This window comes from Pantoea sp. PA1, assembly GCF_056856975.1.
Window position 1 is genome coordinate 1 of sequence record NZ_JBXGEE010000008.1, and the last position, 112,386, is coordinate 112,386.

113 protein-coding genes (1 of these 113 only partly in view) are annotated in these 112,386 nt (G+C 55.3%); 43 read left to right on the top strand and 70 right to left on the bottom strand.

Annotation, left to right across the window (positions count from 1 at the left end):
• Window positions 1–157: 157 nt before the first annotated feature.
• Window positions 158–664, bottom strand: a complete 507-nt coding sequence (mobB, locus tag AC1V0D_RS20415; RefSeq protein WP_111207997.1) for a molybdopterin-guanine dinucleotide biosynthesis protein MobB — start codon at window positions 662–664, stop codon at window positions 158–160.
• A 1-nt stretch (window position 665) separates the two neighbouring features.
• The gene (mobA, locus tag AC1V0D_RS20420; RefSeq protein WP_058957391.1) at window positions 666–1,232 is read right to left on the bottom strand and encodes a molybdenum cofactor guanylyltransferase MobA; all 567 of its coding nucleotides are present in this window, start codon (window positions 1,230–1,232) and stop codon (window positions 666–668) included.
• 39 nt (window positions 1,233–1,271) lie between these two features.
• On the opposite strand from mobA, the gene AC1V0D_RS20425 reads away from it, so the two are divergent.
• The 5 genes from AC1V0D_RS20425 (at window position 1,272) to spfP (ending at window position 6,733) form a co-directional block, all read left to right on the top strand.
• Window positions 1,272–1,547, top strand: a complete 276-nt coding sequence (locus AC1V0D_RS20425) for a YihD family protein (RefSeq protein WP_482907974.1) — start codon at window positions 1,272–1,274, stop codon at window positions 1,545–1,547.
• A gap of 45 nt (window positions 1,548–1,592) precedes the next feature.
• Window positions 1,593–2,579, top strand: coding sequence for a serine/threonine protein kinase (locus AC1V0D_RS20430; RefSeq protein WP_111207996.1), 987 nt, complete (start codon window positions 1,593–1,595; stop codon window positions 2,577–2,579).
• Window positions 2,580–2,605: 26 nt separating this feature from the next.
• Window positions 2,606–3,235, top strand: a complete 630-nt coding sequence (gene dsbA, locus AC1V0D_RS20435; RefSeq protein WP_009088168.1) for a thiol:disulfide interchange protein DsbA — start codon at window positions 2,606–2,608, stop codon at window positions 3,233–3,235.
• A 378-nt stretch (window positions 3,236–3,613) separates the two neighbouring features.
• Complete coding sequence (gene polA, locus AC1V0D_RS20440) at window positions 3,614–6,400, top strand: DNA polymerase I (RefSeq protein WP_482907975.1); 2,787 nt, start codon at window positions 3,614–3,616, stop codon at window positions 6,398–6,400.
• 285 nt (window positions 6,401–6,685) lie between these two features.
• The gene (spfP, locus tag AC1V0D_RS20445) at window positions 6,686–6,733 is read left to right on the top strand and encodes a small protein SpfP (protein ID WP_071892919.1); all 48 of its coding nucleotides are present in this window, start codon (window positions 6,686–6,688) and stop codon (window positions 6,731–6,733) included.
• Between the two features lie 85 nt (window positions 6,734–6,818).
• Here spfP and yihA read toward each other — a convergent pair whose 3' ends face one another.
• Window positions 6,819–7,454: a ribosome biogenesis GTP-binding protein YihA/YsxC gene (gene yihA, locus AC1V0D_RS20450; RefSeq protein ID WP_009088163.1), complete on the bottom strand. Its 636-nt coding sequence runs from the start codon at window positions 7,452–7,454 to the stop codon at window positions 6,819–6,821.
• 548 nt (window positions 7,455–8,002) lie between these two features.
• Between yihA and yihI the strand changes: the two genes are divergently transcribed.
• On the top strand, window positions 8,003–8,527 hold the full coding sequence (yihI, locus tag AC1V0D_RS20455) for a Der GTPase-activating protein YihI (RefSeq protein ID WP_009088161.1): 525 nt from the start codon (window positions 8,003–8,005) through the stop codon (window positions 8,525–8,527).
• A gap of 233 nt (window positions 8,528–8,760) precedes the next feature.
• A complete protein-coding gene (gene hemN / locus AC1V0D_RS20460) occupies window positions 8,761–10,134 on the top strand; it encodes an oxygen-independent coproporphyrinogen III oxidase (RefSeq protein ID WP_046100876.1) in 1,374 nt (457 codons plus the stop codon).
• 40 nt (window positions 10,135–10,174) lie between these two features.
• Here the strand turns inward: hemN and glnG are convergent, their stop codons facing one another.
• The 3 genes from glnG to glnA form a co-directional block, all read right to left on the bottom strand.
• Complete coding sequence (gene glnG, locus AC1V0D_RS20465) at window positions 10,175–11,584, bottom strand: nitrogen regulation protein NR(I) (protein WP_009088155.1); 1,410 nt, start codon at window positions 11,582–11,584, stop codon at window positions 10,175–10,177.
• A gap of 7 nt (window positions 11,585–11,591) precedes the next feature.
• Entirely contained in the window at window positions 11,592–12,641 is a 1,050-nt protein-coding gene (gene glnL, locus AC1V0D_RS20470; RefSeq protein ID WP_009088153.1) for a nitrogen regulation protein NR(II), read from the bottom strand.
• 138 nt (window positions 12,642–12,779) lie between these two features.
• A complete protein-coding gene (glnA, locus tag AC1V0D_RS20475) occupies window positions 12,780–14,189 on the bottom strand; it encodes a glutamate--ammonia ligase (protein WP_009088151.1) in 1,410 nt (469 codons plus the stop codon).
• A 438-nt stretch (window positions 14,190–14,627) separates the two neighbouring features.
• Here glnA and typA point away from each other — a divergent pair, with 438 nt between their 5' ends.
• The 5 genes from typA (at window position 14,628) to fabY (ending at window position 19,569) form a co-directional block, all read left to right on the top strand.
• Window positions 14,628–16,451 carry a ribosome-dependent GTPase TypA gene (gene typA, locus AC1V0D_RS20480; RefSeq protein ID WP_009088150.1) on the top strand — a complete coding sequence of 608 codons (1,824 nt, stop codon included), beginning with the start codon at window positions 14,628–14,630 and terminating at the stop codon, window positions 16,449–16,451.
• Between the two features lie 210 nt (window positions 16,452–16,661).
• Window positions 16,662–17,258: a glucose-1-phosphatase gene (yihX, locus tag AC1V0D_RS20485; protein WP_482907976.1), complete on the top strand. Its 597-nt coding sequence runs from the start codon at window positions 16,662–16,664 to the stop codon at window positions 17,256–17,258.
• Window positions 17,259–17,261: 3 nt separating this feature from the next.
• A complete protein-coding gene (locus tag AC1V0D_RS20490) occupies window positions 17,262–18,131 on the top strand; it encodes a virulence factor BrkB family protein (protein WP_009088146.1) in 870 nt (289 codons plus the stop codon).
• Entirely contained in the window at window positions 18,128–18,565 is a 438-nt protein-coding gene (dtd, locus tag AC1V0D_RS20495; RefSeq protein ID WP_009088144.1) for a D-aminoacyl-tRNA deacylase, read from the top strand. Before AC1V0D_RS20490 ends, dtd begins: the two co-directional genes overlap by 4 nt.
• 56 nt (window positions 18,566–18,621) lie before the next feature.
• A complete protein-coding gene (gene fabY / locus AC1V0D_RS20500; RefSeq protein ID WP_009088141.1) occupies window positions 18,622–19,569 on the top strand; it encodes a fatty acid biosynthesis protein FabY in 948 nt (315 codons plus the stop codon).
• 32 nt (window positions 19,570–19,601) lie between these two features.
• On the opposite strand, the gene AC1V0D_RS20505 is transcribed toward fabY, so the two are convergent.
• From AC1V0D_RS20505 to gmk, 7 genes are all read right to left on the bottom strand, one after another.
• A complete protein-coding gene (locus AC1V0D_RS20505) occupies window positions 19,602–21,281 on the bottom strand; it encodes an AsmA family protein (RefSeq protein WP_140925490.1) in 1,680 nt (559 codons plus the stop codon).
• A gap of 118 nt (window positions 21,282–21,399) precedes the next feature.
• Entirely contained in the window at window positions 21,400–22,773 is a 1,374-nt protein-coding gene (locus tag AC1V0D_RS20510; RefSeq protein WP_046100872.1) for a uracil-xanthine permease family protein, read from the bottom strand.
• 105 nt (window positions 22,774–22,878) lie between these two features.
• Entirely contained in the window at window positions 22,879–24,957 is a 2,079-nt protein-coding gene (gene recG / locus AC1V0D_RS20515; protein WP_482907977.1) for an ATP-dependent DNA helicase RecG, read from the bottom strand.
• A complete protein-coding gene (gene trmH, locus AC1V0D_RS20520) occupies window positions 24,954–25,652 on the bottom strand; it encodes a tRNA (guanosine(18)-2'-O)-methyltransferase TrmH (protein ID WP_009088135.1) in 699 nt (232 codons plus the stop codon). The genes recG and trmH overlap by 4 nt, the downstream gene beginning before the upstream one ends.
• A gap of 3 nt (window positions 25,653–25,655) precedes the next feature.
• Window positions 25,656–27,761 (bottom strand): bifunctional GTP diphosphokinase/guanosine-3',5'-bis pyrophosphate 3'-pyrophosphohydrolase, encoded by a 2,106-nt coding sequence (spoT, locus tag AC1V0D_RS20525; protein WP_482907978.1) that lies wholly within the window; start codon window positions 27,759–27,761, stop codon window positions 25,656–25,658.
• 20 nt (window positions 27,762–27,781) lie between these two features.
• A complete protein-coding gene (gene rpoZ / locus AC1V0D_RS20530; protein ID WP_003851346.1) occupies window positions 27,782–28,057 on the bottom strand; it encodes a DNA-directed RNA polymerase subunit omega in 276 nt (91 codons plus the stop codon).
• 54 nt (window positions 28,058–28,111) lie between these two features.
• Window positions 28,112–28,735, bottom strand: a complete 624-nt coding sequence (gene gmk / locus AC1V0D_RS20535; RefSeq protein WP_482907979.1) for a guanylate kinase — start codon at window positions 28,733–28,735, stop codon at window positions 28,112–28,114.
• 239 nt (window positions 28,736–28,974) lie between these two features.
• Between gmk and ligB the strand changes: the two genes are divergently transcribed.
• A complete protein-coding gene (ligB, locus tag AC1V0D_RS20540) occupies window positions 28,975–30,726 on the top strand; it encodes an NAD-dependent DNA ligase LigB (RefSeq protein ID WP_482907980.1) in 1,752 nt (583 codons plus the stop codon).
• Here ligB and AC1V0D_RS20545 read toward each other — a convergent pair.
• The 6 genes from AC1V0D_RS20545 to AC1V0D_RS20570 form a co-directional block, all read right to left on the bottom strand.
• On the bottom strand, window positions 30,664–31,281 hold the full coding sequence (locus AC1V0D_RS20545; protein WP_009088129.1) for a trimeric intracellular cation channel family protein: 618 nt from the start codon (window positions 31,279–31,281) through the stop codon (window positions 30,664–30,666). The genes ligB and AC1V0D_RS20545 overlap by 63 nt on opposite strands.
• A 432-nt stretch (window positions 31,282–31,713) precedes the next feature.
• Window positions 31,714–32,358: an oligosaccharide flippase family protein gene (locus AC1V0D_RS20550; protein ID WP_471804007.1), complete on the bottom strand. Its 645-nt coding sequence runs from the start codon at window positions 32,356–32,358 to the stop codon at window positions 31,714–31,716.
• Window positions 32,359–33,121: 763 nt separating this feature from the next.
• Window positions 33,122–33,517 carry a polyketide cyclase gene (locus tag AC1V0D_RS20555; protein WP_471804013.1) on the bottom strand — a complete coding sequence of 132 codons (396 nt, stop codon included), beginning with the start codon at window positions 33,515–33,517 and terminating at the stop codon, window positions 33,122–33,124.
• Window positions 33,518–33,652: 135 nt separating this feature from the next.
• A complete protein-coding gene (locus AC1V0D_RS20560) occupies window positions 33,653–34,795 on the bottom strand; it encodes an alanine racemase (RefSeq protein ID WP_471804006.1) in 1,143 nt (380 codons plus the stop codon).
• Between the two features lie 218 nt (window positions 34,796–35,013).
• Window positions 35,014–35,937 carry a kdo(2)-lipid IV(A) palmitoleoyltransferase gene (gene lpxP, locus AC1V0D_RS20565; RefSeq protein WP_009088122.1) on the bottom strand — a complete coding sequence of 308 codons (924 nt, stop codon included), beginning with the start codon at window positions 35,935–35,937 and terminating at the stop codon, window positions 35,014–35,016.
• Window positions 35,915–36,091, bottom strand: coding sequence for a hypothetical protein (locus AC1V0D_RS20570; RefSeq protein WP_158000249.1), 177 nt, complete (start codon window positions 36,089–36,091; stop codon window positions 35,915–35,917). The genes lpxP and AC1V0D_RS20570 overlap by 23 nt, the downstream gene beginning before the upstream one ends.
• A 726-nt stretch (window positions 36,092–36,817) precedes the next feature.
• Here AC1V0D_RS20570 and AC1V0D_RS20575 point away from each other — a divergent pair.
• On the top strand, window positions 36,818–37,144 hold the full coding sequence (locus tag AC1V0D_RS20575; protein WP_307745086.1) for a hypothetical protein: 327 nt from the start codon (window positions 36,818–36,820) through the stop codon (window positions 37,142–37,144).
• Here the strand turns inward: AC1V0D_RS20575 and AC1V0D_RS20580 are convergent.
• Window positions 37,132–37,923: a DUF4225 domain-containing protein gene (locus AC1V0D_RS20580; protein ID WP_482907981.1), complete on the bottom strand. Its 792-nt coding sequence runs from the start codon at window positions 37,921–37,923 to the stop codon at window positions 37,132–37,134. The genes AC1V0D_RS20575 and AC1V0D_RS20580 overlap by 13 nt on opposite strands.
• Window positions 37,924–38,005: 82 nt before the next feature.
• On the opposite strand from AC1V0D_RS20580, the gene AC1V0D_RS20585 reads away from it, so the two are divergent.
• Together AC1V0D_RS20585 and AC1V0D_RS20590 are read left to right on the top strand one after the other, a co-directional pair.
• A complete protein-coding gene (locus tag AC1V0D_RS20585) occupies window positions 38,006–38,488 on the top strand; it encodes an Hcp family type VI secretion system effector (protein WP_046100865.1) in 483 nt (160 codons plus the stop codon).
• A gap of 710 nt (window positions 38,489–39,198) precedes the next feature.
• Window positions 39,199–40,677: a hypothetical protein gene (locus tag AC1V0D_RS20590; protein ID WP_482907982.1), complete on the top strand. Its 1,479-nt coding sequence runs from the start codon at window positions 39,199–39,201 to the stop codon at window positions 40,675–40,677.
• A gap of 828 nt (window positions 40,678–41,505) precedes the next feature.
• On the opposite strand, the gene AC1V0D_RS20595 is transcribed toward AC1V0D_RS20590, so the two are convergent.
• From AC1V0D_RS20595 to AC1V0D_RS20635, 9 genes are all read right to left on the bottom strand, one after another.
• Complete coding sequence (locus AC1V0D_RS20595; RefSeq protein ID WP_482907983.1) at window positions 41,506–42,318, bottom strand: hypothetical protein; 813 nt, start codon at window positions 42,316–42,318, stop codon at window positions 41,506–41,508.
• A 15-nt stretch (window positions 42,319–42,333) separates the two neighbouring features.
• Window positions 42,334–42,609, bottom strand: coding sequence for an ogr/Delta-like zinc finger family protein (locus AC1V0D_RS20600; protein ID WP_482907984.1), 276 nt, complete (start codon window positions 42,607–42,609; stop codon window positions 42,334–42,336).
• Window positions 42,609–43,160 (bottom strand): phage polarity suppression protein, encoded by a 552-nt coding sequence (locus AC1V0D_RS20605; RefSeq protein ID WP_482907985.1) that lies wholly within the window; start codon window positions 43,158–43,160, stop codon window positions 42,609–42,611. Before AC1V0D_RS20605 ends, AC1V0D_RS20600 begins: the two co-directional genes overlap by 1 nt.
• Window positions 43,157–43,900, bottom strand: coding sequence for a phage polarity suppression protein (locus AC1V0D_RS20610; RefSeq protein ID WP_482907986.1), 744 nt, complete (start codon window positions 43,898–43,900; stop codon window positions 43,157–43,159). Before AC1V0D_RS20610 ends, AC1V0D_RS20605 begins: the two co-directional genes overlap by 4 nt.
• A gap of 410 nt (window positions 43,901–44,310) precedes the next feature.
• Window positions 44,311–46,983, bottom strand: coding sequence for a DUF927 domain-containing protein (locus AC1V0D_RS20615; protein ID WP_482907987.1), 2,673 nt, complete (start codon window positions 46,981–46,983; stop codon window positions 44,311–44,313).
• A 9-nt stretch (window positions 46,984–46,992) separates the two neighbouring features.
• Entirely contained in the window at window positions 46,993–47,370 is a 378-nt protein-coding gene (locus AC1V0D_RS20620; protein WP_140924045.1) for a DUF5375 family protein, read from the bottom strand.
• A complete protein-coding gene (locus AC1V0D_RS20625; protein ID WP_482907988.1) occupies window positions 47,367–47,648 on the bottom strand; it encodes a hypothetical protein in 282 nt (93 codons plus the stop codon). Before AC1V0D_RS20625 ends, AC1V0D_RS20620 begins: the two co-directional genes overlap by 4 nt.
• Before the next feature lie 28 nt (window positions 47,649–47,676).
• Window positions 47,677–48,033 (bottom strand): hypothetical protein, encoded by a 357-nt coding sequence (locus AC1V0D_RS20630; protein WP_482907989.1) that lies wholly within the window; start codon window positions 48,031–48,033, stop codon window positions 47,677–47,679.
• Entirely contained in the window at window positions 48,026–48,205 is a 180-nt protein-coding gene (locus AC1V0D_RS20635; protein WP_482907990.1) for a host cell division inhibitor Icd-like protein, read from the bottom strand. The genes AC1V0D_RS20630 and AC1V0D_RS20635 overlap by 8 nt, the downstream gene beginning before the upstream one ends.
• Before the next feature lie 135 nt (window positions 48,206–48,340).
• On the opposite strand from AC1V0D_RS20635, the gene AC1V0D_RS20640 reads away from it, so the two are divergent.
• Window positions 48,341–48,529 carry a toxin-antitoxin system HicB family antitoxin gene (locus tag AC1V0D_RS20640; protein ID WP_126690258.1) on the top strand — a complete coding sequence of 63 codons (189 nt, stop codon included), beginning with the start codon at window positions 48,341–48,343 and terminating at the stop codon, window positions 48,527–48,529.
• A 30-nt stretch (window positions 48,530–48,559) separates the two neighbouring features.
• Here the strand turns inward: AC1V0D_RS20640 and AC1V0D_RS20645 are convergent, their stop codons facing one another.
• The 4 genes from AC1V0D_RS20645 to AC1V0D_RS20660 form a co-directional block, all read right to left on the bottom strand.
• Window positions 48,560–48,766: a helix-turn-helix transcriptional regulator gene (locus AC1V0D_RS20645; protein ID WP_482907991.1), complete on the bottom strand. Its 207-nt coding sequence runs from the start codon at window positions 48,764–48,766 to the stop codon at window positions 48,560–48,562.
• A gap of 372 nt (window positions 48,767–49,138) precedes the next feature.
• Entirely contained in the window at window positions 49,139–49,852 is a 714-nt protein-coding gene (locus AC1V0D_RS20650; protein ID WP_482907992.1) for a hypothetical protein, read from the bottom strand.
• Window positions 49,852–51,072, bottom strand: a complete 1,221-nt coding sequence (locus tag AC1V0D_RS20655; protein WP_482907993.1) for a tyrosine-type recombinase/integrase — start codon at window positions 51,070–51,072, stop codon at window positions 49,852–49,854. Before AC1V0D_RS20655 ends, AC1V0D_RS20650 begins: the two co-directional genes overlap by 1 nt.
• A gap of 168 nt (window positions 51,073–51,240) precedes the next feature.
• Entirely contained in the window at window positions 51,241–52,104 is an 864-nt protein-coding gene (locus tag AC1V0D_RS20660; RefSeq protein ID WP_140924057.1) for a YicC/YloC family endoribonuclease, read from the bottom strand.
• Window positions 52,105–52,262: 158 nt separating this feature from the next.
• On the opposite strand from AC1V0D_RS20660, the gene AC1V0D_RS20665 reads away from it, so the two are divergent.
• Window positions 52,263–52,688: a DUF3574 domain-containing protein gene (locus AC1V0D_RS20665; RefSeq protein WP_325937639.1), complete on the top strand. Its 426-nt coding sequence runs from the start codon at window positions 52,263–52,265 to the stop codon at window positions 52,686–52,688.
• Between the two features lie 35 nt (window positions 52,689–52,723).
• Here AC1V0D_RS20665 and AC1V0D_RS20670 read toward each other — a convergent pair whose 3' ends face one another.
• Window positions 52,724–53,908, bottom strand: coding sequence for a NupC/NupG family nucleoside CNT transporter (locus AC1V0D_RS20670; protein WP_140029956.1), 1,185 nt, complete (start codon window positions 53,906–53,908; stop codon window positions 52,724–52,726).
• A 150-nt stretch (window positions 53,909–54,058) separates the two neighbouring features.
• Here AC1V0D_RS20670 and rph point away from each other — a divergent pair, with 150 nt between their 5' ends.
• A complete protein-coding gene (gene rph, locus AC1V0D_RS20675) occupies window positions 54,059–54,775 on the top strand; it encodes a ribonuclease PH (RefSeq protein ID WP_009088115.1) in 717 nt (238 codons plus the stop codon).
• A 49-nt stretch (window positions 54,776–54,824) separates the two neighbouring features.
• Complete coding sequence (pyrE, locus tag AC1V0D_RS20680; protein ID WP_009088114.1) at window positions 54,825–55,466, top strand: orotate phosphoribosyltransferase; 642 nt, start codon at window positions 54,825–54,827, stop codon at window positions 55,464–55,466.
• A gap of 28 nt (window positions 55,467–55,494) precedes the next feature.
• Here the strand turns inward: pyrE and slmA are convergent, their stop codons facing one another.
• From slmA to coaBC, 3 genes are all read right to left on the bottom strand, one after another.
• Complete coding sequence (slmA, locus tag AC1V0D_RS20685; protein WP_009088113.1) at window positions 55,495–56,091, bottom strand: nucleoid occlusion factor SlmA; 597 nt, start codon at window positions 56,089–56,091, stop codon at window positions 55,495–55,497.
• A 118-nt stretch (window positions 56,092–56,209) separates the two neighbouring features.
• Window positions 56,210–56,668 carry a dUTP diphosphatase gene (gene dut / locus AC1V0D_RS20690; protein WP_033736106.1) on the bottom strand — a complete coding sequence of 153 codons (459 nt, stop codon included), beginning with the start codon at window positions 56,666–56,668 and terminating at the stop codon, window positions 56,210–56,212.
• Window positions 56,646–57,866: a bifunctional phosphopantothenoylcysteine decarboxylase/phosphopantothenate--cysteine ligase CoaBC gene (gene coaBC / locus AC1V0D_RS20695; protein ID WP_058957376.1), complete on the bottom strand. Its 1,221-nt coding sequence runs from the start codon at window positions 57,864–57,866 to the stop codon at window positions 56,646–56,648. Before coaBC ends, dut begins: the two co-directional genes overlap by 23 nt.
• Window positions 57,867–58,046: 180 nt before the next feature.
• Between coaBC and radC the strand changes: the two genes are divergently transcribed.
• The 4 genes from radC to mutM all read left to right on the top strand — a co-directional run bounded on the left by radC (window position 58,047) and on the right by mutM (window position 60,247).
• Window positions 58,047–58,703 carry a RadC family protein gene (gene radC, locus AC1V0D_RS20700; protein ID WP_009088110.1) on the top strand — a complete coding sequence of 219 codons (657 nt, stop codon included), beginning with the start codon at window positions 58,047–58,049 and terminating at the stop codon, window positions 58,701–58,703.
• Window positions 58,704–58,943: 240 nt separating this feature from the next.
• A complete protein-coding gene (gene rpmB, locus AC1V0D_RS20705) occupies window positions 58,944–59,180 on the top strand; it encodes a 50S ribosomal protein L28 (RefSeq protein WP_006121249.1) in 237 nt (78 codons plus the stop codon).
• Window positions 59,181–59,200: 20 nt separating this feature from the next.
• On the top strand, window positions 59,201–59,368 hold the full coding sequence (gene rpmG, locus AC1V0D_RS20710; protein ID WP_001051798.1) for a 50S ribosomal protein L33: 168 nt from the start codon (window positions 59,201–59,203) through the stop codon (window positions 59,366–59,368).
• Between the two features lie 69 nt (window positions 59,369–59,437).
• A complete protein-coding gene (mutM, locus tag AC1V0D_RS20715; RefSeq protein ID WP_482907994.1) occupies window positions 59,438–60,247 on the top strand; it encodes a bifunctional DNA-formamidopyrimidine glycosylase/DNA-(apurinic or apyrimidinic site) lyase in 810 nt (269 codons plus the stop codon).
• On the opposite strand, the gene coaD is transcribed toward mutM, so the two are convergent.
• The 11 genes from coaD to rfaD form a co-directional block, all read right to left on the bottom strand.
• Complete coding sequence (gene coaD, locus AC1V0D_RS20720) at window positions 60,244–60,723, bottom strand: pantetheine-phosphate adenylyltransferase (protein WP_046100859.1); 480 nt, start codon at window positions 60,721–60,723, stop codon at window positions 60,244–60,246. The genes mutM and coaD overlap by 4 nt on opposite strands.
• Window positions 60,720–61,496 carry a glycosyltransferase family 2 protein gene (locus tag AC1V0D_RS20725; RefSeq protein ID WP_140924067.1) on the bottom strand — a complete coding sequence of 259 codons (777 nt, stop codon included), beginning with the start codon at window positions 61,494–61,496 and terminating at the stop codon, window positions 60,720–60,722. The genes coaD and AC1V0D_RS20725 overlap by 4 nt, the downstream gene beginning before the upstream one ends.
• Window positions 61,496–62,770, bottom strand: a complete 1,275-nt coding sequence (gene waaA / locus AC1V0D_RS20730) for a lipid IV(A) 3-deoxy-D-manno-octulosonic acid transferase (RefSeq protein WP_009088102.1) — start codon at window positions 62,768–62,770, stop codon at window positions 61,496–61,498. The genes AC1V0D_RS20725 and waaA overlap by 1 nt, the downstream gene beginning before the upstream one ends.
• A 92-nt stretch (window positions 62,771–62,862) precedes the next feature.
• Entirely contained in the window at window positions 62,863–63,996 is a 1,134-nt protein-coding gene (locus AC1V0D_RS20735; protein WP_337022254.1) for a glycosyltransferase family 4 protein, read from the bottom strand.
• Complete coding sequence (gene rfaQ, locus AC1V0D_RS20740) at window positions 63,989–65,065, bottom strand: putative lipopolysaccharide heptosyltransferase III (protein ID WP_150030371.1); 1,077 nt, start codon at window positions 65,063–65,065, stop codon at window positions 63,989–63,991. The genes AC1V0D_RS20735 and rfaQ overlap by 8 nt, the downstream gene beginning before the upstream one ends.
• Window positions 65,066–65,138: 73 nt before the next feature.
• Window positions 65,139–66,125 carry a glycosyltransferase gene (locus AC1V0D_RS20745; protein WP_471804001.1) on the bottom strand — a complete coding sequence of 329 codons (987 nt, stop codon included), beginning with the start codon at window positions 66,123–66,125 and terminating at the stop codon, window positions 65,139–65,141.
• Between the two features lie 326 nt (window positions 66,126–66,451).
• Window positions 66,452–67,441, bottom strand: coding sequence for a glycosyltransferase family 8 protein (locus tag AC1V0D_RS20750; protein WP_312828955.1), 990 nt, complete (start codon window positions 67,439–67,441; stop codon window positions 66,452–66,454).
• A gap of 9 nt (window positions 67,442–67,450) precedes the next feature.
• The gene (locus AC1V0D_RS20755; RefSeq protein WP_009088095.1) at window positions 67,451–68,527 is read right to left on the bottom strand and encodes a glycosyltransferase family 9 protein; all 1,077 of its coding nucleotides are present in this window, start codon (window positions 68,525–68,527) and stop codon (window positions 67,451–67,453) included.
• The gene (rfaC, locus tag AC1V0D_RS20760) at window positions 68,524–69,501 is read right to left on the bottom strand and encodes a lipopolysaccharide heptosyltransferase RfaC (protein ID WP_482907995.1); all 978 of its coding nucleotides are present in this window, start codon (window positions 69,499–69,501) and stop codon (window positions 68,524–68,526) included. Before rfaC ends, AC1V0D_RS20755 begins: the two co-directional genes overlap by 4 nt.
• Entirely contained in the window at window positions 69,489–70,544 is a 1,056-nt protein-coding gene (gene rfaF / locus AC1V0D_RS20765) for an ADP-heptose--LPS heptosyltransferase RfaF (protein ID WP_482907996.1), read from the bottom strand. The genes rfaC and rfaF overlap by 13 nt, the downstream gene beginning before the upstream one ends.
• A 17-nt stretch (window positions 70,545–70,561) precedes the next feature.
• Complete coding sequence (gene rfaD / locus AC1V0D_RS20770) at window positions 70,562–71,494, bottom strand: ADP-glyceromanno-heptose 6-epimerase (protein WP_009088090.1); 933 nt, start codon at window positions 71,492–71,494, stop codon at window positions 70,562–70,564.
• Between the two features lie 230 nt (window positions 71,495–71,724).
• Between rfaD and AC1V0D_RS20775 the strand changes: the two genes are divergently transcribed.
• Both AC1V0D_RS20775 and tdh read left to right on the top strand, forming a co-directional pair.
• Window positions 71,725–72,921 (top strand): glycine C-acetyltransferase, encoded by a 1,197-nt coding sequence (locus tag AC1V0D_RS20775; protein WP_482908007.1) that lies wholly within the window; start codon window positions 71,725–71,727, stop codon window positions 72,919–72,921.
• 10 nt (window positions 72,922–72,931) lie between these two features.
• Window positions 72,932–73,960, top strand: coding sequence for an L-threonine 3-dehydrogenase (tdh, locus tag AC1V0D_RS20780; protein ID WP_337022251.1), 1,029 nt, complete (start codon window positions 72,932–72,934; stop codon window positions 73,958–73,960).
• A gap of 28 nt (window positions 73,961–73,988) precedes the next feature.
• Here the strand turns inward: tdh and AC1V0D_RS20785 are convergent, their stop codons facing one another.
• The 4 genes from AC1V0D_RS20785 to envC form a co-directional block, all read right to left on the bottom strand.
• Entirely contained in the window at window positions 73,989–74,900 is a 912-nt protein-coding gene (locus tag AC1V0D_RS20785) for a hypothetical protein (RefSeq protein ID WP_009088083.1), read from the bottom strand.
• Complete coding sequence (locus tag AC1V0D_RS20790) at window positions 74,893–76,122, bottom strand: glycosyltransferase (RefSeq protein ID WP_337022250.1); 1,230 nt, start codon at window positions 76,120–76,122, stop codon at window positions 74,893–74,895. The genes AC1V0D_RS20785 and AC1V0D_RS20790 overlap by 8 nt, the downstream gene beginning before the upstream one ends.
• A gap of 103 nt (window positions 76,123–76,225) precedes the next feature.
• Window positions 76,226–77,128 (bottom strand): divergent polysaccharide deacetylase family protein, encoded by a 903-nt coding sequence (locus AC1V0D_RS20795; protein ID WP_482907997.1) that lies wholly within the window; start codon window positions 77,126–77,128, stop codon window positions 76,226–76,228.
• Between the two features lie 3 nt (window positions 77,129–77,131).
• On the bottom strand, window positions 77,132–78,433 hold the full coding sequence (gene envC / locus AC1V0D_RS20800; protein ID WP_033736104.1) for a murein hydrolase activator EnvC: 1,302 nt from the start codon (window positions 78,431–78,433) through the stop codon (window positions 77,132–77,134).
• Between the two features lie 252 nt (window positions 78,434–78,685).
• Between envC and AC1V0D_RS20805 the strand changes: the two genes are divergently transcribed.
• The 5 genes from AC1V0D_RS20805 to cysE all read left to right on the top strand — a co-directional run bounded on the left by AC1V0D_RS20805 (window position 78,686) and on the right by cysE (window position 81,813).
• Entirely contained in the window at window positions 78,686–79,117 is a 432-nt protein-coding gene (locus tag AC1V0D_RS20805; RefSeq protein WP_140029944.1) for a rhodanese-like domain-containing protein, read from the top strand.
• A 26-nt stretch (window positions 79,118–79,143) separates the two neighbouring features.
• Complete coding sequence (grxC, locus tag AC1V0D_RS20810) at window positions 79,144–79,398, top strand: glutaredoxin 3 (protein ID WP_008926942.1); 255 nt, start codon at window positions 79,144–79,146, stop codon at window positions 79,396–79,398.
• Between the two features lie 38 nt (window positions 79,399–79,436).
• The gene (gene secB / locus AC1V0D_RS20815; protein ID WP_009088070.1) at window positions 79,437–79,907 is read left to right on the top strand and encodes a protein-export chaperone SecB; all 471 of its coding nucleotides are present in this window, start codon (window positions 79,437–79,439) and stop codon (window positions 79,905–79,907) included.
• Window positions 79,907–80,923 (top strand): NAD(P)H-dependent glycerol-3-phosphate dehydrogenase, encoded by a 1,017-nt coding sequence (gene gpsA / locus AC1V0D_RS20820; protein WP_009088068.1) that lies wholly within the window; start codon window positions 79,907–79,909, stop codon window positions 80,921–80,923. Before secB ends, gpsA begins: the two co-directional genes overlap by 1 nt.
• 68 nt (window positions 80,924–80,991) lie before the next feature.
• On the top strand, window positions 80,992–81,813 hold the full coding sequence (cysE, locus tag AC1V0D_RS20825) for a serine O-acetyltransferase (protein WP_009088067.1): 822 nt from the start codon (window positions 80,992–80,994) through the stop codon (window positions 81,811–81,813).
• On the opposite strand, the gene trmL is transcribed toward cysE, so the two are convergent.
• Genes trmL through cpxR form a run of 3 tightly spaced genes read right to left on the bottom strand, consistent with a single transcriptional unit; the run spans window position 81,810 to window position 84,394 of the window.
• Window positions 81,810–82,283, bottom strand: a complete 474-nt coding sequence (gene trmL / locus AC1V0D_RS20830) for a tRNA (uridine(34)/cytosine(34)/5-carboxymethylaminomethyluridine(34)-2'-O)-methyltransferase TrmL (RefSeq protein WP_482907998.1) — start codon at window positions 82,281–82,283, stop codon at window positions 81,810–81,812. The genes cysE and trmL overlap by 4 nt on opposite strands.
• 36 nt (window positions 82,284–82,319) lie before the next feature.
• The gene (gene cpxA / locus AC1V0D_RS20835) at window positions 82,320–83,699 is read right to left on the bottom strand and encodes an envelope stress sensor histidine kinase CpxA (protein ID WP_009088064.1); all 1,380 of its coding nucleotides are present in this window, start codon (window positions 83,697–83,699) and stop codon (window positions 82,320–82,322) included.
• Complete coding sequence (cpxR, locus tag AC1V0D_RS20840; protein ID WP_009088062.1) at window positions 83,696–84,394, bottom strand: envelope stress response regulator transcription factor CpxR; 699 nt, start codon at window positions 84,392–84,394, stop codon at window positions 83,696–83,698. The genes cpxA and cpxR overlap by 4 nt, the downstream gene beginning before the upstream one ends.
• Before the next feature lie 148 nt (window positions 84,395–84,542).
• Here cpxR and cpxP point away from each other — a divergent pair, with 148 nt between their 5' ends.
• The 6 genes from cpxP (at window position 84,543) to AC1V0D_RS20870 (ending at window position 90,035) form a co-directional block, all read left to right on the top strand.
• Window positions 84,543–85,052 (top strand): cell-envelope stress modulator CpxP, encoded by a 510-nt coding sequence (gene cpxP, locus AC1V0D_RS20845; protein WP_046100843.1) that lies wholly within the window; start codon window positions 84,543–84,545, stop codon window positions 85,050–85,052.
• A gap of 454 nt (window positions 85,053–85,506) precedes the next feature.
• Window positions 85,507–85,662: a con-10 family general stress protein gene (locus tag AC1V0D_RS20850; protein WP_003851267.1), complete on the top strand. Its 156-nt coding sequence runs from the start codon at window positions 85,507–85,509 to the stop codon at window positions 85,660–85,662.
• Between the two features lie 243 nt (window positions 85,663–85,905).
• The gene (gene fieF / locus AC1V0D_RS20855) at window positions 85,906–86,808 is read left to right on the top strand and encodes a CDF family cation-efflux transporter FieF (RefSeq protein WP_009088059.1); all 903 of its coding nucleotides are present in this window, start codon (window positions 85,906–85,908) and stop codon (window positions 86,806–86,808) included.
• 205 nt (window positions 86,809–87,013) lie between these two features.
• The gene (pfkA, locus tag AC1V0D_RS20860) at window positions 87,014–87,976 is read left to right on the top strand and encodes a 6-phosphofructokinase (RefSeq protein WP_009088057.1); all 963 of its coding nucleotides are present in this window, start codon (window positions 87,014–87,016) and stop codon (window positions 87,974–87,976) included.
• 144 nt (window positions 87,977–88,120) lie between these two features.
• A complete protein-coding gene (locus tag AC1V0D_RS20865) occupies window positions 88,121–89,110 on the top strand; it encodes a sulfate ABC transporter substrate-binding protein (protein WP_009088055.1) in 990 nt (329 codons plus the stop codon).
• Window positions 89,111–89,261: 151 nt separating this feature from the next.
• Window positions 89,262–90,035: a CDP-diacylglycerol diphosphatase gene (locus AC1V0D_RS20870; protein ID WP_167432373.1), complete on the top strand. Its 774-nt coding sequence runs from the start codon at window positions 89,262–89,264 to the stop codon at window positions 90,033–90,035.
• Between the two features lie 26 nt (window positions 90,036–90,061).
• Here the strand turns inward: AC1V0D_RS20870 and tpiA are convergent, their stop codons facing one another.
• Both tpiA and AC1V0D_RS20880 read right to left on the bottom strand, forming a co-directional pair.
• On the bottom strand, window positions 90,062–90,829 hold the full coding sequence (gene tpiA, locus AC1V0D_RS20875) for a triose-phosphate isomerase (RefSeq protein ID WP_009088051.1): 768 nt from the start codon (window positions 90,827–90,829) through the stop codon (window positions 90,062–90,064).
• A gap of 120 nt (window positions 90,830–90,949) precedes the next feature.
• Complete coding sequence (locus tag AC1V0D_RS20880) at window positions 90,950–91,540, bottom strand: DUF1454 family protein (RefSeq protein WP_009088047.1); 591 nt, start codon at window positions 91,538–91,540, stop codon at window positions 90,950–90,952.
• Between the two features lie 96 nt (window positions 91,541–91,636).
• On the opposite strand from AC1V0D_RS20880, the gene AC1V0D_RS20885 reads away from it, so the two are divergent.
• A complete protein-coding gene (locus AC1V0D_RS20885) occupies window positions 91,637–92,071 on the top strand; it encodes a DUF805 domain-containing protein (protein WP_009088044.1) in 435 nt (144 codons plus the stop codon).
• On the opposite strand, the gene fpr is transcribed toward AC1V0D_RS20885, so the two are convergent.
• The gene (fpr, locus tag AC1V0D_RS20890) at window positions 92,062–92,808 is read right to left on the bottom strand and encodes a ferredoxin--NADP(+) reductase (protein WP_009088043.1); all 747 of its coding nucleotides are present in this window, start codon (window positions 92,806–92,808) and stop codon (window positions 92,062–92,064) included. The two genes, AC1V0D_RS20885 and fpr, sit on opposite strands and share 10 nt — an antisense overlap.
• 273 nt (window positions 92,809–93,081) lie before the next feature.
• On the opposite strand from fpr, the gene emrD reads away from it, so the two are divergent.
• Window positions 93,082–94,275, top strand: a complete 1,194-nt coding sequence (gene emrD, locus AC1V0D_RS20895; RefSeq protein ID WP_084690423.1) for a multidrug efflux MFS transporter EmrD — start codon at window positions 93,082–93,084, stop codon at window positions 94,273–94,275.
• Here emrD and glpX read toward each other — a convergent pair.
• The 3 genes from glpX to AC1V0D_RS20910 all read right to left on the bottom strand — a co-directional run bounded on the left by glpX (window position 94,265) and on the right by AC1V0D_RS20910 (window position 97,768).
• A complete protein-coding gene (gene glpX, locus AC1V0D_RS20900) occupies window positions 94,265–95,275 on the bottom strand; it encodes a class II fructose-bisphosphatase (protein WP_058957357.1) in 1,011 nt (336 codons plus the stop codon). The genes emrD and glpX overlap by 11 nt on opposite strands.
• A 96-nt stretch (window positions 95,276–95,371) precedes the next feature.
• The gene (gene glpK, locus AC1V0D_RS20905; RefSeq protein ID WP_009088036.1) at window positions 95,372–96,883 is read right to left on the bottom strand and encodes a glycerol kinase GlpK; all 1,512 of its coding nucleotides are present in this window, start codon (window positions 96,881–96,883) and stop codon (window positions 95,372–95,374) included.
• Window positions 96,884–96,913: 30 nt separating this feature from the next.
• The gene (locus AC1V0D_RS20910; RefSeq protein WP_009088034.1) at window positions 96,914–97,768 is read right to left on the bottom strand and encodes an MIP/aquaporin family protein; all 855 of its coding nucleotides are present in this window, start codon (window positions 97,766–97,768) and stop codon (window positions 96,914–96,916) included.
• A gap of 405 nt (window positions 97,769–98,173) precedes the next feature.
• Between AC1V0D_RS20910 and zapB the strand changes: the two genes are divergently transcribed.
• On the top strand, window positions 98,174–98,413 hold the full coding sequence (gene zapB / locus AC1V0D_RS20915) for a cell division protein ZapB (RefSeq protein WP_003851242.1): 240 nt from the start codon (window positions 98,174–98,176) through the stop codon (window positions 98,411–98,413).
• Window positions 98,414–98,484: 71 nt separating this feature from the next.
• Here the strand turns inward: zapB and rraA are convergent, their stop codons facing one another.
• The 6 genes from rraA to priA all read right to left on the bottom strand — a co-directional run bounded on the left by rraA (window position 98,485) and on the right by priA (window position 105,699).
• On the bottom strand, window positions 98,485–98,970 hold the full coding sequence (gene rraA, locus AC1V0D_RS20920) for a ribonuclease E activity regulator RraA (RefSeq protein WP_009088032.1): 486 nt from the start codon (window positions 98,968–98,970) through the stop codon (window positions 98,485–98,487).
• Between the two features lie 158 nt (window positions 98,971–99,128).
• A complete protein-coding gene (hslU, locus tag AC1V0D_RS20925) occupies window positions 99,129–100,466 on the bottom strand; it encodes an HslU--HslV peptidase ATPase subunit (protein WP_046100836.1) in 1,338 nt (445 codons plus the stop codon).
• A 10-nt stretch (window positions 100,467–100,476) separates the two neighbouring features.
• Entirely contained in the window at window positions 100,477–101,007 is a 531-nt protein-coding gene (hslV, locus tag AC1V0D_RS20930) for an ATP-dependent protease subunit HslV (protein ID WP_009088029.1), read from the bottom strand.
• Between the two features lie 88 nt (window positions 101,008–101,095).
• Entirely contained in the window at window positions 101,096–102,151 is a 1,056-nt protein-coding gene (ftsN, locus tag AC1V0D_RS20935; protein WP_482907999.1) for a cell division protein FtsN, read from the bottom strand.
• A gap of 152 nt (window positions 102,152–102,303) precedes the next feature.
• Window positions 102,304–103,341, bottom strand: coding sequence for a DNA-binding transcriptional regulator CytR (gene cytR, locus AC1V0D_RS20940; protein WP_009088024.1), 1,038 nt, complete (start codon window positions 103,339–103,341; stop codon window positions 102,304–102,306).
• A gap of 162 nt (window positions 103,342–103,503) precedes the next feature.
• On the bottom strand, window positions 103,504–105,699 hold the full coding sequence (priA, locus tag AC1V0D_RS20945; protein ID WP_482908000.1) for a primosomal protein N': 2,196 nt from the start codon (window positions 105,697–105,699) through the stop codon (window positions 103,504–103,506).
• Window positions 105,700–105,925: 226 nt separating this feature from the next.
• On the opposite strand from priA, the gene rpmE reads away from it, so the two are divergent.
• Window positions 105,926–106,141: a 50S ribosomal protein L31 gene (gene rpmE / locus AC1V0D_RS20950; protein ID WP_003851227.1), complete on the top strand. Its 216-nt coding sequence runs from the start codon at window positions 105,926–105,928 to the stop codon at window positions 106,139–106,141.
• Window positions 106,142–106,217: 76 nt separating this feature from the next.
• On the opposite strand, the gene AC1V0D_RS20955 is transcribed toward rpmE, so the two are convergent.
• The 3 genes from AC1V0D_RS20955 to metJ all read right to left on the bottom strand — a co-directional run bounded on the left by AC1V0D_RS20955 (window position 106,218) and on the right by metJ (window position 110,193).
• Complete coding sequence (locus AC1V0D_RS20955) at window positions 106,218–107,807, bottom strand: filamentous hemagglutinin N-terminal domain-containing protein (RefSeq protein ID WP_482908001.1); 1,590 nt, start codon at window positions 107,805–107,807, stop codon at window positions 106,218–106,220.
• 62 nt (window positions 107,808–107,869) lie between these two features.
• Window positions 107,870–109,474 (bottom strand): ShlB/FhaC/HecB family hemolysin secretion/activation protein, encoded by a 1,605-nt coding sequence (locus AC1V0D_RS20960; RefSeq protein WP_482908002.1) that lies wholly within the window; start codon window positions 109,472–109,474, stop codon window positions 107,870–107,872.
• A 401-nt stretch (window positions 109,475–109,875) separates the two neighbouring features.
• Window positions 109,876–110,193, bottom strand: coding sequence for a met regulon transcriptional regulator MetJ (metJ, locus tag AC1V0D_RS20965; RefSeq protein ID WP_009088019.1), 318 nt, complete (start codon window positions 110,191–110,193; stop codon window positions 109,876–109,878).
• A 273-nt stretch (window positions 110,194–110,466) separates the two neighbouring features.
• Here metJ and metB point away from each other — a divergent pair, with 273 nt between their 5' ends.
• Complete coding sequence (metB, locus tag AC1V0D_RS20970) at window positions 110,467–111,627, top strand: cystathionine gamma-synthase (RefSeq protein ID WP_009088017.1); 1,161 nt, start codon at window positions 110,467–110,469, stop codon at window positions 111,625–111,627.
• A gap of 2 nt (window positions 111,628–111,629) precedes the next feature.
• On the top strand, window positions 111,630–112,386 hold the 5' end (the start) of the coding sequence (locus AC1V0D_RS20975; protein WP_154929278.1) for a bifunctional aspartate kinase/homoserine dehydrogenase II. It continues 1,679 nt past the right edge of the window; the window shows 757 of its 2,436 coding nt (coding positions 1–757); its start codon is at window positions 111,630–111,632; the stop codon falls past the right edge of the window.

Here is a 112,386-nt window from a genome sequence, read left to right on the forward strand (position 1 = left end):
CTCAGAAGTGAAACGCCGTAGCGCCGATGGTAGTGTGGGGCCTCCCCATGCGAGAGTAGGGAACTGCCAGGCATTATACAAGTGAAGAAGCCCCGCACCGACGTGCGGGGCTTTTTTACGTCTGCCGATCGTGAAAAATCGCAGTGTAATACCATCCTCAGCGGCTTTTCAGCCACTCAGCAATGAAATCTGCAACGCTGCCCGGACAATTTATATCCAGAACCGGTACGTTCAGCGCTAATTTCTGGTCAGTGGCAACCGCTATTGTCCGCGCATCGAGCAGCTCTTCGATCCCACCCTTAACCCCCTCGCGCCATAAAACAATCTTTGGAACAGGTTCATCTTTGAAGCCTTCGACCAGCACCACCTCAAGTAAAGCGTGATCCATGCGGCTGACCAGATAAGACAGATCAATCGACGGCTGATCCGGCGTTTCACATATCAATGCCCAGCGTTCTGAACTGGCGACCATGACCTGACTGGCCCCCGCCTTTCTGAGCAGATAGCTATCTTTACCTGGGGTATCCACATCCATCTGATGATGGGTATGCTTGATCAACCCCGCGCGAATGCCTTTGCCACTGAGGAGCGGAATCACCTGCTGTAACAGCGTGGTTTTACCGGTTCCACTCCAGCCCACAATGGCAAGTAAGGGTAGTGACATATCAGGTTCTCTCTTTCAGATCGTCTGGCGTATTGATGTTGCGGAAGGCGGATTCATCATCATCCAGCGCGACCGCATGACCACCATGATCGCGCAGGAACTGCATGAGGCGCCGCTCTCCGGCCTGCAGATAGTCAAAAAGGGCTTTTGCCATGTCACGGTGAATCAGGGCGAGTGTAGGGTGATCGCGCGTCTGCGAGCGAACCCATACTGCGGGTGCTTCTCTGCGTTGATGGATCAGTTTTTCCACAAAGTTAAGAGGAATCGCCGGGGTATCGCAGGAGCAAAAAACCGCCCATTCCCCTTCTATGGCGATTAAGGCACTGTAGATGCCAGCCAGCGGGCCCGGGTAATCGTCAAAAACATCCTCTATAACGCGACACCCGCTTAGCTGATAGCGATCAATATTACGATTCGCATTAATCATGACAATGTCGACTTGTGGCCTGAGCCGCTCAAGAACATGCTGGTAAAGTGGTCTGCCGTCCAGCTGCACCAGCCCTTTATCCAGCCCCCCCATACGGCGGCCCTGACCACCCGCCAGAATGATGCCGGTTAATGCTGTCATGACGGTGCCCTCGCTGATTACGTACCTGGAGAAAACGAAATGAAATGCCATCGCCTGAATGAATTGCTGGAATTGCTGCAACCCGCCTGGCAAAAAGAGCCTGACCTTAATCTGGTCACATTTTTGCAGAAACTGGCTCAGGAATCTGGTTTCCGTGGCCCGTTAAGTGAATTAACGGACGATATATTAATTTACCATCTCAAAATGCGTGACTTAGCCAGCGATGATGCCATTCCGGGGCTGAAAAAAGATTATGAAGTCGATTTTAAAACGGCACTCCTCCGCGCGCGGGGTGTCATTAAACCGGACGAGTAGTGTTATCCTTGGCAGCTACATGCAAGGGCAACCACAGGTAACAGAATGAGCGACGCTGCTTTCAACTTCCAGACACTGAACCCCGACGTGCTGCTTGATGCGCTCTGGGGTACAGGAATCCGCGTCGAATCGGGACTGACAGCCCTGAATAGTTATGAGAACAGGGTCTATCAGTTCAGCGATGATGAAAAACGTCGCTATGTCGCCAAATTCTATCGTCCACAGCGCTGGCGTGCCGAACAGATTGCGGAAGAGCATCAGTATGCTCTCGATCTGCTGGCTGACGAGGTCCCTGTTGCGGCACCGCTGCGGCTTCAGGGCGAGACGTTGCACCGCCACGCGGGCTTTTTCTTTGCGCTCTTTCCCAGTCTGGGCGGGCGGCAATATGAGACCGACAACGAAGATCAGATGGAGTGGGTAGGTCGTTTTCTGGGGCGTCTTCATCAGACCGGTCGCAAAGCGCTGTTCAGTCACCGGCCAGTCATGGGACTGGATGAGTATCTGCACGAACCGCGTCAGGTGCTGGAACAGGCTCAGCTGGTTCCTGATTCACTGAAAGCCATGCTGCTACACGCGGTTGATAAGCTGGGAGAGGCGCTGCAGCAGCACTGGCATACCGGATGGCAGCCGCTACGATTACATGGTGACTGCCATCCGGGAAATATTCTGTGGCGCGATGGACCGCTGTTTGTCGATCTGGATGACGCCCGTAATGGCCCGGCGGTGCAGGATCTCTGGATGCTGATCAGCGGCGATCGACAGGAACAGCGTATTCAGTGGGATATCCTGCTGGAGGCTTACGGTGAATTCAGCGATTTTGATATTAATGAATTGTCACTGATTGAACCTTTACGCGCGATGCGCATGGTTTATTATCTGGCCTGGGTCGTCAGACGCTGGCAGGATCCCGCTTTTCCGCGTGCGTTTCCCTGGATGACAGATGAAGATTTCTGGCGCAGGCAAATTTCGCTATTCACCGAGCAGGAGAAGCTGTTGCAGGAACCTCCTCTGCAGCTGACACCGCAATATTAATGACGTAGTCAGGAGAGTGTTTCACGATGAAAAAGATTTGGTTTGCACTGATGGGTTTAGTGCTGGCATTCAGCGCGTCTGCTGCCCAGTTCACTGAAGGTAAACAATATGTCAGTCTGCAGAAACCCGTGGCCGGCGAACCTCAGGTGATGGAGTTCTTCTCGTTTTTCTGCCCGCACTGCTATCAGTTTGAACGCATTTATCACGTTAATGACGCGGTTAAAAAGAACCTGCCTGCTGACACCAAACTGGTGAAATATCACGTCGATTTCCTCGGCGGTGATCTCGGGCCGGTCGTGACTCAGGCCTGGGCGGTAGCGATGGCGCTGGGTGTGGAAGACAAGGTTACGGCACCGATCTTCGACGGCATTCAGAAAACGCAGACCATTACCGATCCTGCCAGTCTGAAAGAGGCCTTTATTCAGGCGGCCGGGATCTCCTCTTCTGATTACGATGCGGCCTGGAACAGCTTCGCAGTTAAAGCCTTAGTTGCCCAGCAGCAGAAAGCGGCGGCTGATGTCGATCTGCGTGGTGTGCCTGCGATGTTCGTTAATGGCAAATACATGGTGAACAATGGCGGGCTGGATACCAGCTCTATGGATAATTTCGTTGCAGACTATGCCAACGTCGTTAAATTCCTGGTAAGCCAGAAGTAATCAGCCTTCTGCACTCGTGAAACGCCAGCGCCTGCTGGCGTTTTTTTTATGCTTCTTAATTGCGCGACGGTTTTGTCCATCTCCAGGGCATAAATTTAATATCCACACAAGGGATCACGCTATTGAAAATGGCGATCACGTCACGGTAATTGATAAAGCATATGAAAAATAAGCATTTTATTTGCTCATAAATTGCCTGATCGCCTGAGGGATCGCGCGTTATCATTTTTACGCACAAAGTTATCCACAACCCGATCGTTGCGATCCTGCCTCCGGAAATGTGAAAAAACGTCCACGCGGCACGCCTTAGTTCACCATTTCTGCCAGGTTGTGGCATCCTTATAGTCCAACTCACAGCAACGAAGACTACACAGACTTATGGCGCAAATTGCAGAAAATCCCCTGATTCTGGTTGATGGCTCATCCTATCTTTATCGCGCGTATCACGCGTTTCCGCCGCTGACCAACAGTGCAGGTGAACCGACTGGCGCCATGTACGGCGTGCTCAACATGCTGAAAAGCCTGCTGGCACAGTATAATCCGAGTCACGTTGCTGTGGTGTTCGATGCCAAAGGCAAAACCTTCAGAGACGAACTGTTCGAGCATTACAAATCTCACCGCCCCCCAATGCCGGACGATCTGCGCGCGCAGATTGAGCCGCTGCACGAGATGGTACGGGCGATGGGGCTGCCGTTGCTGGCGGTGAGCGGTGTGGAAGCGGACGATGTGATCGGTACGCTGGCGCTGGAGGCTGAAAAGAAGGGCCGTTCAGTGCTGATCAGCACGGGCGATAAAGATATGGCGCAGCTGGTTTCGCCAGGGATTACGCTGATTAACACCATGACCAATACCATTCTCGGGCCGGAAGAGGTCGAGCAGAAATATGGTGTCCCTCCCGCGCTGATTATCGACTTCCTTGCCATGATGGGCGACAGCTCAGATAACATTCCCGGCGTACCGGGCGTGGGTGAAAAAACCGCACAGGCGCTGCTGCAGGGGCTGGGCAGCATGCAGACGATCTATGACAACCTGGATAAAGTGGCCGATCTCTCGTTTCGCGGTGCCAAAACGATGGCGACCAAACTTGAGCAGAATCGTGAGGTGGCCTTCCTCTCGTATCAGCTGGCGACCATCAAAACCGACGTTGAGCTGGCTCAGCCCTGTGAAGAGCTGACGGTGACCGATCCCGATATTGAGGCACTGCAGTCTCTGTTCAGCCGTTATGAGTTCAAACGCTGGCTGAGCGATCTGCAGGACGGTAAATGGCTGCAGGGGAAAAAGAGCAATACGCAGGCGCAAAAAGCCCTGTCCGATGAGCCGGCACCCGTGTTGGAAACCAGCAGCGTATTGCCAACCGATAACTACGTGACCATTCTGGATCAGGCTCTCTTTGATAGCTGGCTGGAGAAGCTGAAAAACAGCGACGTCTTTGCCTTTGATCTGGAGACCGATGCGCTTGATACCCTGAGTGCAAATATTGTCGGCATCAGCTTCGCGGTGGCGCCCGGTGAAGCGGCTTATCTGCCGGTTGCCCATGACTATCTTGATGCGCCTGAGCAGCTGGATCGCGCCGCCGTTCTGGCGCAGCTTAAGCCCCTGCTGGAAGATGCCAGTGCCTGGAAAGTGGGTCAGAACCTGAAATACGATCGCGGCGTCCTCAGGAACTACGACATTGAACTGGCCGGTATCCGGTTTGACACCATGCTGGAGTCATACATCCTCAATAGCGTGGTGGGCAAACACGATATGGATAGCCTGGCTGCTCGCTGGCTTAAACATAAAACGGTCACTTTCCAGGAGATTGCCGGTAAAGGTAAAAATCAGCTGACGTTCAATCAAATCGCGTTAGAGCAGGCAGCCCACTATGCTGCCGAAGATGCCGATGTCACGCTGCAGCTGCATCTGAAGATGTGGCCTGAGCTGGAGAAAGAAGCGGGCCCGAGAAACGTCTTTGAGCAGATTGAGATGCCATTGCTGACGGTCATCTCCCGGATAGAGCGCAATGGCGTCTTGATCGACCAGGCTATTCTGGCGCAACACTCGAAAGAGCTGACTGCCCGACTGGCTGAGCTGGAGTCGAAAGCGCATGAGCTGGCAGGCGAGCCTTTCAACCTCTCCTCCACGAAACAACTTCAGGTGATTCTGTTTGAAAAACAGGGCATCAAACCCACGAAGAAAACACCGGGTGGGGCACCGTCAACCAGCGAAGAGGTGTTAGCCGAACTGGCGCTCGATTATCCGCTGCCTAAAGTGATCCTGGAGCATCGCGGCCTGTCGAAACTGAAATCGACCTATACGGATAAGCTGCCGCAGATGATCAATCCGCTGAGCGGACGGGTGCATACCTCCTATCATCAGGCCGTTACCGCTACCGGACGCTTGTCCTCTGCCGATCCTAACCTGCAGAACATCCCGGTGCGTAATGATGAGGGGCGACGAATCCGTCAGGCCTTTATTGCCGATAAAGGTTATCGCATCGTGGCGGCCGACTACTCACAGATTGAACTGCGTATCATGGCGCATCTCTCTCAGGATAAAGGCTTACTGGATGCCTTTGCCCAGGGTGAGGATATTCACCGTGCCACGGCATCGGAAGTGTTTGGTGTCGCGCTGGATAAGGTGAGTGGAGAACAGCGTCGCAGCGCCAAAGCGATTAACTTTGGTCTGATTTATGGCATGAGTGCCTTTGGCCTGTCACGTCAGCTCAACATCGGTGCAGGTGAAGCGAAAAAGTATATGGACCTCTACTTTGAACGCTATCCGGGCGTACTGCGCTATATGGAGAACACCCGGCAGCTGGCGGCGAATAAAGGCTATGTCGAAACGCTGGAAGGGCGCCGGCTCTGGCTGCCGGATATTAAATCCAGCAATGCGATTCGCCGCAAAGCTGCAGAGCGTGCCGCCATCAATGCGCCAATGCAGGGAACGGCAGCAGACATCATCAAACGCGCGATGATTGCCGTGGATGAGTGGCTTCAGCAGCAGAATGACAGCGCAGTAAGAATGATCATGCAGGTTCACGATGAACTGGTGTTTGAAGTGAAATCGGAGGCGGTGGAAGCGGCCAGCCAGAAAATCCGTGCGTTAATGGAAGGCAGTGTGAAGCTCGACGTACCGTTACTGGTTGAAGTCGGCGTCGGTGACAACTGGGACGAAGCACACTGATTACCGCCTCCGGGCCGGTTCTGTCGCACAAAACTGGCCCTGATTCAGGCATAAGTAATTCGTTTAGTTGAGCGGTCAGCTGTAACCGGGCGACACCGGGAGCGAAAGCGCGTTTCTAACTGCTTATCGGCTAAACATTTTTTTCGTCATTAAACTACATCACAACGCTATTTTTGTGACGGGTATGGTAAAAAAAGTCCTGTTTTGATGTAAGTAAGCAACAAAAAAGCCTTTGTCAGGCACAAAAAATCAGGTAAAGTTCGTCGCGTAGGGTACAGAGGTAAGATGTTCTATCTTTCAGACCTTTTACTTCACGTAATCGGATTTGGCTGAATTTAGCCGCCCCAGTCATTCTGTGACTGGGGCGTTTTTTATTGGGATTTTTGTTACCGCAGTGTCAGCGGATCAGCGATGCTGCTCACGCGTCCCCGTGCTGATCCTCAGTCGCCTCATCAGGCATCGCATACCAGCTGTCCAGTTTCTGACGAACCTTATCCACGCCGATTTTCTTCAGCGATGAGAAGAGCTCTACCTGGATATCGCCGCCGAAGCTAAGCGCCGCCTCACGCACGACGTTGAGCTGGGCTTTGCGGGCACCGGAAGCGAGTTTATCGGCTTTGGTGAGCAGCAGCAGAACCGGAATTGCGCTTTCCACCGACCACTGAATCATCTGGCGGTCGAGATCTTTCAGCGGATGACGAATGTCCATCAATACGACCAGCCCCTTCAGCGCCTGACGCTTTTGCAGGTACTCGCCTAACGCACGCTGCCACTTCAGCTTCATCTCTTCCGGCACTTCGGCATAACCGTAGCCTGGCAGGTCGACCAGACGCTTCCCTTCTTTAACTTCAAACAGGTTGATCAGCTGGGTACGTCCCGGTGTTTTACTGGTGCGCGCCAGGCCTTTCTGATTGGTTAACGTGTTCAGCGCACTCGATTTTCCCGCGTTCGAGCGGCCAGCAAAAGCCACCTCAATTCCGGTATCGGCAGGCAGATGACGGATATCCGGCGCGCTCATGACAAAGTGGGTAACGTGATAATTCAATTCAGACAAGGTAACACTCCAGAAAACGCATTAGGGCAATGGCGGCGATTATACGCGTTATGGCGCGAAAGTGCTCAATCGCGTCGTGATAACAGTCCATGTAAGAGATTGACCATTCGCGCTGCGGGTTATGTCGATTTTTACGCGGATTTCTGAAAATAAAATCATCATAATTTCAATTGGTTAATAAGTTTTGCTCTTTTTTAAGCCAACTATTGGTGGCGCTGACTTGAGGCTTTTACCAGTTGGTCTACATTATTGTGCAGTGAATGGCAGCACACATCAGGATGATGCGCTCAGGGATGTCAGGATGGCAATGAGCGATGGAATGGAACAGGTCAGGAATATGGCCAGACAGGGACAGGGAATAGCTCAGGAGTTGAGCAGGCGCGGGATTGACCGGGATGTTACGAGCCGAAAAGGATTTAAAACATGATTCCTTCTTGTGAAGGTATGAAATAAGGCGACAGCTTGAGCTGTCGCCTTTTTTCTTTGTCGGGTTTCTGCTAGATTTCGCCGCAATTCTATACTGAATAAAAAAGCCAGGACCGAATACTATGAAGCAACCTGCACGAGCTGCCCACGGCAAACCTGCCGTCAAAGCCAAACGCAAATCGCGTGACGAAATTAACCTCGAAGCGCGCGATCGCAAACGCGATAAAAAGCATCGCGGACATGCATCTGGCAGCCGTGCTAATCCGGCGGCGTCGGACAGCAATGGCGCACGCCAGTCAGCCCCGGCAAAAGATCCGCGCATCGGGAGTAAGAAGCCGGTGGCCCTGATCGCCGATGGCAAAACCACCGCCGTCAGGCCACAGAAAAGTGCAGATAAACCGGCAGCCCCGAAGAAAGTGCGCCTGACGCCGGAAGAAGAGCTGGCGAAGCTGGAAAACGATGAACGTCTGGATGCGCTGCTGGATCGCCTGGAAAATGGCGAAACGCTGTCGGCAGAAGATCAGGGCTGGCTGGATGCCTCGCTGGATCGCATCGACGAACTGATGGAGCAGTTAGGCATCGTGATGGACGATGGCGAAGATGAACAGGCAGAAGAGGATATGTACCGTCTGCTGAAGGGCAACTAAGCAAATTTGATCGGCATGCGAGTTCCGCATGCCGTGCTTCTCAGGTAAACGACAATGTTTTGGCCTGGATCAATTTTCGCGCTGCTGGCGACATGTTATCTGCTGTGGTTATTGTTTAAACTACGACGCCTGTCGCGTCTGAAGCAACGTTTACGTCGGGTCTCATCCCGCTCACCTTTCATCCCTTCTTCTTCGCGACCTTCTCTCAGACGACGTCACCGGAAGGAGTGAGCATGCCATCGCTGCAGATTGCCTGGGATCAGGCGTTAATTGAAAAGTACAATTACGCCGGGCCACGTTACACCTCTTATCCCACTGCGCTGGAGTTCAGCGAAGATTATACGGAAACCGATTTTCAGCATGCTGTGGCACGCTATCCCGGGCGTCCGCTGTCGCTTTACGTTCATATCCCTTTCTGCCACCGTCTCTGCTACTTCTGCGGCTGTAATAAGCAGGTGACGCGTCAGCGCCACAAAGCGGACCGCTATCTGGATGTGCTGGAGCAGGAGATTATTCAGCGCGCGCCGCTGTTCCGCCAGCGCCGGGTGACACAGCTTCACTGGGGAGGCGGCACACCGACCTTTCTCGACAGGCAGCAGGTTTCGCGGCTGGTGGGCTTGCTGAAGCAACACTTCAATGTGACCGATGATGCCGAAATGTCGATCGAGGTCGATCCGCGGGAAATGGCGCTGGATATGATCGATCATCTCCGATCGCTGGGCTTTAATCGTCTCAGTATGGGCGTGCAGGACTTTAACAAAGCGGTGCAGGCGCGGGTTAACCGGGTGCAGGATGAGGAAGTGATCTTCAGTCTGATGGCCCGCGCTCGTGAACAGGGCTTCCGCTCAACCAGCATCGATCTGATCTACGGTTTACCTCTGCAGACGCCCGACAGCTTCGCCTGGACGCTGGAGCGGGTCGTGGCGCTGAATCCGGACCGTCTCAGCGTCTTCAACTATGCGCATCTGCCGGCGCTGTTTGCGGCACAGCGCAAAATCAAAGAGGATGAACTCCCCTCGGCCCGGCAGAAACTGGATATTTTGCAGCAGACCATCGCGACCCTGACGCAGCAGGGCTATCACTATATCGGCATGGATCACTTTGCGAAGCCGCAGGATGAGCTGGCTGTCGCGCAGCGCGACGGGAAGCTGCATCGCAATTTTCAGGGTTACACGACGCAGGGTGACAGCGACTTGCTGGGGCTGGGTGTCTCTGCCATCAGCATGGTGGGTGACAGCTATGCGCAGAACCAGAAAGACCTTAACAGCTGGTACAGCAGTGTGGAACAGCAGGGGAGTGGCCTGTGGCGTGGCGTCGCCTTAACCCGCGATGACTGTCTGCGGCGGGATGTGATTAAAACACTGATTTGCCACTTTTCGCTCGATTTTGCCGCAACAGAGGCGCAGTGGGGAATTTGCTTTCATGACTACTTTGCTGAAGATCTGGCGCTGCTGAAACCGCTAATTGCCGACGGGCTGGTGGAGCAGACGACGACGGGGCTGGAAGTGACGGGGATTGGCCGGTTGCTGGTCCGCAATATCTGCATGTGCTTTGATCGCTATCTGCGGCAGAAAGCCCGTCAGCAGCAGTTTTCGCGCGTGATCTAGAGAAACGGGCTGGCAGACCTCGCCAGCCCGAACTGAACCCCTATTCCATCCCCAGCTCTTTCAGCTTGCGCGTCAGGGTGTTGCGTCCCCATCCCAGCAGACGTGCGGCTTCCTGCTTGTGGCCTTGGGTATGGCGCAGCGCCGTAGTCAGCAGCGTCCGCTCCATCTCGGGCTGGGCTTCTGACAGCAGATTCTGATGACCGGAACGCAGCGCGCGGTCGGCCCACTGAGCCAGCAGCGTTGCCCAGCTATCAGGCAGTGACTGCACCGGATTTTCCGGTGTGCTGGACTCAAACAGCTCGCCGGGCAGATCCTGAATCAGCACTTCCTGACCGGCCGCCATCACCGTCAGCCAGCGACAGGTATTTTCCAGCTGGCGCACGTTACCTGACCAGTGCAGACGGGTCAGCGCCGTTTCGGTTTCCGGATGCAGAATCTTCGCTTCTACCCCCAGCTCACGGGCCGCCACCTGCAGGAAATAACGCGCCAGACGCGGGATATCTTCACGACGCTCACGCAGCGGCGGCAGATGTACACGAATTACATTCAGGCGGTGGAACAGATCCTCACGGAACTTGCCTTCCTGCACGCGTAATTCCAGGTTCTGGTGGGTAGCCGCAATGATCCGCACATCCACTTTGACCGGCGCATAGCCGCCGACGCGATAGAACTGACCATCGGCCAGCACGCGCAGCAACCGGGTCTGCACATCCAGCGGCATGTCGCCAATCTCATCCAGAAACAGCGTGCCCCCATCGGCCTGCTCAAAACGGCCCTGGCGGATCTGGTTCGCACCGGTAAAGGCGCCTTTCTCATGACCGAACAGTTCTGACTCAATCAAATCTTTGGGGATCGCCGCCATATTCAGCGCGATAAACGGTGCTTTGGTGCGCGGGCTGTGCCGGTGCAGCGCATGGGCGACCAGCTCTTTACCGGTGCCCGACTCACCATTGATCAGGACGCTGATTGAGGAGCGCGACAACCGCCCGATGATGCGGAACACATCCTGCATCGCGGGTGCTTCCCCGATAATATCGGTGGTCGGTCCGCTGACCGGCTGATTACGCGGCTGCTGCTGCTCCTGATAGTGACTGATGGCACGCTCTACCAGCGCAACCGCCTCATCAATATCGAACGGCTTAGGCAGGTAATCAAACGCACCCTGCTGATAGGCGCTGACTGCGGCATCGAGATCGGAATGCGCCGTCATAATGATGACCGGCAGCATCGGATGACGCTGTTTAATCTGTTTCAGCAGCGCCAGGCCATCCATACCGGGCATGCGAATATCTGACAGTAAAACGTCCGGGGTTTTGGTTGAGAGGGCATCCAGCACCTCACCTGCGCTGTCAAACGTCGCACAGCTCAAACCGGCTCCAGTGAGCGCGCGTTCAAGCACCCAGCGGATGGAGCTATCGTCATCGACGATCCAGACTATCCCTCGTTGCATAGAAACCTCACTGGCGAATAGGCAGGTAGACCGAGAATTCGGTGTGACCCGGCCAACTGTTAAATTCTATTTTTCCTGAATGCTGATCAATCAGGCTACGGGCGATGGAGAGACCTAAACCGGTTCCGCCTTCACGTCCACTGACCATCGGATAGAAAAGCGTATCCTGCAGCTGGGCCGGAATACCGGGGCCATCATCTTCAATATCTATTCGTGCTACCAGGCGATAACGGGTGCCATGCAGCGTCAGCTGAAAAGCCGTACGGGTGCGAATAACAATCGTCCCGCCGTCGTCGCCCAGCGCCTGAAGCGCATTGCGTACGACGTTAAGCAGCACCTGTTCAATCTGGTCAGGGTCGTGCGGCAGTTCCGGCAGGCTGGGATCGTAATCCCGCACCAGGGAGACATTCTCCGGTAGCTCCATCGACACCAGATTGACCACCCGCTCAGCCACCTGGTGAATGCTCTGGGTAATGTGCATCCCCGGCTGCTGTGGCCCTAACAGACGATCCACCAGATTCCGCAACCGGTCGGCCTGTTCAATAATGACCCTGGTATATTCATTCAGCGAGGGATCGGGCAGGGCGCGTGATAAAAGCTGTGCCGCGCCGCGCAATCCTCCCAGCGGATTTTTTATCTCATGGGCCAGGCCGCGAACCAGATCGCGTGCTGCCACCTGCTGGGCGTGCTGTAACTGCTCCTGACTGAGGCGACGCTGGTTATCCATCGGCGCCATTTCCATCAGAATCAAGCCATCGGGTAAACGCTGTGCGGTCAGCGACATAATATGTGCGCGACCATCGACTACCAGCGTGACCTCACTGTCAGTGAATCCCTGGCCAGCCTCAAGACTCTCGCGCATCACCTCAATATTCAGCGAAAAGTAGCCGGTTAAATCCGGTAACGGCGTGCCGAACAACTTGCGTGAGCTCTGCGCCAGTAATTGCTGCGCCGCCGGGTTGGCGTAATGAATAACCAGGTCGTTATCCACCAACAAAATACTGTTGATTAAAGCGTTGAGAATCTGCCCGGCGTCGGGCAGAGAGCCAGTTGCCATACAACGTTCCTCTGCACTAAATAGGTGCATTCTGGTGTTTAAGCCGAAAAGCGGGAGAATGAACGGTGAATTCGCGGAGAAAAAAGCCCATCCGAAGATGGGCTAAAAGTTTCCACGGCAACAAAAACGTCTGATCAGTTAAACGCTGTAGTACAGCTCGAACTCAACCGGGTGTGGCGTCATGCGAACGCGGTCCATCTCAGTTTTACGCAGTTCGATGTAAGCATCGATAGATTCATCAGTGAAGACACCACCGCGGGTCAGGAACTCGCGATCTTCGTTCAGTGCATTCAGCGCTTCTTCCAGCGAGCCTGCAACTTTTGGAATCTCAGCTTCTTCTTCCGGTGGCAGGTCGTACAGGTTTTTATCCATCGCATCGCCAGGGTGGATTTTGTTGATGATGCCATCAAGGCCAGCCATCAGCAGTGCGGTGAACGCCAGGTATGGGTTAGCCGCTGGATCCGGGAAGCGCGCTTCAATACGACGGGCTTTCGGGCTGGCCACTACCGGGATACGGATAGACGCGGAACGGTTACGGGCAGAGTAAGCCAGCATAACCGGTGCTTCGTAGCCCGGAACCAGACGCTTGTAGGAGTTGGTGGTCGGGTTCGCCAGGGCGTTGATCGCTTTAGCGTGCTTGATGATACCGCCGATGTAGAACAGCGCCATTTCAGACAGGCCGCCGTACTTATCGCCCGCAAACAGGTTCTGGCCACCTTTAGAGAGTGACATGTGGCAGTGCATGCCTGAACCGTTGTCGCCAAACATTGGCTTCGGCATAAAGGTCGCGGTCTTACCGTAAGCGTGCGCGACGTTGTGAACGACATATTTGTAGATCTGAATTTCGTCAGCTTTTTTGGTCATGGTATTGAAGCGGGTCGCCACTTCGTTCTGACCCGCAGTCGCCACTTCGTGGTGATGCGCTTCAACCACCAGACCCATCTGCTCCATGGTCAGACACATGGCAGAACGGATGTCCTGTGATGAGTCAACCGGTGGAACCGGGAAGTAGCCGCCTTTCAGACCTGGACGGTGACCTTTGTTACCGCCTTCGTACTCTTTACCGGTGTTCCATGCCGCTTCGATATCGTCGATAGCAACGTGTGAGCCGGAAGTCGATGAACCGAAACGGATGTCATCGAACAGGAAAAATTCAGGTTCTGGTCCAAACAGGACGGTATCGGCGATACCGGAAGAGCGCAGGAAATCTTCAGCGCGTTTGGCGATAGAACGTGGATCGCGGTCGTAGCCCTGCATGGTGCCTGGCTCGAGAATGTCACAACGGATGATCAGCGTAGAATCTTCGAAGAAAGGATCCATGACCGCCGTGGTAGCGTCAGGCATCAGCACCATGTCTGATTCGTTGATGCCTTTCCAGCCGCCGATAGACGAACCATCGAACATTTTGCCTTCTTCGAAGAAGTCAGCGTTAACCTGGTGAGCAGGGATCGTAACATGCTGTTCTTTACCTTTGGTATCGGTAAAACGCAGGTCAACAAACTTAACTTCATGCTCGTTCATCATCGAGAGAACGTGTTCAGCGGACATACTCAACTCTCCTGGAAATGGTCTTTCATTATCTACATGGCGAGGAAACGTCGTTTCCGGAGGGCGTGGCGGGAAAGGAAATTCCTGACCACTCTTTTCCGGCACGCTCTTCAACCGACATCTGACTGGCGTTTACGCTTGTTACAGATAAAGCGAATTCTGTGCCAACTTTTTTGATGTTGCTTAAATCGCCTTATGATGCACCTTTTTGTCGTAATGCGGCTGCACCACGATGGTTTTAGTGCACCATAACAGTGCTGAAGGTGAATTTACAGGCACCATTTTGGTGCATAGGACCAACTTAGTGCATTTTCTGCACCGGGAACAGTGCGAATTTGCGTCAATGCAATAATCTTTCAGTGAAAAGTGTGATCGTGTTCAGTCTTCCGCTTAATCCGTGTACAATAGCGCGCTATTTCTAATGCCTGAGGCAAAGCTGTGATCGAAAATTTGCGTAACATCGCCATCATCGCGCACGTTGACCATGGAAAGACCACCCTGGTTGACAAACTGCTGCAACAATCCGGTACTTTTGATGCCCGTACCGAAGCAACCGAGCGCGTGATGGACTCCAATGATTTGGAGAAAGAGCGTGGGATTACCATCCTCGCAAAAAACACCGCCATTAAGTGGAATGACTACCGTATCAACATCGTTGATACCCCAGGACACGCCGACTTCGGTGGTGAAGTTGAGCGCGTCATGTCCATGGTGGACTCGGTGCTGCTGGTTGTAGATGCGATGGATGGCCCTATGCCGCAAACCCGCTTCGTGACCAAAAAAGCGTTCGCGCATGGTCTGAAGCCGATTGTGGTTATCAACAAGGTAGACCGCCCGGGCGCACGTCCGGATTGGGTTGTGGATCAGGTGTTTGACCTGTTCGTTAACCTGGATGCGACTGATGAGCAGCTCGACTTCCCTATCATTTTCGCCTCTGCGCTGAATGGTATTGCAGGTCTTGACCACACCGACATGGCTGACGATATGACCCCGCTGTACCAGGCCATCGTTGACCACGTTTCACCTCCACAGGTTGAAGTTGAAGCGCCACTGCAGATGCAAATCTCGCAGCTGGACTACAACAACTACCTGGGCGTGATCGGCATCGGCCGCATCAAGCGCGGTAAAGTGAAGCCTAACCAGCAGGTCACTATCATCGATAGCGAAGGCAAAACCCGCAACGGTAAAGTCGGCAAAGTCCTGACTCACCTGGGTCTTGAGCGTATCGACAGCGATCTGGCTGAAGCGGGCGATATCATTGCTATCACCGGTCTGGGTGAGCTGAACATCTCTGACACCATCTGTGACACGCAGAATGTGGAAGCGCTGCCAGCCCTGAGCGTCGATGAACCTACCGTAACCATGTTCTTCAACGTCAACACCTCACCGTTCTGCGGTAAAGAAGGTAAGTACGTGACGTCGCGCCAGATCCTGGAGCGTCTGAACAAAGAACTGGTTCACAACGTGGCACTGCGCGTTGAAGAAACCGAAGACTCGGACGCATTCCGCGTTTCAGGTCGTGGTGAGCTGCACCTGTCTGTTCTGATCGAAAACATGCGTCGTGAAGGTTTCGAACTGGCGGTATCCCGTCCGAAAGTTATCTTCCGTGAATTCGAAGGCCGTAAACAGGAGCCATTCGAGAACGTCACGCTGGATATCGAAGAAACGCATCAGGGTTCCGTTATGCAAGCCATGGGCGAGCGTAAAGGCGACCTGAAAAACATGGACCCGGATGGTAAAGGCCGCGTACGTCTTGACTACGTGATCCCAAGCCGTGGTCTGATCGGCTTCCGTAACGAATTCATGACCATGACTTCCGGTACCGGTCTGCTTTACTCCACCTTCAGCCACTACGACGACATTCGTCAGGGCGAAGTGGGTCAGCGTCAGAACGGCGTCCTGATCTCTAACGGTCAGGGTAAAGCGGTTGCGTTCGCCCTGTTCGGTCTGCAGGATCGCGGTAAGCTGTTCCTGGGTCACGGTGCAGAAGTCTATGAAGGCCAGATCATCGGTATTCACAGCCGTTCTAACGACCTGACCGTGAACTGTCTGACCGGTAAGAAGCTGACCAACATGCGTGCTTCCGGTACAGATGAAGCCACCACCCTGGTTCCACCGCAGAAAATGACGCTGGAGCAGGCTATCGAGTTCATTGATGATGACGAACTGGTAGAAGTGACTCCGCTGTCAGTGCGTATCCGTAAACGCCATCTGACCGAAAACGACCGTAAACGTGCTTCACGTGGTCCTAAAGACGCGTAATCACGTTTTAGCGTAATAAAGAGCCCCGCCATGCGGGGCTTTTTTTTGCCTGCGATTCCGCGCCTGCCCGCCGGACCAGCCAATTATTGTCTGCTGTGACACGCTTTTTGCCCCCCCGCTGCCGTTTACGCTTTTCTCTCCGGTGCTGGCTGTTCAGCCTGCGTTTTTGCCGCTAGAGTGAATACTCCAGGGAACCGAAGGAGGCGCACCATGCTGTATATCTTTGATTTAGGCAATGTGATTATCGATATCGACTTTAACCGCGTGCTGGGCGTCTGGAGTGACCTTAGCCGTGTGCCGCTGGCCTCACTGCAAAGCCATTTCCGGATGGATGAGGCGTTCGAACAGCATGAACGCGGTGAGATCAGCGATGAAGATTTTGCGCTGGCCCTCTGCGAAAAGCTGGAGATCGCTCTCAGCTATGAACAGTTTGCCGCGGGCTGGCAGGCGGTGTTCGTTGACGTGCGTCCGGAAACGCTGGCGCTGATGAACCGGCTGCGGCTGGAGGGGCATCGGGTCGTGATCCTCTCTAATACCAATAAGCTGCACTGCGCCTTCTGGCCAACGCAGTACCCCGACGTGCAGCAGGCGGCCGACAAGCTCTACCTGTCACAGGAGCTGGGCATGCGGAAGCCGGAAGCCCGCATTTATCAGCATGTGCTGAATGCGGAAGGGGTAACGGCCGACCAGGCGGTCTTTTTTGATGATAATGCAGAAAATATTGAGGCGGCCCGGGCGCTGGGTATCGAAAGCGTGCTGGTGACGGACAGCCGGATGGTTCCCGACTGGTTTGCAGGTCGACAGTAACGCATGAAGTCACGAACATTTCGTCCCGGGCTGCATGCCTTCTGGCTGTGGCTCAGGCTGCTGTGGAAACGTATTGACGAAGATGGCATGACAACCCAGGCGGGCAACCTGGCCTATGTCTCACTGCTGGCGCTGGTGCCGCTGATTGCGGTGGTGTTTGCGCTGTTTGCGGCGTTTCCGGTCTTCTCCGACATCAGCGTGCAGCTGAAGCAGTTTGTCTTCAACAACCTGATGCCCGCCGCAGGCAATACGCTGCAACGCTATCTTGAGCAGTTTGTGGCTAACGTCAACCGGATGACGGCGGTCGGGGCCGTCGGCCTGATTGTGACGGCCCTGCTGTTGATGCATTCGGTAGATACCGCGCTGAATACCATCTGGCGCAGCCATAAGAAGCGGCCGATGGTTTACTCTTTTGCGGTCTACTGGATGATCCTGACCCTCGGCCCGCTGCTGGCCGGTGCCAGCCTGGCGATCAGCTCCTATCTGCTATCGCTGCGCTGGATTAATGCTACCGGGGTCACCAGCCTGGTTGATCAGATGCTGCGTATTTTTCCGCTTCTGCTCTCGTGGCTCGCCTTCTGGCTGCTCTACAGTATTGTCCCCACCCAGCGCGTGCCGCCGCGTGATGCGCTGATTGGTGCACTGGTCGCCGGGGCGCTGTTTGAGCTGGGCAAAAAGGCCTTTGCGCTCTATGTTACGATGTTCCCCTCTTATCAGTTGATCTACGGTGTTCTGGCCGTGATCCCGATTCTGTTTCTCTGGGTCTACTGGACCTGGTGTATTGTGTTGCTGGGCGCTGAAATAACCGTGACGTTAGCCGACTACCGGCAGCTGAAACAGCAGCATAAAGATGAGCAACGCGAGGAAAGATGATTGCATTGATTCAGCGCGTAACGCGCGCCAGCGTCAGCGTCGATCAGGATGTGACCGGTGAAATTGGTGCCGGACTACTGGTCCTGCTGGGGGTGGAGAAGGGCGATGATAATGCGCGTGCGGAACGTCTCGCAGAACGCGTACTGGGCTATCGCATCTTTAGTGATGAGCAGGGCAAAATGAACCTGAGTCTCCGCCAGACGGGGGGAAGCGTGCTGGTGGTGTCACAGTTTACGCTGGCTGCTGACACGCAAAAAGGGATGCGCCCCTCCTTTTCTGGTGGCGCCGAGCCGGCTGAGGCTGAGCGTCTGTATGAGTACTTCAGCGACTGCTGTCGGCAGCAGGGCATTACCACGGCGAATGGCCGTTTCGCGGCAGATATGCAGGTTTCACTGGTGAACGATGGTCCGGTGACGTTCTGGTTACAGGTGTGAGATCGTCAGCTGAGCGGCAGGGAACAGGCCACACCTCCGAGCGGGAGAAACATTTTATGTATCACCTTCGTGTGCCTCAGACAGCGGAAGAGCTGGATATCTACTATCAGTTCCGCTGGGAAATGTTACGTAAACCGCTGCGTCAGCCGCAGGGGTCTGAACGTGACGCCTGGGATGCCTTAGCGCATCATCAGATGGTGGTGGACGAGCAGGGAAATCCGGTCGCCATCGGTCGTCTCTACATTAATGCCGACAACGAGGCCGCGATCCGCTTCATGGCCGTTCATCCCTCCGTGCAGGGCAAAGGGCTGGGAACGCTGGTGGCAATGACGCTGGAGTCAGTGGCGCGTCAGGAAGGCGCAAAGCGGGTGACCTGCAGTGCCCGGGAAGATGCTGTCGCTTTCTTCGCGAAACTCGGCTACGTCAATCAGGGCGAGATAACCGCGCCGCAGACCACGCCGGTTCGTCACTTTCTGATGATTAAGCCGGTCATTACGCTGGATGACATTCTGCACCGCGCCGACTGGTGCGGGCAGCTGCAACAGGCCTGGTACGATCACATCCCGCTCAGCGAGAAGATGGGGGTCCGCATTCTGCAGTTTACCGGGCAGAAATTTATTACCACCATGCCCGAGGCGGGCAACCAGAATCCGCACCATACCCTGTTCGCCGGCAGCCTCTTTTCGCTGGCAACACTGACCGGCTGGGGCTTGATCTGGTTGCTGCTGCGCGAGCGTCATCTCGGTGGAACGATTATTCTGGCAGATGCCCACATTCGCTATAGCCATCCCATCAGCGGGCGGCCCGGCGCGATTGCCGATCTGGGCTCATTGAGCGGCGATCTCGATCGTCTGGCGCGTGGCCGTAAAGCGCGCGTGCAGCTTGAAGTGGAGCTTTTCGGCGATGATGAGTGTGGCGCAGTGTTTGAAGGCGTTTATATCGTGCTGCCCGCCGATCCCGACGGACCGCTGGAAGAGGGCGGTTCCGGCGCACGTATCAATTAATCAGCAGGGCCGCACCCGCGGCCCTGCTGCCATTATCGGACCTCACCGGCCTGCATGGTCTGCTGCAGCTGCTGACTGTCGGTTGTCACCGACAGTGTGCCATTTACCGTCGGACGCAGTGGCTGATCAGCGCGTAACGCACCGCTGAGTTGCAGCTGCATATTGCTGTCGCCCGTTAACGGCAGCGCGGGCCATCCCCAGTTCTGCAATACGTTCACCGGCACCGCACGGCCGGTCAGCTGCAGCGTCAGCGGACGGGCGGATTGCTGGCCCACGGTGGCCGTTCCTTCGAGCAGTCCCTTGTTACTGAACGCGCTCAGCTCCGTTACCTGAATCTGCTCTGCATCAGCACTCAGCGCAATGGATGGGTGACGCAGATCGGTACGGTTAAAGGTGGACTCCGCCGCGTTCAGGCTCAGCTTACCCGACCAGATCCCCCACTGATGCTGCTGCGCCAGTCGCAGATTTTCACCCGTGCCATCCAGTGATGTCAGCTGGAAAGGAAAGGCCGGATTGATATCGATAATCAGGTTCCGGTTCGACATGAAACGCGTCACCTCTACACTCTCCAGCCACGCGGGCAGGGTTGCCTGCCAGCGGTCGCGCCAGTCCTGCGGCAGGGTATATTCCAGTCCGGCAACGGCCAGATTTTTCAGGGTCAGGCGTTTATCGCTGCGCGACCAGTCACCGTCAGCCCGAATCACACCGTTCGCCCAGCGTGAACTGAACTGCGTCAGTGCGATGCCCTGCGGAGAAAAATCCAGGTTAACGATAGGGTCGTTAAGCTCGAAACCCCCGTTGATAAAATTGCTGGCATTCAGCGCCAGTGAACCATCATTACTCTGCCAGTCGTCTCCCTGCCAGTTAACGTTTCTCAGCGTCAGGTCGAGGTCGGTTACCGCCCAGTCCGGTCCCTGCAGACGGGCATCGGTCAGATCGAGTCGCGTAATCGCGATGGAGGGAACCACCTGCAGGCTGTGCAGGAAGTCTTTCAGGCTGCTGGCGGTCTGCAGACGGATATCGTTCAGTCGCAGCTGGTTGATTTTCCAGTTGCCCTGGGCATCCCGTTCACCGTTACCGGTCATGGAGCCGCGCGCCAGATCGGCACCGATATTGTCAAAGCGCATCCGGCCCTGGGACACACTTCCCTGAATCAGTACGTTCTCGCCCGCCACGTTGTTCAGCGTCATGCTGCCGGCGCTCATCTGGAAGCGGGCATCGCGGCCCAGCATATCGCGGGCGGTCGGTTTCCACGGCAGAATGCCGCCATTCACCTGCTGAGCAAACAGCGGTAACGCGCTGCCGGGGCTGTCGAGACGCATGTTATTGAGTTGCAGGCGGTCAGCCTGAATCGGAAGCGCGCTGTCTGGCGTCAGGTTGGCCAGATTCACTTCCCCGTCGCGCAGCTCAAGGCTGCTGAAATGCAGCGGGTCGCTGAACTGAATCAGGGCCAGACCGAGATCGACCCGCTTTGCTACCAGCACCGCCGGCTGCCCATCGTGACCAAAGCTGAAATCATCCAGAATGATGTGAGAGGGCGAGGAGAAATTGTGTTCAATTTTACTCAGGGAGAGATGCCATTCGGTTTTGTCGCTCACCCACCGGCTAAACCAGCCTGCACCCCACTGTGTCTGCAGCAGCACATAGATCACCACCAGGGTGAAAAGCAGCAGTAACAGTATGGTGAGGAAAAACTTTCCAAGAAATTTCATCGCATCCTTCCCGCGTTCAATCCGGTGAGAGGTTGTTATGCCTGAATTACCGTTACAGCTCAACAGCCTGGATGTAAATACGAAGAAATAGCAGGCAGGCCGAAGCCTGCCCGTGGCCTTACTTCTCTGGCGGGAAAATCAGGTTGAGCAGGATAGCGGTAATACCCCCCGCGGCAATGCCCGAAGAGAGCAGGGTTTTCAGCCAGTCAGGGGCAAACTGCAGGATCAGTGGCTGCTGGGAAACACCCAGGCCCACGGCCAGCGACAGCGCGATAATCATGATGGCGCGGCGATTGAGCGGCTCGCGTGACACGATGCGAACGCCCGACGCAGCAATGGTGCCGAACATCACAATGGTGGCACCGCCAAGCACCGGCTCAGGGATCAGCTGCACCAGACCACTGACCGCCGGGAACAGCCCCAGCACAATCAGCATCAGCGCCACCACAAAGCCCACGTAGCGGCTGGCCACGCCGGTTAACTGAATCACCCCATTATTCTGACCGAAGCAGGAGTTGGGGAAGGTGTTAAACAGCGCAGAGACAAAGGAGTTCAGGCCATTCGCCAGCACGCCGCCCTTCAGGCGTTTCATATAGAGAGGGCCGCTCACCGGCTGCTCTGATACATCCGAGGTGGCCGTGATGTCGCCGATGGTCTCCAGTGAGGTCACCATAAACACCAGCATCAGCGGGATGAGCAGGTTCCAGTCGAAGCCCAGTCCGTAATAGAGCGGGCTGGGCACCCTGATCAGCGGCTGATCGGTCGGGAGACCTGAGGCAGGCAGCATGCCCATGGCCCAGGCCAGCAGATAGCCGACCGCCATCGCAATCACCAGGGAGGCGACACGCAGGTAAGGGTTTTTCTGCCGGTTAAGCAGCACGATCACCAGCAGCACCGCGCCGGCCAGCATCAGGTTTTTCGGCGCGCCAAAGGTGTGATCGTTAATCGCACCGAATCCCCCGCCGATAGAGGTGAGTCCCACCTGAATCAGCGACAGGCCGATAATCATGACCACGATACCGGACACCAGCGGGGTAATGATGCGGCGTGCCAGGTGCAGGACGCGGGACAGCACCATTTCAGTACAGGAGGCCACCATCAGCGTACCAAACAGGGCCGCCATCATGGTGGGAACATCCGCACCGCCGTTTTTCAGCGCCATCCCCCCCATGATTAAGGGGGTGACGAAGTTGAAGCTGGTTCCCTGAATCGACAGCAGGCCCGAACCGACCGGCCCCCAGGTTTTGATCTGCAGCAGTGATGCCACGCCCGAGGCAAACAGCGACATGCTGATGATGTGCCGGGTGTCTTCTGCGGGCAGGCCCAGTGCCTGACAGATCAGTATCGCGGGCGTGATGACGGCAACAAACATGGCCAGCAGATGCTGAGCGGCAGCAAACAGCGTCTGCGGAAGGGGAGGACGATCGTCGAGGCGGTAAATCAGTTCGCTTTGCAGGGCGGAGGGCTGGTCTGGCTGCGGATTGGTGGACATCTTCTGCTCTTCCCGAAAAAGTGTGTGGCGATTGTAATCATCCGCAGGCCAAAAGCAATCGTTTGCCCGGCTGAGGTGAAAAGTGGGTACGGGCAGGGGCGTGACTCAGACGTTGGTATAACGGGTATTTTCCGGCAGCCAGCGTTCAATCAGGGCGCTGGCCTGTTCGGGATAGTGCTGGTGGATGTGACGCGCGACACGCTGAACTTCGGGCACCATCGCCTGATCGCGCAGCAGGTCAGCCACTTTAAACTCGGCGTTACCGGTCTGGCGGGTGCCCAGCAGCTCACCTGGCCCGCGTATCTCCAGATCGAACTGGGCAATGACGAAGCCATCGTTGCTGTCTCGCAGCACCTGCAAACGCTTCTGCGCCGTCTTGCTGAGCGGCGCTTTGTAGAGCAGCACACAGTGTGAAGCCACCGCACCGCGACCGATCCGGCCCCGCAGCTGATGCAGCTGTGCCAGGCCTAACCGTTCCGGATTCTCAATAATCATCAGGCTGGCGTTAGGCACGTCTACCCCGACTTCAATCACGGTGGTCGCCACCAGCAGTTGCAGCTCGTTTGCTTTAAACGCCTGCATCACCGCCTGTTTCTCGGCGGGTTTCATCCGGCCATGCACCAGGCCTATATTCAACGCAGGCAGGGCCGTTTTAAGGGCTTCCCAGCTCGCCTCTGCCGCCTGCGCCTCCAGTAATTCTGACTCTTCAATCAGGGTGCAGACCCAGTAGGCCTGACGCCCTTCGCGGCAGGCGTGTTCCACCCGTGCGACGATCTCATCCCGTCGGGAGTCGGGAATGGCCACGGTGGTCACCGGTGTGCGTCCCGGCGGCAGCTCGTCGATGGTCGAGGTATCCAGATCGGCATAGGCGGTCATCGCCAGGGTGCGCGGAATGGGGGTGGCGGTCATGATCAGCTGATGCGGATGGAAACCCTGCTCCTCACCTTTTTCCCACAGCGCGAGGCGCTGGTGGACGCCGAACCGATGCTGTTCATCAATGATGACCAGCGCCAGTCCCTTAAACTGCACCTGTTCCTGAAACAGAGCATGGGTGCCGACGACCATCGCCACCTGACCGCTGGCGATCGCTTCCTGCTGCGCCTGACGCGCTTTGCCTTTCTGTTTCCCGGCCAGCCAGCCGACTTCAATTCCCAGCGGTGCAAACCACTGACGGAAGTTACTGGCGTGCTGTTCAGCCAGCAGTTCGGTCGGCGCCATCAGCGCCACCTGTTTACCGTGGGCGATCACGTTCAGCGCAGCGAGTGCAGCCACCAGCGTCTTGCCTGAGCCAACATCACCCTGCACCAGCCGCATCATCGGAAAGTCATTCGCCAGATCGTTTTCTATCTCCGCCACTACCCTTTTCTGCGCCTGGGTGGGCGAGAAGGGCAGCGCGGCCAGCAGCTGGTCACTCAGGTTATGGCGCGGCGGCATGGGCAACGCGTAATAGCGCTGCGCACCGGCGCGCACCGCCAGCATACTCAGGTTGTGCGCCAGCAACTCTTCCAGAATCAGACGGCGCTGGGCCGGATGGCGGCCACTCTCCAGTTCGCTGAGCCGGAGGTCGGGCGGTGGGCGATGCAGCGTGCGTAAGGCATCGGGCAGGCTGATCAGACCGCCGCTCAGCTCCTGCGGCAGCAGTTCGGCTATCGGGCAGCTCTCCAGCAGCGTCAGCGCCTGATCGGTCAGATTACGCAGCGTGGCCTGGCGGATACCTTCGGTGGTGGGATAAACCGGCGTTAAGGTCTCTTCCAGCGTCACACTGCTCTGTTCGCCCTGGATGCGGTATTCAGGATGGATAATCTCAGCACCACGCTGGCCGCGCTTGATTTCACCATAGGCGGTAACGTGACGACCCGGCGACAGGTTGTTCTTCATACCGGCATTGAAATTGAAGAAGCGCATGGTCAGCACGCCGCTGCCATCGCTGATCTGGCAGACCATCATCCGGCGGCGACCAAAGGTGATATCTGTGTGCAGTACTTCGCCTTCTACGGTGGCCCAGATGCCAGGCAGCAGATCGTTAATGGCATAGAGCTGAGTGCGGTCTTCGTAGCGCAGCGGGAGATGAAGCAGCAGATCCTGAATGGTGTGCAGGCCTATTCTGGCCAGCTTTGCTGCCTGGCTGGCACCGACGCCGGTCAGGGTACTGAGCGGGATGGCATCCAGCAGACGGCCTTTCATCGTCTTTTACCGGTCGATTGCATGGTGGCCCACCAGCTGGGATCGGCGTCGACTTCACCCTGAGCGTTGATGCGCGGATAGGGCAACCCTTTCTGTCTGGCGACGCGTGCCAGCACCGGGAATCCGCCTTCGAATAGCAGGCGCTGCTGTTCCTCTTCGTCCAGCAGGCTGTAGTCGCGCAGATAGAGCCCCGCATTCTGCCGCTGTCGCTGTGCTTCGTACAGGATCAGCGCGCAGGCGACCGAGACATTCAGCGACTGAACCATCCCCACCATCGGAATAACGATCTGCCGATCGGCCAGCGCCAGTGCTTCTTCGGTAATCCCGGTTTTTTCCTGTCCCATCAGGATGCAGGTCGGCAGGGTGTAATCGATCTCGCGGAAATCAACGGCATCCGCAGAGAGATGGGTCGCTAAAACCTGCATCTTCTGCTGTTTAAGCTGTTTTACGGCATCGCCGATGGTGGGATGGGTGACCACTTTCACCCAGCTGTTGCTGCCGGCAGAGGCAGAAGCCTGCGTGCGCATCCGCTGGCTGGGCCAGACCGCATGCACTTCGTGGATGCCCACGGCGTCGGCCGTGCGGATCACTGCGGAAACATTGTGCGGCTTATGCACCTGCTCCATACAGACCGTGAGATCGTGCTGGCGCAGTGCCAGCATCGCCTGAATCCGGGCAAAACGTTGATCGTTCATGCACTAATTACGGTTACGGTGGACTTTAATCACATCCGGCATCACGCGGATTTTCCGCATGATGTTGGCCAGATGGACGCGGTCACGCGCGGTCAGGCGGATAAAGGCGCTGTAAACGCGGCCATCGCGCTCTTCGGTATTCAGGCTCTGAATATTCGAGCCGGCGGTATTAATCGCCGCCGTCAGGTTAGCCAGCGCGCCCTGATGGTTAAACATGTCGACCTTGATCTCCGCCACGAACTCCTGCTCAGTGACTTTGTCCCACTCGACCGGCATGAATTTTTCAGGCTCTTTCTGATAGCCGCGAATATTCCGGCAGGATTCGTGATGCACCACCAGCCCTTTTCCGGGGCTGACGTGGGCCACTATCGGGTCACCAGGAATAGGGCGGCAGCATTTGGCGAAGGTAATCAATACGCCATCAGCGCCCTTGATCGGCAGCTTACCGCGTTTGCTGTTGCTGATCGTCTTGTTGTCAGCCTGCAGCAGGTTCTTCGCCACCACCACGCTCATCGAGTTGCCCAGACCGATCTCGGCCAGCAGATCGTCGAGCGAGGTCAGCTTCATGCGATCCAGCTCCTGGCGGATATTCTCAGCCGGGATTTCAGCCAGTTTACGGCTGCCGCCCAGCGCATGGCTGAGCAGGCGGCGACCCAGATTGACCGAGTCTTCGCGCTTAAGATTTTTCAGCAGCTGACGGATTTTGGCACGGGCTTTGGAGCTGACGACGAAGTTAAGCCAGGCGGCGTTAGGCCGGGCGCCTGGAGCGGTAATGATCTCAATCGTCTGCCCGCTGGTCAGCGGCTGCGACAGCGGATAAGGCTGGCGATCGACGCGCGCGCCGACGCAGGCATGACCAATATCGGTATGAACCGCATAGGCGAAGTCCACCGGCGTCGCGCCGGTGGGCAGTTCCACAATGCGGCCTTCAGGCGTAAAGACGTAGATCTCGTCAGGAAAGAGATCGGACTTCACGCTCTCAATAAATTCAAATGAGCTGCCCGCACTCTGTTGCAGCTCCAGCAGGCTTTGCAGCCAGCGCTGGGCGCGAATCTGTGCGGTGGTGCCACTTTCTCCCGCCTGTTTGTAGGCCCAGTGCGCAGCGACCCCCATCTCCGCCATCTGATCCATATCCTCGGTGCGAATCTGCACCTCAACCGGCACGCCGTGCGGGCCAATCATGGAGGTATGGAGCGACTGATAGCCGTTAGCTTTGGGGATGGCGATGTAATCTTTCACGCGACCCGGACGCGGCTTATAGAGGCTGTGCATCTGGCCCAGAACGCGATAGCAGGTATCCAGGTCTTTCACGATGACGCGAAAGGCGTAGATATCCATGATCGAGTGAAAACGCTGCTCTTTCAGCGTCATTTTGCGGTAGATCGAGTAAAGATGCTTTTCACGACCGCTGACGCGGCAGGGGATGCCCGCTTCCTGTAAACGGCCATCGATCTCAGAAAGAATCTTCTGGATCATCTCTTTACGGTTACCGCGCGCGGCTTTCACCACCTCTTTAATCACCCGATAGCGGTTCGGATAGAGGGCCTCAAAACCGAGCTCTTCCAGCTCCGTTTTCAGATGGTGAATACCCAAGCGGTGCGCCAGCGGACTGTAAATCTCTAACGTCTCCAGCGCGATGCGGCGACGTTTGTCCGGGCGTAATGACCCCAGGGTGCGCATATTGTGGGTACGGTCAGCCAGCTTGATGAGAATGACGCGGATATCCTGCACCATCGCCATAATCATCTTGCGGAAGTTCTCTGCCTGCGCCTCTTTCTTGTCGCGGAATTTCAGCTTGTCCAGCTTGGAAACGCCTTCAACCAGTTCCGCCACGCTTTTACCGAACAGCTGTTCCATGTCCTGGTAAGTGGCTGGCGTATCTTCGATGACGTCATGCAGCAGCGCGGCCATGAGGGTCTCATGGTCGAGCTTCATTTCTGCCAGAATACAGGCCACGGCAACCGGATGGGTGATATAAGGCTCACCGCTGGAGCGTGTCTGTCCCTCGTGGGCATCACGTGCGACAAGGTAGGCTTGCTGGAGGCGCTTGATCTGCTCCTCTGGCAAGTATTTTTCAATCAGTTGATTGAGGCTCTCAAACAGATACAAGGGCGACCTGCAGGTGGCTGTTAACGACGACCTTCAGCGATAGCGGTAACGGCCTGTAATTCAGCGGCTTCCTGCTCTTGCTGTTCCTGACGATCACGCACATCTAAAATCTGATTGGTGACCAGACCTTCTTCGATTTCGCGCAGAGCGATAACGGTAGGTTTGTCGTTCTCTTCCGGAACCAGCGGATCTTTACCGCCAACCTGCATCTGACGTGCACGACGTGCAGCGACCAACACCAGGTCAAAACGATTACCAACTTTTTCTACTGCGTCCTGAACGGTTACGCGTGCCATAGGTGTGCTACTCCACAGATGAAGAAATGACTGCGCATCATACTGAAACTGTATTCAGACTGCCAACAGTTTGCTGATTAAAGCATCGTGACGCGCCTTCTGACGTGCCATGCGCAGACGTTCTGCGCGAATGATGGTTTTCAGATCGGACAGCGCCAGATCGAAATCATCATTCACAATTAAATAGTCATATTCGGCGTAGTGGCTCATTTCCGCAACGGCCTGCGCCATGCGGCGCGTGATGACCTCTTCGCTGTCCTGGTCACGACCGCGCAGACGGCGATCGAGCTCTTCTTTCGACGGCGGCAAAACGAAGATGCTGCGTGCGCCGGGCATTTTCGCGCGAATCTGCTGCGCGCCCTGCCAGTCGATATCGAGAAAAACATCCACGCCGGTCGCCAGCATCTGCTCAATTGCCTGACGTGAGGTGCCATAGTAATTGTCGAAAACTTTGGCGTGTTCGAGAAAAGCTTCTTCCTCAATCATCCGCTCAAATTCATGTTTTTCAACAAAGAAGTAGTGTTCGCCATGGGTTTCACCCGGACGCATACCGCGCGTCGTGTGCGAAACAGAGACCTGCGTGTCATACAACGGCTGGGTCTTTAACAGTGCCTGAATCAGGCTGGATTTACCTGCGCCGCTGGGAGCAGAAACAATATAGAGCGTGCCTTGAGCCATGGTTTTCTTGAATTGATTAAAAGCGGAGTCGATTTCCTGCACAGTATACACAGCTTCCGGTTGCCACGCAGCGTTTGCGCAGCGGCAATAACCAGTTTTTGCGCATTCTGACGCAATGACCTGTCGTGCCGCTGCAATAGCGGGCAGATGACGACAGCCTCTCTTCCATCATTGTACATCGTCGCTGGCTGGTGCTGATGGCCTGAGGTTGAATGCCACAAAACCTCAGGAGAGAGAAGATGAAAGGAGTTGGCTGGAGGCTGTTTGGGGTGGCGCTGGGGTTCGTCCTCTGTCCGGCGCACAGCGCCCTGTGTCCGGTCTGGACCCCCATCCGGGCGGAGAAAGAGATCGCTCGCCTGCAGCAGCAGCTGCAACACTGGGACGAGGCCTACTATCAGCAGGGGCAGAGCCCGGTGGCGGACAGCGATTACGATGCGCTGCAGCAGCGCCTGAATCACTGGCAGCACTGCTTCAGTCCTTCGCAGCCTGCTTATACACCGCAACTGCCGAACAAGGGAGAGCATCTGCATCCGGTTGCGCATACCGGCGTGAAAAAGCTGCGGGACAAGCTGGCTCTGGCCTACTGGATGCAGGGACGGCACGATCTCTGGGTACAGCCGAAAGTCGATGGCATTGCTGTTTCGCTGGTTTATCGCCAGGGCCGGCTGGTTTCCCTGTTGAGTCGCGGCGATGGCTTACGCGGTGAAGAGTGGCTGAGTAAAGCCGCTGAGATTCCGGCGATCCCACAGCATATTGACACCCGCCTTGACGAGGTGGTGCTGCAGGGTGAGCTTTTCCTGTCGATGACCGGTCATCAGCAGGCAACGGATGGCGGCAGGAATGCGCGCGCGCAGGTGGCGGGTGCCATGATGAGCAAAACGCGGACTCCGCTGCGGCAGTCGCTCGATATCTTTATCTGGGCCTGGCCCGATGGTCCCGCCGCAATGACGGAACGCCTGCAGCAACTCAGCCGCTGGGGACTGGGTGTGGCGGAAAAATGGAGTCACCGGGTAAACGACGAAGAGGATGTCGCCGCCTGGCGAACGCGCTGGTTCCATGCTGCGCTGCCTTTTGTGACTGACGGTGTGGTGGTACATCAGGCCCAGCGACCTGCGGGTAAAAACTGGCTGCCGGGCGAGGGGAGCTGGGCCGTTGCCTGGAAATATGAGCCTCCTGAAGTGAGCGCGGAAGTGCTCTCGGTCGATTTCCCCATCGGCCGGACCGGGAAAATCGCGGCGGTTCTCAATCTGCAGCCGGTTCAGCTGGATGATAAGACCGTCAGACGGGTCAGCGTCGGATCGCTGCGTCGCTGGCAGGAGATGGACATCGTTGCAGGCGATCTGATTACGCTGAGCCTGGCGGGCCAGGGTATTCCCCGGCTGGAGCGGGTGATCTGGCGCGTGGCAGAAAGGCACTACCCTCAGCCTCCCGATGCGGCGCGCTATACGCCGCTGAGCTGTTTCACCTTCAGTGCTGCATGTCAGAAACAGCTGCTGGCAAAATTACGCTGGCTCAGCCAGAAAGCGGTGCTGAATATTCCGGGCGTAGCGCGCAGCACCTGGCTGCGCTTACTGGAAAGCGGCGCAATGACGCACCTCTTTGACTGGCTGACGTTAACACCGGAACAGATCGCCGCCGCGACAGGCCTCTCTCCGGAACGGGCAGGTCAGCTCTGGCACCGTTTTAATCTCACCCGTCAGCAGCCGTTTCGTCGCTGGGTGGATGCCTTAGGTATTTCACTGCCGCGGAAAGCCCTGAAGTCGCTACCCGATCAGCAGTGGGAGAGCTTAACGCAGCGGGATGTGGCGGGCTGGCAGGCGCTACCGGGCGTTGGCGCTGCGCTAGCAAAGCGCCTGGTTACGCAGTTCCATGATGCCCGGCTGCAGGCGCTGATCGCGTTCCTGCAGCAGCAGAACATCCCCGCTTCCTCAATGCTCGGGATGGGGATAGTTGAAAATCGGCAAACCGAGGCGGAAGCGCAGCGCCAGTAAACGGGCAAAGAAGCCGAACAGCAGGGTAATGATAATCACCGCTTCATGTGCCAGGGTTGTTTTCAGCAGCAGGATATACATCCAGCCCGAGGCGAAGGCGATACCGGCGTAGAGCTCTTTCTGAAACACCAGCGGAATGCGATTGCAGAACATGTCGCGCAGTACGCCGCCGAAGACACCCGTAATCACCGCGCTGATGGCGGCAATAATCATGGCATGTCCGGAATCCAGAGCAACCTGTGCGCCAATGATGGAGAAGACCACCAGGCCCAGCGCATCCAGCACCAGAAACACTTTGCGCAGGTGCGTCATCAGGGGAGCCACGAATGTCGTCACCACCGCTGCTGCCGCAACGATCATGATGTATTCAGGGTGCTTTACCCATCCCAGCGGATAGTGACCGAGCAGAATATCGCGCACTGACCCGCCGCCTATGGCGGTCACCGAGGCGATAATAATGACGCCGAACAGATCCATTTTGCGGCGACCGGCCGCCAGCGCGCCGGTCATGGCTTCGGCGGTAATACCAATGATGTAGAGAACAGTCAGTAACATAGCAGGCTCCAGTGAGACGGCGACAAGGCTACGGCATTACCTTAGCGCCAGCGACTGAGATTTTCTGGCGAGCGGCGTCCGGGATGAGCGCAGTTTATACCAGCCAGCGATGGCGTCAGCATATAAAGGCTCTCTGACGAGCGGACTGTGCTGAACGCATGAGAAAATCTGAGATGAAGGCGCAGAGATCCGGGGCATGTTTCTGTCCGGATTGCGCTTACGCAGAACGGGGGACGTCGTGACCGCAAAGGCTTTTTCGCTACCCGGTGGAGATTCATCCGGACAGGAAAGAATAAGCAGAGGTGAGGATAGAGGAAATAACCGGTCAGAGGGAAAAGATATCCGGCGCAATAAAAAAGAAAGGCGTGCTGGTTAACAGCACGCCAACGCATCGTTTCGGATGCTCAGAGCCCACCTTACAGACTTATTATATTATTTGTTTCTTGCACGAATTTTAGCAAAGGCATTCAGACTAAAACGATATTCTGGCTGGAACCATGAACGACCGTAGTAGCAGTAAATCAGCATGCGAATAGACGCCATCGCCAGATAACCCCAGATTGCACATAATACGGAAGGTGTCAGCCAGACGGTAAATAAGGTCACGCCCAGTCCGGCCAGTACTGACGATGTTTCCGCAAAGGCGATACGGGTGTACTGTTTTTCGCGCTGTAATATCGCACGATAATGCTGGCCCTGTGGAATAATAATAAAGACCACGGAGACCATCTGCAGCATTAATGCCAGCTCGGGCTGAGCAAACAGGTTACTGAGCAGATGGCTGCCAGAAAAGAGCAGGCCAAATATTGCCACACCCACCAGGACATTCCCCCAGTAAAGGATGGACAGATCATTAATCGAGAGCATGCAGCGGCGGATCAGTGAGTTTGAGAAGCCCCGATCGGCCAGCGTATCGATAGCCAGCAGAGCAATCACGGCGATCGCCAGCAGGTTAAGTTCGTTTGCCTGCAGAATCTGCGCCAGCAACGAAAGCTGCAGAACGCCGATGCCAATAATTTTAATGGAAGAGAGCAGAGACCATTTTGCGCTATTAAGACTGCTTTCGCGTATTGCCATAATATACTCGTTAGAGTCCGGCGACTCTGTGAGAATGTTGTCTTTGTGCAACGGCAAGAGATGATTGCTGTGACACCGTTAATGAGTGCAATTCTTTCTGAGCGGAGTCCTGGAAAAATTTATCAGGCTTGCCCTGTTATTATGTGCTGCTTTAAATAATCCTGGAAAGTATCCCTGGTAAAGTCCCTGTTTCGTGTCATGGCGGAATTCCCTGCTGTCACAAAGAATTCCGCCAGATCACGAATAAATCCTGTTGTTGTTTTATATTCCCCTGCCAGCATCCTTGCGGCAAACTCAACGCTTTCATTTAAAGATTCGCTGAGCGGTCCATGACTTTTTACTGCTTTATCATTATGGGTATTGCTGTGTGTGAAATGATTTATACATTGTTTTATTTAATTTAACACCATAAGAAAAGTCTGATAACGGGGCCGCAGAAATAAATGGTTTCACTTTGTGCATGATAAATATTAAATCCTCAGTGGTGGCATAATAAACGCCGATTAAGGATTAATGTGTGCAGGAAACAATCAAAACATGCAGGAGACATTAAAAGCCCTGAAATCCCGGGGAATCCCTGCTTCTGACAGGGTTTTCCCAGGAATTTTCCTGGAAGGGAAGCTTAAGCAGGGTTGTTACTAATGGTGAAGGCGCGGTCATCAATCAGATAAGTGCTTTATGCTTTATTCGCGCAAATTTTTCTGTTTTTTTTTCATTACCGGCCAGCCATAACTACAGAAAGAAATCGCGCTAAGTTATTGATTTACTGAGTCAGCAAATGATTAAGTTTTTCCAGATCGTTGCTAACCCATTCAATATGCTGCTTAAATTTCTCATCAGAGGTAAATGGCTGGCGATAGACTGTCACCATCACTTCGGCGCCCTGTTCATTCGCTATCACGCGCATAGGCACGTAAATCTCTCTGCCAGAGCCGCTATCAATCCAGTGATCCATCACACCAAACGGATTATGGGGCGAGAAACGGAGCTTCACATTTCCCTGCGGGCCTTTAGCACGCCAGCGATTGCCATCAGGTTCTAACGCGCGGTGCGTCAGGCCGGAAGCCCACTTAGGAAAAAATTCGGGCTTCCAGATGGTTTCATAGAGATCTAACCAGTGGCGCGGAATCGTCAGGCTCAGCGTGCGCGAGGAGAGCATATAACCTCCGGGGGAGAAGCAAAAAAGCATTAAAGCACGGCCACCGGTATGTTAAAACGTTGTAACGACAGAAGTGTGGTGCTGGCAGGGTTTCGTACAGGGCGCAGACAGCGTAAGGTGCTGTCTGCAACGGATTCAGATGAAGTTACCGCGCGCAGACACCGCCTGCTCTTCACTCTGGCCGGTGGCGTGACGCAGAACAAAGCCATCTGACTGGGCCATTACGGCGCAACTGTGATTGGGGAAAATGCGCAGCAGCGTGCCGACTTCAGGGCGACGATGCTGATAAAGCAGGAACCCATGTTCTTCCGATAGTTTCGTAACCTCATAGGTCTGACCTGCTTCATCGACGGCAATACCAAAGCCGCTGGCATTGGTGCCGTGCGGCCCTTTATCCGAACTCAGCATTTTTGATCCTGCATCCACAATCACAAAGTGATCGTTCACTGCGACCACACGGGAAATCACGCTCATTGCCAGTTGATCGACGCGGCTTAAACCAAGACGGCAGGCTGTCAGGTCCAGCAGGGCATAATTGCCGGGCCGGATTTCCCTGGTGCCGGGCGCAATATCTGCCGCCAGCGCGGTCGGGGTTGAGCCGACAGAAACAGGGCAGTCGTTAAACCCGGCAGCCTGCAACTTTAACTGCAGCCGCTGCATCAGGGCCATTTCCTGTCGGGCAATCTCAGCAATGGCCGTGGCATGACCGGCACCATAAGCGTGACCGGCATGCGACACCAGTCCGGCAAAACGTAACCCTTTATCCCGCAACGCCTGCGCTATCTCCACAGCTTCATCGCTCTCAGGATTGACGCCAATCCGGTGTAAACCGACATCAACTTTAATCGCCACCGCCAGTTCGCATTGCGGTTGCTGCTGCCAGGCCGCAGCTATCGCCTCCACACCCTGCAGTCTGTCCGCAATCAGTGTGACTTTCGCCTGGTGCTGCACGGCGAGACGCAGTAATTCTGCCACGCTCTGTGGTTGCACTACCGGATAGGCTAACAGCAGATCGCGAATGCCACCCTGAATGAAGGTGATGCCTTCACTGGGTTTAGAAACGGTGACGCCCTGTGCGCCGAGCGCAAGCTGCTGCTGAGCAATCCAGACGCTTTTATGCGTTTTGATATGAGGGCGAAGTGCAACGCCTGCCGCCTGTGCTTTTTGCTGCATCTGCTGCAGGTTCTGCTCCAGTCGCGCTCCATCCACTTCAATATAGGGGGTGAGGCGGTCATCAATCAGCGGACGCTGCCACTGCTGTTTATCGTTGATATCCATATGAAGGTCCGGCCTTGAGGTAATAAGGGTGTTTATGATTGCTGAATTAACGATCTGATACCAGTCTGCCCACTCGCCGCGTGAGTCCGGACAGCAGGAATGGCAGGAACAGGTTAAGCAAAGCCCGACAGGGAACCGGAAGAAGGCGCGAACGCCAGACCGCAGGAAGGAGAAGCTGAAAAAATAAAGCAGGCGCGTGGCCTGCTTTATCCGTTAATTCAGACGTAGAGCGATGCTTCGCCCGGTGGCCGGGTTTTGAAGCGACGATGCAGCCAGAGATACTGCTCGGGCGCTCGCAGGATCTGATTCTCAATGACTTTATTCATATAAGCCGCTGCCGCTGCCTCATCCGTATGCGGGTAGTTTTCCAGCATCGGTTCAATGATCAGGTGGTAGCCATAATTATCGGGATTACGGATCAGCATAATCGGCACCATCGCGGGCTTCGCCAGACGCGACAGGACAAATGTCCCATTGGTGGTGGCGGCTTTTTCTACCGCAAACAGTGGCGCAAAGGTGCTGCCTTTAGGGCCGTAATCCTGGTCCGGTGCGAACCAGACTGATTCACCCTGTTTCAGCGCATGCACCATACCGCGCAGGTCGCGACGGTCGATCATCGCTTTGTTTGAGCGCATCCGACCCCGGGTCTGTACATACTCCATTGCCTGATTGTTATGCGGGCGATACATCGCCATCATCGGCTGGCAGAGACCGCTGATGCGACCGCCCAGTTCCAGCGACATAAAGTGCACGCCAATCAGCATCACACCACGCTTTTCGTTCTGCGCCGCATGAAGATTTGCCATCCCGGTGACATTAAACAGACGCCTTACGGCACGATCCGACCAGAACCAGGCGATACCGGTTTCTGCCAGTGCCATGCCCAGTGAGGCAAAATTGCCGGCGATCATCGCCTCTGTTTTTTCTTCACTGATGCCCGGAAAGCAGAGTTCAATATTCCGGCGGGTGATGCGCTCGCGGCGCTGCAGGAAATGACGGGAGATCTTGCCTGCACCGGCACCCAGACGCATAAGAAGAGGGTAGGGAAGCTGGACGATGAGCCACAGCACACTAAGACCAAACCAGGTAAACCAATAACGCGGATGCAGCAGCGAGCTGCTAAATTTTCCGGTGTTTTTCATTAAAACCTTCATGAGATAAATGGATGCATCGCATAAAGAACACTTCCATAAAGTCTCCAGGCGCTACAGCTGTACTGATTTCGACCAGCACTTTATCAAAAAGTGCCTTCAAAGAAAGGGAAACTACTGACTCCACAGGATTGACCAGTTTCATGGAACGAGCGCATTGAGGGTGTTCAGAAGGGTTTTTTGTGAAAAAGTATATTTAATTCAGTGTATTAGGGGGCATGCTTCTGAAAGGGAAAACGTGACAAACGACCGTTCAGGAACAGTCCGGAAATGATTATTTATCTATCTTTACGAAATCCCGCGGCACTTAAGCAGCACGATCCTTCTGTATGCCACTACATCTCAGCCCACCCTGTACAAAAAGTGAGTAAGCTGCCATCGCTGACGCTTACTCACTTTCCATCGAATAGGGAACTATCCGAAATTATGAATCTGGATGGTGATTTATATAAGTAATCCATTAATTTCAATAAATTAAATTTATGGAGTGATTTATTTTTAAAATCTATGCCCATATAGCTACCCGCTAAGCTTTGTTTCCTGTAAGGGATCAGAGGCTAGAGGCACATACCTCTGCAAAGTGAATGCCGATATCACACTACCATTCATGGCTAGAAGTAAACTGTAGCTGAATTCAGATTTACGAAGAGTGATGGAAGCTGGAAAGTATCACCTTGATTCAATCCAATAGTTAACAAAGTCATTTTTCCCCGGAATTTGATAGCACATATATTATGCGCAAGTTTTAGCACCAGGGAACCATCCTAAAAAATAAAAGAGCTGAAGTCTTTTAAAGGCCTGTCCAGTTTGTACAGGGCTTAAGTAATGAGTTACAATCAGACTATCGTAAGCCGAATGAATGACGCTCATTATGAACAAAATGCAAATCGAAGAAATGCTTGTAAAAGAGGGGTTTACACCAAGGGAGGTCTCTGTGATACGTCAGCATGCTGAGAAAGACGGTTATCCTTATCCCTGGCTACTTTCACAGTTAAAGAAAAGATTCATAGTTGCAATGATATTAATAGCAATCCTTCTCGCAGGACTTATTTATACCATTCGCAGTGGTACACAAGAAAACCTTGTTTCATATGTGATCACGCTTGTAGCAGGATTCGTTATTTTATATATATTTGTACCTTTGAAACCTGCATTTAAAGCTTACAGATTTATGAAGAAACACGGTCACTCTTTATAAGTATCAGATATTGACTTGATTGCTGATGCGTCATTATACATCTCAATAAATAGCTCTTTTCTACTCATCTCCTTAATACCACGAACATAGTCGGTGTTAAGGAAATAGTAGAGACGCCATGCTTCCGGTTTCTGCACCAGACGTACAATGCCGTAGAGGGACAGAGCCAAATCCATAGAACTGTATGTCAGTTGCCCAACCTTCTGGTCAAACCCCATAAACTCAGCAGTAGCTACATAACCCTGTTTAAGTAATCCCACACTGTCAGTTTTGCCATATACAAGATTTTCAACAGATTCCTGAAAGCCATTGAGCCCATGCAGAACTAACATACCTCCAAAGGCAGTGCCTATGATTGTCCCGGACGCAAGGGAAGCTCCAACTACAGATACACCCGCTATGACTTGCAGACCGCTTAGCACTACCCCAACGCCATTGATTACATAGCCCCATATGTCTCCATTCTTAACTACCTGTACCGAAGCATGAACCACAGCCGTTCCCGCTTTGAGCATTCTGTCCTGAATAGTGAGGTACTCATTTTCTTTTTTGAGATTTTGAATGCACTGCTGGCATTGATCATCTGTAGAATTTGAACGGATAACCTGTATTTGAGCGTTAACGAAAGCTTTAACATCATCCTGGAACTGCAATCGATTAAAGCCGTCTTTCAGATAGAGGTGAGAAAGGTGGTTAGCATTGTCAAGCAGCTGATTAGCTTCAGCATGAGCCATAGTCAGAAAGTAATCCTTAAATCGGTCTGGTTTCCAGTAGTCCATGACTGCACCTTTATGTCATCATACTTATCATTAATTTTATTTAATCATATCCCCCTTATCAGTGAAAGAAAAAGGACCAGCTATGAGTACGGATCTCTTCTTAAAAATCGATGGCATAACAGGCGAATCGCAGGATAGTAATCACAAAGGCTGGATTGCCATTGATTCATTTACATGGGGTGCGAGTCAGCCAGGGAATATGACGGTTGGTGGTGGGGGAGGTGCTGGAAAAGTTCAGTATCGTGATCTTTCCGTTCAGGCGCTGATTGATAAAGCTACTCCAGCAATCATGCGCTATGTTTCCAACGGCAAGCATATTGGCAAGGTAGAGCTTTCAGTATGTAAGGCCGGAGGAAGCCAAATAGAGTACTGCCGCATTACGCTTGAAGATGTGCTTATCACTAACGTAATTTTCAATGGCACTACTAACCGGGACCTGATTGGCGTTTCATATCAGTTCCAGGCATCAAAGGTAAAAACACAATATTGGGAGCAATCAGCAAGCGGTGGCAAAGGTGCAGAAACCCAGTCAGGCTGGGACATTAAATCAAACAAAGAATTATGATGAAAAGACAGGCCTGAATGGCTTTAGTAACTGACTTATTGCCCAGCAAAAGCAGAAGATTCGGGTGAGCCCAATCATAATTTTTAGAATAAACGCCCGTTTTTCAGGGCGTTATCAGATGTATTAGATGCTTGAGGAACTTACTCAATATTCTGAATCTGTGCATAGTTTATAATAGTATGTTTATGATTTTAATATGATTTACTTTTTGTTCCCTTTGTGGTGGTACAATTTTTGGTACGTAAAATTTTTATAAGGCTTAAGGTTGGCCGTTTTGAGAAATGTTATGAGCAAAGGAAAGCTCTCTATCATATGCAAGATTTATTGATTAGTGCTCAGGCTGGGAGCTTTGATTATGGGAGTGTTTTTTATTTAACTTATTGATTTTGATGATGATTGATTTGTTTTTCTAATGACTCCTCATAAGCAACTCCAATCAAATACCGTTTTAACACAGTGGTTGTCGCGAAACCTCATGCTCTTCTAATGAATTGTAGAAACTGATAGTTAGCTTACGATATCAACAAAATGATTAGTTGTTTTTTTGTTAAGCTAGGTATTTATGGATCTGTTTTTTTTTATGTGAATGATTTTATGAGTTTTTTAATTTTGATTTTAATGTGAAATGTGTTCATTATTAATGAATATTAATGTTTCTTAATCCTCTCGCACGGTAACCTGTAGATAATTTAAGTTAAGGAGAACCATCTATGCCTAAGATAAATGTATATTTTTCTGACTTTTTTAAAGTAGCACCTGAAAAGATTAAAGATTATGGTGCATTTAATATCTCGTTAATTAATGATCTTCCATTATTTATAGATCCATTTCTATTATTTAACAGCGCTAATGACAAATATAAGAAGCTACATAATGAAATAATCGAGTATGTTGCCTTTCTAAGGGATGTTTCTGATGGGAATAAGCTTAGTGAAGGCCTTATAAGAAGCTGGTTCCTTTTCCCTGAAGTGAAACAGAATTGGTTTGGCTACAGCATCGTTGGTAACGGTGGAAGTGGGTTAGGTCCAGACTTTGCGAAAGCTTTAAATGCAAGCTTTTCCAATATATTATCGAATTTTGGTAAAGAGGAAATCACTTCTAGCAGCCATTTGGAAAAGCTATGCCTTATTAAAAGTGGCGTTGGTAAAGATAGTGTTAGCGATTTTACTACAAATTTAATTAAGTCTTTTTTGTTGGAATATACACAAGAGTTCTCTACAAAAAACATAAATAAAAAGTTTCTTAAAGAATTCAATGTAGAAAAAGTTCATTTCAACTATCAGACTAGAACGTGGGTAAATAAAAATTTCACATTGCCTTCCTATAATGGGGACTTTGTGCTATTGACTCCGCGAGATATTCTCACCAAAGATGATACTTGGATTAACCGTAATGACATGGTTGCTGATTTTAGAGGTATCTGTAATAGTATTCCTAACGAACAATTGAGGGATCAACTTAGCGAGTATTTTAATAGATGCCTTCCCGATAATGCAAAGAAAAAAGACTTTGAAGCGGCTGCAGATTTAGTCATTAAGAGTAACCCTACTTTCATTGACTATTATATTAAAATGAAAGAAAGGCAAAGTAGGTCTGCACATGAAAAGAGCATGGAGAAAGTTCTAGAATCAGAGAGTGTTTTTATAAATAAGGTTCAAAAACTTATTGATTCAATTTTTGAGTATAACAACAAATTTTTTCATGAGAAGCATGATACCTTAGAGGAATCCTATAAGCGTGTAATGTACTTAAAGCAAGTAATTGAAAATAACAATGGCTATAGGGTTTTTTATCTGAAAGGAAACCCTATCAAGCGTGAGTCAGACTTGCAACTAATGTTCAGACTTACATGGTATGCTTCTATATCGGATGTTAATAGTGAAGTTGACAATGGAAGAGGGCCTGTAGATTACAAAATATCACGAGGTTCTAAAGATAAGACATTAGTTGAGTTTAAACTGGCAAGTAACTCCAAGTTAAAACAAAATTTAGCTCATCAGGTTAAAGTGTATGAGAAGGCAAATCAAACAAAGAAATCAATAAAGGTTATTCTGTACTTTACTGATGAAGAGTTGAGTAAATTAATTTCTGTATTCAAAGAACTTAAAATAAAAGAAGGGAAGAATCTCGTTATAATTGATGCTAGACCTAATAAAGTTTCAGCTTCAAATGTAAAGGAAGAGGATTGATTTAATCAATTTAAAACGGTCTGTCATTTGAATTGATAGACCGTATGATATTTTAACTACATTGCTCCACATTTCTTTTCTGAAGGAGAGCAGCGCAATCCTCGGCATCTACGACAATAAGATTGTGGAATTAATCTTTCATTCTCTACGGTTCTAAATCCGAAAAGTTCCTCTATTTTATTTAAGTCATTTGTTGCTTGCAACTTACAGCAAGGACAAATAGCTTGTATTTGATATGACATTATTGCTGTCCTTTAAAATGAGAATTCTATATATCCGTTACCCAAAAAACTTTGCGCGAGGGGTTATCCCGGACAAGCCTGCCCTCATGCGTCGCTTTTTAAGCTTCGGCATGATGATGTTAGGCCGAGCCAGAGCGGATGCTAAGTATGTTTCAGGCGAGTGAATCACGCCCTGTGCATACACACCTATTTATACTCGTCACCATTCACAAAATCTTTAGAGTAGTATCAAAAAACTATGGCGAATGTGCCCGCCTGCAGGAACATTATTTTTGGACTCAAAACCTTTTTTTTAGGACATCCGCTCAAAACATGATTGAAGCAACGAGGTGTAATTGCTGGACTTTAAACTTTTCCCGTAGCGCGCGCTCGTAGCCCCGCCACGCCTGCGCACTTCATGCAGCGGTTTTCATGCACCTGCATGAGTGGCTCAGGGCCGCGCCGCTGCTGGCCTTTGCTGCCGGTCTGGGGTGCCGAAAACTCATGCGTTTTCATGCAGCATAGACATGCACGCTCACGCTGGTGCGTGCAGGTACAAAAAAGCCCGGCACATGGCCGGGCATCAGTGGGATCTAAAATCAGAGACTCAGAAAATTTTGCGCTTGCGCCGGTCGGTTCTGGCTCCCCTGACAGGATAAGCGCCAGCCAGGCTGATGACGTCATCGCGGAACATCAGCGGCAGGTTTTTATGCGTCCACTTCTCAATGAGGTTCACGGCAAATTTATGGTACAGCGTATCCGCGTCGTTCGCTCCCTCAATCACGCCGGGCGCATGAACCGATCCGTTTCGCTCAAACTGGCTGTATTTCATTCTGAGCAGGCTGCCGAGTTCAACGCCATTCACCATAAAAAATTCATCAATGAGCGTGTCAATACGCTCGTCCATAATGCCGTCATGGCAGAACACATAGGCATTTGCCTTGCGTCCGGTAGCATCGGCCAGCGCGGGCAGCTGCTTTTCTCTTTCTGCAATCAGTCCGGCAAGGTCAGATGCCGTTTCCTGCTGCTCCAGATATTCTGCGCGCAGCGCTTTCATTTCCGGCGTGACGGTGCCGCCGTTCTGCTCAAGCAGTTCACGAAAGCGGGCACGGTTGCCCTGGCTGGCCTGTTCCGTTGCGGCCTTACGCTGGCGCAGCGCGCTGATGTTGTCCCCGGCGGCGGCTTCTGCCTGTTTTGCCTCCAGCCAGTCCAGCATTTTGCACTGGAGGTCCTGTACGCGGACCTGCCAGCCAGCGGGAAGGTCCTTCACCAGCGCGGTCGTGCGGCTGATAACGTCGGCCTCGGGCAGCTTCAGGAGCCATCCCGCATCCTGCAGCGGCTTCCGGCTTCTTGCCACGAGCGAGCCAACGAGTTCAGCGGTTGCCTTCATCTCTTCTTCCGTCATGTTCTGCTGTGTCATGCTTTTTTCTCTCTGTCAGGGCTGTGCGTGGCGGTCGCGGCGGGTGCAGGCGTCGCCGTAGCGACCCAGCGTCTGCGGCTGACGCGCCGCGCTCAGTGGTTCCGCTGCGGGTTCTGACTCCGCAGGCCTCTGCGGCTTCATGATGATTTTCTCGACGCTCTCCAGCGCGGTGAACGTGCAGGAGCAGTCAAGGTTGGTGCACTGATACCATGTACGCTTGACGGTCGCTGACTCGTAGGCGCTGGTGCGTGTGTGCGCGGTGGTGCCGCACTCCGGGCATTTCAGGGCCATTACGCGCCCTCCTGCGAAATCCGGTCCCGGCGCTGCGCAAAGCGCAGATGCTGTGCGGGGGTGTGGCTGCCCTGACAGTCGCGCAGCATACCGGCCTCCGGGGCAAGGCCCGTTTCGGCCAGCGCGTCCTGATAGGCTGCGGCCACCGCCGGGCGCGCCCGCTGCACCTCACGGGCCACGGCGCTGCGCAGCAGCCGTGCGGCCACGTCAAGTCCGCCGGGGCCGTTCAGGAACGGGGCCAGCGCGGAGGTGAGCGCCGGGCCGTGTTCGCTCATAAAACCGCTGAGCGCATCTTCCGTGCAGGCCTCCAGCACCATCCGCTGTGCATAAACGCCCTCGCGGGCGGCGCAGTTAATCTGCCAGTCCAGCACCGCGATGCGCTCGCGCAGCTGCGGCACTCGCTCACTGTAATCAGCCGTATTTTCGCCCGCCGTGAGCAGGGTATTCAGCGCCGTTTCGGCCTCCTGACGCTCACTCAGGTGCGTCTGCCACTGGCTGCGAGCGGTACGGAACTGCCCCAGTGCCTGTGCGGGTGTGATTGCAACGGTCATTGTGCCTGCTCCTTCAGCGCCATTTCGCGGCGGATCAGCATTCTGTTCCGCGCTGCCGGTGTCGGGCCTCTGCTGAGATCAACGCGGGCTGCATGATCCGGGAACACACCGACCAGCCTGAAGGCTGCATCCTCCTCCGGCAGGGCGTCGCGCTCAAGCGCAGGGCGCGTGATGTGTTCAGCGATAAATTCCCTGAGCACGCTTTCCGGGTCGTTGACGCCCCGGACAACGCCGGTGGTGATGGATGCCTCACGGCCCAGCGTGATTTTCAGCAGGCTCAGGGTCTGAATCAGCGGCCCGCCGTGGGCCTGCATGAAATCCTGCCACAGCTGCATGGCGCGCAGCCGGACGAGTTCGTTATGGGCGCTGATGTAATCTTTCGCGCGGTCAGCAGTCTCCCACGGCAGGAACTCACTTTCCTGTGCGTGCAGGGCCAGCAGGGCGTCAAACTCTTCCAGCGACTCGCGGTCGAGCGCAACCTCCGCGCGCAGCTTCTTCATCTCCGGCGTCATTACGCCGCCGTTCTCACGGAACAGCCTGCGCCATTCGTCATTCTGTGCGGTTGCGTTCGCCTCAGTCTCAGCCCGGCGCTGGCGGATGGTGTCAGCCTGCGAGGCTGCTGACTCCTGTTTATGGCGCGTCTCAATCCAGGCGTTTCGGGCTGCGTTAACTTTTTCCAGCGCACTCTGCACGGAAGCAGGGAGCGCATCAGCTGCTGTTACGATGGTGTTATCGGTCATGGGCATTCCTGTCGGGTTATTTTCGGTCAGTCAATTGTGCCGCGGCTGGCACAGTGCATCTATCTGCTGGTCGTGTGTGGTGGCTGGTACAACGCCGGGCGGTTTTACCGCTGTGGCTGATAACCTGCCTGCCAGAAAAAGAGGCTTAAACGGCGCTGCATATCAGGCTCCTTTCTTTTCTGGTGTAACACGGGTAACAGGTGTTACATCGATGAATTAAAAGAACATTTTCTTATTATTCCGGTGTAACACGACGGGTAACACGGTGTAACAGCGCTGACGGATGCGTTACACCTGTTACACCTCACCATTGAAAGAGGTGTAACAGGCTGACGCTTTACTGAATGCGGCTGTTACACCCGTTACACCTGTTACCCTTTAAAAATAAGACTCACGCAAAGCCTTTAACGTCAGCCCGGTACCTCGCTGTTGAAGACGTAGAGCCTGCGCACGTTCATCTCTGGCGGGCGGATGCTGGTCTGTAGCTTTCCGTCGGCGGATGCCATGAGGTAGCCACGGTCGGCGCACAGGCGCGCCACCTTGCGCGGGTCAAACCCCCTGCAGATTTCCTTCCAGCCGGATGGCATGACGTAGAACGTCGTCACCGCCTCGGTGCCCTGTGCGGTGCTGCCTTTTTCCACCCTGCGCCAGCCCACCATGTTGCCGGGGCGGTTGCGCTCGTCGTGCCAGTCGGCAAAGCGGCTGTACTGGTTCGCGGTAAAGAAGCTGCGCACCTGCTCCAGCGCGGCAATGTCTTCCTGGTTGGCGGTATGGCCGCGGTCTTTCAGCCAGGCGTTCAGGCACACGCGGGTTGCCCGCAGCGCTTCACCCTCCTGCCAGCCGGTAATGCCCAGCCGGGTCGCCAGCTCACCGGCCATTGCCACCAGGGCAAAGCGGTTGACCGCGCGGCCCACCTGATTGCCCGCGTCGGGCGGGGTCAGGGCGGCGGTGTACTCCTTCAGCAGCGTTTTAGCCTGCGCCGTCAGCCCGTTCAGGTCGGCGGTCAGCGCCTTCAGCCACTCGCGGAACGGCGCACCGTAGTAGCTGGCCGTGGACCATTCCAGATGCTCGGCCAGCGCCTTTCCGCTCTCAAAGCCGTGCAGCTCCTCAAACACGCCAAACTTCCCGGAGTCGCTGGGTATCTGGATCATCCTCACCTCCATCCCGGCAAAGGTGCGCTCTCCGGCCTTCGCGGCGTGCTCGGTCAGCGACAGCTCGCCGGTTGAGAAGAACAGCAGCCGCCACTGCTTGCGGGTGCGCAGCTCGCCGTCCGTACCGGCACGGCCCTTGCCCTGACCGTTTGCCAGCATGTAGGCGATGTTGCCCGCCTCGCGCCCGTCCACCTCGCGGATTTCGTCGAGCATCATGGCCGCGTCGTTGCGGCGGCTGGCGCAGCCCTCCAGCGCGTTGCCGGTAGCGCGCCACGTCTGCCAGTAGTCCGGCCCACCGCACACGGAGGTGGCCGCCTTCATGGTGGTGGTCTTGCCGTCCGTGGATTCCCCCTTGAGGTGATAGCCGCCGCCGTCCATACCAACCAGGCGCAGCAGCGGGGCGGCAAAGGCGAGGCTGACCGCAAACGCCACGCGGGAGTTGCCGGTGCAGAAGCGGGAAACGTGCTCGCGCCACTCCTGCGTGGTGCCGGACACGCGGAAATCGCGCCCCTGCACGGAGGTGGTCTGGAGAATGACGCTGTCAGCCCCGTCGCCGCTCACCTCGTCCTGGAGGACGTAAACCTGACCGTGCCAGCCGGTGCGGCTCACGCAGGTCACGCGGCGCTCCGGCTTGCACAGCGAGATGTATTCCATCAGGCGCGCGCGGGCCTCGCCGGTGGTGCTGATGTACGACAGGCCGTTGACCAGCAGCACCCGGCGCAGCTCCTCGCCGCTGCCGCTCAGCATCTCCATCGGCATCGCCCAGCGGCGGCGCTCGCCCCACGTGTCCTCCCACTCCAGCAGGCGGCCAAAGTTGCCGCCGTCGGCGTCGCAGGTGATGGCCGTGACGCGCAGCGGATTGCAGATTTTGACGTTCTGGATTTCGGTTTCGCCGTTGCGCTGCACCTGCTTTTCGTACCAGAGGTATTCCTGCGTCAGCCGGAACCCGTGCGGCAGCTGCGTGCGGCCCTCACCGCACAGCACCAGACCGTTACGAAAGGCTTCGCGGGCGCGTGTCACGCCGTGCTCCCGGTGAAAGTCGTTCCAGTCGGCCTTGATTTCGCCCGGCGGCAGGCTCACCCAGCCACTGACGGCTTTTGCTGCCTTCTCCGCAAACGCTCTGCCGGGGTTCTCACCCGCATCCTGAAAATCGTTGTCACCGGCGATGATGACTTTCACCTCCGGCCAGCGCGCCCGAAGCGCCTGCGCCACGTTCGGCAGGTTGCCCGACGATATCGCGGCCACGACGCACCCGGCGGTCAGCTGGCTTACCGTGAGCGCGGTGGCGTAGCCCTCCGTGATGACCACCTGCACCGGCGGCTCAGGCGGCAGCGGGCTGAGCGCCACAAATGCGCCCTTCATGGTGCTGCCGGGCAGCAGGCTCTTTTCACCCGTGGGAGCAATCAGCTGCGCGCCGGTCACCGCGCCGTCTGATGTGGTCAGCGGCAGTAGCAGGGAACCCGCAGGGAAGGCCGTGCCGCCAACGCGCTGTGCGCTCCCGGTCAGGCAGGCCGGATAACCGGTAAAGCCTTTGCCTGTGAGGTAGGCACTTTCACCGCTGTGGCTGGCCTTCACCAGTGCATCGACGGTGGCGGCCATGTCGCGCTTCGGGGCTTTTTCTCTGGCGGGCTTAACCGGCAGGGCCTGCACGTCACGCACGTCCAGCACCTCTGCCACCGCCTGCGCAGCCTGCTTTACGCCTTTGCCCGTCACCAGCTTCACTAGGTCAAGGCCGTCACCGTGGCCGCAGTGGCTGCAAATCCACGTACCCCGGCCTTCAAGATCATCCATGCGGAAACGGTCTTTGCCTGCACACTTAGGGCAGGGGCCGTGCCGGCCGCCGTCGGGCACGTTCACGCCCAGCATCTGAAGAATGACCGGCCAGCGGCCGCGCGCGGAGGCAGTGATGTGTGATACTGACTGTACTGTCATAACGCCTCCTTAATGCCGGTACAGCGACGCGCCGGTGTCGCAGAACGATTCAAACGCCGCCGGAAGCGTGGCGTAAAGCCCTTCCATCACCTCACACCCGCGAGCCGTCAGAGCGGGCGGCGCGGTCAGGAGCGTCGGCTCCACCATGTCGGTAAGCAGGGCCAGCGCCGCCGCAGCGCCGTGCGCTTCGCCATACTCATTAACCATCGCGCTCTCAATATGCAGGGCGATAGCCATCTCGATACGCTCCACCGTCATGCGGTGCGGGCCACGCATTTCGCTGCCGGTGTCGGCCAGATGCCTGGCCCGCCATGCGGAAGCAATGGCACGGCGGTACAGTGCCGTTGTCAGCTCGGGCGGGAACACGGATACCTGTGGCTTCTTCATACGCGGTCCTCCTCGAGCAGTGCGCAGCAGCGCGTGACGTCGGTCAGGTCGGCGCGCAGGTAGTCCATCAGTGCGGCCAGGCCGGGCACGCTGTGTGCGCTGAATGAACCCGGACAGGAATGTTCGGAAAACAGGAGCTGGAGCAGGTCGCAGGCTTCCTTTGCGCGGGTCAGCTTCTCAAAAGCGTCTTCCGGCAGCCCGTAGGTAAAGGCGGCAAAAGTACCGTTTTCAGGCAAGGGGATGCCCTGAGCACCGTTGTGCCCGATTAAAACTGTCATGATTTACTCCGTTAAAGCTGGCTGTATGTCAGAGGAATTTTGAGTAATGGCCGTCGTCAGGCTCCGCAGGCTTCTGTGCAGCCCGCTCCCGCCAGCGCTCGTACTTGACCGTGGGATGCAGATTAAACGGGCTGAACCCGCCGCTGCCTCCGGTCGGGACGGTGTGACGATGCGGCGCACCGGCAAGCCGGGTATAGTTTTCCTGAAACCACGCCAGCGGGGAGGAGGTCACCTGACCGTCGCTGTCGTAGCGATACAGAACCTCGTGACTGAACTCAGGGTTAGCGGATGCGACTGACACAGGCGCATCGGTAAATCGCAGTACCGTCACCGTCCAGCCCTGCGAATGCTGCCAGCGTTCGCCGCTCTGAGGATATTCACGCATGATGGCCTCCGCGGCAGGGCAGGCGGCCTGCAAATAGCAGGATGTAATCAGCCGCCATTCGGCTGCGTGCGCTGCGCTCGTCAATGGCAGTAATATGCAGCATGACGGGGCGGCAGGACAACTGAGAACGGTTGATTGCCGCGAAGATCCAGGTAGACTTTGATGCAGCCATAGGGGTACTCCCAAGTTCATTTATGGTCAGGCTTTGCGAGGTATTGCGAGTACCTTGCAGAGCCGCTTGTTTTCAAATGCTTTGTTATATAAGGTACGTACCTTACCATTCTTATTAAAGTTAAAGGTACGTACAATGTCAAGAGTTAAAGATCGCACTCCTAAAACCGGTGGCAAATCGCCCACCTTCCAGATACGCATCAATCCAGAGCTAAGAGAGCAACTCGATCTTGAAGCTGCCAAAGACCAAACCACACTCGGCAACTGGTTCAAGGAGGTTGCAAGAGAAGAACTTAGGCGTCGTGGTATTGAACCTAAAGGATGATTTTTGCGGTGACTCGTCGCCGCATATTTATCAATGTGCACACTGCTGCCCTATCCATTCTTTTACCTCCTCAGCACGCCAGGCAGTAATACGAGCGGAAATTTTTACTGGCTTCGGAAATGATCCAGATGCAACCCGTCGCCATAGCGTTGCTGACGAAAACGGCAGGCAATGCATCAACTGTTTTTGTCTGATAAATCCGGTTTCAGGGATGATTCCGTAAGGTGTGTGCTTCAAATTAGGATCTCCTATCTCAATGAGTACAAGTGGTGTGGGATGAGATTAATGGAGACGCATTGATGAATTCCACTGAAAGTGGAATTCCATCAAGAAGATGAAAATTCCATTTAAAAAAACGAATTCCATCGATTCATTACTGTTGAAGAGGGAAGGTGAGGATTTTTAAGCTTTTGATTTATAAGTGACTTATTTTAAAGAGATTTGTATTGCATTTCATTGCACCTCATTGCCCTTTATAAACACTTAAGTTCGACACTATTGGCCAATATTGGCAACTAAAGGGCAATCGAAGGTAATGCCTGGGCATTGTTTGGCACATTTCGATAACGGAAGAGATATCAATGCATCCTAAGAGCAGGCAACAAAACGTCACTCCTCATCATAAAGTGAGTTAAGAGATGCTCTCAGCTTGTCGTAAAAAGAAGATTTACCCATTCCTTTTTGGCTTATGCCATTAGATTTCGCATAATCGCTCAACAATCTGTGCAAAGGTTCGATGCTTGGGGAACCAGCATTGTTAATCCACTTTGTCGATCCACTGGCTGATTTTTCCATAGCGAGATTGATCGCGAGCAAACCTATAATTTTATGAAGAGATGCATTCTCCTCGTTTTTCTTGTGGGCACCACGCTTGTCCTGAACATTTTCTTTAGCGATTAAAACTGCCTTTTCGCCGCCACACTGAAAAATGAGTGATTCACCATACTTTTTATATGTTTGACTCAAGGCTAGAGTGCAGCTTTCAATCAAAACATCGGGAGTTACATCTTTTTCAAGAAGAATAAAACAAGATGAGAAAAGGATGTTTGCCTCTATGGGGCTATTGGTCGCGATTGCTTTAGGATAAAGTATATCCAGTTCATTTTGCTTTCCTTGTGATTTAAGGATAGCGTGTAAATTCCTGTTAACTCTAATTAGATATATACAATAATCACTGATAATATTGTTTTTATCTTTCGGTAACTCATCGTTTCTAAGGTTAGGATCAACATTGGCTAATGCCCTAGCCAATTCCTTTATTTCAATTTGGGGGTAGTGGGTTAGCCTTTCAATGGCGCTACCTTTTGAGAAACTAAAATCCATTATAACTTCGCCTCTATTTCTGCTAGAAAGTCAGCCAGTTTATCAAGCGCTAATTTTCTTTCATTAAAGTAATTATGTCTATTGTAGATACCTTCAACGCCTTTAATGCGATGATTGAGGCAACGCTCTGCTACCACTGGATCGATATTTAAAAATGCCAAGTGGGTTCTGGCAGTTCGTCTGAAGTCGTGGATAGTAAAGCCTTCAACACCTTCCATATGCGGTTTAAGCTTTGCCAGCGCTACAGGAAGAGTGCTTTCTGCAATGTGAGGTATCATCCTGTTCTGCATCTTTCTTGCAGGGAGAACCCATTCACTGCCTAAAGAGAGTTGCTTTAGCTCATTCAGCCAAACCAAAGATAATTTAGGAAGAGGAATATCCAGGTTATCGCCGTTTTTGGTGTTTTTTAAATACCAGATACCTTCCTCAAGATCAAAGTCTTCCCATTTAGCTGAGCACAGTTCCATTTTCCTGCAGCAAAGAAGTAAAAGTAGCTTAAAAGTTATTTCATTCTGTCGGCTAAATCCTTTAGCTATTTTCATCGCGCGAAAAAGTAACGTAATTTCCTCTTCTGAAAGAAAACGATCTCTGGATTTTTCCTGTCCACCTGCATCATTGTTATCAAAGGCTGCCGCTGGGTTAACACTCAAATAGTGACGTTTTATACCATAGTTGAATATGCGCTTTATCCAACGTAATACATCATTAGCGATTGTTGGCGCGCCGCGTTGAACAATGCTCTGCAACATTTTATCAATATCACCAGGCTTAACGTCTTCAACTTTTATGTTGCCTATGTGAGGATTGATATCTTTTTCAATGCGCCTGCGAAGAATATCGGGGTGTTTCCAGCGTCCAACAATTTGTTTCTCATAGTACTCAATCGCAAGGTCAGAAACACGACGAGCGTTCTTCTCTTTCTCGATTTTGGCAAGCGTGGAGGCTTTACGCTCCTGCTTCTCTCCAGCGACGTCATAGCCTAAAGCTACTCTTGCCGATAGCTCTCTGGCCCGTTCGCGCGCTTTTGCTAAGGATAAATCCCCGTACGAACCGATCCACATCGCACGGGCTTTGCCTCCGTAGCTGTAGCGAAAGCGCCATTTGGGTATTGAGAACTCTTTGCGGTAGCAAAGGTACAATCCGTTTCCGTCAGAGCGTCCTTCAAACCGTTCCTGAGACTTGAGCCAGGCTTTTATCTGTATGTCTGTTAGCTTTCCCATTCTGCCTGCTTGTACCAAACCGATAACGGTAAAAGGATAATTGGTACATCAGATGGTACAGTATAAGCGCGAGGTTTTGCGAGAGGTGATGATTCTTAATGAGATAATAAAACCCGTAAGTTACGGGTTTTATTATCGTTATGACATCATGTGAAAATAAGTGAGAAATTACTCAATGTTCTGAATCTGCTCGCGCATCTGCTCGATCAGCACTTTCAGCTCAATCGCTGAAGCGGTGATATCGGCGTTAATCGATTTTGACGCCAGCGTATTTGATTCGCGATTAAACTCCTGCATCATGAAATCGAGACGACGGCCCACGGCCTCTTTCTTTTTCAGGATGTTATAAGTCTCTTTAACGTGCGCATCCAGACGATCCAGCTCTTCAGCGACGTCAACACGCTGCGCCATCATCACCAGCTCCTGCTCAAGGCGATTATTTTCCAGCTGGACTTCCGCATCTTCCAGCTTAGCGATGAGGCGCTCGCGCTGCCATTTGATCACTTCAGGCATCTGCGCGCGAACCTTACTGACTTCCTGTGAAACGCCTTCCAGACGCTGTTCAATCATCGCTTTCAGCGCGGTGCCTTCGCTTTCGCGAGCCGCAACGAAGTTATCCAGCGCATTGTCCAGCGCCTGCAATAACTGCGTGTTGATGGCATCCAGATCCTGCTCCTGGGCAGACATCACGCCAGGCCAGCGCAGAATATCCAGCGGATTAATCGCACCTTCGTCGCTCTGCATTTTGACCCAGTTAGCGGCCTGAACCAGCTGTTTTGCCAGCGTTTCGTTCAGCATCAGCTCGCCCTGTGCGCTGGGATCGGCGTCATAACGCAGATTGCACTCGATTTTCCCGCGCGTCAGACGCTGGCGAATGCGCTCGCGGATAACCGGCTCCAGCCCGCGAAACTGTTCCGGCAGGCGGATATAGGTTTCCAGATAACGCTGGTTCACGGAACGCAGCTCCCAGGCGGCGCTGCCCCATTCGCCTTTGGCTTCGCTGCGGGCATAAGCGGTCATACTGCGGATCATAAGTGGCACTCTTTTACGGAAAGATGGGTGAAGTATAGCGAGGCGAGCCACGGCATAACAGGCATAAGCGTCTCACAGGGCAATAACGAACGCTTTACGCCTTCAGTGACAGCCACTTATGATGACCACTGACCCCCCTGTGTGAGGATTACTGATCGATGTCTCGTGTGATTGCTCTTCCCGTTATGCTGGCGCTGCTGCTGTCAGGTTGCCAGACTCGCCATCCGGCACCCACTAAACCGCAACCGATCTGCGCGGGTGGCGACATGATGATGCAGACCACCTTGTGGTTTGGACTGAGCAAGCCCGATGGCGGTACGGTCAGCTCACTCGACTGGATGAACTTCGTGGACAATGAGGTCACGCCACGTTTCAAAGCGGGCCTGTCGGTCTATGACGCAAAAGGTCAGTGGCTGGGGGAAAACGGGAAGCTGGCAAGAGAGAACAGTAAAGCGCTGATGTTGATCCACGGCATCGATCCCGCCATCAACCATGATATTGAGGCGCTACGCAGCCTCTATAAAAAACGCTTTCATCAGGAGTCGGTCATGCGGGTGGATGCGCCCGTCTGTGTCGGGTTCTAGGGCGAAGGGGCGGCAGAGCCACCGCCCCTGTATCATCAGATAAACAGACCGGCAAAGGCCGCAGAAAGCAGGCTGACCAGCGTAGAGCCGTAAACCAGCTTCCAGCCAAAGCGGGACACCACATTACCCTGCGTCTCGTTCAGGCCTTTTATCGCTCCCGCCACAATGCCGATTGAGGCGAAGTTGGCGAAGGAGACCAGAAAGACCGACAGAATCCCCAGTCCGCGTGCGCTCATACCTGCCGCCACCTTCTGCAACTCGATCATCGCCACAAACTCATTTGCCACCAGCTTGGTCGCCATAATAGTGGCCGCCTGCAGGGCATCGGCTTTGGGAATGCCAATCAGCCAGGCCAGCGGATAGAACAGATAGCCGAGCAGCTGCTGGAAGCTGTACCCGAACAGCGCCGCGAACAGCGCGTTAACGGCGGCAATCAGGGCGATAAAGCCAATCAGCATGGCCAGAATGATCATGGCCACTTTGAAACCCGCCAGGATGTACTCGCCGAGCATCTCGAAGAAACTCTGCTCTTCATGCAGTTTTTCCAGGGCGATAGGCTGCTCATCCTGCTGTTTCATCGGGTTGATGATCGACAGGATGATAAAGGTGCTGAACATGTTAAGCAGCAGTGCGGCAACCACATACTTTGCTTCGATCATCGACATGTAGGCGCCGACAATCGACAGCGACACGGTAGACATCGCGGTCGCCGCCATGGTGTACATCCGGCGCGGCGGGATATCACCGAGGATCCCTTTGTAGGCGATAAAGTTTTCCGACTGACCGAGAATCAGCGTGCTGACGGCATTGAACGATTCCAGCTTGCCCATGCCGTTAATTTTCGACAGCAGCGTTCCAAAAATACGGATCAGCAGCGGCAGGATACGCCAGTGCTGCAATATGCCGATCAGCGCGGAAATAAAGACAATCGGGCAGAGCACGCCGAGGAAAATAAAGGCCAGCCCCTGTTTGCTCATGCCGCCAAACACGAACTCCGTGCCCTGTGCAGCGAAGCCCAGCAATGTCTCAAAGAAGCCGGCGAACGAACTGACCAGCGCCAGCCCTCCGGCGGAGTGAAGGAAGAACCAACCCAGCGCGGCTTCCACCACAATCAGTTGAATAATAAAGCGCAGGCGAATCTGTTTACGGTCATGACTGACCAGCAGCGCAAGGGCGAAAATCACCACCAGCGCCAGCAGGAAATGAAGAATGGCGGCCATATGTCTTTTTAATCAGAGTGAAAGGAACGCGCATTTAGCCACAGCTGGCGCGGAATTTCATCTGGAGCCTGCGCCCGACCAGCGCAAGAGACAGCGGGCAAGGAAGTCCGTATAATGCGCAGCCAATCATTAGCAAGCCGGAGATAACCCATGCGTCCAGCAGGCCGTCGCGCACAGCAGGTGCGTCCAGTCACATTGACCCGCAATTACACCAAACACGCAGAGGGTTCCGTTCTGGTGGAGTTCGGCGAAACGAAAGTGCTTTGCACTGCCTCCGTAGACGAAGGGGTTCCGCGTTTCCTTAAAGGGCAGGGCCAGGGCTGGATAACAGCTGAATATGGCATGCTGCCGCGTTCGACCCACAGCCGCATGGCGCGTGAGGCCGCAAAAGGCAAGCAGGGTGGCCGCACGCTGGAAATTCAGCGTCTGATTGCCCGCTCACTGCGCGCCGCCGTCGATCTGAAAGCGCTGGGGGAATTCACGATTACACTCGACTGTGACGTGATCCAGGCCGATGGCGGCACCCGCACCGCGTCCATCACCGGCGCCTGTGTGGCGCTGGCCGACGCGCTGAACAAACTGGTCGCCAGCGGCAAGCTGAAAGCCAATCCGATGAAAGGCATGGTTGCCGCTATTTCTGTAGGGATCGTGGCGGGCGAAGCGCTGTGCGATCTGGAGTATGTGGAAGATTCAGCCGCAGAAACCGACATGAACGTCGTGATGATGGAAGATGGCCGCATGATTGAGGTTCAGGGCACCGCCGAAGGCGAGCCGTTCAGCCATGAAGAGCTGCTGGCACTACTGGCGCTGGCACGCGGCGGAATTGAGGAGTTAATTCAGGCGCAGAAAGCGGCACTGAACAGTTGATGTAACAGGCGACCACAGAGTCGCCTTTTCTTTATTTGAGGAGTGAGAAATGAAAGCCTGGCAGCGTCAGTTTATTGAATTCGCCCTGAACAAACAGGTGCTGAAGTTCGGTGAGTTCACTTTAAAGTCCGGACGTAAAAGTCCCTATTTCTTTAACGCCGGTCTGTTTAACAGCGGACGGGATTTAGCGCTGCTGGGACGCTTCTACGCGCAGGCGCTGGTGGATGGCGCTGTCGATTTCGATCTGCTCTTTGGCCCGGCTTACAAAGGTATTCCGATTGCGACCACCACCGCGGTGGCGCTGGCGGATCATCATGACCGCGACGTGCCTTACTGCTTCAACCGCAAAGAAGCCAAAGATCACGGCGAAGGCGGCCTGCTGGTGGGCAGCCCGCTGCAGGGCAAAGTGATGCTGGTTGACGACGTGATCACCGCAGGTACGGCGATTCGTGAGTCGATGGATATCATTGGCGCGCACAACGCTACGCTGGCGGGCGTGCTGGTTTCGCTTGATCGTCAGGAGCGTGGCCGCGGTGACATGTCAGCCATTCAGGAAGTGGAACGTGATTATGGCTGTAAGGTGACGGCGATTATTACGCTGGCAGACCTGATTACGTGGCTGGAAGAGAAGCCGGAGATGGCCGATCACCTGGCTCAGGTGCGTGCCTATCAGCAGGCGTACGGGATTTAACACGGGCGGGCGTGATGCCCGCCTTTGCTCAGACCAGCTGGGCCGCGATAAGTGGCCAGCGGCTATCGAAGTCTGCGGTAGGACTGAAGCGAAACTCCGAGCGGACATAGCGCGACAGTAAGCCTTCACAGAAGGCCAGCAGCTGACTCGCCAGCAGTGCTTCATCAGCCTGAAAGGCTTCACCCTCACGCATTTTACGCTCACGCATGACCTGTCGCAGCTGCACTTCAATCCGCTCAAACAGCTGGTTGATGCGTCCCTGCAGCCGGTCCTGCTCAAACATCAGCGCATGACCGGTCAGAATGCGCGTCAGTCCCGGATTACGCTCACCAAAACCCAGAATCAATTGCACGATCAGACGCAGGCGCGTCATGGTCTCTTTTTCATCTTTGAGGATCAGATTGATGCGGGTAATGAGACTGTCTTCGATAAACTCGATCAGACTGTCGAACATCCGTGTTTTGCTGGGAAAGTGACGATAGAGCGCCGCTTCGGATACGCCCACGTTGGCTGCCAGTTTGGCTGTGGTAATACGCTGACTGCCATCACCGGACTGCAGCATCTGCGCCAGCGCCTGCAAAATCTCTTCACGACGATTTCGCTTCACGACTTTTTTTTCTGCCATGACCTTAAAAACCCCTGAAATTCACCTGAAACAGGCAACACCTACGCATCTGCCACAAGAACGCGTCTCATGGCGATGAGGAAAAATAACGGGCGTAAGTGAAAGTCGGTATTACGGGTTACTGGCGGCCTGAGTGGCCGAAGCCGCCTTCGCCGCGCAGGCTGGCGTCAAACTCTTCTACCAGATTAAATTCCGCCTGCACTACCGGAACGAAGACCAGTTGCGCCATGCGGTCGCCAGGCTGCAGTGAGAAGCTTTCCTGACCGCGGTTCCAGACGGAAACCATCAGCTGTCCCTGATAGTCGGAGTCAATCAGACCGACCAGGTTGCCCAGCACGATGCCATGCTTATGGCCAAGGCCGGAGCGCGGCAGGATGACCGCAGCCAGATCGGGATCGGCAATATGAATCGCCAGACCGGTCGGAACCAGCGTCGTGGTGCCCGGTGCGATGTCGAGAACATCATCAATACAGGCGCGTAAATCTAACCCAGCGGAACCTGACGTGGCGTAGGTCGGCAGCGGAAATTCTTTGCCGACGCGCGCATCGAGGATTTTAACGTCTATTTTTTTCATCATAACGGCTGACAATCTCGTCTATTAATTGTTGGCCAAGGAGAGACTTATCGCTGAGCGGTAAGCGCTTTTCTCCATCCTGCCAAAAAAGGTGAAGAGCATTGGTGTCGCTATTAAACCCCTGTCCGGTTTGAGCGACGTTGTTAGCGCAGATCAGATCCAGATTCTTGCGCACCCGTTTTTGCCGGGCGTATTCTTCCACATTCTGTGTTTCAGCAGCAAATCCAACGACGAATGGCCGGTTTTCCTGAAGTGCGGCGACGCCGGCAACAATGTCGGGATTCTTTATCAGGTTCAGCGTGACGGTATCATCGCCGCCCTGTTTCTTGATTTTATCGGCCGCAATATCGGCTGCCCGGTAGTCTGCCACGGCTGCGCTTGCAATGAAAATATGTTGTTTATCTATCTCACCCATCACGGCGGCCTGCATCTCCAGCGCGCTGGTGACATCTATTCGCCGCACGCCGGCAGGGGCAGACAACGTGACCGGGCCGCTGACCAGCGTAACCGTTGCGCCGCGTCGGGCGGCGGCGGCGGCAATCGCAAACCCCATTTTTCCGGAGCTGTGGTTGGTGATGTAGCGCACCGGGTCGAGCGCCTCACGGGTCGGACCGGCGGTAATCATAATGTTGAGATGTTGCAGATCGTTGACGGGGGTGGCCCACGTGACCGCATGGTCCACAATCGCCAGCGGATCGAGCATCCGGCCGGGGCCGACATCGCCGCAGGCCTGGCTGCCGCTGTCCGGTCCCCAGATCAGCACGCCACGCGCCTGTAACAGCTCCAGGTTGTGCTGCGTCACCGCCGCGCGATACATCTGCTGATTCATGGCGGGTACCACGGCCACGGGCGAGGCGGTCGCTAACACGGCGGTGGTCACCAGATCGTTTGCCATACCGGCGGTGATACGGGCTATCAGGTCAGCCGTCGCCGGTGCCAGTACAATCAGGTCGGCCCACTTTGCCAGCTCAATGTGACCCATCGCGGCTTCCGCCGCCGGGTCGAGCAGATCGTCAAACACCGGATAGCCGGAGACGGCCTGTAAGCTGAGCGGCGTAATAAACGCCTTCGCGCCCTGCGTCATCATGACGCGGACATCGGCACCGCGATCGCGCAGGCGGCGTACCAGCTCCGGAGTTTTATAAGCAGCAATGCCGCCGCTTACGCCAAGAAGAATTTTTTTGCCGGCTAATCCCATCATGATGTTGGCCTCACTAAGCTCTCTGCCGCACGGGGCGGCGAATGCACGGACTTTATCACAAAAGTGCGGATGCGCCTTTTCACGGACTGCGTTTGCGAGCCGCCTCGAAGATTGTGGCTGCGCTGATGGCACCCCGGGCATGGCTGGGTCATGCTGAGGTTGATCTCAGGGAGAGCAGACATGAAAAACAGTGGACCACGGGAAAAACTGCAGAAGCTGGGCGCGCATGCCCTCAGCGATACCGAACTGCTGGCCATTTTTCTCCGCACCGGCTCGCCCGGGCAGAACGTCATTGAGCTGGCCGGACAGATGCTGCAGGAGTTTGGCTCGCTTTATCAGCTGATGACATCGGGCAAGGCGGCTTTCAGTAACATAAAAGGCGTTGGTGATGCCAAACTGGCCCAGCTGCACGCGATTGCCGAACTGGCGAAGCGTTTCTTCGCCAGCAAGCTGGCGCGCGAAAGCGTGATGGAAAATCCCCAGATCACCCGCCAGTATCTGCAAAGTTTATTAGCCCATCAGGAGCGCGAGATCTTTATGGCGCTCTTTCTGGATAATCAGCACCGGGTGCTGCGGGCACAAAAAATGTTCTCGGGGTCGATTAACAGTGTGGAAGTGCACCCACGCGAGATCGTCCGGGAGGCGCTGAAGCTCAACGCCGCCGCGCTGATTCTGGCGCATAATCATCCGTCGGGCATGGCGGAACCGAGCCGGGCTGACCGCCAGGTAACCCATAAAGTCAGCGAAGCCTGCCAGCTTCTCGACATCCGCCTGCTCGATCATCTGGTGATAGGTCATGGCGAATATGTCTCCTTTGCTGAGCGGGGATGGCTCTGATAGCGGGAAAATTCGCGCCAGGTGGCGGCTTTTTGCCCGATCATTCGGGATCTTTATCTGTTCGGGACTTGAGCACTTGGGCTGAGCGGCGTATACTACGCCACCTTTGAGAATCTCGGGTTTGGCGGTTAGGCCAGCTTAGCGGGTTCCATGGAACTCGCCTGGCGGGCTGCAAGCCTGACGAGGCGGCCAAAACCTAATTTTTAAAGCTCGAGCTGATTTGATTTTTGGAGAATAGACATGTCACGAGTCTGCCAGGTAACTGGAAAGCGTCCGGTGACCGGTAACAACCGTTCCCACGCAATGAACGCGACGAAACGCCGTTTCCTTCCGAACCTGCACTCACACCGTTTTTGGGTTGAGAGCGAGAAGCGCTTCGTTACTCTGCGTGTATCTGTAAAAGGTATGCGTATTATTGATAAAAAGGGCATTGATACGGTGTTAGCCGACATGCGTGCCCGTGGTGAGAAGTACTAAGAGTACTAAGGAACTGAATCATGGCTAAAGGTATTCGTGAGAAGATCAAGCTGGTTTCCTCTGCTGGTACAGGTCACTTCTATACCACCACGAAGAACAAACGTACTAAACCAGAGAAGCTGGAACTGAAAAAGTTCGATCCGGTTGTACGTCAGCATGTGATCTACAAAGAAGCTAAAATTAAGTAATTTTAGTGTTCTGCTAAAAACCCGGCTCCGGCCGGGTTTTTTGTTTGTGTAAAACGCTGAGGAGAGGGTATGCCAGAGTTGCCAGAGGTTGAAACCAGCCGCCGCGGTATCGAACCGCATTTGGTGGGTGAAACCATCCTTCACGCCGTGGTGCGTAATTCCCGTCTGCGCTGGCCTGTTTCACAGGAGCTCCATGCGCTGAGCGATCAGCCGGTGCTCAGCGTGCAGCGCCGGGCGAAATATCTGCTGCTGGAGCTGCCGCATGGCTGGATCATTATCCACCTGGGCATGTCCGGCAGCCTGCGCGTGCTGCCGGAAGAGCGGCCTGCGGAGAAGCATGACCATGTTGATTTGGTGATGAGCAACGGCAAAGTGCTGCGCTACACCGATCCGCGGCGTTTTGGTGCCTGGCTCTGGAGCAGCGAACTGGCAGGCAGCAGCGTGCTGGCGCATCTGGGACCGGAGCCACTGAGCGACCAGTTTGACGCGGCTTACCTGTTTGAGAAGTCACGCGGCAAGCGAACGGTGATTAAGCAGTGGCTGATGGATAACAAAGTCGTGGTGGGGGTGGGCAACATCTACGCCAGCGAGTCACTGTTTACCGCCGGGATCCTGCCCGATCGTGCCGCCGGCAGTCTGTCGCAGGTGGAAGCAGAGCTGCTGGTCAACACCATCAAGGCGGTGCTGTTACGTTCCATTGAGCAGGGCGGAACCACGCTGCGGGACTTCTTACAGAGCGACGGTAAACCGGGCTATTTTGCGCAGCAGCTGCAGGTCTATGGCCGGGCAGGTGAGCCCTGCCGGGCCTGCGGGACACCCATTATCAGCGGCAGGCATGGGCAGCGCAGCACCTACTGGTGCCCCCGCTGCCAGCACTAAGCCAGCTTAGCCAGCAATGCCTGATGGACGGGCGCGGACAGGAAGGCGGAGACATCACCGCCGTGACGCGCCACCTCTTTGACCAGCGAAGAGGAGATAAACGAGAAGCCCTCAGACGGCATCAGGAAAACGCTCTCCAGCGTCGGCAGCAGGTGACGATTCATCTGCGCCAGCTGCATTTCATACTCAAAGTCTGACACCGCACGCAATCCGCGAACCAGCACATTCGCCTGCTGGTCTCGCGCAAAATTGGCCATCAGGTCGCTGAATCCCACCACCTTAACGTTGGGCAGATGGGCCACCATTTCACTCGCCAGCGCCACGCGCTCCTCCAGACTGAACAGCGGCTTTTTGCTGGGGCTGGCGGCAACGGCCAGAATAACCTGATCAAACATCTGTGCGGCCCGCGTCACGATGTCGAGATGTCCAAGCGTGACAGGATCAAATGTTCCGGGATAGATGGCTTTCGTGCTCATACCTGCCCTTTTTTCGCAGCCTGATTCAGCGCCCAGAGGGCGGCATATTTGTTAAAGGTATATTGTGCGTTGACCACCGCCAGTATCCAGCCCTGCTTTCCGTCGAGAAAACCGGCGCGCAGCAGCAGCGTTTTCACAAACGCGCCCAGCGTATGACCGAACAGGGAGAACAGACCGCAACGCTTACCACGCTGGTGGCGTTCCGTGGCCCAGGCTTCGGCATAGGCCAGTTGCTTACGCTGAAAAACGATCAGATCGCGGCAGGTCAGATGCTGTAAATCGCCGGGTAACGCCACCACCGGTGCGCCGTCACGCTGCAGCGATTCATGCACCAGATTATCATTGTAGCGGAAGGTGCGCGGATAGAGCCGCATCACGCGGTCAGGGTACCAGCCGCTGTGGCGCATAAAGCGCCCCAGAAACAGATTGCTGCGGCCCAGGCTGTAAATCGTGCGGCCCGGCGGCGCGATAAGCACCTGCTCAATCGCCGCGCGCAGTTCCGGTGTGACGCGCTCATCGGCATCGATCATCAGAATCATATCGCCGGTGGCATAGTGCTGCGCGCGCTGGCGCTGGATGCCATACCCCTGCCAGTCATCGCTGTGGTAGACCTTCGCGCCAGCCTGCGTGGCAATATCGGCACTGTTATCGTCACTGCCTGAATCCAGCACGATAATCTCATCCGCCCAGCTGACTGAAGCCAGACAGTCTGGCAGCAGTTCCGCTTCATTTTTGGCGATCATAACGACTGAAAGACGCTGGCGTGCTGACATCAGTGAGCCCGTGGAGGTAAATGCGGTTCAAGTAACTGGAGCAGACGCTGTAACGCACCCTGGTTCTGGTGCAGCACGTCCACGGCATGACGGCCGTAATAACGACGATAGTCATCATCCTGCAACAGGTTGGTGACCTCTTTTTCCAGCGAGAACACGTCGGTGACAGTAATCAGTCCCTGGCCTTCCTGCAATTTGCCGCAGATATCTTTGAAGTTCCAGATATGTGGCCCCATCAGAACCGGAATCGCGTGCGCTGCAGGCTCCAGCGGATTGTGTCCGCCGCGCTCCACCAGGCTGCCGCCGACAAACGCCAGATCGGCAATGCCATAAAGCAGCATCAGTTCGCCCATCGAGTCGCCGATGACCACCTGGGTGGAGCCCGAGGGGATCTCGCCGCTGCTGCGCAGAATAAAGCTAAAGCCGCGCGACTGGGTCAGTTCACGCGCATCGTTAAAGCGCTCAGGATGACGCGGAACCAGAATCAGCAGCAGATCAGGGAACGTCTGCAGCAGGCGGCGGTGGGCATCCAGCACAATGGCCTCTTCGCCTTCGTGAGTGCTGGTGGCAATCCAGACCGGACGGCGTGGCGCCCACTGGCGACGCAGCGTAACGGCTCTGGCGGCCAGCTCTGGCGTGACAGAAATATCAAACTTCAGGCTGCCGGTGATCGCCAGCTGAGAGCGTTTCAGGCCAAGCTCCAGGAAGCGGTCGCCATCTTCACTGTTCTGCGCTGCTATCAGCGTGATGCTCTGCAACAGCCTGCGCATGAATTTACCCAGCTTGCGATAGCCTTTGGCGGATCGGGCTGAGAGGCGCGCGTTAGCGATCACCAGCGGAATGTTACGCTGATGCAGAATGCGGATGATGTTCGGCCACAGCTCGGTTTCCATGATGATCACCAGCCGGGGGTTGACCGTGTCCAGAAAACGATTAATCGATCCGGGCAGATCGTAAGGCAGATAGACATGGTGCACATCTTTGCCAAAGGCTGACTGTGCACGCTCAGAGCCGGTTGGCGTCATGGTCGTGACGGTAATCGGCAGGGTCGGGTAACGATGACGCAGCGCGCGCACCAGCGGCACCGCGGCCAGGGTTTCCCCCACGGAAACCGAATGCAGCACAATGCCGTCGGGCTTCACTTTGCCGACGCAATAGCCATAGCGCTCCGCCCAGCGTTTGCGATACGCCGGTGCTTTACGACCGCGCAGCCACAGGCGCAGCCAAATCAGTGGCTGAATAAAGTAGAGCAATGCGGTGTAAATGGTCGTCATAGTTACCGTTACAGCAGGTTCGCGTCTAAAAACAGGTTAAAATCAGATGGCGGCATGTTATCAGAAACCCCGCATGCACTCATCCCGGATTGTCAGTTGGTACTCAATACCTGTTGATAAAGCGAAGTCAGCGCCTGTGCCAGCCGTTGCGGGCCATAAGGTTCAACTTTACGCCGGGCCGCATCACCCATGCGTGAATCTTCCGTCAGCGGCGGAATGGCGCAAACAGCCTGATTTAATCCGTTAATATCCAGCGCATCACAGACGAAGCCCTCCTGACCGGCGGTAATAAACTCAGCCCCCCCGCAGCCGGTGCTGGTAATAACCGGCAGGCCGCAGGCCATCGCCTCCAGCACCACGTTAGGAAAAGGATCGTAGAGTGTGGGCAGCAGCAGGCCGTCCGCCGCGTGATAAAACGGCTGCACATCCTGCTGTACGCCAACAAAGCGCAGGCGATCCAGGCAGTTCAGCTGGTTAGCCAGCTGCTGATAACGCTGCAGCTGTTTATCCTGACCCACTACAATCAGGTAACGGTCACTGGCGGCCAGCGCCTGAATCGCTGCTTTCAGCCCTTTACGCTCAAAGCCGGAACCGACGTAAATCAGTACGGTGGCCGCATCCGGCAGCCCCAGCTGCTGGCGGGTCGCATGGCGGGTCGCTGCCGTGGCGGGCTGAAAACGACGGGCATCGATAGCGTTATGGATGACGTGAATTTTTCTGGCGTCGAGTGAGAAACAGCGCAGGATATCGCGCTTAACCATCTCTGAATTGCAGATCACCGCTTTCAGCGTCGGCGAATCAAACATCTCCGCTTCCGCCTGCAGAACATAGCGATGATAGGGACTGAGGGTTGCGCTCAGTCGTTGCCACGGTGAGACGATGCGGGCGCGCTGCTCCAGCCAGACGCGATGCACGCCATCACCCGCGCGAAAGATGTCACAGCCAGCGATGCGTTCATGACTCTGCACAATATCGAACTTTTCACGCTCCCAGCAGGCGCGTGCGGCACGGGCAAAGCCGCGCTCGCGGGAAACCCTGCCCAGCTTTGCAGGATTACAGATATGGAGATGCCAGTCCGGATTGGGCGTGCCCTGCCAGCTGCGGGTAATGATGTTGAGATCGAGCTGTTCGCTGCCCAGGGCTTCCAGCGCACGGGAGATAAAACGCTCAGCACCACCATCCGGCCGGTATTTCTGCCGGACAATCGCCAGCCTTAACTTACTCATTCAGGAAGCTCCTCGCCGCCGCGACCACATCCTTCACCGGAATGGCTGACAGATAACGCTGATCCGTTCGGGTGTCGATAGAATCGGGTGAGGGCAGTGGACCATAATCCCCCGCCCAGATGACATGGTTGTTGTTCCCCCATGGCCGCCAGTGCTGCAGCTTAGTCGGGCCAAACAGGGCGATACAGGGCGTTTCCAGCGCCGCCGCCATGTGCATCGGCGCAGAATCGACCCCGATAAACAGCGTGGCGTGATCGATAAGCGCCGCCAGCTGCGGCAGCGTAAACTGACCCGCCAGCGACACGACATCCGGCGAGGCGCACAGCGCGCGGATGCGGTTGATCATCGCCAGCTCCTGTTTGTCCGGCCCGGCGGTCAGCACCACCTTCCGTCCAGCCCGTGCCAGCTCATCGACCGTGGCGGCCACGCTCTCCTCTTCCCAGCATTTAAAGCCCCAGCGTGAGGTAGGCTGAACCACGATATAGGGGGTGGTCACCTGATGTTCTGACAGGCGGGTCAGCACGATCTGCTGGTCAGCGTCACTGTAGTGCATCGAAACGCGCGCATTGTCGCTGCTGATCCCGAGCGGGGCCAGGGCGGACATGTTCTGCTCAACGGTATGCAGTCTGCTGTGGTTATGCGTCGGGACCAGCCGGTTGTGACACCAGCGCCACAGGACGTTATCGCGTTTTTTAAAGGCGAAACCAATGCGCACCGGCGCAGCGGAGAGCCGGGTGATCAGCGCCGCACGCCACTGGTCTGCCAGATTAATCACCAGGTCATAATGGGCGTCACGTATGGCACGGATTAATGCCCGTTCATGGCCCAGCTTGCGCCAGGTGCCCTCCTGCTTCCATTTCCGGTCGATGACGTGCAGATGGCGGATAGCCGGATGCGCTTCCAGCATCGGACGTGTCTCCTGATAGAGCAACACGTCGATGCTGGCCTGCGGATAACGCGCATGCAGCGCATTGATGGCGGGCGTGGTGAGCAGCATGTCGCCATGATGGCGCAGCTTAATCAGTAAAATACGTTTTGGAGAGATGTTTGCTGGAGTCAGGCTGGCCATAAACAAAGGTTCTCAGATTTCAGTGAACCGATTGTAGGGCAAACGCTTTTTAGGATAAAGCCAGCCTCAGGGGTTATTTATCGCGCCAGCGATAGAGCCGTCCCAGCCACAGCAGTAACTGATACCACTGCTTAATGCCGCGGGCGTTGCGTAACATGCGCCGGTGTGTCCGGGTCGCGAACAGATCGGCGATGATCGCCTGGCGTGCGCGGGCATCAGGCTCACGTCTCACGCTATGGCAGACACTGAGCGCTTCATGCGTCACCTGAGCGTGAAACGACGGGTAGATCCGCACGCGGTCACGATAGCGGATATTAATCTCTTCCAGCAGCCGCGCAATCTTCAGGTAGTGGCGCTGATATTCGACGTTGCGCTCGCCGGTGCGTTTGCGGTTACTGATCGACGCGTCATGCATATAGTAGCGGTAGAGCACCGCATCGGTGTAACGCACGCGTTTTGCCAGCAGCATAAACTCGGTGGTCCAGGGAATATCCTGATGATGCAGGCCCGGCTCGAACTGCAACTGATGCTGCTCGATTAGCGACCGGCGGTAGATGCCCAGCCAGACCACATGCATATAGCGGCGGGTTTTCAGCGCGGTATTGAGCCAGTCAGCGCCGCTCAGCACCGGCGTGCTGCGCAGGCGATCCAGTGGTATCAGGGGTTTTACCCGCTGGCTGTGTTTGAAAAACCATTCGGCGTTGCACTGTGCCGCATCCAGATTGTCCTTTTCCGCCAGCGTCACCAGCGTCTGGTACATCCCGGGCTGCATGGTGTCATCCGCATCCGGAAAGGTGACATATTTGCCGCGCGCTATCGCCAGCCCGGCGTTACGGGCGCGCGACACGCCGCCATTTTCCTGATGAATCACGCGAATGTGGGAGTGATGTTCTGCATAGTGGTCAGCGCGCTCGCCTGAGCCGTCAGTAGAACCATCATCGACGATGATGATCTCCAGCGAGGTCAGCGTCTGCGCCAGCAGTGCCTGCATGAACTCATCAAACATGCTGCCCGCATTGTACATCGGGGTAATGATACTCAGCAGAGGAGAAGTACTCATGACAATATCTGCACCAGCATTCTGTTCACTGTCAAAGGGCGTTGCCTCGTCATAAATCATTTCCAAATCAGCAGAATGGCATACATTAATCCACGATTATAAAACGGTGTCGCCTCCCTGCTTCACGAAAAACCACGCGCGCGCGTAATAATGCACTATCTGCCTCTTTTTTACGCAACGTGGCCGCGCCGGTAAACAGCATAGTGTGCCTGGGGTTTATCAGCAGCATTTCTAAAAGGATCTGGCAGACAGCGGTGGGGCACTGACGGAAAAGATGGCGCGGCAGTCACCGCGCCCGGAGCGGTTTGACAGGTGGAGAGCGCTGACTAAAAAAATTTGAGCCTGACGTAATGCATCATCCAGCTCACGCTTTCTGCATACTGCTTCTGATGCCACTTGATACGGGCAAAGCGCTTCATCTCTTTATAATGTCTGGGTAAATCAAGCGGCTGAGAAGCCCAGGGCGAGCGCTGGTAATAGCTGTAGTAGAGCAGGGACAGGTCGCTGCCGGCCCAGGCATGCCAGGGCTTACACTTACCGGTGTAGTGAATCATCACGGTGTCAGCGGGTACGCGGGAGTGGTCCCAGACCTTGTTCGCGATGATGTCGTAGATATAGTTGTAGCGATCCGGCAGGATCAGCACCTCATCCTCCAGCACAATATTCAGCGCATCCTGGTCAGGAAAACCGAAGGCTGCGCCCCGGGTCACCAGAACCTCAGTAATCCGCGCGGTAGTCTGCCTGGCGAGCCAGCGTGGAATATTGATCAGCATAAAGCCGGAGTTGAAATAGTCATGGCGCTGCAGCCCGAGTCGCGCGCACTGGTTATGACGCGCACGCGGGGTATCGTTGCAGGCTGCCAGCGTGTAGTCCGTGATATCCAGCGTGAACAGGGGGGAGTAATCGCCGACGACCAGCGTGTCCGCATCGATGTAGATTACCCGATCGCTGTAGCGCGCCACCGTTTCAGGGATCAGAAAGCGGTAATGGATACTTTTGGGATAGCGCCCGACCGCCGGCAACTGATCGACCCAGGCACTGTTAAAAATATGCAGGGTGATGGCCAGACGATAGCCCGTTGCCATTGAGCGCAGCTTTTCCACATCCTCTTCCTGCAGCGAGTCAGAGAAAATATGGGCGTGGAAAGCGGTGTCGGGGTGATGGCTGAGAAGTGAAAACAACGTAATACCCAGACCACGCGCGTAAGCGTGGTTGATGCCAAACGCAACGTGAACCGGATTATCATCCGCATCCGCAAGCGTGTTGACCAGCAGCTGACTTTGCTGAACGGCATCAGCAAGAGGGGTAATTGCCATTACGCTTCACTATTCCAGATTATGAGTAATAAACGTTTGTATTCTAGTCAGTTTGTCGGCATCCAGCCCGAATAATTTTTCAGCGGGCTGATCAAACTTAAATCGCGTGGCAAAAACAAAGGTCGATGCGGCGATATTGTCCGGTCCGATAAACAGGACATTATTAACCGGGCGCTGTTCCCTGATCTCACAGGGGCCATAGAGCATAATGACCGGTATCTGTCGGGCGTCAGCAATATAAGCATTACCGGAATCCGATGAAATATAAAAATCCATCTGCGAGATGGCCCATGGCACCTCTTCCAGCTTCAGCGCGCCAATCAGGCTGACAATATTCTCCTGCGGGCCGGTCAGGCTCAGTAATTCATCCAGCCACGGCTGCTCGGCTGGTGGACCAAAGACATAAAAGGTGCAGGGCAGCTCAGCCAGCGACGCCATCAGCTGCTGCCAGATGGCGGCAGGAATGGTTTTAGCCCGATTCCCGGCAGAAATGCTGATACCGATCTTAATCCCGCTGCGCGGATGCAGCAGCGCGGCGGGAGGCGCAGGCGGCTGCCAGAGCGGTGACGTGGCGTGCTTGGGAAAATCGGTGTAACGATAGTCCCGATTAATCAGCTTCAGATAGCTGTCGAGCGTCAAATCCGTTTTCGCGTGGTCGACGATGCCACTGGCGCTGCGATAGAAGATCGCATGATAGGATTTACGCACATAGGTGCGCAGAAACTGCTTGTTCGGTGCATTGCACAGTGCCGCGAAAAACAGGTTAACGCTGTTGGGCTGAACCAGATAAACATGGTCATAACGGTTCATCAGCGTGAAGGCGAGTCTGAGTTTGGCAAAAAAGCTGCGCTTCGCCTCTTCAATCAGAAAATAGCGGCTGACCGTGTCATCGTGACGCGCCAGCGGCTCTACCGATTTGCTGATCAGCAGTTCAGACTGACCCAGGGCGCGCAGCATCGGGGTGATGTTAATAAAATCCCCGATCTTCGCCGTCTGAATCACCAGACTGCGGCCGGTGGGCCGGTAAAAGAGCCGCATCAGGGTGCGGAAAGGCAGCAGCAGCAGATAGATCAGCACATAGTTCATGGCGCATTTTTCCCGATAACGGCCCGCAGTTTCTCTGCCACGGCGTCAGCCGTCAGCTCCGCCAGATTGTGATTCGGGGCGCTCAGCGCCTGTTGGTTCTGCCCGTAGCCGCCAATCAGACCCGGATCGGTCGGGCCATACAGCGTGAGATTAGGACGATCCAGTGCGGCGGTCAGATGGCTTAAACCGGTATCCACAGAGACCACCGCCCGCGCGCCTGCCAGCTGTCGGGCGATCGCTTCCAGCGTCAGCTTAGGCAGCACCTCGACATGCTCAAAACCTTCAGCCAGGCGTAGCGCACGCTGATGCTCATGCTCGGCCCCCCAGGGCAGCTTCACCCGCAATCCGCTGGGCTGCATCTGCTCAATCAGCTGTCGCCAGTGGGATTCCGGCCAGTGCTTGTTGTCACGCGTTGTGGCATGCAGAAAGACCAGATAGTGATGCGCATCCGCGGGCAGATGATGCAGAAAATGTCCGGCAATCGCGTAGTCACCCTGGGTTTGCGGCTTTTCATAGCCCAGGCTTTTGGCGAACAGCTCGCGCGTCCGCTCAACGGCGTGCTGGCGTTTGCTGATCTCATGGCGGACGTCATACCACCAGCTGGCAAAAGGTTCACGCGCGCTGCGGCTATCCTGCCCGTGCTTTACCCCTTTGGATAAACGGGTCACCAGCGCCGCGCTTTTGATCAGCCCCTGGGCATCAATCACGATATCGTACTCGCGCGACTGTAACGCGCGCTTAAACTGCACGCGCTCTTCACGCTGCTGACTGCCAAACCAGTGTTTGCGCCAGCGGCGAATCGCGACCGGCAACACCTGGTCCACGGCAGGGTGCCAGCCAGGGATCTGGGCGAAATTCTCTTCCACTACCCAGTCAAAACGGATGCCGGGAATGGCATGCATCGCATCGGTCAGAGCCGGCAGCGAATGCAGCACATCCCCCATTGAGGACGTTTTAACAATCAGGACGTGCATGGCACCTCCTGCGGCGCAAGGAGTTCATTCAGCGTCTGAAGAACGCGCTCAGGCTGAATATCAATCAGGCTCTGGTGATACCCCTGTTCGGCATCGCCCTTACGCACTTTGTGATAGCCGGTAATCAGGCGAATAATACGCGCCTGGCGGGCCAGCGGTGGCGTAAAGTCAGGGCTGCTGGGTCCATAGAGTGCCACCAGCGGACGATCCAGCGCGGCGGCGATGTGCATCAGGCCGGAGTCGTTACTGACCACGGCGCGGCATTGCGCCAGCAGGATGACCGCCTGCTCCAGCTGGGTTTCACCCGCCAGGTTGCGGCAGTGACTGCGACTCTCTTCCGGCAGTGCCGCGATGATCTCTTCACCGGTCGGGTGATCTTTGGCGGAGCCAAACAGCAGGATCTGAAAGCCTTCGGCGATCAGCTGGCGGGCCAGGGCGGCGTAGTGGTAGTGGGGCCAGCGTTTGGCCGGGCCAAATTCCGCGCCCGGGCAAAAACCGATAATCGGACGCGTTGCGGTGAGCTGAAACTGTGCGGCCGTTTCCCGCATCTCCTGCTCTTCAACCTGCAACTTTGGCCACAGGAGCGGCTGCGGCAGCTGCGCCGCCGAGGCGACAGGCGTGTCGTAGCCCAGCGCCACGTAGCGCTCAACCATCAGCGGGAATGCGGCTTTATCCAGCACCCGCAGATCGTTCAGCAGGCCATAGCGCATCTCCCCACGCCAGCCGACGCGGCGTGGGATGCCGGCAAAGAAGGGAACCAGCGCCGACTTAAAGGAGTTAGGCAGCACGTAGGCCCGGTCATAATGGCTGTCGCGCAGTGCCTTGCCCAGCCGGCGACGCTCGCCGAGTTCCAGCGCGCCATGGCCCAGGGGCATGGCCAGCGCCTGACTGACCTCCGGCATACGTGACAGCAGGGGACGACACCATGCCGGTGCCATCACGTCTATCACCGCATCGGGATGTTCGGCCTTGAGGGTGCGATAGAGACTTTGCGACATCATCATATCGCCGACCCACGACGGGCCGATTACCAGAATTTTCATCGCCGGAGCAGCTTCCTTTATGCGTTGCGATTCAGCCAGACCATATAGTCAGCGACGCCCTGCGCCACCGTTTTAAACGGCTTGTCATAGCCCGCGGCACGCAGCTTCGTGAGATCGGCCTGGGTGTAAGCCTGATAACGGCCTTTGAGTTTTTCCGGGAACGGGATGTACTCAATCTGCCCTTTCTGATGAAACTTCAGCACGGCGTCGGCCACTTCCTGGAACGATTCGGCGCGGCCTGTGCCACAGTTGTAGATCCCGGAGACGCCGTTTTCCCAGCACCACAGGTTTACGGCTGCCACATCATCAACGTGGATGAAATCGCGTTTGAAGCCGTCACTGCCTTCAAACAGTTTTGGATTTTCATCGTTGCTGATCTGGGTGTTCAGATGAAACGCCACGCTTGCCATGCTGCCTTTGTGGCCTTCACGCGGCCCATAGACGTTGAAGTAGCGGAAGCCACACACCGGCGAGTTCGCTTCCGGCAGCATCTGACGAACGTAGTGGTCAAACAGCATTTTGGAGTAGCCATACACATTCAGCGGCTGCTCATACTGACGCTCTTCGATGAAGTTTTCATTGCGGCCGCCGTAGGTCGCTGCAGAAGAGGCGTAAAGGAACGGGATCTCGCGCTCCAGGCAGTAGTGCAGCAGCTCTTTGGAGTACTGATAGTTGTTCTCCATCATGTACTTGCCATCCCACTCGGTCGTGGAGGAGCAGGCACCCTGATGGAATACCGCTTCAATCGGGCCTAAATCGTCGCCCGCGATCACGCTCATCAGAAACTCTTCTTTATCCATGTAATCGACGATATCCAGGTCGACTAAATTGGCAAACTTAGTGCCATCCTTCAGATTATCCACCACCAGAATGTCGGTGTGACCGCGATCGTTCAGCGCTTTGACGATGTTGCTGCCAATCATTCCTGCGCCGCCAGTTACGATAATCATGTTGTTACCTTCAATGTTGTGGGGTGAAACAGGAGGTTTCACACACGAATACCTCACATCATAACATTTCATCAGGGTGCAGACAGCCAGATGACTCTGTAACGCCAGGGAGCTACCACCTCGCGGCGTGAACTATGCTGCAAAAATGACATTCTGTTGGGCGTTTTATCGTGAAGAAGCGGCCTGTTCAGTAAGATATGCCAGGTTTTTGCCATCTGAGGAGAGCAATGATGCCTGCGCAATTTTATCAACAACTTCGTCAGCAACTGGATGATGCACGTCAGGAAGGGCTGTTTAAACAGGAGCGGATCATTACCTCTGCCCAGCAGACAGAGATAGCGGTAGGTCACGGTCCGGCAGTGATTAACTTTTGCGCCAATAACTATCTGGGCCTGGCCAATCATCCGGCGCTGATTCAGGCCGCGAAGGCGGGGATGGATTCGCACGGCTTTGGCATGGCGTCGGTGCGCTTTATCTGTGGCACGCAGGACAGCCATAAGCAGCTGGAAAAGCGGCTGGCCGCATTTCTCGGTATGGAAGATGCCATTCTCTACGCCTCCTGCTTTGACGCCAACGGCGGCCTGTTTGAAACGCTGCTGGATGCAGAGGATGCCATTATTTCCGATGCGCTGAATCACGCCTCCATCATCGACGGCATCCGGCTCTGCAAAGCACAGCGCTACCGCTACGCGAACAACGACATGACGGCGCTGCGGGATTGCCTGCAACAGGCGCGCGATAAAGGCGCACGCCATATCCTGATCGCCACCGATGGCGTCTTCTCCATGGATGGGGTCATCGCCAATCTGCCCGCCATCTGCGACCTGGCTGAAGAGTTCTCTGCGCTGGTGATGGTGGATGATTCCCACGCGGTGGGTGTTGTCGGAAATGGCGGACGCGGCACCCACGAATATTGTGACGTGATGGGTCGGGTTGACATCATTACCGGCACGCTGGGCAAAGCGCTGGGCGGCGCCTCCGGTGGCTACACCGCAGCAAAAGCGGAAGTGGTGGAGTGGCTGCGCCAGCGTTCCCGTCCCTATCTCTTCTCCAACTCGCTGGCTCCGGCGATTGTGGCCGCCTCGCTGCGGGTGCTGGATCTGCTCAGCGAAGGCGATGGGCTGCGTCAGCGTCTCCGGGATAACGCCCGTTTCTTCCGGCAGCAGATGACCGCAGCGGGTTTTACGCTGGCCGGGGCCGATCACGCCATTATTCCGGTGATGCTGGGTGAGGCCAGCGTCGCTCAGCAGTTTGCCCACCTGCTGCAACAGGAAGGCATCTACGTTACCGGCTTCTTCTATCCGGTCGTGCCAAAAGGGCAGGCACGCATTCGCACGCAAATCTCTGCGGCACATACCCAGCAGCAGCTGGAACGTGCGGTGGCCGCCTTTACCCGTATCGGCAAACAGCTGGGCGTCATCGCCTGAGGAGTCCGTTATGAAAGCACTCGCCAAACTGAAGAGGGAAGCGGGCATCTGGATGGTGACTGATGCGCCGGTTCCTGAGCCGGGCCACAATGACCTGCTGATTAAAATCCGTAAAACCGCTATCTGCGGCACCGATGTCCACATCTACAACTGGGATGACTGGTCGCGCAAAACCATTCCGGTGCCGATGATTGTCGGTCATGAATATGTGGGTGAAGTGGTGGCTATAGGCCAGGAGGTAAAGGGCTTTACGCCTGGCGATCGGGTGTCGGGAGAGGGGCATATCACCTGCGGGCATTGCCGCAACTGCCGCGCCGGGCGAACGCATCTGTGCCGGAACAGCATGGGGGTGGGCGTTAACCGTCAGGGCTGCTTTGCGGAATATCTGGTCATCCCGGCCTTTAACGCCTTCAGAATTCCCGACAACATTTCCGATGAGCTGGCCGCGATCTTTGACCCGTTTGGTAATGCCGTGCATACCGCGCTGTCGTTCGATCTGGTTGGCGAGGATGTGCTGATTTCCGGCGCGGGGCCTATCGGCATCATGGCCGCGGCGGTCTGCCGCCATGTCGGCGCGCGTAACGTCGTGATCACCGACATCAATGACTACCGACTGGCGCTGGCGCGAAAAATGGGCGTCACCCGCGCGGTCAATGTGGCCCATGAAAATCTGCGCGACGTCATGCATTCGCTGGGGATGACGGAAGGATTTGATGTCGGACTGGAGATGTCCGGCGCGCCTCCTGCGTTTCGCGCGCTGCTCGACGTAATGAATCACGGCGGGCGGATTGCCCTGCTGGGTATTCCGCCGGGTGAGATGGCTATCGACTGGAATCAGGTGATCTTCAAGGGGCTCTTTATCAAGGGCATTTATGGCCGGGAGATGTTTGAAACCTGGTACAAAATGGCGGCGCTGATCCAGTCCGGTCTCGACTTAACGCCGGTCATTACGCATCGCTATGGGATTGACGACTTCCAGCAGGGCTTTGATGAGATGCGTTCAGGACGCTCGGGAAAGGTAATACTGAGCTGGGATTAACACACCGGCCGCCGCAGCGGCCGGATAATTAGCGTTGCTTCTTCTCTTCGTCGGTCAGATAGCGCACCTTGCGCGTGTAATCCTGACCTTTAAAGTGGAGCGGCTGTTGCGGATCGGCCAGATATTTTTGCCATTCCGACAGCGGAAAGCCGCCGTGTGCGCCGACCACCTCCGCCGGGATCACCGCAGACTGACCGCCGATTTTCTTGGAGACCGGCCAGTTAGCCCATTCGCCCAGATTGACAGTTTTAATGTCCAGCATATCCAGCAGCACCGCGAGCGGCAGCTGATCGGTCGGCGGCTGACTGTCGTTCATCAGATGCCAGGTGTCATTGAACAGCGTCAGCCACAGCGGTGAAATACGCTGCCAGACCTCACGGGTCGCCGCCAGATAGGCACCGTTAACGTGATCCACCAGATAAGGCCGGATACTGTGCGGGTAGTAGGCAGGAATCGCCTCCTGTGGCGCATCAGCCAGCTTGGCAATCATTTTCCCCTGACGAAAGCTGGAGTAGAGATGGCCAGGTTTCATCATGATCTCCGGCATCTTTAGCAGATTGAGGTCGGAATCGATCATCAGAATGCCGTCGCCTTTTGCCTGCAACGGGGCCTGCAGTTTGATTAAGCGACTGCGATAGATCTGCTTGTAGCGATAGTGCTCTTCGCGCTGCGGTACATCCAGCGTGGCCACGCGGGTTTTAGCGGGCAGGCTGCCAAAGGCGTCGGCAGGCTGATCGCTGACAATCACAATCTCCTCTGCCTGCGTGGCAAAGCGCGCCGCAAAATCGGCACTGAGCAGCGCCTCTTCGATATAGTCCGCGCCCGTGCAGGGGATCACAACAGAGGTAACCGGTACCGAGCCCTGAACTTCTTTTAGCGAATAAGGCAGGTTATGGCTCGCCCGGATATGGCGATAACGGGGATTTAAAAAATTAAGCATGAGGTTTCTTATTAGCGACACTTTGCAGAATATTTTCAACGCCGCTGATGTAGGTTTCAATGGCGTACTGTTCACGAACGCGTTTCGCTGCCGCATTGATCAGGCGCTGACGTAAGCCGGCATCCTGCCACAGCGCGGTTAAGTGCTGGGTCAGCTGCACCACGTTGCCATAATCAAACAGCAACCCGGTTTCGTCATGACTGATCAATTCGGCAGTACCGACCACACGGGAACCGATGACGGCGGTATTCACCAGCATCGCCTCCAGCACGACCCGAGGTAAGCCCTCACTGCGTGAGGCAAGAATAAACGCATCAAAGGCGGTGAGGTAATCCAGCGCATTGTTCTGAAAGCCCGTAAAGACCACATGCTGCTGGATATTCTCCGCCGTTGCGAGTTGCAGCAGGTGCTGGAGTTCCGGGCCGGCACCGACAATTACCATTCGCCAGTCCGCGTCGGGATGAGCCCGTTTGAAACGGCCCAGCGCCTGCAGAATGTGATGATTAGATTTACGTAATATCAGTGAGCCGATGGTGCCAAACACAAAGGTGGTCGGGGTGAGTTTAAAACGCTGGCGAACGTCGAGGCGGTCAGGTAAAGGCTGGTGGATGTCGATCGCATTGTTGACGGTAAAACAGCGTTCCGCATCAACACCGTGGCTGATCAGCGTCTTATTTACCCCCTGCGACACGGCAATAATCGCCTGGCACTCCTGGTTCACCATGCTGACCAGTCGTGGTTCCAGCACCGGGTCGATACGGCAATGCTGTACCACCGCCACATCCAGGCTGCGCGCGGCCAGATAACCCTCCACATTGGTGCTGGGCTGGTTATTCATGTAGAGCGTGTCGAATTTTCCCAGCTGGAGCAGGGAGTTAATTTTGCTGGCGTTGGGCATGATGCGCCAGCGTGTATCGATCTCATCGATAGCCCGCTTCTTCAGCTTTTTATTAAAAAACAGCAGCGCCCGCACGGCCTCTTTGACAAATTTTGCCCAGCGCGGCTGCCTGATCTGCGGGATGAAAAAGACCGGAATGGCCAGCGCATTGAGCGTGGCCTCAATGGTTTCGTCGTTGCCACGGCTGTAGTTGTGATAGAAGCAGCAGGTAATATCAAATTTCTGACGATCGATACGTTTTAGCAGCTCCAGCATACTGTTGGTGCCGCCTCCCCACTCTCTGCCGTTATCCAGCAGCAGGATTTTTTGTTTATTAATCGTCATCCGTCTTACTATTCCCGCACCGCATGTTATCGCCCGACCGGGATTATAGTAATTTTTACCTGCAATTGAACTTTAAGCTTAGCACTTAGCATTCATGGCAAATTCAGAACAGACTTTTCAGGGTGTTAAACAGCGGGCTGTGACTCACGCTTTCGCCTACCACCATTAACGCCCGGGTCGCCGGAACCGGCGCAAGCGGCTGTTTCACTTTACACAGTTCTGCCGGCTGGAAGCGCGGTTTTGCCGGTTTGACCGGAACCGCTGGCGTCCGTGAGCCGCTGTGGCGTGTTTCATTCAGCAACTGGCTGGGGCGAACCAGCGTAATGTCTGCGGGCAGCGAGGGCAGCATCTGCTGCAGCACCCGAACGGTGTTGGGGTGGGGATGACCGATAGCAATGGCATACCCGTCGCGCTGTGCCAGCTTCACCGCCCGGCTGAACTGCTGGCGGATAGCGTTAATATCCTGACTGTCATCCAGGAACACCCGGCGTTTCAGAACTTTGACCTGGGTGCCCTGCGCGGCAGGAATCGCCTGGCTGTTGGCGATGGTCATGCTATCCAGGAAGTAGAGGTTATAGTGATTCAGCGCCTGCATCACCTTCTGCATACCGGAAAGGCTCGAGGTCATCCTGCTGCCCATGTGGTTGTTCAGGCCGACTGCGTAAGGCACGTTGCTGACCGCATTGCGCATAATGCGGGTGATCTCTTCGCTGCTCATCTCCGGGGTCAGCGTATCTTTTTCCAGTGGCTGTTTGCTGAGTGGCGCCATCGGCAGATGGATCAATACTTCGTGTCCACCCTGATGGGCTCTGGTGGCCATCTCCCGTGCATGGGGTGCGTTGGGCAGAACAGCCACTGAAATCGCCTGCGGCATCTGCAGAACTTTGTTCTCTTCGGCAGGCCGGTAGCCCACATCATCGATAACAATAGCCAGCTTGCCTGCCTGCGCCGCGAAGCTGAACAGCAGCGCGCTGAATAAAACGGAGATTTTTCGACGTTGCAGCAAAACTTATTTTCCTAACCACGGGAGTGGATTGACAGCCTGTCCCTGACGTCGGATTTCAAAATAGAGCGACGGGGTACCGCGCCCCCCGCTGGTGCCCACCAGGGCGATAGGCTGTCCTGCCTTCACCTGTGTCCCCACGCTCACCAGTGCACTCTGGTTATAGCCATAGAGGCTCATGTCGCCTTTACCGTGCTCCAGCACCACGACCAGACCGTAGCCCTGCAACCAGTCGGCCATCAGGACCCGCCCGTCGGCAATGGCTTTCACCTCGGTGCCTTCCCGCGCATCAATCACCAGGCCTTTCCAGCGCAGTTCACCCTGCAGCTGTTCACCAAAGCGATGTTCGATGCGTCCGCGCACCGGCCACAACGCCTGCCCGCCCGCGCGACCGAGTCCTCCGGTACGGGCAACCAGTTCGCGTTCGCTCTGGGTCGGCTGATAGCTGGAGCCTTTGGCTTTGGCCTGCGCCTGGCGCTGACGCACTTTTTCTGCCTCACGGGCTTCGCGCGCCGCGCGCTCACGCGCTTCCCGTTCTGCCCGGGCGATCTTATCCTGCAGACGGCTTTCGTTCTGACGCATCTCGACCAGATCGGCCTGATCTTTTTCCAGCGCGCTTTCCAGCGACGTAAGGGTTTTCCTGCGCGCGTCGCTCGCCTGCTGCAGCTTCTGCTGCTGGCCCTGCTGCTGGGCTAATAGTGCTTTCTGCTGCTGTTGCTTCTGCTCCAGCGTAGCGCGTTGCTGATCCAGGTCCTGACGCGTCTGTTGCAGTGAGGCGATACTTTTCTGGCGCGCCGCGTTCAGATAGCCAAAATAGGCCAGAATACGCTCGCTGCGCTGGCTCTCTTCTCCGCCCATCAACAGCTGTATACCGTTGTGCTGGCCCTGACGAAATGCGGCATCAAGCTGTTGCGACAGCAGGCTTTCCTGCTGGCTTTGCTGCTTCTCAAGCCGGGCGATGGAGGTGGTGAGCTGTTTAATATCGTTATTCAGGGCGGTGAGGCTGTTGCGGGTTTCGCGCAACTGACGGCTCGCCTGGGCGATGATTTTTTCCTGACTCTGCAACTGATCCAGTAATTTGCTGCGCTGCACTTTCTGCGCCTTAACGCTTTTCTCTTTTTCAGCAATGTTCTGCTGAATAGATTGCAGCTGAGATTTACTGTCTTCCGCACTCTGTGCCACAGCTGGCAACAACAGTGCTCCCGCGCAAAGCAGGCTGAGGGAGAGGGTGGACAACGGTGTGAACAACGGCCGATTTTCGCCGCTGGAACGGGTCCTTGTGTGCAAAACGGTAGTTTTTCCCTTCATAGGCCAATGATTATTCCACGATGAATCGCCGCTTACCAGTGCTCCCCACCGGCATTTGCTTTACCAGTTATGTCCGCTTTCACAATGAGATGGATTAAGCCTTACGCCATTTTTGCTATTCAGCCACTTTTTTTGGAAAATGGCGCACAAATCGATACTCTCGCCGCATAGCATCTGTACATGCGAAGTGGCGCAGGTATACTCAGAACCCTTGTTTTAGCTTATTAGCCCGGTCTGGAGTCGTTACCCCTCATGCAAGAAATTATGCAGTTTGCAAGCAATCACCCCATCCTGAGTCTCGCATGGGTCGTTTTACTCATTCTGGTGATTGTGACTACCGTTAAAGGAATGTTCTCTAAGGTAAAAACGATCAGCCGCGGTGAAGCGACCCGCCTGATTAACAAAGAGGACGCGGTGGTTGTCGACGTGCGTTCGCGCGACGATTTTCGCAGAGGGCATATTTCAGGTGCGCTGAATGTGGCAGCCGCTGAGATTAAAAAAGGCAACGCAGACGAACTGGAAAAGCACAAAGCGCAGCCCATAATTGTGGTATGTGCAACCGGACAAAGCGCGTCTGATTCCGCTGCACATCTGAGTGCTGCTGGCTTCCCGCAGGTCTTTGTTCTGAAAGATGGCATCAGCGGCTGGAGCGGCGAAAATCTGCCGTTAGTTCGCGGTAAATAACCTGTAACCTGACAGAGGTGCGTAGCATGGCAAATGTTGAAATGTACACCAAGGCCACCTGTCCTTACTGCCATCGGGCGAAAGCGCTGTTAACGCAAAAAGGCGTGTCGTTCCAGGAGATCCCCATTGATGGAGACATGGCGAAACGCGAAGAGATGATCAAGCGTAGTGGCCGCACCACCGTGCCTCAGATTTTTATTGATGCGCAGCACATTGGCGGCTGCGATGACTTATTCGCACTCGATAATCGCGAAGGTTTAGATCCCTTACTGCAGGCGTAAGTTTACGCCGGACAATCTCATACATAGGATTTGGTCACATGTCAGAACATAACACGAACGAAATGCAATTCCAGATTCAGCGCGTCTTCACAAAAGATATCTCTTTTGAAGCGCCTAATGCCCCGCAGGTTTTCCAGAAAGAGTGGGAACCGGACGTTAAACTGGATCTGGATACTGCATCTTCTCAGCTGGCTGACGATGTTTACGAAGTGGTACTTCGTGTGACTGTAACCGCCAACGTGGGTGAAGAGACCGCTTTCCTGTGTGAAGTTCAGCAGGCCGGTATCTTCACCATCAGCGGTATCGAAGGAACGCAGATGGCACATTGCCTGGGGGCTTACTGCCCGAACATCCTGTTCCCGTATGCCCGTGAATGCATTACCAGCCTGGTATCACGTGGCACCTTCCCGCAGCTGAACCTGGCACCGGTCAACTTTGATGCACTGTTCATGAACTATCTGCAGCAGCAGCAGGGTGAAGAAGGTGCTCAACAACATCAGGATGCCTGATGACCACTCACGCTTCGATTAGCGTCATCGGTGCCGGCTCCTACGGCACCGCTCTGGCGATTACGCTGGCCCGTAATGGCCATCCGGTACTGTTGTGGGGACATAACCCGGCGCATCTGGCGCAGCTTCAGACCGACCGCTGCAACACGGCTTTCCTTCCTGACGTTCCGTTTCCCGATAACCTCTCTCCTGAACCCGACCTGCAAAAAGCCATTGCAGCCAGCCGCGACATATTGATCGTGGTGCCGAGTCATGTCTTTGGCGACGTACTGCAACAGATAAAGCCGCATCTGCGGTCTGACTCGCGGATTGTCTGGGCGACCAAAGGGCTGGAAAAAGAGACCGGACGCCTGCTGCAGGATGTGGCGCGTGAGATTCTGGGCGAGTCCATCCCGCTGGCCGTGATCTCCGGGCCGACCTTCGCCAAAGAGCTGGCCGCAGGCTTACCGACGGCTATCGCGCTGGCCGCCACGGATGCGCAGTTTGCTGACGATCTGCAGCTGAAGCTGCACTGCGGTAAAAGTTTCCGCGTTTATAACAACCCCGATTTTGTCGGTGTCCAGCTGGGCGGCGCGGTGAAAAACGTGATTGCTATCGGAGCCGGCATTTCTGACGGTATCGGATTTGGCGCCAACGCGCGAACCGCACTGATCACCCGTGGACTGGCTGAGATGAGCCGGCTTGGTGCTGCACTGGGTGCCGATCCCACCACCTTTATGGGGATGGCGGGCCTGGGCGATCTGGTCCTGACCTGCACGGACAATCAGTCGCGCAATCGCCGGTTTGGCATGATGCTGGGTCAGGGCGAAGATGTAGATAGCGCGCAACGCATTATCGGACAAGTTGTAGAGGGCTACAGAAACACCAAAGAAGTCAAAGCGTTGGCTTCAAGATTCGGTGTGGAAATGCCGATTACCGAGCAGATTTATCAGGTGCTGTATTGCGAAAAACCGGCGAGAGATGCAGCATTGAGCCTGCTGGGACGAACAAGGAAGGACGAAAACAGCACTGGCTAACGCAGGACGCGTAGCATCATCACCTGCAGCGCCCATTCAGGCGCTTTTTTTATCGGGAGAAAGCAGCAATGTCGTCTGATGAGTTAGAACTGGTCTGGAATAATATCAAAGCAGAAGCGCGAGCCCTGGCTGATTGTGAGCCGATGCTGGCCAGCTTCTTTCACGCGACATTGCTTAAGCATGAAAATCTCGGTAGCGCACTGAGTTATATGCTGGCTAACAAGCTGGCAAATCCGATTATGCCCGCCATCGCCATCCGTGAAATCGTTGAAGAAGCCTACCGTGAAGATCCGTCGATGATACTGTCAGCGGCTTACGATATTCAGGCGGTGCGTCAGCGCGACCCGGCAGTCGATAAATACTCCACCCCGCTGCTCTACCTTAAAGGGTTTCACGCCCTGCAGGCGTACCGCATCGGCCACTGGTTGTGGAATGAGGGCCGTCGTGCGCTGGCGGTTTATCTGCAGAATGAAATCTCCGTCTCGTTTGCAGTCGACATTCATCCCGCTGCCAGCATCGGTCACGGTATCATGCTCGACCACGCCACAGGCATCGTGATTGGTGAAACTGCAGTCGTGGAGAACGATGTCTCTATCCTGCAGTCGGTGACGCTGGGCGGCACCGGTAAGACCAGCGGCGACCGTCATCCTAAAATCCGTGAAGGGGTCATGATTGGAGCCGGTGCGAAAGTGCTCGGCAACATTGAAGTGGGCCGGGGGGCAAAAATCGGTGCCGGTTCAGTGGTGTTGCAGCCTGTGCCGCCGCACACCACGGCAGCAGGCGTACCCGCCCGTATCGTCGGCAAGCCAGGCAGCGATAAGCCATCAATGGATATGGATCAGCACTTCAACGGCAGCCTAGCGGGTTTTCAGTTCGGCGACGGCATCTAGTCCTTAATCAGCGCGCCGGCATAATCCAGCTGGCGCCACGCTTCATACACCACCACCGAAACGGCGTTCGACAGGTTCATGCTGCGGCTTTCTGCCCGCATCGGGATGCGGATTTTCTGCTGCGCCGGTAACGCCGCCAGGATCTCAGCCGGCAGCCCACGGCTTTCCGGTCCGAACAGCAGATAATCGCCCGCCTGATACGTCACAGCACTGTGTGCAGGTGTCCCTTTGGTCGTCAGCGCAAACAGACGCTGTGGTGCCTCTGAGGCGAGAAACGCCGCATAATCCGCATGGAATCTGATGGCCGTAAATTCATGGTAATCCAGCCCGGCGCGGCGTAAGCGCTTGTCATCCCAGGCGAAGCCAAGCGGCTGGATCAGGTGAAGCTGAAAGCCACTGTTGGCGCACAGGCGGATGATATTGCCGGTATTCGGCGGAATTTCTGGTTCAAACAAGACAATGTTAAGCATTAAGGCCCCCGATGACAGGGGCCGAAGCATAACAAATTATTGACGACCGGAGGAGTAGAGCGGTAACCAGAGGGTCAGTCTCAGACCGCCCAGTGGGCTGTCATCGGCTTTCACCCAGCCGCGATGCTGCTGCACGGCCGTGTCGACAATGGCCAGGCCCAGCCCGGTGCCGCCCGATTCGCGATCGCGCGCTTCATCGGTCCGGTAAAAGGGACGGAAAATCTGTTCCCGATCTTCCGGGCTTACGCCAGGACCATCATCATCGACATGAACCGTGATACCGGAAATATCGACGGAGAAGCTGACGCTGATGTGAGTGTGTGAATAGCGCAGCGCATTGCGCACGATATTTTCGAGCGCACTCTCCAGAGCGTGCGGATTGCCATAGAGCGGCCACGGGCCCGGAGGATAGGGGATATCCATCTTCTTACCCATCTGCTCAGCTTCGAAACGGGCATCTTCCAGCACCCCATTCCACAACTGATTGGCCTTCATCGCTTCGCTGACCAGCGCATTCTTGTGCTGTGTGCGCGAGAGCACCAGCAGGTCGTTGATCATGCCATCAAGGCGTTGCGCCTCCATCTCAATGCGTCCCAGCTCTTTACTTTCACCCTGGCGACGACGCAGCAGTGCGGTTGCCAGTTGCAGGCGGGTCAGCGGCGTACGAAGTTCATGACTGATGTCCGATAGCAGGCGCTGCTGACCGGTCATCATCCGCTCCAGCGCACTCACCATCTGGTTGAAGCTCGACCCGGCGGCCAGAAACTCCTGCGGGCCTGACTCCAGTTCCGGATGCTGGCGCAGGTTTCCGCTCGCCACCTCATCGGCGGCATATTTCAGCTTACGCGCCGGACGCGCCAGGCTCCAGGCCAGCCACAGCAACAGCGGGGAGCTGATCAGCATCGTCACGATAAGCAGCAGTAACGGGCGGTCAAACAGCAGATTAACAAAATCGAGCTGGGAGCTGTTGGCGGGACGGATCATGTAAAGCTGGTAGTTGTCTTCGCCATCCTGCACGGAGAAAGGCCCGACCAGCTCCACCCGACCATATTTCTTTTTCTGCGGATGATCGGCATTGTCAGACTGGCCGATAAAGTTACGGATCACCTGCATTTCGTTATGTTGTGCGCCGATCACCCGACCTTCGCTGGTGACTAACAGCAGCCGCTGACCCGGCGGTGCCCATTTTTCGACGGCACGAAACAGACGACGCCACCACATCAGATCGTTAGGGGGATCCTGTGACAGCTCGGCTTCGACGTGCTGCTCAATCATGATGCCCTGCCGCTGTTCACTTTCCAGCAGCGAGGTCATCTGACGTGAATCGAGTTTGGGCACCATGAGCACCAGCATCAGCACCAGCGCCAGGGTTAACCAGAAGATAGCGAAGATGCGGGTGGTCAGACTGCCAATCATGATGCCGAAACCATCAGATAGCCGCGGCCACGTAACGTTTTAAACCAGGGATGGCCATCACGACGCTCAGGCAGCTTGCGACGCAGATTGGAGATATGCATATCAATGGCGCGGTCAAACGGCGTCAGACGCTTGCCCAGCACTTCCTGACTCAGGTGTTCGCGTGAGACCACCTGGCCCAGATGCTGCGCCAGCAGATAGAGCAGGGTAAATTCCGTGCCGGTCAGATCCAGCGTTACATCATCAAAGCTGGCCTCCTGACGACCGGGATTGAGACGCAGGCAGTCCACTTCCAGAGTCGGTGAGCTGTTATCGTGTTGCTGCTGCTGTTCACTCCAGTTCGAACGCCGCAGAATCGCGCGGATACGGGCCACCAGTTCACGATCGTTAAACGGCTTAGGCAGATAGTCATCTGCGCCTAGTTCGAGGCCCAGCACGCGATCCAGCTCGCTGCCGCGCGCGGTCAGCATGATGACGGGAGTCTGATGTTGCTGTCGCAGTTCTTTCAGGGTGTCGATACCGTTTTTCTTCGGCATCATGACATCCAGTAAAAGCAGATCAATAGAGTTGTCGAGCAGGTTCAGCGCTTGTTCACCATCGCTGGCCACTACCACTTCAAACCCTTCCATTTCTAACAGTTCTTTCAAAAGCGAAGTTAATTCGCGGTCGTCATCTACCAACAGGATTTTATTCATTTTTGTAGCCCTCCGCAGGCAAAATACCGTGTTCCTGGCGCACCTATCCATCGCTTTACGTAGTTTTACACCCCCTGACGGATGTTTGCAGCTGTCGCCGTACACTGGCTCTCGTTGAATCGCAAAACGGAACGAATTGGAGTACACGATGCGCAAATTAACCGCCGTCGTCCTTGCCTCAGCGATGACCCTGAGTATCGCCAGTGCAGGTGCTAAAGATGCGACGACGATTGACGAGATGCATCATGGCGGATTTCCGACAGGCAGTATGACGCAAAATCCGCAAAGCCACATGTTCGATGGCATTGAGCTGACGGAAGAGCAACGTCAGCAGATGCGTGACCTGATGCAACAGGCCCGACATGATCGCCCGGTGGTTCATATTGACGATATCGCAGCACTTCATGAGTTAGTGACTGCAGACCAGTTTAACGAAGCGGCCATCCGCAACAGAGCGGAAATTATCGCCAGAGTTCAGGTTGAACAGCAGGTTGAGATGGCACGCGTACAGAATCAGATGTTTCAGCTGTTAACGCCGGCCCAGCAGGCCACGTTACAGAAGAACTACCAGCGGCGGCTGAACGAGCTGCGCCAGTTTTCGAATTTGCAGTCGGCCTCATCGCTGCAGGCAGTGAGTAGTACCAGCAGTAACCAGTAACATAGTATCCCTGTTTTCCTTGCCATAGACACATCCCTGTCTTCCCCCGCCATGATGGCGGGGGTTTTTTTTATCTATTTTTCACTTTTTCTGTTTTGACCCGAATCATCACCGCACAACAAAACCCCGGTTTTGTTAGCGCTGTTGGCCCTTTACCGGCTTTTAGTTGCTGAAAGATGAACTGACCGGGGTTCTGGATGCGTTTAAGCGCACCGGCAGGGCAAAACAGGGAAAAAATATTTTAACCCGTTGAAAAGAGTATATTTATTCGTCTGGTCGGAAAAATAAATACTATATTTCAGTAAGATAGCGATTTTACCGTTGCGCTTGCTGGCGCCCTGGCTTTATCTACACTTAATCCTGTCACCGCAGGGAAGTGAAGTGATTTCGCGAAGTCTCAGGGAGCAACAACCACATTATGTAATCCCGAATGAATCTATTAACGGAGTAAATTATGGCAGAGCATCGTGGTGGTTCAGGTAATTTCGCAGATAATCCGCAAAAGGCCTCTGAAGCCGGTAAAAAAGGCGGCCAGAACAGCGGCGGCGGAAACTTTAAAAACGATCGTGAAAAAGCATCAGAAGCCGGTAAGAAAGGCGGCAAAAAATAACAGCTGCAACGTTTCCTGAACAGACCTGAACCTGAGGGTCTGGCACTGATGTAACTGATGTGTATGACACGCTGCCCCGTCCTTTTTCAAAGGCCGGGGCTTGTTTTTATCGGTTGCCCCCGCTGTAAAGAACCTCTCTCCGTTGCGCCTCCTGCTAAGCACTACCCGCCTCAGGGTGTTAAACTTCAGCCTTTCTTCCATCTGAATACGCCTCATCTGATGATGGGCTGCAGGGGATCCGGCATGCAACCCTCTTATGGCCGACTGGTAAAGCGTGCTGCGCTGGCCGCTACCCTTCTCGCGTCGGTGCTGTTGATCGTGAAAATCTTTGCCTGGTGGTACACCGGTTCGGTGAGTCTGCTCGCTTCGCTGGTGGACTCGCTGGTTGATATTGCCGCGTCGCTCACGAATCTGCTGGTGGTGCGTTATGCGCTGCAGCCCGCCGATGAAGACCATACGTTCGGGCACGGTAAAGCGGAATCGCTGGCGGCACTGGCTCAGAGCATGTTTATTTCAGGCTCGGCGCTGTTTCTGTTCCTGACCGGCCTGCAACATCTGGCGTCGCCGGATGTTCTGCGGGCTCCTGGTGTCGGGATTGTGGTGACGGTTGTCGCGCTGAGTTCAACCCTGTTACTGGTGGCCTTTCAGCGCTGGGTGGTGCGAAAAACCCGCAGTCAGGCCATTCGGGCTGACATGCTGCACTATCAGTCCGATGTGATTATGAATGGCGCGATTCTGATCGCCCTGGTGCTGAGCAGCTATGGTTTTGCAAGGGCAGATGCCCTGTTCGCGCTGGGAATCGGCATTTTTATTCTCTACAGCGCGTTGCGTATGGGCTACGACGCAGTGCAGTCCCTGCTGGATCGCGCATTGCCGGAAGAGGAGCGTCAGCAGATTCTGACGCTGGCAACGAACTGGCCGCAGGTGCAGGGGGTGCACGATCTGCGTACCCGCCAGTCCGGCCCGACAAAATTTATTCAGCTGCATCTGGAGCTTGAAGACCAGCTACCTCTGGTGCAGGCGCACCGTGTGGCCGATCAGGTTGAGAGGGCATTACGCGACGCCTTTCCCGGGTCAGACGTAATTATCCATCAGGACCCCTGTTCTGTGGTACCGTTCGAGAAGGAGGATTCTCCAGGTTTTTAACCTAAACGAATCAATTTGATACGTAAGGGACGACGTAACGCTAACATTGCTGCAAAAAATAGTGAAAAGTTGTCTGACCTGAATCAATTCAGCAGCAAGCCTTTGATATACTATCTGCCATCACATGTCGCGCTGGCCTTTAATGATGTTCAGCAGCGATCGACAGGCAGGATTAACCCTTCGTTTTAAAAATCCAGAGGTTGTCATGATCAAAAAAATTGGTGTATTAACCAGCGGCGGTGACGCCCCAGGCATGAACGCAGCTATTCGTGGAGTCGTGCGTTCCGCGCTGAGTGAAGGACTGGAAGTTTTTGGGATCTATGATGGCTATCTGGGATTGTACGAAGACCGCATGATCAATCTCGATCGCTACAGCGTCTCCGACATGATCAACCGCGGCGGCACCTTCCTGGGTTCTGCGCGCTTTCCTGAATTCCGTAATGAAGATATTCGCCAGGTGGCCATCGAGAACATGAAAAAGCGCGGCATTGACGCGCTGGTGGTGATCGGCGGCGATGGCTCCTACATGGGGGCGAAACGTCTGACCGAAATGGGCTTCCCCTGCATCGGCTTACCGGGCACCATCGACAACGACGTTGCCGGAACGGATTACACCATCGGTTACTTTACGGCGCTGGAAACCGTGGTGGAGGCCATTGACCGCCTGCGTGATACCTCTTCGTCGCATCAGCGTATCTCCATCGTTGAAGTGATGGGCCGCTACTGCGGCGACCTGACGCTGGCGGCGGCCATTGCGGGTGGCTGTGAGTTCATCGTGCTGCCGGAATTCCCTTATACCCGTGAAGAGCTGGTTGCGGAAATCAAAGCGGGCATCGCCAAAGGGAAAAAGCACGCTATCGTGGCGATTACCGAACATATCTGCGATATCGACGATCTGGCGCGCTTTATCGAAACAGAAACCAAACGCGAAACCCGTTCCACCGTGCTGGGCCATATTCAGCGTGGTGGCGCGCCCTGTGCCTATGACCGTATTCTGGCGTCACGCATGGGCGCTTACTCCATTGAGCTGCTGATGCAGGGCTATGGCGGTCGTTGTGTTGGTATTCAGAATGAGAAGATGGTGCATCACGACATCATTGACGCGATTGAAAACATGAAGCGTCCGTTTAAGCGTGACTGGCTCGACACCGCGAAAAAACTCTACTGATCCCTCTGCCGGGGTGTGCGTTACCGCACGCCCCGGCATCGCCAGCCTATATTCCCCACAGTTATAACCACTTATTTTTAATTCTTTAAGCTCTGTATTGGTTTATGTCACGCTACGCCCATAACGACATTGGGAGAGTGCGTAATGAACAAGTGGAGTATCGGCGTTACCCTGTTGCTGGCCTCAACCAGCGTTCTGGCAAAAGACATTCAGCTGCTTAACGTGTCCTACGATCCAACGCGTGAGCTGTACGAACAGTACAATAAAGCGTTCAGTGCGCACTACAAACAGGAAACCGGCGATAACGTCGTGGTGCGTCAGTCCCATGGCGGCTCCGGCAAGCAGGCAACCTCCGTAATTAACGGCATCCGGGCAGATGTGGTGACGCTGGCCCTGCAATCCGATGTCGATGCCATTGCAGAACGCGGGCGTATTGATAAAAACTGGCTTCAGCGTCTGCCGGATAACTCCGCCCCTTACACCTCGACCATTGTCTTCCTGGTACGCAAAGGCAATCCCAAAGGCATTCATGACTGGAGCGACCTGATCAAACCAGGTGTCTCTGTCATCACCCCTAACCCGAAAACCTCCGGCGGGGCACGCTGGAACTATCTGGCGGCCTGGGGCTGGGCGCTGGATCACAACAATGGCGATCAGGCTAAAGCGCTGGCTTACGTCAGAGCGCTGTTTAAAAACGTTGAGGTGCAGGATTCCGGTGCGCGTGGCGCGACCAACACCTTCGTTGAGCGCGGCATTGGTGACGTCCTCATCGCCTGGGAAAACGAAGCCTATCTGGCGGTGAACAAGCTGGGCAAAGATAAGTTCGAGATTGTGACGCCGAGTGAATCCATTCTGGCTGAGCCGACCGTGTCGGTAGTCGATAAGGTGGTGGACGAAAAGGGTACGCGTAAGGTTGCGGACGCCTATCTGAAATACCTCTACTCGCCGGAAGGCCAGACGATTGCCGCGCAGAACTACTACCGTCCGCGTGATGCTGAGATTGCGAAGAAATTTTCCAGCACCTTTGCGCCCGTGAAACTGTTCACCATTCAGGACAAGTTTGGTGGCTGGACACAGGCTCAGAAAGCCCACTTCGCCGATGGCGGCAGCTATGACCAGGTCATGAAACCGTAAGGCATGGCGGTCAGCGCATCTCTGCGCTGACCGCTTAACGCGACACCTCTCTCTTCTCCACCCCTGCTGCGCTATCAGCCAGAATTCCCCGTGACATTCTTTTCCCGCCAGGCGAGGATGCAGGCTGCGAAGCCACTCAGGAAGCGTTGTTATGCCGATACACCGTCATGCAGCCCGCGGGATGGCGATCCTGCTGGTGCTGGTCATTGCGGGGATGCTGGCGGCCGCACTGCATTTTAAAAAGAACAGTGATGCGCTGTGGCAGATCGTCAGCGAGAAATGTGTGCCCCACCAGCAGAGCAGTGGCAACCCTGCGCCCTGTCAGCGTGTCGATCGGCCACATCGTTATGCCATGCTGAAAGATATCCATGGGCCATTGCAGTTTCTGCTGATTCCGCTCGACAGGATCACGGGCATAGAAAGCCCGCGCTTACTTCAGCCAGCCACACCCAACTATTTTGCCTTTGCCTGGCATGAACGCTATCTGTTAGCCCAGCGGCATGGCTCGCCGATTGACGACCGGGTTCTGTCGCTGGCTATTAATTCAGAGTATGGCCGCACCCAGAACCAGCTTCATATTCACCTCTCCTGCCTGCGCCCCGATGTGCGTCGGCAACTCGATACGCTGACGCCGCAGCTTAACGGCCAGTGGCAGCGCAGCACGCTGCGTCAGCATCACTACTGGCTGCGTGCCCTGACGCCAGCCGAACTGGCGCAGCAGAGTGCCTTTATCCGTCTGGCCAGTGAGCGGCCACAGGCGCGCACAGAGATGGGGAAATATGGACTGGCGCTGGCGCAGTTAAGCGACGGGCGACTGGTGCTGATGGCGATAGAGCGAAACTGGCTGCTGCTGAATAGCGGGTCGGCGGAGGAGGTGCAGGATCATAGCTGCCAGCTGATTGCGCCCATAAAAAAGGCGGCTTAAGCCGCCTTTAATCTGTGTATCAACGCTTAGGCGCTTTTTGCCGCCGCCGCCGCTTTCACGATGACCGCAAACGCGTCAGCTTTCAGTGACGCACCGCCAACCAGCGCACCATCGATGTCAGGCTGGGTGAACAGCTCTGCCGCATTTTTGTCGTTAACGGAGCCGCCGTACTGAATGATGACCTGCTCCGCGACTGCCGCATCTTTCTTCGCGATGTGGTCACGGATGAATTTGTGCACGGCCTGAGCCTGCGCAGGGGTCGCCGATTTACCGGTACCGATAGCCCAGACGGGCTCATAGGCGATGACCGCACCATTGAACGCTTCAGCGCCCTGGGTTTCCAGCACGGCATCCAGCTGACGAGCGCAGACTTCTTCGGTTTTACCCGCTTCGTTTTCTGCTTCGGTTTCACCGATGCAGAGCACGGGAACCAGACCCACTGACTTCAGCACCGCGAATTTCTTCGCGATGAACTCGTCGCTCTCTTTGTGGTAAGTACGACGCTCTGAGTGGCCGATAATGATATATTTCGCGCCGATATCTTTCAGCATCTCTGCGGAAACTTCACCGGTGAAGGCACCAGACAGGTTAACGTCTGCGTTCTGTGCACCCAGTGCAATGTGACTACCGGAGAGGGCGTGTTTTGCCTGCTCGAGATAGAGTGCCGGCGGTGCAATGGCAACGCCACAACCGTCAACGCCAGACAGTTCCTTGCGCAGACCGGCGATCAGTTCAGCTGTGATCTGCTTGCTGCCATTCAACTTCCAGTTACCCATAACCAGTGGATGTCGCATTCTATCCTCCGCATAACGCGATACATGAAAAATCGCTGCCAGCCGGCAGCGTTGTCTGCCAGACAGTATAGAGATCAAATGTTGCGATGGCTTTGCTTTTCGTCATTTTCGGCCACATCATCAGGGGCTGGCGAGCGCCAGTTTGACCGGCTCAATCGCAAAGGTCAGCCCCTTGTCACCGCTGTCAGAGACGACAAATCGCAGCGCGCCGTCGACCTGCGCATAGTAGGGTGAATCCTTGCCAGCATTCAGCAACGCCTCCAGCTTTTTACGCCCCTCTTCGGCACTTAATCCCGGCACAAAGAAGCGCAGCAGGGCGGTCATGTAGGCCAGCGCCTTTTGCTGCGAGGCGCTCTGATCCGGGCCAGGTAACGGCAGCCAGGTAATCTGCAACGTTTTGATTTTGCCGGTGCCGGGCTCCAGCGCCGTAGAGGCGTAGAGCGTCTCATTGATTTTGCTGGCAGCCCGCGTCAGGTTGCTTTTGTCACCGCGATTATCAATAGCGCGATACTCCGGCAGGATGAGCGCGGCATTGGCCAGATTATACTTTTCGCGAAACTGGCCGATAGTCATATCAAAGGTGGGCGCACCCGCCAGCAGATAGGGGGCGGGAGGCAACGCATCGGTCCGCTCCTGCGGTGGCGGATCGGCGGCAAAGACCGGAACCGTCAGCGCAAACGATAACAGCAGTGCGCCAGGCAAATTCTTCATTTTGTCGATCCTGTCCCGTAAACTCAGGCGCAAATTAAAACGGTTTTTATCCGCGAGGTCAAAAGCGCGGCAGCTCTCTTTTCCGGATGATAAAGCATGACGTTACAACAATGGTGTTTTTCCTGGCGCGGCCGGCTGGGACGACGTGATTTCTGGATCTGGCAGGCGGTCTGGCTGCTGACAACGACACTGCTCTTCGTGCTGGCGGCTAACGACTGGCTCGATACCCAGATGGCGGCCTTTGGCGTGGTCTGCCTGCTGTGGCCTGCCAGCGCGGTGATCGTCAAACGGCTGCACGATCGCGATCGTCCCGGCTACTGGGGGTTGCTGGTGATCGTGGCCTGGCTGCTGGTGGTGGGGAACTGGAGCATGCTGGCGGGCATCCTGCCCTGGCTGCTGGGACGCGCCATTCCCTTTGTTTTACTGGCGGGCCTGCTGCTCGACCTCGGCGTTTTTCGCGGCTCCCCCGGCGCTAACCGGTTTGGCCCGGCGACCCAGCCGGTGCGATACCGCTCAACGGCTCACCAGTAATGTTCGCTGGTGATATGCCCCGGCTTACGCTTAAGGTGTTTGCGCATCTCACGTGTCTCTTTCAGGAGTTGCTGAGTATCACGCACCATCTGCGGGTTACCGCACAGCATCACATGGCTGCTCTCTGCATCCAGTGTCAGACCGGTGGCCCGCTCCAGCTCGCCATTCTCAATCAGCGCAGGTACCCGGCCAGTCAGCGAACCGGCAATCTCTTCGCGACTTACCACCGTCTGAATCTGTAGCTGACCCTGATAACGCTGCTGCAGCTGCTGCATCAGCGGTAAAAAACTCAGGTCGGCCGCATAACGCGCGGCATGCACCAGCACGATATTTTCAAAGCGTTCCAGCCCTTCGCCCTGCTGCAGCATCGACAGGTAAGGACCAATAGCGGTGCCGGTCGCCAGCATCCACAGCGTCCTGCACGGCGGAACCTCATCCAGCACAAAGAAGCCCGCGGCTTCTTTGGTGACCATCACCTGATCGCCTGGCTGGAGGGCCTGCAGATGCGGGCTGAGCTTGCCCTCTGGCACCGTAACCAGATAGAACTCCAGCAGATCATCTTTCGGCGCGTTGACGTAGGAGTAAGCGCGCTGCACGCGTTCCCCCTCAATTTCCAGCGCCAGTTTGGCAAATTGCCCGGCGATAAAGGGATCGACCGGTGCCGTCACCCGCAGACTGAACAGCGCATCCGTCCAGTTTTTGACTTCCTTTACTTCAGCATTGACCCACTCAGCCATACTCACTCCCTGGTTGTTGATGATTCAGGCAGGTCACTATTTTCGCGGCTGCCCGGCGCTATTGCCAGCCTGCGCCCTCGCAAAGGCTCGAATCGACAAACCGTTGCATTCCCTTTACAGGCTGGTGCATAAACTTGACAGGCGCAAGCCAGGACCTTTTCGTCTGCCTCTCGCTTTGTCACCTAATCCTGATATTTTGCCCGCCATAATAAGATGTCCGGCGGGTGAACCGCTGTTTTAACCTCCTTTCACAGAAAGATATTTTGTATAACCATGATGACGAAACTGGAAAATCGCCCGCTGCTGGTGATGCTGATTGTGCTGGTGGCCGTGGGTCAGATGGCGCAGACCATTTATGTTCCGGCTATGGCGGTAATGGCCGATGCGCTGAACGTGCGGGATGGCGCGCTGCAACGCGTGATGGCGGCCTATCTGATGACCTATGGCGGATCGCAACTGATCTACGGCCCGCTGTCGGACAGCGTGGGGCGGCGCCCGGTGATCCTGGCAGGCATGCTGATCTTTATGATCGGGGCGGTGACCGCGCTGATGGCGACCTCGCTGGATATGCTGGTGCTTGGCAGCGCCGTGCAGGGGCTGGGAACCGGCGTGGCTGGCGTGATGGCCCGCACCATGCCGCGCGATCTTTATGAGGGTCACGCGCTGCGCCGTGCTAACAGCCTGCTGAATATGGGCATTCTGGTCAGCCCGCTGCTGGCGCCGGTGATTGGTGCGCTGCTGACCCAGCTCTTTGGCTGGCATGCCTGCTTTGCCTTCCTGCTGCTGCTCTGCCTGACGGTAACCGGTGCGATGGCGCGCTGGCTGCCGGAGACCCGGCCGCAGAGTGCAGAAGTGACGCCCTTCTTTAAACGCTACGCCCGTCTGCTCAGCGACGCGAATTTCGTCCGCTACATCGTGCTGCTGATTGGCGCGCTCGCCGGAATTGCGGTATTTGAGTCGAGCTGCGGTGTATTACTGGGCGGCGTGCTGGGCCTGCACAGCCTGACTGTCAGTATCCTGTTTATTCTGCCGATTCCGGCGGCCTTCTTTGGCGCCTGGTTTGCCGGCCGCGAGCAGGGCTCCTGGCATAGCCTGATGTGGTGGGGCGTGAACAGCTGCCTGCTGGCGGGCATTCTGATGTGGATCCCGGCGTGGTTCGGCGTGATGAATATCTGGACCCTGCTGGTGCCAGCCGCGCTCTTCTTTTTTGGTGCCGGTATGCTTTTTCCGCTGGCAACCTCTGGCGCTATGGAGCCTTATGCCTGGCTGGCGGGTAGCGCGGGCGCGCTGATTGGCGGGCTGATGAACCTGGGATCGGGTCTGGTCGCGTGGCTGTCAGCGATGATGCCGCAGCGCGACCAGTTCAGCCTGGGGATGCTGATGTTCTTCACGGCGCTGGTGATGCTGCTCTGCTGGTTGCCGCTCTCACGTCAGCCGGAGCGCGGCAACCAGGCGGTTACAGGATAAACGGATGAAGCGCCGGATCCTTGCGGTCAAGATAGTGAATCGACTGGATACGGCGGATGGTGCGTGATTTACCGCGAATCAGCAGGGTTTCGCTGGTGGCGATATTGCCCTGACGCGTAATGCCTTTCAGCAGCTCGCCACTGGTAATGCCGGTGGCGGCAAAGACCACGTTGTCGTTGCGCGCCATCTCACTCAGCGTCAGCTTTTTCCCTGCCTCAATCCCCATCTCTGCACAGCGCTGCAGCTCCTGCTCGCCGAGCAGACGGTTTTCCGCGCTGTCGCCCTTAACGTGATGACGCGCCAGCAGCCGGCCCTGCATATCGCCGTCCAGCGCCCGGATGACGGCCGCAGAGACCACGCCTTCCGGCGCACCGCCGATGCCATACATCACATCCACTTCGCTGTCCGGCATGCAGGTCAGAATGGAGGCGGCCACGTCGCCATCCGGGAAGGTGAAGACCCGCACACCCAGCTGCTGCAGCTGACCAATCACCGCGTCATGGCGGGGTTTTGCCAGAATCGACACGGTTAACTGCGACAGCGGCTTGTTCATCGCGATAGCGATATTACGCAGGTTGGTTTCCAGCGGCAGGTCGAGATCGATTGCCCCGTGGGCGGCCGGCCCCACAATCAGCTTCTCCATGTACATATCGGGTGCGTGGAGAAAACTGCCCTTGTCGCCCACGGCCATGACGGCCAGCGCGTTAGCCTGACCCAGCGCCGTCATGCGGGTGCCTTCAATCGGATCGACCGCAATATCGACCGCGTCGCCGCGACCGGTGCCGACCTTTTCACCGATATAGAGCATCGGGGCTTCGTCGATTTCGCCTTCGCCGATCACAATCTGGCCGTCGATCTCAATGGAGTTGAGGACGTGACGCATGGCATGAACAGCCGCGCCATCGGCCGCATTTTTGTCGCCGCGCCCTAACCAGTGATAGCCCGCCAGAGCGGCAGCTTCGGTTACGCGGGAAAATTCAATGGCAAGTTCTCGTTTCATGGTCTCTGCCTGACAAAAAACAGACAGGCAGTGTAACACAGCGGGAGAGTGGGGCGGGGAAAAGGCCCGCGACACAGACGGTCGCGGGCCCCGGTATTACTCTTCTTCTTCCCACGCCTGCGCGCGGGCGACGGCTTTTTTCCAGCCGGCATAGCGGAAGTTACGTTCGGTGGTTTCCAGGCTTGGGCGGAACTCACGCTCAATCACCGATTTTGCACGGACTTCATCCAGATCCTGCCAGAAGCCGACGGCCAGACCCGCCAGATATGCTGAACCCAGCGCCGTGACTTCACGCACTTCCGGACGCTCAACACGGGTGCCGAGGATGTCAGACTGGAACTGCATCAGGAAGTTGTTGGCCACCGCGCCCCCATCCACACGCAGCGCCTGCAGACGGGTGTTCGCATCGTTCTGCATCGCTTCCAGAACGTCGCGGGTCTGATAAGCGATCGACTCCAGCGTGGCGCGGATGATGTGGTTAGCGTTCGCACCGCGCGTCAGACCGAAGATCGCGCCACGGGCATACGGGTCCCAGTAAGGTGCGCCCAGACCGGTGAATGCCGGTACCATGTAGACGCCGTTGGTATCTTTCACTTTCATCGCAAAGTATTCAGAGTCAGCGGCATCGCTGATCAGCTTCATCTCATCGCGCAGCCACTGAATCGAGGCACCCCCGATGAATACCGCCCCTTCCAGCGCATAGTTCACTTCACCACGCGGGCCACAGGCGATGGTGGTCAGCAGGCCATGCGTTGAGGTTACCGCTTCAGTACCGGTGTTCATCAGCATAAAGCAGCCGGTGCCGTAGGTATTTTTCGCCATGCCAGGCTGGACGCAGAGCTGGCCATAGAGCGCCGCCTGCTGGTCACCGGCAATACCGGCGATAGGAATACGCGTGCCGCCTTTACCGCCGATGTTGGTCTGACCATAGACTTCAGACGACGATTTCACTTCCGGCAGCATTTCACGCGGGATATCCAGGATATCCAGCAGGCGCTGATCCCACTCCAGCTTGTGAATGTTGAACATCATGGTACGGGAGGCGTTGGTGTAATCGGTGATATGTACGCGGCCCTGGGTCATTTTCCAGACCAGCCAGGTATCAACGGTGCCGAACAGCAGCTCGCCACGTTTCGCACGCTCACGCGCGCCTTCAACGTTATCGAGGATCCACTTCACTTTGGTGCCGGAGAAGTAGGGGTTAATCACCAGACCGGTGGTGTGCTGGATATACTCTTCCAGTCCCTCTTTCTTCAGTTTGTTACAGTAGTCGGCGGTGCGGGGATCCTGCCAGACGATGGCGTTATAGACCGGCTTACCGGTCTCTTTGTCCCAGACGATAGCGGTTTCACGCTGATTGGTGATACCGATAGCGGCAATTTCATCGGAGCGAATATCGGCGTGTGCCAGCACTTCAACCAGCGTGGAGCTTTGAGAGGCCCAGATATCCATCGGATCATGCTCAACCCAGCCCGCTTTCGGGTAGATCTGGGTAAATTCACGCTGCGAGACGGCGACGATGTTGGCGTCATGATCGAGGATCACGGCGCGTGAACTGGTTGTGCCCTGATCGAGCGCGACAATGTATTTTTTATCTGTGGTAGTCATAAATTCAGTCCTGATGATAAAAAGTGAAACTTACGCTTTACGCTGCTGAGCGCGTGCAACCGGTTTGTCTGCAGGAACACTGGCAGGTTCCTTCGCGGTGCCTGGCAGATAGCGGCCAATCAGTGCGCGATAACCTACGGCACCCAGGCAGGCACCGACCAGCGGGCCAAAAATCGGTACGAGGAAGTAAGGGATGTCACGACCGCCGGTGAAGGCAACGTTACCCCAGCCTGCCAGCCATGCGAAAATCTTCGGTCCGAAATCACGTGCCGGGTTCAGGGCAAAGCCGGTCAGCGGACCCATTGCGCCACCAATTACCGCGACCAGCAGGCCGATCAGCAGGGGTGCCAGTGGGCCGCGTGGGATGCCGTTACCGTCATCCGTCAGACCCATAATGACCGCCATCAGTACCGCCGTGATGACCATCTCAACCAGGAATGCCTGACCGACACCGATGTGCGGGTTAGGATAGGTTGAGAAGATGCCCGCCAGGTCGAGACTCTCAACCGTACCGCGCACCATCTGATGGCTCTGCTCATAGTCAATAAAGAGGCTGTAGTAGAGGCCATAGACCAGCGCTGCGGCACAAAAGGCGCCGGCAACCTGTGAGATGATGTAGGGCAGAACTTTACGTCCTTCAAAATTAGCAAACAGGCAGAGCGCCACGGTAATGGCCGGGTTCAGGTGCGCACCCGAAATGCCTGCGGTGAGGTAGGCGGCCATGGAAACGCCCAGCCCCCAGATGATGCAGATTTCCCACTGACCGAATGCGGCACCGGCGAGTTTCAGTGCGGCCACACAGCCCGCGCCGAAGAAAATAATCAAGCCTGTCCCCAGAAATTCGGCAATACACTGACCTTTGAGCGTGTTAGTTGTCTGACTCATAATAGTGGTTCCTGAAGCGAGGTTAAATTTTATCAGTTTTTGTTCTCATTCCATGAGTCGCCCAGCTTTATTGTAGGGTTGGTGTGAATTTATCGTTAACGAACATAAACGAGAAATAGCGAAATCATTTTTTGTGTACTGTGTCATAAAAATGCGCGTTTTCGCGTATTCCGGCTTTCTTTCGCCCTTAAATGCGCCGGATAGCGGGCGTGGCGGAGGGATCTCTGTGTGCCGTTGATCGGAGCACAGCATAAATTCAGGCATAGACTGAAAAGTGTTACAGACTACGCCCGGCGCGCCCGCGTTGCTGGACTTGCGGGGTGAGGGTACATACAATCGGGACAACGTTGCTGGCTAGCGCTGGCATCATCAACGCCTTGCAGGAATTTAGGAGAGGTCAGAAAGATGTCATTTGAAGTGTTTGAGAAACTGGAAGCGAAAGTACAGCAGGCGATTGATACCATCACCCTGTTGCAGATGGAAATCGAAGAGCTGAAAGAGCAGAACAACTCACTGCGTAACGATGCGCAACAAGTCGCGGGCAACCACGATGCGCTGATGCGTGAAAATCAGCACCTGAAAGAAGAGCAGCACGTCTGGCAGGAACGTCTGCGCGCACTGCTGGGAAAAATGGAAGAGGTTTGAAGCCTCAGCTGATGTGAAAAACGGGTGCTCAGGCACCCGTTTTCATGTCTGCTCCCGGTTGCTGTCGGACCTTATTCGAGGTCCAGCGCATCCTCTGACAGAATGATACCGGTGTTGTCGGCATAGAGATGGTCACCGGAAAAGAAGGTCACACCGCCGAAATTGACGCGCACATCGCTTTCACCAATCCCTTCACCCGCCGCGCCGGCCGGGATGGCGGCAATCGCCTGAATGCCAATTTCCAGCTCTTCCAGCTCGTCAACCTGACGTACTGACCCGTAGATGACCAGGCCTTCCCACTCGTTAGTGGCTGCCAGACGTGCCAGCTGCGCATCCACCAGCGCCCGACGTACGGAACCGCCGCCATCAATCACCAGCACCCGACCGCGGCCATTTTCTTCCAGCAGGTCGTAGAGTAAGCCGTTGTCTTCAAAGCATTTCACTGTGGTAATCTGACCACCGAATGAAGTGCGCCCACCAAAGTTTGAAAAAAGCGGTTCAACAACATTCACTTCTTCATGGTAGATATCGCAGAGTTCAGATGTATCGTATTTCATAAGGGTTTCGTCTGTTTGCCACAGGAATGCTAAGTATATCGCTATATGCAGATTGTTGGCAAAATCATCACCCTGAAAAAAGCATCGTTCGATCAAGAACATGCATAAAAAAGCCCAGCCGGTTCGGCTGGGCTTCTGAAAAGTGCGACATCCGTGAATCAGAGAATGAAGCGGCTCAGGTCTTCGTCAGCCACCAGTTCATCCAGATGTTTACCCACATAATCAGCATCGATGGTGACCGATTCACCGTGACGATCGCTGGCGTCATAGGAGATATCCTCCATCAGACGTTCCAGTACGGTATGCAGACGACGCGCACCGATGTTTTCGGTGGTTTCGTTAACCTGCCATGCGGCCTCAGCGATCCGGCGGATACCATCCTCGGTGAACTCAATATTCACGCCTTCGGTATTCATCAGCGCTTTGTACTGCACGGTCACAGACGCGTTAGGCTCTGTCAGAATGCGCTCGAAATCATTCACGGTCAGCGCCTGCAGTTCAACGCGGATAGGCAGACGACCCTGCAGTTCCGGAATTAAATCGGACGGGCTGGCAACCTGGAAAGCGCCCGAAGCGATAAACAGAATGTGGTCCGTTTTCACCATACCGTGCTTGGTTGAGACCGTGCAGCCTTCCACCAGTGGCAGCAGGTCGCGCTGAACGCCTTCGCGTGACACATCCGGACCGCCAGCATTCTGGCCGCCGCGCTTACAGATTTTGTCGATCTCATCGATAAACACGATACCGTGCTGCTCGACGGCATCGATGGCGTCCTGTTTAAGCTCTTCCGGATTCACCAGTTTTGCCGCTTCTTCTTCGATCAGCAGCTTCATCGCTTCTTTGATCTTCAGCTTGCGGGCTTTCTGCTTCTGGCCGCCGAGGTTCTGGAACATCGACTGCAGCTGGCTGGTCATCTCTTCCATTCCCGGAGGCGCCATGATTTCGACGCCCGGGCCGCTGGCGGCCAGGTCGATCTCAATCTCTTTGTCATCCAGCTGGCCTTCGCGCAGTTTTTTACGGAACGACTGGCGCGCCGCAGAAGGTTCCGCGCTCTGCTCTGACTGGCCCCAGTTGTTTTTGGCTGGTGGAATCAGAACATCCAGGATGCGCTCTTCCGCCATCTCTTCTGCTCGGTATTTGTTCTTTTCAATCGCCTGGCTGCGCACCATCTTAATGGCGGAGTCGGTCAGGTCGCGAATGATCGAATCGACTTCCTTACCGACATAACCCACTTCGGTAAATTTGGTCGCCTCGACCTTGATAAAGGGCGCATTGGCCAGTTTAGCCAGACGACGGGCGATCTCCGTTTTACCGACACCGGTCGGCCCGATCATCAGAATGTTTTTCGGGGTCACTTCATGGCGCAGCTCTTCATCCAGCTGCATGCGACGCCAGCGGTTGCGCAGTGCAATAGCCACGGCGCGCTTGGCGCTGTCCTGGCCGATAATAAAGCGGTTCAGTTCGCTGACGATTTCGCGTGGAGTCATCTCAGACATAGTTATACCTTTACGCCCTGGAGGTTAATTCTTCGAAATTAACGTTATGGTTAGTGTAGATGCAGATATCGCCTGCGATGTTCAGCGACTTCTCAACGATGTCGCGCGCGCCCATGTCGGTATTCTCCAGCAGCGCACGTGCCGCGGCCTGGGCGAAAGGTCCGCCGGAGCCGATGGCAATCAGATCGTTTTCAGGCTGAATTACATCACCATTACCGCTGATGATCAGTGAGGCGGACTCATCCGCGACCGCCAGCAGGGCTTCAAGCCGACGCAGCATACGGTCAGTACGCCAGTCTTTAGCCAGTTCCACCGCGGCTTTCACCAGGTGGCCCTGATGCATTTCCAGTTTACGTTCGAAAAGTTCAAACAGGGTGAAGGCGTCTGCGGTGCCGCCAGCAAATCCGGCAATCACCTTATCGTTGTATAAACGACGCACTTTTTTAACGTTGCCTTTCATCACGGTATTGCCGAGCGTAGCCTGGCCATCACCGCCAATCACTACCTGGCCGTTGCGTCGTACACTTACTATTGTTGTCACGGGCAGACCCCTTGTTGCAGTCGGAAAAGGACTCCGCGCACGGGGCGCGGAGTATCATGCAACAGATATGGGGCGGGTTTGACGGGTTTCAACCCCCGATTGAGAGGGGAATGCAGCCGGAGTGGCCGGAACTGCGCAGACGCTTCAGTGTGCTGTCCGCAGAGGCGCGATCTTTATACGGACCAATCACCACGCGATTCCAGCCGCCACCGGTCGTAATGCGGCTTTCAAATCCTTCAAAGGCTAAACCGGCACGCACTGACTCTGCCTGGTCGGTGCCTTTGAATGACCCGCACTGCACCATCCAGCGCTGCGAAGAGGCTTTCTCCGCCGGTTTCGCTTTTGCGGTCTCCTGCGGTTTTGACTGCACCTCGGGTTCCCGCGTAACTGGCGCAGGCTGCGTCTGGCGCTGAACATTTTGCTGCTGCTGCTGCTGCTGCTGCTGCTGCTGCTGCTGCTGCTGCTGCTGCTGCTGCTGCTGACGTTGCTGCTGTAACTGCAGCTGCTGCTGACGCTGTTGTTGCTGCTGCAACTGCTGCTGGCGCTGTTGCTGCTGTTGAGCCTGCAACTGCTGACGTTGCTGCTGCAGCTGTTGTTGCTGAACCTGCTGCTGCTGACGTTGCTGCTGTTGCTGGAACTGCTGCTGCTGGCGTTGCAGCTGCTGTAACTGCTGCTGATGCTGCAGCGTCTGCTGACGTTGCGCCGGTGTCTGTTCGTTCCACGGCACTTCGTTCAGCTGCGTTGGCTGCTGGCGCATATCCGCCTGCATCTGCTCCAGCAGCTGACGCTGCTCGTCAGTCAGCTGCGTCTGCGACTTCACCTCGCCACCCGAAGAGGGTTCGATAGGGGTCGGCACGGTAACCTGACGGTTCTCCAGCTCTTTAATATATTTCCAGCGCTCTTCGGGCTTCGGCGGTAAGCCATTGCCGTTGGCTTTATGATCCGTAATGACCGGCACGTCCTCTTTCTTGTGATGCGCCAGGAACCATAAACCACCGGCAAAGGTCACCAGCACGGCGACCGCCAGTACAATCATCAGTTTGGATGTTCCCGAACCGCCTTTGCTCTTCTTGCCGCGGCTGGGGCTTTTTTTGCGACGCGTCCCTGTTGAACGCCCGCGGCCTACGTAATCTTTTTGTGCCACTCTCGTTCTTATACCCTTCAAAAATAGTGCCAGATGGGCGAAATGATGATTTTTACGCGCCCGGCAAGGAGTCCGCCATGTTACTCAAGGGTCGGAACTTTGACCAGCAGTGTTCGCTTTAAGAATCTACTGAAAAAGCGCGGCGAATACGCTTATTTTTCACGCTTTTTTGCGCGCGCCGTGCTGCCCCGAATGGTCAGACCCGCGTCCAGTAGCCGCGAACCGCTGATGACCCGTTTGCCATTCAGCTCATCCAGCAGCAGCAGCATCGCTTCCCGGCCGATCTGATAGCGCGGTTGGGTAACGGTAGTCAGCGGCGGCTCGCAGTAGCGCGACAACTCGATGTCATCAAATCCCACCACAGAGAGATCGTCAGGTATCCGCAGCCCGCAGCGTCGGGCCTGATTCATCGCCCCGAGCGCCATAATGTCGCTGTGGCAAAACAGCGCGCGCGGTGGCTGCGGCAGGGTCATCAGCTGATTCATCGCGGCAACGCCCGCTTCAAAGGTGAAATCGCCGCGCACAATATAGGTGGGGTCGACCGTCAGGCCACTGCGCCGCATCGCCTGGACATAGCCCTGTAAACGATACTGACAGAGCGGCATCTCTTCCGGCCCGGCGATGCAGGCAATCTGTGTGTGACCTAACTGCAGCAGATGATTAACCGCTTCAAACGCGGCGGTCAGGTTGTCGATGTGCACCGAGGGCAGTGACATTTCGGGCGCAAACTCATTCGCCATCACCATCGGCGGCAGGTTGCGCTGCTCATCAATGCCGGCATCGAAGGGCAGCTGTGAGCCCAGCAGGACCATGCCATCTATCTGGCGTGTCACCATCAGGTTGAGAAAGGTTCGCTCCTGCTGATTCTGATGGGCGCAGTCGCCAATCAGCACCAGATAACCCTCTTCGGCTGCCGTGACTTCAATGCCGCGGATGATTTCACTGAAGAAGGGATCGCAGATATCAGGGACAATGACGAGGATGGTTCGGGTCTCATTGCGACGCGCGTTGCGTGTGGGACCATGTGCTGCATAGCCGACGGCGGCAACGGCCTGTTCGACTTTCTGTCGGGTGGCCGCAGAAACTTTCTCCGGATTCATCAGCGCACGCGATACGGTGGCGGTTGAGACACCCGCATGTTCCGCGACATCCTTCATCGTGGCGGCGGGCGGTTGTTGATTCTGCTCCAACACATGCTCCTGACGCATTATGGCGTGTTCGATTCTGTTTTTGCCTGCTCAGAGGCAAACCAGCCACATTGTTAACGATTGCGTGGCTGGTTGTTACTTAATTTGCATAAAAATTGTGACTTATGCGACATTTTTCGATCTGGCTCGCAACGTCAGCGGAGATCAGCTCTCGGTAGGATCAATATCCAGCGTCCATTTCACTTTGCGCGCGGCGGGCAGGGTGAAAATCAGCGGCAGCGAACTGCTCAGCAACTGCTGCAGACGCTGTCGGGAAGGGTGCTGAACCAGCAGTTGCCAGCGCCAGCGGCCGCTGCGTTTTGGCTGCAGGGCCGGGACCGGCCCCATAAACCACATGGCCTGATCGTTGAGCGGACTGGCCTCCAGCAGGTTACGAAGCTGTTGCAGAAATTCAGCTGCCTGCTGATTATCCATATCTTCAGCGCGAAACAGCGCATGGCGGCTCCAGGGCGGCAGGTGAACCGCCTGGCGCTCCAGCAGTGCCTGCTGCGCAAACGCCGTATAGCCCTGGTGCAGCAGGGTCTGAAGCAGCGGATGTTCCGGGTGGTGGGTCTGCAGCAGGACTTCGCCCTGCTTACCGGCACGCCCGGCGCGCCCGGCGACCTGGGTGTAGAGCTGAGCAAAGCGCTCCGCCGCCCGGAAATCGGCGGAAAACAGCGCCCCATCGACATCCAGTAGCGACACCAGCGTCACGTCAGGGAAGTGGTGGCCCTTCGCCAGCATCTGAGTACCAACCAGAATGCGCGCGCCTCCGCGATGCACATCGGCCAGATGCTGCTCCAGCGCCCCTTTACGGCTGGTGGTATCACGATCGATTCGCGACACCGGCACGCCAGGGAACAGCGTGCCGAGCTGCTGTTCCAGCTGTTCCGTGCCGACACCGACCGGCAGCAGGTGAGTCGAGCCACACTGCGGGCACTGATGAGGAAGCGGACGCTGGCTGTCGCAGTGGTGGCAGCGCAGCTGGCGATGATGCTGATGCAGCGTGTAGTAGCGGTCACAGCGGTGACACTCGGCAATCCAGCCGCAGTCGTGACAGAGCAGGGCGGGCGAAAAGCCGCGGCGGTTAAGAAACAGCAGCACCTGATTATCCGCCTGCAGATGCTGACGCATTTTGCTAATCAGGCCCGGTGCCAGGCCGCCGATCAACTGCACACCTTTTAAGTCGATCAGCTGTTGCAGCGCCGGTCTGGCATTGCCTGCGCGCTTTGTCAGGTCGAGCTGGCGATACTTGCCGCTGCGCACATTGTGCAGCGTCTCCAGCGCGGGCGTCGCCGATCCCATTACAATCGGGATATTTTCTTCATGGGCGCGAAACACAGCCAGATCGCGCGCCTGATAGCGCCAGCCCTCCTGCTGCTTGTAAGAGCTGTCGTGCTCTTCATCAATGATGATGACCCCCGGCCGGGCCAGCGGGGTAAACAGCGCCGAGCGGGTGCCAATCACAATTGCCGTTTCCCCGCGCCGCGCACGTAACCAGACGGCCAGCCGCTCACTGTCGTTTAAGGCGGAGTGCAGCACGTCAATCGGCGCATCAAAACGCTCCCGGAAACGGGCAATGGTCTGCGGGGTCAGGCCGATCTCCGGGACCAGCACCAGCGCCTGTTTTCCCCGTGCCAGCACATTCTCCAGCACGCTGAGGTAAACCTCCGTTTTGCCGGAACCGGTGATGCCCGCCAGCAGCCAGGCGGCGTAATGTTCGTCATCTGCCCGAATCGCACCGACCGCCATCGCCTGATCGGTATTCAGACGCAGGCGTTCGCCTTTAACGGCGAAGGTGGTTCGCCAGTCGTGCCGCTGCGGCTGATGCTCATACAGCTCGCACAGCCCTTTGGCGCGCAGAGCCTGAAGCGTCGCCTCCGTCAGGTCGTGTTCGCTGACCTGATGGCGATAGAGCGGCTGCTGACGCAGGGCAGCCAGCGCCTGCTGCTGTTTGGGTGCGCGCTTTAAACTCTCCGGCGTGGTCGCCCGGCCCTGCTCGGTAATTTCCCAGCGCCATAACGGGTTGTCCTGCGCGGGTTTGCCCTGACGCAGCAGCACCGGGATGGCATGATTCAGCACTTCGCCCAGGGGAGAGTGATAGTAGCTGGCGGCCCAGTTAAGGATGCGCCACAGCGAAGAGGGATAGAGTGACTCGCTATCCAGCACCTCAATGACGCGCTTGAGCTGTCCTTCGGGCAGATCGCTGCTCTCACGCAGGGCGACCACAATGCCGATCATCCTGCGATTGCCAAAGGGCACACTTACGCGACCACCAATGATCGGCTGCGCGCCCTGTGGCGGCAGATAATCAAACAGGCGGGGCAAGGGGACGGGCAGGGCAACCTGGACAACGGGCATAACTCTCTCTTTCCGGCTCGGGCATCGGGAGGGCTAGTGTACACGCTGGACCCGGATGGCGGGTATCCCAGGATAAATTTGCAGCAATGATAACTTCTCTGTATAATATGCCGCCTTCGGTGAGAAAGACCTTGCCGGAGTACACCCTATAATGTTCAACCGCGTGTGGTGCTGTGCAGGTTTACGCCTGGCACGGAGAGCGACACGGCCTTCTATGAGGTTTCCCATGAAACAAGGTATTCACCCGAAATACGAAGCAGTTACTATCAAATGTACCTGCGGCAACGAGATCCACACCCGTTCAACACTGACTCACGAACTGAACCTGGACGTCTGTGGTAAATGCCACCCGTTCTATACCGGTAAGCAGCGTGAAGTGGCAACTGGTGGCCGTGTTGACCGCTTTAACAAGCGTTTCAGCGTGCCAGGCGCTAAAAAATAAGATTAAAAGGCACCTGAACCTGCGGGTTCGGCGGCAACAAAAAACCCAGCCTCGGCTGGGTTTTTTTATGGCCCGGTTACAGGCTGGAGTCTGTTTCAGGCTTGTTCAATTCCAGAAGCTGCGTGGTGTAATCACCATCTAAATCAGCAATGGTAGTGATCTTAGGGGCTGAAATCGAAATTTTATCCGCTTTCATGGTGCCCTGCCTGCACAATAACCACAGCCGGCAGGATGTATTACTGATTTTGCCATCCGTTGTCAGCGCCAGGGTTGCCGCCTTCAGGGTACCCTTATTAGAAATTCCACTTTTACCGGTCACGCTTAACCGCTCAGTCGCCTGCATCACACCCTGATTGCTAAAGTCGTCAGAAACGAGAGAGGCATTCTGCGCTGTGAGGGTTCCGGCGTTAGAGACAGTTACGGCAGAAACAGAGGCTGTGCTCTGTGCGGTAACATCGCCTGACCGGAGGCTGACCCCTTTAACGGCGTATAAGCCAATAGTGTCCGCCTGAATCGAGCCGGAGTTAATCAGGCTGGTGTTGGCGACAGGCGTGATAACGCCATTCACCGTACTGTAGCCGGTCTGCATTGTCAGGGCTCCAGCCGTGCTGATGGCGCCTTTATTTTCGATATCTCCCGCCAGTGAAAAAATGCTGACGGTGCCATCGCCACTGATCTGCCCTTTCTCGTTGTTAGTCACTTTTCCATAACTCACGATGCTGGCGTTATTGGTGGCTTTAACAGTGCCTTCATTCGTGAATGTATTTGTTGTCTGCAGAGCAGCCTGGCTGGCAGAAAGCGTCCCTTTGTTCGTCATGCTGCCGCTGGCTGCGATGCTCATCACGCCAGCGTCAAGGGTTCCGTTGTTGGTTAACGTGCCATTGGTTGAGATATACAGGCTGTTGGCATTCAGTACGCCATTATTGTTGACGCCCGCACCGGCTTCCGTGGTTTGCAGCTGGATCAGGCCTGCTGTTGCTCCGCCCAGCGCGCTGACATCGATGCTGTTGCCGCCAGTCCGGCCTGTTGTGCTGGCTGTGGCCTGACCCGATGCCCTGTTATAGGTGTATTTACCGGCAATCGCCCTGAGCTGGGTTGTCCCGACTTTGCCTTCAAGATTGATTTTTTGTGCCAGCAGGTCCGTATAATCGGCGCCTGTCAGCCCTTTGCCTTTAACCGTAAGGGTGCCTTTCGTCACATTAAAGCCCGTCAGTGCACCATCGGTTAAAACTGGCGTGCCGGTGGTCAGGGTGGCGCGTCCGGTATTGATAAAATTACAGCCGGAACAGGTGATCCCGTTTGGGTTGGCGATAATTACATCGGCCTTCTGACCTGCGACTTCAATAAAGCCGTTCAGTGAAGAAGCTTTATTTGAGATGACCTCGTTCAGAATCAGACTGGCTGAGCTATTCAGATTGCTGTTCCGGGCAATATTACCACTGTCGCGAACCATATCTGTGGTGCTGTTATTCAGTACCAACCCCTTTTCGGAGACGTTGAAGCTCTGATACATATTATGTGACAGACCATTCGCATCCGGCTGATTAATATCCACCACGGTCGAACCATTTGCATGCTGATAACTGTTCAGTGCAGAAAGCGCAGGCTGACTACACAGGGTGGCGAGCGTCGCCAGGAATAGCAGATTAAACTTATGCGTATTCATTTTTTTCCTCTGGATGTGTGTGTTTATTTTCAAACTCTTTTTATCTAACGCTTTACTTCTTACTAATATTTCCACTGCAGTGAAAAACCGAGCGTAACGGGATCGGTGTGGAAAGCATGGGGTTTTTTAATCGGGGTGCCGGCAAAAAGATAAAAACGTGTTTTCAGGAGTGTTCCCCGCAGGCCAGCCACGCTGCCTATAACGGTTTTTCCGGCATATTCCTGCTGGCTGCTATTACCGTAGACCTGGCCTGCGTCAATACCGATATAAGGCTGAACCGGTTTGTCAGGGAAAATCCAGCTGATATCGTTGCGCCAGAACCAGCCTTTATTATCCTGAAGCGCGTATTCGCCATCGAAGCCACGAACCGTCCAGCGGTTTGCCAGCGAAAAGCGATTCAGCGAAGAGAGGGTGTCGGGTGAATATTGCACACTGACATGGGGTGAGTAGTTCAGCCAGTTATCTCCTAACTGGAAATTAACCGAACCTTTCAGATCCAGCGTCATAATCCGGCCCTGCGTATCAATGAGCCCATACGTCTGTTCAACGGTATGGCTGCTGTTAAACCAGGGCATCTTCCGTTGATAGCTCAGGGTCGTCGTCAGCGCCGCGTTATCGTCATGCATCTCATGCTGCAGCAACGCTTTCCAGCCCGCACTTTTTTTATGCATGCTGGTGAGGTCCCGGTCATTAAGTGAATAACGCGATGACGTGTTGAAGATTTGCAGGCCAGCTGTGGTGGTCTGAAAGAGGGTTCGCGAAAGCAGTCGGTTGAGCTGCGCACTGTAGTAGCTGTTCTTATTATCCAGTGCCCATTCTGACCAGTTTCCGGTCAGGCGTTGCTGATAATGACTCTGGCTGGCATAGAGATCGAGCCACCAGAAACCCCATGGCACCGAATAACCCATCGATTTATTATCATTGCCTTTGCGGGTCTGTTTCGGCGCAATATCGTGGCCGTAAGAGACGTAAAAGATGTCACTTAATGACGCAATGTTGTTTAAATAGAGTGCGGTTCCCCCCTGATAACGCCCCGTCGCCGCCGAGCCGGCATCATTCAGCCAGGCGCTCATCTGCCAGTATTTATCCTGTTCGCGCTGGATAACGATATCGCTTTCACCTTTGCTGCTGCCTGGCAATAACTGAACGTTAACCCGCGATCCCGGGACGCGCTGAAGATTAAGGCTGCCCTGTTCCAGATCGCTGAGTTCGAGCAGATCACCCGCGCTGAACGGGAGGGTACTGGTCAGGTTAATGTCGTCGCCACTCGCCTTATTTAGCACGATTTTTCCGACGTGACCGGCATGAATATCAAACGTTAACGTACGGCCCGACAGATTCTGTTCGGGCAAATTAACACGCGTTGTAATATATCCCAGCCGGATAATTTCATTCTGCAGCGTTTTAGCGAGAAGTTTTATTCCGTTAATGCCCAGGCACTTCCCTTCTGCCTGTGCGGTAAAATAGCGTAATTTTCTGAGGTGCAGTTTTTTACTGTCCTGATTCAGCGAAATATTATCGATCGGATAGCAATTTTCCTCATGCGGAAACGGAATCGCTTCCGGTCTGAAGTCCTCTTTTTCAGACATGCCAGGCGGCAGGTCAGGCGTTAATTGCGCTTTGCGCTCCCGATCCTGTTGCCGGGCATTAATATTCTCATTTTGCACCGTTATAGCCGGTGCCACGCTGGATGCAGAAGTGAAATAACTGGTTGTGCCGGTGATGAAAAGAATAAAAAAAGTGGGTGCGAAGGATTTTATTTTATATTTGATGCTCATTGGCTTTCCGTGAAATTATCGCTCTGACAAAATCTTACGGATGCGCATAATAGTGAACAATAGTAATAATTCTATTGTCCGGATAAAACAATATTCTTATTGCAATGGAAATAACGCAATAATAAGGAAAATAAGGTAGATTTTTCTGATACGTCTGGCAGGCAATATGCAGGCGATGGCGTCAGGCCGGAAGAGAGGAGCGTCACAGGGGGCAGAACGGATCAGAAAAGCGGCTCCCTGAGCGGAGCCTGCTTCTCTGCAGCGAGGTCAGGCGACAACGGCGCCGGGGATCAATATTCCCATGTATCCGGATCAACACCCATCTGGCGCATAATTGCTTTCGCTTCTTCCGGGATCTCATCGCTGCGCTCTTTGCGCAGGTCGACGTCATCCGGCAGCGGTTGACCCGTAAAGGCATGTAAAAAGGCTTCGCAAAGCAGCTCGCTGTTGGTGGCGTGACGCAGGTTGTTCACCTGACGACGGGTACGCTCATCCGTTAAAATCTTCAGCACGCTCAAGGGGATAGACACTGTAATCTTCTTGACCTGCTCGCTCTTCTTACCGTGCTCAGCGTACGGGCTGATATATTCGCCGTTCCATTCAGCCATGGGTTACCTTAATTAATAAACGTTAAATGTGAGGAAATCAGCGGATTATGCCTGATTTTTTCCTGCCTGACCCCTGATATGGCGGGTTTTCTTCGTTCACTGCCTCTGTCCTTCAGAGAGGAACGCCAGGCGATGACGCATAATTTTAGCGGTTATTGCGTTTCTGCTCAATCTATACGCAAAGACATTTAGATGTCCAGATGTATTGACGTCTAATTAGAGGGTGATATTCTGTGAGCCACATTTTATTCACTTTTCAGGAACAATTCGCTCATGACGCGTAAACCGGCAACCATCGCAGTGCGTAGCGGTTTGAATGATGACGAACAGTATGGCTGCGTTGTCCCGCCTATCCATCTTTCCACAACCTATAACTTCCTGGATTTTAATGAGCCGCGTGCGCATGACTATTCCCGTCGGGGTAACCCCACGCGTGATGTCGTGCAGCGTACGCTGGCGGAACTGGAAGGCGGTGCGGGCGCGGTATTAACCAATACCGGGATGTCGGCGATTCATCTGGTGACGACGGTGTTCCTGAAGCCTGGCGATCTGCTGGTTGCGCCACATGACTGCTATGGCGGCAGCTATCGGCTGTTTGACAGCATGAATAAGCGTGGCGCATATCGGGTGAAATTTGTTGATCAGGGCGATCCGGTGGCACTGCAGGCGGCACTGGATGAGAAACCTAAACTGGTGCTGATCGAAAGCCCCAGCAATCCGCTGCTGCGCGTGGTGGATATCAGCGCGATTTGCACCGCTGCCCGGGCGGCGGGTGCCATCAGCGTGGTGGATAACACCTTTATGAGTCCGGCCCTGCAGAATCCGCTGGCGCTGGGGGCAGACCTGGTGATCCACTCCTGTACGAAATATCTCAACGGTCATTCCGACGTGGTGGCAGGCGCGGTGATTGCTAAAGATCCGCAGCTGGCGACGGACCTGGCCTGGTGGGCAAACAACATTGGCGTCACGGGCGCGGCCTTTGACAGCTACCTGCTGCTGCGCGGGATTCGCACACTTTCACCACGCATCGCAGCGGCGCAGCGCAATGCGCTGGCGATTGTGGAGTATCTGAAGCAGCAGAAACGGGTGAAAAAGTTGTATCATCCTTCGCTGCCGGAGAACGCCGGACACGAACATGCCGTTCGTCAGCAGCGCGGCTTTGGCGCCATGCTGAGTTTCGAGGTTGACGGTGACGAGGCGCTGCTGCGCCGCTTCCTGAAAGCGCTGCGGCTGTTTACGCTGGCGGAATCGCTGGGTGGCGTTGAGAGTCTGATCTCCCACACCGCCACCATGACGCACGCGGGGATGTCGGCAGAGGCACGCGCTGCAGCGGGCATTTCCGATACGCTACTGCGGGTTTCTGTTGGTATTGAAGATCACGAAGATTTAATTGCCGATCTGGATAATGCATTCCGGGTCGCAGCCGAGGGTTAAGCATGACGATTTCAGCAGGCACGGGAACGCCGACTATCAGGCAGTTGCATAAATTTGGCGGCAGTAGCCTGGCCGACGCACGCTGCTATCAGCGTGTGGCCAGCATCATGGCGGATTACAGTCAGCCGGGCGACATGATGGTGGTCTCTGCGGCTGGCTCGACCACCAACCAGCTGATTAGCTGGCTGAAGCTGAGCCAGAGTGACCGGCTCTCCGCGCACCAGGTGCAACAGGCTTTACGGCGTTACCAGAGCGAACTGATCGGTGCGCTGCTGCCTGCTGAGATGGCGGAACCCTTAACCGCGGCATTTATTCGTGACCTGGAAAAGCTGGCCGCGCTGCTGGATGGACCGATAACCGATGCGGTCTACGCCGAAGTGGTCGGCCACGGTGAACTCTGGTCGGCGCGCCTGATGGCAGCGGTGCTGAGTCAGCGCGACATGCAGGCCTGCTGGCTGGATGCGCGTGAGTTTCTGCGTGCTGAACGTGCGGCCCAGCCGCAGGTCGATGAAGGCAAATCCTGGCCGCTGCTGCAGACCCTGCTGGCACAGCATCCGCATCAGCGCATCGTGGTGACCGGCTTTATCAGCCGCAATGATGCGGGTGAAACCGTCCTGCTTGGCCGCAACGGTTCCGACTACTCCGCCACGCAGATTGGTGCGCTGGCAGGTGTGGGACGGGTCACGATCTGGAGCGATGTGGCGGGCGTCTACAGCGCCGATCCACGCAAAGTTTCTGATGCCTGTCTGCTGCCGCTGT

Coding starts and splice junctions, on each gene's coding strand:
- mobB (WP_111207997.1), bottom strand. CDS start 664: ATGTCACTACCCTTACTTGCCATTGTGGGCTGGAGTGGAACCGGTAAA.
- mobA (WP_058957391.1), bottom strand. CDS start 1,232: ATGACAGCATTAACCGGCATCATTCTGGCGGGTGGTCAGGGCCGCCGT.
- AC1V0D_RS20425 (WP_482907974.1), top strand. CDS start 1,272: ATGAAATGCCATCGCCTGAATGAATTGCTGGAATTGCTGCAACCCGCC.
- AC1V0D_RS20430 (WP_111207996.1), top strand. CDS start 1,593: ATGAGCGACGCTGCTTTCAACTTCCAGACACTGAACCCCGACGTGCTG.
- dsbA (WP_009088168.1), top strand. CDS start 2,606: ATGAAAAAGATTTGGTTTGCACTGATGGGTTTAGTGCTGGCATTCAGC.
- polA (WP_482907975.1), top strand. CDS start 3,614: ATGGCGCAAATTGCAGAAAATCCCCTGATTCTGGTTGATGGCTCATCC.
- yihI (WP_009088161.1), top strand. CDS start 8,003: ATGAAGCAACCTGCACGAGCTGCCCACGGCAAACCTGCCGTCAAAGCC.
- hemN (WP_046100876.1), top strand. CDS start 8,761: ATGCCATCGCTGCAGATTGCCTGGGATCAGGCGTTAATTGAAAAGTAC.
- glnG (WP_009088155.1), bottom strand. CDS start 11,584: ATGCAACGAGGGATAGTCTGGATCGTCGATGACGATAGCTCCATCCGC.
- glnL (WP_009088153.1), bottom strand. CDS start 12,641: ATGGCAACTGGCTCTCTGCCCGACGCCGGGCAGATTCTCAACGCTTTA.
- glnA (WP_009088151.1), bottom strand. CDS start 14,189: ATGTCCGCTGAACACGTTCTCTCGATGATGAACGAGCATGAAGTTAAG.
- yihX (WP_482907976.1), top strand. CDS start 16,662: ATGCTGTATATCTTTGATTTAGGCAATGTGATTATCGATATCGACTTT.
- AC1V0D_RS20490 (WP_009088146.1), top strand. CDS start 17,262: ATGAAGTCACGAACATTTCGTCCCGGGCTGCATGCCTTCTGGCTGTGG.
- dtd (WP_009088144.1), top strand. CDS start 18,128: ATGATTGCATTGATTCAGCGCGTAACGCGCGCCAGCGTCAGCGTCGAT.
- fabY (WP_009088141.1), top strand. CDS start 18,622: ATGTATCACCTTCGTGTGCCTCAGACAGCGGAAGAGCTGGATATCTAC.
- AC1V0D_RS20505 (WP_140925490.1), bottom strand. CDS start 21,281: ATGAAATTTCTTGGAAAGTTTTTCCTCACCATACTGTTACTGCTGCTT.
- AC1V0D_RS20510 (WP_046100872.1), bottom strand. CDS start 22,773: ATGTCCACCAATCCGCAGCCAGACCAGCCCTCCGCCCTGCAAAGCGAA.
- recG (WP_482907977.1), bottom strand. CDS start 24,957: ATGAAAGGCCGTCTGCTGGATGCCATCCCGCTCAGTACCCTGACCGGC.
- trmH (WP_009088135.1), bottom strand. CDS start 25,652: ATGAACGATCAACGTTTTGCCCGGATTCAGGCGATGCTGGCACTGCGC.
- rpoZ (WP_003851346.1), bottom strand. CDS start 28,057: ATGGCACGCGTAACCGTTCAGGACGCAGTAGAAAAAGTTGGTAATCGT.
- gmk (WP_482907979.1), bottom strand. CDS start 28,735: ATGGCTCAAGGCACGCTCTATATTGTTTCTGCTCCCAGCGGCGCAGGT.
- ligB (WP_482907980.1), top strand. CDS start 28,975: ATGAAAGGAGTTGGCTGGAGGCTGTTTGGGGTGGCGCTGGGGTTCGTC.
- AC1V0D_RS20545 (WP_009088129.1), bottom strand. CDS start 31,281: ATGTTACTGACTGTTCTCTACATCATTGGTATTACCGCCGAAGCCATG.
- AC1V0D_RS20550 (WP_471804007.1), bottom strand. CDS start 32,358: ATGGCAATACGCGAAAGCAGTCTTAATAGCGCAAAATGGTCTCTGCTC.
- AC1V0D_RS20555 (WP_471804013.1), bottom strand. CDS start 33,517: ATGCTCTCCTCGCGCACGCTGAGCCTGACGATTCCGCGCCACTGGTTA.
- AC1V0D_RS20560 (WP_471804006.1), bottom strand. CDS start 34,795: ATGGATATCAACGATAAACAGCAGTGGCAGCGTCCGCTGATTGATGAC.
- lpxP (WP_009088122.1), bottom strand. CDS start 35,937: ATGAAAAACACCGGAAAATTTAGCAGCTCGCTGCTGCATCCGCGTTAT.
- AC1V0D_RS20570 (WP_158000249.1), bottom strand. CDS start 36,091: ATGAAACTGGTCAATCCTGTGGAGTCAGTAGTTTCCCTTTCTTTGAAG.
- AC1V0D_RS20575 (WP_307745086.1), top strand. CDS start 36,818: ATGAACAAAATGCAAATCGAAGAAATGCTTGTAAAAGAGGGGTTTACA.
- AC1V0D_RS20580 (WP_482907981.1), bottom strand. CDS start 37,923: ATGGACTACTGGAAACCAGACCGATTTAAGGATTACTTTCTGACTATG.
- AC1V0D_RS20585 (WP_046100865.1), top strand. CDS start 38,006: ATGAGTACGGATCTCTTCTTAAAAATCGATGGCATAACAGGCGAATCG.
- AC1V0D_RS20590 (WP_482907982.1), top strand. CDS start 39,199: ATGCCTAAGATAAATGTATATTTTTCTGACTTTTTTAAAGTAGCACCT.
- AC1V0D_RS20595 (WP_482907983.1), bottom strand. CDS start 42,318: ATGACACAGCAGAACATGACGGAAGAAGAGATGAAGGCAACCGCTGAA.
- AC1V0D_RS20600 (WP_482907984.1), bottom strand. CDS start 42,609: ATGGCCCTGAAATGCCCGGAGTGCGGCACCACCGCGCACACACGCACC.
- AC1V0D_RS20605 (WP_482907985.1), bottom strand. CDS start 43,160: ATGACCGTTGCAATCACACCCGCACAGGCACTGGGGCAGTTCCGTACC.
- AC1V0D_RS20610 (WP_482907986.1), bottom strand. CDS start 43,900: ATGACCGATAACACCATCGTAACAGCAGCTGATGCGCTCCCTGCTTCC.
- AC1V0D_RS20615 (WP_482907987.1), bottom strand. CDS start 46,983: ATGACAGTACAGTCAGTATCACACATCACTGCCTCCGCGCGCGGCCGC.
- AC1V0D_RS20620 (WP_140924045.1), bottom strand. CDS start 47,370: ATGAAGAAGCCACAGGTATCCGTGTTCCCGCCCGAGCTGACAACGGCA.
- AC1V0D_RS20625 (WP_482907988.1), bottom strand. CDS start 47,648: ATGACAGTTTTAATCGGGCACAACGGTGCTCAGGGCATCCCCTTGCCT.
- AC1V0D_RS20630 (WP_482907989.1), bottom strand. CDS start 48,033: ATGCGTGAATATCCTCAGAGCGGCGAACGCTGGCAGCATTCGCAGGGC.
- AC1V0D_RS20635 (WP_482907990.1), bottom strand. CDS start 48,205: ATGGCTGCATCAAAGTCTACCTGGATCTTCGCGGCAATCAACCGTTCT.
- AC1V0D_RS20640 (WP_126690258.1), top strand. CDS start 48,341: ATGTCAAGAGTTAAAGATCGCACTCCTAAAACCGGTGGCAAATCGCCC.
- AC1V0D_RS20650 (WP_482907992.1), bottom strand. CDS start 49,852: ATGGATTTTAGTTTCTCAAAAGGTAGCGCCATTGAAAGGCTAACCCAC.
- AC1V0D_RS20655 (WP_482907993.1), bottom strand. CDS start 51,072: ATGGGAAAGCTAACAGACATACAGATAAAAGCCTGGCTCAAGTCTCAG.
- AC1V0D_RS20660 (WP_140924057.1), bottom strand. CDS start 52,104: ATGATCCGCAGTATGACCGCTTATGCCCGCAGCGAAGCCAAAGGCGAA.
- AC1V0D_RS20665 (WP_325937639.1), top strand. CDS start 52,263: ATGTCTCGTGTGATTGCTCTTCCCGTTATGCTGGCGCTGCTGCTGTCA.
- AC1V0D_RS20670 (WP_140029956.1), bottom strand. CDS start 53,908: ATGGCCGCCATTCTTCATTTCCTGCTGGCGCTGGTGGTGATTTTCGCC.
- rph (WP_009088115.1), top strand. CDS start 54,059: ATGCGTCCAGCAGGCCGTCGCGCACAGCAGGTGCGTCCAGTCACATTG.
- pyrE (WP_009088114.1), top strand. CDS start 54,825: ATGAAAGCCTGGCAGCGTCAGTTTATTGAATTCGCCCTGAACAAACAG.
- slmA (WP_009088113.1), bottom strand. CDS start 56,091: ATGGCAGAAAAAAAAGTCGTGAAGCGAAATCGTCGTGAAGAGATTTTG.
- dut (WP_033736106.1), bottom strand. CDS start 56,668: ATGATGAAAAAAATAGACGTTAAAATCCTCGATGCGCGCGTCGGCAAA.
- coaBC (WP_058957376.1), bottom strand. CDS start 57,866: ATGATGGGATTAGCCGGCAAAAAAATTCTTCTTGGCGTAAGCGGCGGC.
- radC (WP_009088110.1), top strand. CDS start 58,047: ATGAAAAACAGTGGACCACGGGAAAAACTGCAGAAGCTGGGCGCGCAT.
- rpmB (WP_006121249.1), top strand. CDS start 58,944: ATGTCACGAGTCTGCCAGGTAACTGGAAAGCGTCCGGTGACCGGTAAC.
- rpmG (WP_001051798.1), top strand. CDS start 59,201: ATGGCTAAAGGTATTCGTGAGAAGATCAAGCTGGTTTCCTCTGCTGGT.
- mutM (WP_482907994.1), top strand. CDS start 59,438: ATGCCAGAGTTGCCAGAGGTTGAAACCAGCCGCCGCGGTATCGAACCG.
- coaD (WP_046100859.1), bottom strand. CDS start 60,723: ATGAGCACGAAAGCCATCTATCCCGGAACATTTGATCCTGTCACGCTT.
- AC1V0D_RS20725 (WP_140924067.1), bottom strand. CDS start 61,496: ATGTCAGCACGCCAGCGTCTTTCAGTCGTTATGATCGCCAAAAATGAA.
- waaA (WP_009088102.1), bottom strand. CDS start 62,770: ATGACGACCATTTACACCGCATTGCTCTACTTTATTCAGCCACTGATT.
- AC1V0D_RS20735 (WP_337022254.1), bottom strand. CDS start 63,996: ATGAGTAAGTTAAGGCTGGCGATTGTCCGGCAGAAATACCGGCCGGAT.
- rfaQ (WP_150030371.1), bottom strand. CDS start 65,065: ATGGCCAGCCTGACTCCAGCAAACATCTCTCCAAAACGTATTTTACTG.
- AC1V0D_RS20745 (WP_471804001.1), bottom strand. CDS start 66,125: ATGAGTACTTCTCCTCTGCTGAGTATCATTACCCCGATGTACAATGCG.
- AC1V0D_RS20750 (WP_312828955.1), bottom strand. CDS start 67,441: ATGGCAATTACCCCTCTTGCTGATGCCGTTCAGCAAAGTCAGCTGCTG.
- AC1V0D_RS20755 (WP_009088095.1), bottom strand. CDS start 68,527: ATGAACTATGTGCTGATCTATCTGCTGCTGCTGCCTTTCCGCACCCTG.
- rfaC (WP_482907995.1), bottom strand. CDS start 69,501: ATGCACGTCCTGATTGTTAAAACGTCCTCAATGGGGGATGTGCTGCAT.
- rfaF (WP_482907996.1), bottom strand. CDS start 70,544: ATGAAAATTCTGGTAATCGGCCCGTCGTGGGTCGGCGATATGATGATG.
- rfaD (WP_009088090.1), bottom strand. CDS start 71,494: ATGATTATCGTAACTGGCGGCGCAGGAATGATTGGCAGCAACATCGTC.
- AC1V0D_RS20775 (WP_482908007.1), top strand. CDS start 71,725: ATGCCTGCGCAATTTTATCAACAACTTCGTCAGCAACTGGATGATGCA.
- tdh (WP_337022251.1), top strand. CDS start 72,932: ATGAAAGCACTCGCCAAACTGAAGAGGGAAGCGGGCATCTGGATGGTG.
- AC1V0D_RS20785 (WP_009088083.1), bottom strand. CDS start 74,900: ATGCTTAATTTTTTAAATCCCCGTTATCGCCATATCCGGGCGAGCCAT.
- AC1V0D_RS20790 (WP_337022250.1), bottom strand. CDS start 76,122: ATGACGATTAATAAACAAAAAATCCTGCTGCTGGATAACGGCAGAGAG.
- envC (WP_033736104.1), bottom strand. CDS start 78,433: ATGAAGGGAAAAACTACCGTTTTGCACACAAGGACCCGTTCCAGCGGC.
- AC1V0D_RS20805 (WP_140029944.1), top strand. CDS start 78,686: ATGCAAGAAATTATGCAGTTTGCAAGCAATCACCCCATCCTGAGTCTC.
- grxC (WP_008926942.1), top strand. CDS start 79,144: ATGGCAAATGTTGAAATGTACACCAAGGCCACCTGTCCTTACTGCCAT.
- secB (WP_009088070.1), top strand. CDS start 79,437: ATGTCAGAACATAACACGAACGAAATGCAATTCCAGATTCAGCGCGTC.
- gpsA (WP_009088068.1), top strand. CDS start 79,907: ATGACCACTCACGCTTCGATTAGCGTCATCGGTGCCGGCTCCTACGGC.
- cysE (WP_009088067.1), top strand. CDS start 80,992: ATGTCGTCTGATGAGTTAGAACTGGTCTGGAATAATATCAAAGCAGAA.
- trmL (WP_482907998.1), bottom strand. CDS start 82,283: ATGCTTAACATTGTCTTGTTTGAACCAGAAATTCCGCCGAATACCGGC.
- cpxA (WP_009088064.1), bottom strand. CDS start 83,699: ATGATTGGCAGTCTGACCACCCGCATCTTCGCTATCTTCTGGTTAACC.
- cpxR (WP_009088062.1), bottom strand. CDS start 84,394: ATGAATAAAATCCTGTTGGTAGATGACGACCGCGAATTAACTTCGCTT.
- cpxP (WP_046100843.1), top strand. CDS start 84,543: ATGCGCAAATTAACCGCCGTCGTCCTTGCCTCAGCGATGACCCTGAGT.
- AC1V0D_RS20850 (WP_003851267.1), top strand. CDS start 85,507: ATGGCAGAGCATCGTGGTGGTTCAGGTAATTTCGCAGATAATCCGCAA.
- fieF (WP_009088059.1), top strand. CDS start 85,906: ATGCAACCCTCTTATGGCCGACTGGTAAAGCGTGCTGCGCTGGCCGCT.
- pfkA (WP_009088057.1), top strand. CDS start 87,014: ATGATCAAAAAAATTGGTGTATTAACCAGCGGCGGTGACGCCCCAGGC.
- AC1V0D_RS20865 (WP_009088055.1), top strand. CDS start 88,121: ATGAACAAGTGGAGTATCGGCGTTACCCTGTTGCTGGCCTCAACCAGC.
- AC1V0D_RS20870 (WP_167432373.1), top strand. CDS start 89,262: ATGCCGATACACCGTCATGCAGCCCGCGGGATGGCGATCCTGCTGGTG.
- tpiA (WP_009088051.1), bottom strand. CDS start 90,829: ATGCGACATCCACTGGTTATGGGTAACTGGAAGTTGAATGGCAGCAAG.
- AC1V0D_RS20880 (WP_009088047.1), bottom strand. CDS start 91,540: ATGAAGAATTTGCCTGGCGCACTGCTGTTATCGTTTGCGCTGACGGTT.
- AC1V0D_RS20885 (WP_009088044.1), top strand. CDS start 91,637: ATGACGTTACAACAATGGTGTTTTTCCTGGCGCGGCCGGCTGGGACGA.
- fpr (WP_009088043.1), bottom strand. CDS start 92,808: ATGGCTGAGTGGGTCAATGCTGAAGTAAAGGAAGTCAAAAACTGGACG.
- emrD (WP_084690423.1), top strand. CDS start 93,082: ATGATGACGAAACTGGAAAATCGCCCGCTGCTGGTGATGCTGATTGTG.
- glpX (WP_058957357.1), bottom strand. CDS start 95,275: ATGAAACGAGAACTTGCCATTGAATTTTCCCGCGTAACCGAAGCTGCC.
- glpK (WP_009088036.1), bottom strand. CDS start 96,883: ATGACTACCACAGATAAAAAATACATTGTCGCGCTCGATCAGGGCACA.
- AC1V0D_RS20910 (WP_009088034.1), bottom strand. CDS start 97,768: ATGAGTCAGACAACTAACACGCTCAAAGGTCAGTGTATTGCCGAATTT.
- zapB (WP_003851242.1), top strand. CDS start 98,174: ATGTCATTTGAAGTGTTTGAGAAACTGGAAGCGAAAGTACAGCAGGCG.
- rraA (WP_009088032.1), bottom strand. CDS start 98,970: ATGAAATACGATACATCTGAACTCTGCGATATCTACCATGAAGAAGTG.
- hslU (WP_046100836.1), bottom strand. CDS start 100,466: ATGTCTGAGATGACTCCACGCGAAATCGTCAGCGAACTGAACCGCTTT.
- priA (WP_482908000.1), bottom strand. CDS start 105,699: ATGCCCGTTGTCCAGGTTGCCCTGCCCGTCCCCTTGCCCCGCCTGTTT.
- rpmE (WP_003851227.1), top strand. CDS start 105,926: ATGAAACAAGGTATTCACCCGAAATACGAAGCAGTTACTATCAAATGT.
- AC1V0D_RS20955 (WP_482908001.1), bottom strand. CDS start 107,807: ATGAATACGCATAAGTTTAATCTGCTATTCCTGGCGACGCTCGCCACC.
- metJ (WP_009088019.1), bottom strand. CDS start 110,193: ATGGCTGAATGGAACGGCGAATATATCAGCCCGTACGCTGAGCACGGT.
- metB (WP_009088017.1), top strand. CDS start 110,467: ATGACGCGTAAACCGGCAACCATCGCAGTGCGTAGCGGTTTGAATGAT.